Here is a 108,806-nt window from a genome sequence, read left to right as displayed (position 1 = left end):
CTTGCCCATCTTGGCGCCGGACGAAGTGGTGAGCAGCGGCGTCGTCAGCGCATAAAGCTGCGCGCCTTCCATGCGGTGGCCGAGATCGATGCCGTTGACGATGTTGCCCCACTGGTCGGAGCCGCCCATCTGCAGCCGGCAGCCGAGGCGCTTGTAGAGCTCCACGAAGTCGTAGGCCTGCAAGATCATGTAGTTGAATTCGAGGAACGACAGCGACTGCTCGCGGTCCAGCCGGAGCTTGACCGAATCGAAGGCCAGCATGCGGTTGACCGAAAAATGCCTGCCGACATCGCGCAGGAAATTGACGTAGTTGATATCCATCAGCCAGTCGGCATTGTTGATCATGACGGCGTCGTTGGGGCCGCTGCCGAATTTGAGGTAGGGAATGAAGTTGCGGCGGATGCCGGCCAGATTGTTCTCGATGTCCTGCGGCGTCAAAAGCTTGCGCGCCTCGTCCTTGAACGACGGATCGCCGATCATCGAGGTGCCGCCGCCCATCAGCGCGATCGGCCGGTGGCCGGTCTGCTGCAACCAGTAAAGCATCATGATCTGGATCAGCGACCCGGCATGCAGGCTCCTGGCGGTCGCGTCGAAGCCGATATAGGCGCTCACCGTTTCCGTGGCGAAAAGCTGGTCGAGGGCGGCATCGTCCGAGGTCTGGTGGATGAAACCGCGCTCGCTCATCGTGCGCAGGAAATCGGATTTGAAGGCGGACATTTTTCTTTCCTGAAAGGCTTCCGGCCGAACGTGGCTCGGCTATGCATGAAGGCGGGCGTTTAGCACTCAAGCGCGATCAGCAAAAGTGGAATCCGGTTTTAGCGCGCCCTCTTCCCTTCTCCCCTGTGGGAGAAGGTGGACTGGCGCGCAGCGCCAAGACGGTTGAGGGGTGCTGGACAGAGCGCGGTTGGTGCCAAGCTGGAGCACCCCTCATCCGTCGCCTTCGGCGACACCTTCTCCCACAAGGGAGAAGGGAGAGCCGCGCGTCGCGAGACAAGCGGCTCTCCCCGGAACGGGTAACGTGAGAGGCCATCCAAACCTGAAGCGATCATCCTTCACTTCCGGCGCGCCTGCTTGCGTCCTCGTTTCGGCTGGCGTAATGAGGCGCCGCACCAGCGGGCCTCATCCGCTGGACCGCGCGGCATCGATCGAATGCCAAATCCTGTGACAGAGTCGAGATGCCGGAGATATCCATCGTCATTCCTTGCCGGAACGAGGCGGCGAACCTGCCGCTTCTGCTCGACGAGATCGGCGCTGCCATGGCTGGGCGCGACTTCGAGGTCATCGTCGTCGACGATGGCTCGACCGACGACACGCCTTCGGTCCTTGCCGCTCAGGCGGCGCTTCGCGCGTTTCCGCTGCGCCACCTCAGGCATGCGAAATCCGCCGGCCAGTCGCTCTCGGTACGCTCGGGCGCCTGGGCAGCGCGCGGCGATATCATCGCCACCATCGACGGCGACGGCCAGAACGATCCCGGCTATATCCCAGTGTTGATCGACGCGCTCCGGCAGGCTGGTCCCGACGTCGGGGCTGCGCAGGGACAGCGTCTGAAGCGCCGCGACAGCAAGATCAAGCAGCTGGCGTCGCGTTTCGCCAACGGGCTGAGAAAGGCCATCTTGCATGACGAGACGCGGGATACCGGCTGCGGCCTCAAGGCGATCCATACCGATATTTTGAGGAAATTGCCGTTCTTCGACGGCACCCACCGCTTTGTTCCGGCGCTGGTCATCCAGGAGGGCTACCGCGTCGTCCATTGCGACGTCGTCGACCGCTCCCGCCGCCACGGCAAATCGAATTACGGCATCTTCGATCGCGGCCTGCAGGGCGTGCTCGATCTTGCCGGCGTCTGGTGGCTGCGCCGCAGGCGCCGCAGAATGCCCAAAGTAGAGGAAATCAGGCATGGGTAACGTGCTTCAGGAATTGGCGACCTGGCTTCACGATGTTTTCGTCAAGCAATTCGATGCCTGGGTCCTGCTCGGCTTCGTCGCCCAGTTCTTCTTCACCATGCGCTTTCTGGTGCAGTGGGTGGCGTCGGAAAAGGCCAAGCGCAGTGTCGTGCCGATCGCCTTCTGGTTTTTTTCGCTGTTCGGCGGCGGCCTGCTGCTGATCTACGCCATCCAGCGTCAGGATCCGGTGTTCATCGCCGGCCAGGCCATGGGCCTGTTGATCTATATCCGCAATCTCTGGCTGATCGCCAACGAGCGCAAGGCGGCGATGACCAAGGTCGATTGAGCCCGCAACCGGCCTAAGCCGATCGAGATTACTTGCCGTCCAGCCCGCCGTAGGACCTTACCAGTTCGATCATATCGGCCGAGTTGACGGTCTCGCTCTCGAGCCCCTCGGCGACGCCGACGCGGTCGGCGGCCGGCCGGTTCTGGCTGACTTTCCATTTGCCGCTGATTTCGGTGATCGCGATCTCCAGGCCGACAATGCCCTTGATCTGGGACTGGATGAAGGGGGCCGGCGCATCGGTCACCGCCCACGGCGCCGCGCGATTGCCCTCCTGCGACATCGTCAGATCGGAAATCTGCTCGGCCAACCAATCCTGGTCTTCGATCACCTTGACGATGCCGCGCACCTGGACGATGGCGTAGTTCCAGGTCGGTACCACCTTGCCGGTTTCACGCTTGGTCTCATACCAGGACGGCGTCACATAGGCATCGGCGCCCTGGAAGACGACCAGCACCGGCGCCAGGGGATTGTCGGCCAAAAGCCGCCATTGCGGATTGGCCTTGGCCAAATGGGCGCGCAGCCTGCCGTTCGGCGGCACATCGGCGTCTAGAAGAAAGGGAATTGCGTTGGCGACCGGCCCCTCGGTGCCGTTCGACACCAGCAGGCCAAGCGGATGCGCCCGGATCAGCCCGTGCAGGACGTCCGGCCGTGTTTCCTGGAAGTGAGGCGGTTGGTACATCGCCGACTATCTCAGCCGCTTCGGCCGTGGGTCGGACAGCTCCCCGGCCAGCCGGCGATCGAGATAGTCCGCGCATTCCTCGATCAAAAGCTCCGCATGGTTGGCAAAGAAATGGTTGGCGCCGGGCAAGGTCTTCTGGGTGATGGTGATGCCCTTTTGCGTGTGCAGTTTGTCGACCAGGCCCTGCACGTCCTTTGGCGGCGCGACCTTGTCGGCGTCGCCATGGATGATCAGGCCGGACGACGGGCATGGCGCCAGGAACGAGAAATCATAGGTATTGGGCTGCGGCGCGATCGAGATGAAGCCTTCGATCTCGGGCCGGCGCATCAAGAGCTGCATGCCGATCCACGAGCCGAACGAATAGCCGGCGACCCAGCAGCTCTTGGAATCTGGATGCAGCGACTGCACCCAGTCGAGCGCCGCGGCGGCGTCAGACAACTCGCCGGTGCCGTGGTCGAATTCGCCCTGACTGCGGCCGATACCGCGAAAATTGAAGCGCAGCGTGGTGAAATTGCGCTTCTGGAACATGTAGAAGAGGTCGTAGACGATCTTGTTGTTCATCGTGCCGCCGAACTGGGGGTGCGGGTGCAGGACGATGGCAATCGGCGCGCTCTTTTCCTTCGAGGGCTGATAACGACCCTCCAGGCGGCCGGCCGGACCGGTGAAAATGACCTCAGGCATGAAATACTCCACTTGGCATAAATTGCGCGGCGCCCGGAACAACTTTTCCTCTGGCCTTGACGCAGGGCGAGCGTCTTTCTAGAAGCTAGTTTAGAATTGTTCAAAACTGGGCGGCCAAAAACTGTGGCTCGGCCACCCGCGCCGCAAGCCGCGTAAATAGGACGTCTTGCCTTGCAATTTCAAGGAAATAACGCGCTATCTTCGCGAAACGGCTTTTGAAGGGACCAGTTGGACGGAAATGGCCGGAGCACGCGCATATCTCGACTACAACGCCAGCGCGCCGCTGCTTGCCTCGGCGCGCGCGGCCGTGGTCGCTGCGCTCGACGTCGCCGCCAACCCGTCCTCGGTCCATGCCGAGGGCCGCGCTGCACGGCGGCTGATCGAGGATGCCAGGCGCGAGGTGGCGCGACTGGTCAGCGCCAAAGCCGAGCATGTCGTGTTCACCTCTGGCGCTACGGAAGCGGCCTCGACGCTGCTGACGCCGGACTGGCAGATGGGGCGCGGCGCCATCCGCATGAGCCGGCTTTACGTGTCCGAGGCCGATCATCCTTGCCTGCTGAATGGCGGGCGCTTCCCGGCCGCGCAGCTGACGCGGATCGGCGTCGACGCCGATGGCATCGTCAGGTTCGACGCCTTGGCGGCAGCGCTCGGTGCGCATGACAAGGCCGACGGCTTGCCGCTGGTAGCCATCCACGCCGCCAACAGCGAGACCGGCGTGATCCAGCCGGTTGGCCGCATTGCTGAAATCGTCAAGGCGGCGGGTGGCATCCTGGTGGTCGATGCCGTGCAGGCGGCCGGCCGCATTCCGCTCGATATGTCAACGGGTTACGCCGATTATCTGATTCTCTCCTCGCACAAGATCGGCGGCCCCAAGGGCGTCGGCGCCATTGTCGCGGCGTCGGACTTGATGATGCCGAAGCCGCTGGTCAGCGGCGGCGGCCAGGAAAAGGGCCATCGCGGCGGCACCGAAAACCTGGCGGCGATTGCCGGGTTTGGCGCGGCGGCGCGTGAGGCGCTTGCCGGCTTGCAAACGATCGATGCGGTGCGGCAACGTCGCGACGAAATCGAGGCGATCGTGAAAACGCTGGTTCCGGATGCCGAATTCTTCGGGACCGGCGCGCCAAGGCTTGCCAACACCACATTCTTCGCTATTGCCGGCATCAAGGCCGAGACGGCGCAGATCGCCTTCGACCTGGCCGGTGTGGCGCTGTCGGCCGGATCGGCCTGTTCATCGGGCAAGGTCGGGCCTAGTCACGTGCTGAAGGCCATGGGTTATGGCGACAGCCTTGGCGCGTTGCGTGTGTCGATCGGTCACGCGACCGGCGCTGAAGACATCGAGCTGTTCCGTTCGGCGCTGGCGACGATCGTCGCGCGGCGGGCAAACAGGGAAAAGGCCGCCTGAGCGCGGCAACGTGACATTTGGGCCTTACGGCCTGGTAGAGCCGTGCGTTTGCATTTGGCCGGGTGAATTTCCGGCATGAACGCACTATATGAAACTTACGCCGCTTCGGGTGCCCAAAGGGTGCTGGTTGGCGGTGCCATAGTTTGAAAACTGCCGGGCCTTGACCCCGGCGTGGATGGAGAACGCTGATGCCTGCTGTGCAGGAGACGATCGATCGAGTTCGAAAGATCGATGTCGACCAGTATAAATACGGATTCCAGACCGAAATCGCGATGGACAAGGCCCCCAAGGGCCTGAGCGAAGACATTATCCGCTTCATTTCGGCGAAGAAGGACGAGCCGTCCTGGATGCTGGAATGGCGCCTGGAAGCCTATCGCCGCTGGCTGACGCTGGACGAGCCGAAATGGGCGCGCGTCCACTATCCCAAGATCGATTTTCAGGACCTCTACTATTACGCGGCGCCCAAGAGCACGCCCGGACCGACCTCGCTCAGCGACGTCGATCCCGAACTGCTGAAGGTCTACGAGAAGCTCGGCATTCCGCTCAGGGAACAGGAGATCCTCGCCGGCGTGCAGAAGACCGATGCCTCGGAGCTCGAGGAAGCCAGCGACAATGTCTACAAGTCGGGCCGTGTCGCTGTCGACGCGGTGTTCGATTCGGTCTCCGTCGTCACCACCTTCAAGAAGGAGCTGGCGCAGGCCGGCGTCATCTTCTGCTCGATCTCGGAAGCGATCCGCGAGCATCCGGAGCTGGTGAAGAAATATCTCGGCTCGGTCGTGCCGACCTCCGACAATTTCTACGCAACGTTGAATTCGGCGGTGTTCACCGACGGCTCCTTCGTCTTCGTCCCCAAGGGCGTGCGCTGCCCGATGGAATTGTCGACCTATTTCCGCATGAACGAGAAGAACACCGGCCAGTTCGAGCGCACGCTGATCATCGCCGAGGAGGGTGCTTACGTCTCCTATCTCGAAGGCTGCACGGCACCGCAGCGCGACGAGAACCAGCTTCATGCCGCGGTGGTCGAACTGATCGCGCTCGACGATGCCGAGATCAAATATTCGACGGTGCAGAACTGGTATCCTGGCGACGCCGAGGGCAAGGGCGGCATCTATAATTTCGTCACCAAGCGCGGCGACTGCCGCGGCCATCGCTCGAAGATTTCGTGGACGCAAGTCGAGACCGGCTCGGCCATCACCTGGAAATATCCGAGTTGCATCCTGCGCGGCGACGATTCCAGCGGCGAGTTCTATTCGATCGCCGTGTCGAACGGCTACCAGCAGGTCGACAGCGGCACCAAGATGATCCATCTCGGCAAGAACACGTCGAGCCGCATCATCTCCAAGGGCATTGCCGCCGGTTTTTCGCAGAACACCTATCGCGGCCAGGTCTCGGCGCACCGCAAGGCGACCAACGCCCGCAACTTCACCAATTGCGATTCCCTGCTGATCGGCGACCAGTGCGGCGCACACACCGTGCCCTACATGGAAGCCAAGAATTCGACGGCGCAGTTCGAGCACGAGGCCACCACCTCGAAGATTTCCGAGGACCAGAAGTTCTACGTCATGCAGCGCGGCATCCCGGAAGAAGAGGCGATCGCGCTGATCGTTAACGGCTTCGTCAAGGACGTCATCCAGCAACTGCCGATGGAGTTCGCGGTCGAGGCGCAGAAGCTGATCGGCATCAGCCTCGAGGGGAGCGTAGGGTAGCTGCCCAGGCTTCGCTTGGCGTTTCACATATGAAAAAACGATGACCAATAGTCATGGATTGCAAGGTTCGATGAAACTTAGCCGAAAGGTGATGGCCTTTGGACTCATTTGCTGGATGGCTACCGCCATATTGGCCGGGTGGCTTGTCTGGCAAAAGCAAGACACTTTGACTGTCGATGATGTAGGGCCGATTCACCAGTTCACGATCAAAACCAATTGACCAGATTAATGGCCGATGGGCTCGTCCGCCTAGTGGCGTAGTGGAAAGACAAAAATGCTTGAAATCAGAAACCTCCATGCCCGTATTGTTGATGACGGCACCGAGATCATCCGTGGCCTGAATCTTTCGGTGAAGGCCGGCGAGGTTGCCGCCATCATGGGCCCCAACGGCTCGGGAAAGTCGACGCTGTCCTACATCCTCGCCGGCCGCGAGGACTATGAGGTCACCGAAGGCGACATCCTCTACAACGGCCAGTCGATCCTCGAAATGGATCCGGCCGAGCGCGCAACCGCCGGCATCTTCCTCGCCTTCCAGTATCCAATGGAGATACCGGGCGTGGCGACCATGGAATTCCTGAAAGTGGCGATGAACGAGCAGCGCAAGGCGCGCGGCGAGGAACCGCTGAAGATCCCGGAATTCCTCAAGCGCGTGAAGGAAGCGGCGGCCTCGCTCAACATGGATATGGCGATGCTGAAGCGGCCGCTCAATGTCGGTTTTTCCGGCGGCGAGAAGAAGCGCGCCGAGATCCTGCAGATGAAGCTGCTCGAGCCGAAACTGTGCGTCCTCGACGAGACCGATTCCGGCCTCGACATCGATGCGCTGAAGATCGTCGCGGACGGCGTCAACACGCTGCGCTCGCCGGACCGGGCCATCGTTGTCATCACCCACTACCAGCGCCTGCTCCAATACATCGTGCCGGATACGGTGCACGTGCTCTACAGAGGCCAGGTGATCAAGTCGGGCGACAAGTCGCTGGCGCTCGACCTCGAGGCCAATGGCTATGCCGGCGTGATCGGGCAAGCCGCGTGAGATGTCAGCAGGCCCGGAAGGCAAGCCAAACAAGGCGATACTGATGAACATGCACACGACACCCCAGCGAACATTGGCCGAAACGGCGCTGATCGACGCCTTTGGCGAGCGGCTGTCGCTGCTGCCCGGCGACGGCGCGGTGATGCTGAAGCGCGACGACGCCATCGAGGCGATCAAGGGCGGCCTGCCGACGCGGCGCATCGAATCCTGGCATTATACGGACCTGCGCCGGCTGCTGACCTCGGTGCCGGACTTCGATCCGGCAGCGGTCGCGAAAGCCATTGCGCCGATCGTCGAAGACTCCAGCGTTTTGCCGGTGCTGAACGGCGTTTCGAGCGCCAAATGGGCTGCTGTCGAGGGCGTCGCGGTACAGCGCCTGTCGGAGAAGCTGACCGACGGCAGCATCGCGCCGGGGTTGGATTCCTATGGCACCGATGACGCGATCGGCGCGCTGAACACTGCCTTTGTCGCCGACGGCTATTTCGTCGACATCGCCGACGGTGCCGAACTGGAAAAGCCGCTTGAGCTGCAGAATTTGCAGGCCGGTGGACAGACGCATGTACGCCTGGCCGTCCGCGTCGGTGCCGGCGCCAAGGCTGTCATCGTCGAGCGCCAGGCGGGCGAGGGGGCGGCGCTGGTCAGCTCGGTCAGCCAGCTTGTGCTTGGCGAGGGCGCCGAAGTGACATGGCTCATCGTGCAGGAGCAGCCGGATACGGCAACACATCTCGCCCAGTTCAAGGCGCATCTCGGCAAGAATTCGAAACTGACGCTGTTCGTCATGAATGCCGGCGGCAAGCTGGTGCGCCAGGAGGTCGTCGTGAGGACGACCGGCGAGGGCGCCGACTTCACGCTGCGCGGCATCAATCTTTTGGCCGGCGACACCCATACCGACGTCACCATGGTGCTCGACCATGCCGTGCCGCACACCGCCTCGACCGAAGTCATCCGCAACGTGGTGACCGGCAAGGCGCGCGGCGTCTTCCAGGGTCGTATCAACGTCCACCAATATGCGCAGAAGACCAACGCCAAGATGGCCTGCAACACGCTGCTGTTGTCGGACGACGGTGAGTTTTCGACCAAGCCGGAGCTTGAAATCTTCGCCGACGACGTCGTTTGCGGCCATGGCGCGACCGTCACCGAGATCGACCACAGCCATCTGTTCTACCTGATGGCGCGCGGCATCGACGAGAAGACCGCGCGCGGCCTGCTGGTCAAGGCCTTCGTCGCCGAAGTGATCGAGGAACTGGACGACGAGGCCATCGTCGAGGCGCTGGAACGACGGCTCGACGATTGGTTTTTGACGCACGGGTAGAATTGGCCGAGGGGTGCTGGACGGAATGAGGCGATGCCTCGAGAGAGCTTGTGATGGACCAGAAAGTCGAAAACATTCCCTACGACGTCGAGGCGATCCGCCGCGACTTCCCGATCCTGTCGCGGCAAGTCTACGGCAAACCGCTGGTCTATCTCGACAATGGCGCCTCGGCGCAGAAGCCGCAGGCTGTGCTCGACGCCATCCAGCACGCCTATTCCCAGGAATACGCCAACGTCCATCGCGGCCTGCATTTCCTGTCGAACGCCGCGACCGACGCCTATGAGAACGCGCGCAAGATAGTACAGAGATTTCTCAACGCGCCGAGCACCGACAACATCGTCTTCACCTCGAACACCACGGCGGCGATCAACACCGTCGCCTATGGCTTCGGCATGCCCAATATCGGCGAAGGCGACGAGATCGTGCTGTCGATCATGGAGCACCACTCCAACATCGTGCCGTGGCATTTCATCCGCGAGCGGCAGGGCGCAAAACTGGTTTGGGTGCCGGTCGACGATCTCGGCGTCTTCCACATCGAGGAATTCGAAAAACGGCTGACCGACCGCACCAAGCTGGTTGCCATTACCCATATGTCAAATGCGCTGGGCACGGTCACGCCGATCAAGGAGATCGTGCGCATTGCGCACGCCCGCGGCATTCCGGTGCTGGTCGACGGCAGCCAGAGCGCCGTGCATATGCCGATCGACGTGCAGGATCTCGACTGCGATTTCTTCGTCTTCACCGGCCACAAGGTCTATGGCCCGTCGGGCATCGGCGTGCTCTACGGCAAGAAGGATATTCTGGAGCGGATGCGCCCGTTCATGGGCGGCGGCGAAATGATCGAGGAGGTGACGCAAGACATCGTCACCTACAACGACCCGCCGCACCGTTTCGAGGCCGGCACGCCGCCGATCGTCCAGGCGATCGGGCTGGGTGCGGCGCTGGAATACATGGAAAAGATCGGACGCGAGCGCATCGCCGCCCATGAGGCCGATCTGAAGGACTATGCGCATGAAAAACTGCGCGCCATCAACTCGCTGCGCATCTTCGGCGATGCGCCTGGCAAGGGCGCCATCATCTCGTTCGAGCTGCAGGGCATCCACGCGCATGATGTGTCGATGGTCATCGACCGGCAGGGCGTGGCGGTGCGCGCCGGCACGCATTGTGCCCAGCCGCTGTTGAAACGCTTCGGCGTAACATCCACATGCAGGGCGTCGTTCGGCATGTACAATACCAGGGCCGAAGTCGATGCTTTGGCCGATGCGCTGGAAAAGGCGCGAAAGTTCTTCGGGTGACGACCATGGATGATGCCAGCCACACCGCCGAGACCAATTCGGAAACGACGACCAATGCGGCGGTTTCCGGATCGACAATCCCCGCCGACGAATTGGCGCGGCTGACAGACGACATCGTCTCGGCGCTGAAGACGGTCTATGACCCCGAAATCCCGGCCGACATCTACGAGCTCGGCCTCGTCTACAAGATCGACATCGAGGACGACCGCTCGGTCAAGATCGACATGACGCTGACCGCGCCGGGCTGCCCGGTGGCCGGTGAAATGCCGGGCTGGGTCGAAAACGCCGTCGGCGCCGTCGAAGGCGTTTCCGGCGTCGAGGTCAACATGACCTTCGACCCGCCTTGGTCGCCCGACCGCATGTCGGAAGAGGCACAGGTAGCGGTGGGGTGGTACTAGCATCCGACCAGCCAAAGGCTGGCGCACTTGCGCCGGGTACAAAACTTCACCATTTTAGGTGAGGAATCATTCGGCAGACCTTGAACCTGCGCGCAATGGAGAAGGAAAGAATGGGACGCTTTGCCGTCATCACGATGACCGAAAAGGCTGCCGACCGGGTGCGCGAGATCGTCGCGACCCGTGAGAATGCGCATGGCATTCGCCTCGGCATCAAGAAGGGCGGCTGCGCCGGCATGGAATATACGGTCGACCTGGTGACCGAGCCCAACACTAAGGACGATCATATCGAGCGCGACGGCGCCCACGTCTATGTCGCGCCTGAGGCAGCGCTTTTCCTGTTCGGCACCGAGATGGATTTCGAGCAGACGACGCTGCGCACCGGCTTCACCTTCCGCAACCCGAACCAGAGCTCGGCCTGCGGCTGCGGCGAATCGGTCGAATTGAAGCCTGCCGATCTGAAGGCACTGGCCGAGGCGCGCGCTTCGGCCTAAGGCTTTTCCTTCGCCGCCCCCTCATCCGGCCCTTCGGGCCACCTTCTCCCCGATGGGGAGAAGAGGCTGGCGCCAGCGCTGGGCGACTTCCTCTCCCCTCGGGGAGAGGTCGGATTGCCCCGGATTGCCCTTCGCAATTCGGTTGGCAATCCGGGTGAGGGGGCGCTTGCCCATACGCGATAGCGAACGGGGAGAAGAAACGCTAATCCACCCACATCCCGGTTCGTTTGTGCCAGTCGGCGATCGACTCTTCCGGGTAGACATCGAAGACCTTGTCGCCCTTGCCGATATCGGGCTCGACCCAGTTCGCCTTGTATTTCAGCATCAGATGCACCTTCTCCGGCGGCTTCGGCAGGTTTGTGTCGATTGCCGAGGCAAACGGATGCACCAGCTCCGGCCAGGTTGGATCGTAGAGCCAGAGTGCCGTCCCGCATTTCGTGCAGAAGCTCCGTTCGCCCGTCGAGATCTCGCGTTGCGGGTGCTCGTCGTCCTCGATCTCGGCCCGGTAGACGCCGAGATGGCGCTTGCCCTCGATTTTCAGCGTCTCGTAATCGGCGCCGAGATTGATGGCGAAACCGCCGCCGCCCTGCTGCTTGCGGCAGATCGAGCAGTAGCACAGCATGAACGGCACCGGCGTGTGGCTTTCCACCTCGAAACGCACGGCATTGCACCGGCAGGACCCTTTGAGCAGAAGCGGCATGAAAAACTCCGATGAAACTGATTCTGAACTTGTCAGGATGGTGCCGGTAGCGGCGATGACAAGGGGAAATCCCGGTGACATGATCGCGCCATGGACAACGAGCGCATAGAAGAGCTTTTCGAAGTGCTCGGCCCGGTCAGCATCCGCAAGCTGTTCGGCGGCAAGGGCATCTATTTCGATGGCGTCATCGTCGCCATTGTCATCCGTGGCGAATTGATGCTGAAGGCCGACGCCGAAAGCGCCCCGGATTTCGAAGCGGCCGGCTGCCGGCAATGGACCTATACCGGCTCGCGCCACGGAAAGCTGGTGTCGATGCCCTATTGGAGCGTTCCCGACAGCGCTTTCGACGACCCCGACGAGATGGCGATCTGGGCGCGCCGCGCCTACGAGGCAGGACGGCGCGCCGGCAAATAGGCTGCGTCATGCTTCGGCAATTCTGGGCCGCATTTCACGCCAGGTCCCGCGCCTGGGCACGAGCGCCAGCGCCTCGGCAAAGCCGGCGCTGGTGAAGGCGGCGCTCTCGACGGTGAGCATAGCTGCGGCAACGCCTTCGCACAGTGCCGCGCGCAGCGTCAGGCCGCGCAGCAGGGCGGCGATCGTCGCGCCGGCCAATGCGTCGCCGGCGCCGGCAGCATCGGTCCGCTTTTGGAGCGGCGGTGGCAGGATCGAGAACGCGCCCAATTTGTCGAAACCGAGCACCGGTCCGTCGCCAGCGGTGATCACGCCGCTTTTCAGGCCCGCGCGTCTCAGGCCGTCGACGATGCCTTGGTCGTCAGCATCGATGTCGACGCCGGCGAGCACGCCAGCCTCGTGCCGGTTCATGAAGGCGAGTGCCAGAAGATCAAGCACCGGCGTCAGCCGCGCCGCTTTGCTGGGCGAGACGGCAAGCGCAAACACCGGCTTGCCGGCGGCGAGTGCCGCCAGCCGCGCCACTGCGGAAGACGGCAGGTTGGCGTCGCACAGCACCGCGTCGGCCGAACCGATCGCGTCTCGCACCTTGGCGCGGCGGATCTGCTTGGGAAGCGCCAGCTCGTAGAGCACCATGTCGGCAAGGCCGGCGATCAGCCCGCCGTCGCTATCGACCAGCATCGTATGGCTTGGCGTCGCGCGGTCGAGGAACACCGCCGACAAATCGGCAATGCCGGCGTCGGTGACGGCGCGTAAAACCGTGTCGCCCAGGGCATCGCCGCCGCGCACCGAAAGCAGCGAGGCCGAGACGCCGCGCCGCACCGCACAGCGCAAGGCGTTGAAGGCGGCGCCGCCGACATGCTCGCGCATCGTGCCGGGGTTGGAAGCGGCCGGCACGAAGGCGCCGGCAACCCGGCCGCGCCGCTCGATATAGGCGCCACCCACGGCCAGGATCGTCGGGGATTTCATCATGCCGGCAAAATGCCCTTTGCTGTTGCCCGGGAGGAGACTAGGTCGCCGGGCGGAACCCTGCAATCGCGGGTGCGATTCGGATGGTGACGGCAACGGCGCCGCATGCGAGGCGGGATACGTCCGGAAGCAAAATTTCGAAACAAAAATAGAACAAATATGGATATCAGTTATTTTTCAAACCCTTGGGGCTCATTGACAAATGAGAACAAACGAGGTACATTCTTTTAAGGATTGCGGGATTGTCCGGCCTCCATTGACGACCACGGGGTGATGTATCATGGCTCAGAATTCTTTGCGGCTTGTAGAGGACAAAGCGGTGGACAAATCAAAGGCTCTGGATGCGGCGCTGTCGCAAATCGAGCGTGCCTTCGGCAAGGGTTCGATCATGCGGCTCGGCGCGAACGAGCAGGTCGTCGAGATCGAAACGGTGCCGACCGGCTCGCTTGGGTTGGACATCGCGCTTGGCGTCGGCGGCCTGCCGCGCGGCCGCATCGTCGAGATCTACGGACCGGAAAGCTCGGGCAAGACGACGCTGGCGCTGCACACGGTGGCCGAAGCCCAGAAGAAGGGCGGCATCTGCGCCTTTGTCGATGCCGAGCATGCGCTCGATCCGGTCTATGCCCGCAAGCTCGGCGTCGATCTCGAAAACCTGCTGATCTCGCAGCCCGATACCGGCGAACAGGCGCTGGAGATCTGCGACACGCTGGTGCGCTCCGGCGCCATCGACGTGCTGGTGGTCGATTCGGTGGCGGCGCTGACGCCGCGGGCCGAAATCGAAGGCGAGATGGGCGATTCGCTGCCCGGCCTGCAGGCCCGCCTGATGAGCCAGGCACTGCGCAAGCTCACCGCCTCGATCTCGCGCTCCAACACCATGGTCATCTTCATCAACCAGATCCGCATGAAGATCGGCGTCATGTTTGGTTCGCCCGAGACGACGACCGGCGGCAACGCGCTGAAATTCTATGCCTCGGTCCGCCTCGACATCCGCCGCATCGGCTCGGTCAAGGATCGCGACGAGGTCGTCGGCAACCAGACCCGCGTCAAGGTCGTCAAGAACAAGCTGGCGCCGCCCTTCAAGGTGGTCGAGTTCGACATCATGTATGGCGAGGGCGTCTCCAAAACCGGCGAGCTGGTCGATCTCGGCGTCAAGGCTGGCGTGGTCGAAAAGTCGGGCGCCTGGTTCTCCTATAATTCGCAGCGTCTCGGCCAGGGCCGCGAAAACGCAAAACTGTTCCTGCGCGACAATCCCGACACGGCGCGCGAGATCGAATTGGCGCTGAGGCAGAATGCCGGATTGATCGCCGAGAAATTCCTTGAGAACGGCGGCTCCGAAAGCAGCGACGACGGTTTCGAGGACGACGCCGGGGCGATGTAGGAAAAGCGACGCCTCCCGGAGCGTCAGCCAGGTTTGGATTTGATGTTTTGATTTTGAGTTTGCGTAATCGGTACATTTTGAACCGCCGGCCCCGTGCCGGCGGTTGGCGTTTGACGGCGAGTCAGACGCATTTCAAAGCGCCGGTGAAAGCCGGGATTTGAGCCCATTTGGTGTTTCTGGACAGGCTGCGGTGCGACCGCTAAAAGGCCATGTCTATTTTCCGCCGGCAGCCGGCGGTTCTCTCGAAAAGGCAGTATTCATGAGTGGCGTCAACGAGATCCGGTCGGCATTTCTCGACTATTTTCGCAAGGAAGGTCACGAGGTCGTCGCGTCGAGCCCGCTGGTGCCGCGCAACGACCCGACGCTGATGTTCACCAATGCCGGCATGGTGCAGTTCAAGAACGTTTTCACCGGTCTGGAGAAGCGGCCCTATTCGCGTGCGACGACTGCCCAGAAGAGTGTTCGTGCCGGCGGCAAGCACAACGACCTCGACAATGTCGGCTACACCGCGCGACACCTGACTTTCTTCGAGATGCTCGGCAATTTCTCCTTCGGCGATTATTTCAAGGAGCGCGCCATAGAGCTTGCCTGGAACCTGATCACCAGGGAGTTCGGGCTGAAGAAGGACAAGCTGCTGGTCACCGTCTACCACACCGACGACGAGGCCGCCTCCTACTGGAAGAAGATCGCCGGTCTTTCCGACGATCGCATCATCCGCATCGCGACCTCGGACAATTTCTGGGCAATGGGCGACACCGGACCGTGCGGGCCGTGTTCGGAGATATTCATCGACCGTGGCGAGCACATCTGGGGTGGCCCTCCCGGCAGCCCCGAGGAGGATGGCGACCGTTTCCTCGAATTCTGGAACCTGGTGTTCATGCAGTATGAACAGGTGACGAAGGACGAGCGCGTCGACCTGCCGCGTCCGTCGATCGACACGGGCATGGGCCTCGAGCGCATGGCCTCCATCCTGCAAGGAGTTGATAGCGTCTTCGAAACTGACCTGTTCCGCCACCTGATCGACGCTGCGTCGTCGGCGCTTGGCCGCGGTCCGGATGCGGACACCGTCGCATCGTTCCGCGTCATCGCCGACCACTTGCGTTCGTCCTGCTTCCTGGTCGCCGACGGCGTGCTGCCGTCCAACGAAGGGCGGGGCTACGTGCTTCGTCGCATCATGCGCCGCGCTATGCGCCACGCGCAGTTGCTCGGCTCGAATGAGCCGCTGATGTGGAAGCTGGTGCCGGCGCTGGTCCGCGAGATGAGCCAAGCCTACCCGGAACTGGTGCGCGGCGAGCAGATGATCACCGAGACGCTGAAGCTTGAGGAAACTCGTTTCCGCAAGACGCTGGTGCGAGGCTTGGGCTTGCTTTCGGAGGCGACGGAAAAGTTGGTCTCCGGCGACATGCTGGATGGCGAGACAGCGTTCAAGCTCTACGACACCTATGGCTTTCCGCTCGATCTGACGCAGGACGCGCTGCGCCAGCGCAACATCTCGGTCAACCTTGCCGGCTTCACCGAGGCGATGGAGCGGCAGAAGGCGGAGGCGCGCAAAAGCTGGGCTGGTTCCGGTGAGGCCGCAACCGAAACGGTATGGTTCGCGGTGCGTGAGGAGAACGGCGCCACCGAATTCCTGGGCTATGAGACCGAGCAGGCGGAAGGCCTCGTCCAGGCGCTGGTCAGGGACGGCAAGACCGTCGACAGTGCCGGCAAAGGCGACGCCGTTGCCGTGGTTGTCAACCAGACGCCGTTCTATGGCGAGTCCGGTGGCCAGATGGGCGATACCGGCGTCATTTCAGGCGACGGGTTCTCGATCGAGATATCCGATACGCAGAAGAAGGCCGATGGGCTTTTCGTCCATGTCGGCAAGGTGGCCAACGGCACGGTCAAGACGGGCGCGACCGTCGAGCTGAGGGTGGACCACGCGCGCCGCTCCAGGCTGCGCGCGAACCATTCCGCCACGCATCTGATCCATGAGGCGCTGCGCGAGGTGCTGGGTACCCATGTGGCGCAGAAGGGCTCACTGGTCGCGCCCGAGCGTCTGCGCTTCGACATCTCCCACAACAAGCCGATCTGGCCGGACGAGCTCGAAGAGGTCGAGCGCATGGCAAACGAAATCGTCGTTCAGAATAGCCCTGTAACCACGCGCCTGATGTCGGTCGACGACGCCATTGCCGAAGGCGCCATGGCGCTGTTTGGCGAGAAATATGGCGATGAAGTGCGCGTCGTTTCGATGGGCACGGGCCTGCATGGCGCCAAGGCCAACCGGCCCTATTCGGTCGAGCTATGCGGCGGCACCCATGTCAGGGCGACCGGCGATATCGGCCTGGTGCGCATCGTGTCCGACAGCGCGGTCGCTGCCGGCGTGCGCCGCATCGAGGCGTTGACCGGCGAGGCGGCCAGAAAGCATCTCGACGAGCAGGACAAGCGGCTGAAGGCGGCCGCCGCCGCGCTGAAGATTTCGCCGGCCGATGTGCCGGCCCGCGTCGAGGCACTGCTCGACGAGCGCAAGAAGCTCGAAAAGGAGCTGACCGAGGCGCGCAAGAAACTGGCGCTCGGCGATCGCTCGCCAGCCGGTGTGCCTGCGGAAAACGAAACGATTGCCGGTGTCGGTTTTCTCGGCAAGGCGGTATCGGGCGTCTCGCCAAAGGATTTGAAGCCGCTGGCCGATGCCGGCAAGAAGTCGCTCGGCTCCGGCGTCGTCGTCTTTGTCGGCGCCGGCGAGGACAACAAGGCGAGCGTCGTCGTCGCGGTCACCGATGATCTGACCGGCCGCTTCAGCGCAATCGATCTGGTGCGCGTCGCGTCCGCGGCATTGGGCGGGCAGGGCGGCGGCGGTCGACCCGATATGGCCCAGGCCGGCGGCCCGGACGGCTCGAAGGCCGAAGACGCGATCGCTGCGGTGAAAGCGGCTCTCGAGACGGCGTGAACCTGCACCGGGGGCGGGCACGGCCGAAATGGCGCGCCGCCCAGCGGACATCCTTGAGGGCCTGATATGCCGACGCTGACGATGTATCAGGTCGACGCCTTTGCCGAACAGGCCTTCCAGGGCAACCCTGCCGCCGTTCTCCTTTTGGAGGAGTGGCTGCCGGAGCAGGTAATGCAGGCCATCGCCAACGAAAACAATCTTGCCGAAACGGCGTTTGTGCGGGCGAATGGCAAAGGTTGGGATTTGCGCTGGTTCACGCCGGTCCATGAAGTCGACTTCTGCGGCCATGCCACTCTTGCGGCCGCCCATGTGCTGACCACGGAATACAGTGGTCAGGGCGAAATGGCCTTCGCCACCCGGGTGGGCGAGTTGCGGGTTTCCCAGCGGGAAGGGGCCTATCAGCTCGATCTGCCGTGTTTTCCGCCGCAGCCCGTCGAGGAAGAGCTGAAGTCGGCGCTGCAAGCGATATTGTCTCAGCGGACGGTTGCGGGCTTCCGCAATTTCGAGAACCTGTTTGTCGAGCTTGCCGACGAGACAAGCGTGCGATCTTTCGTTCCCGATCTGCTCAGGATCGGACGTTTTCATCCTCTCGGCTTGGTCATTGCCGCGCCTGGGCAGGCCCATGATTTCGTCTCGCGTTATTTCGTGCCCGGAGCAGGCATTCCCGAGGATCCGGTAACCGGCTCCATTCATGCGACGCTGGTGCCTTACTGGGCTGAAAAACTCGGCAAGACGCATCTGTCGGCATTCCAATACTCGCAACGCGGCGGGCACTTGCTATGCGAGCTGGCCGGAGATCGCGTGCTGATCACAGGCCGTGCGAAGACCTTTATGAAGGCGGAGATCTACCTTCCCGATTGAGCGGTATTTCGCAGTGGGTCGCCTTCGGCGAAGCTGCCGATCTCCCCCTTTGCGGGGGAGATGCCCGGCAGGGCAGAGGGGGGTGCTGTCCCTCCGACTGTCAGCCCAATCGGAGCCACGTTCTCAGGCCGTTCCCAATTGGAAAGGATCAGTCGAAGGTTAGCGATCCTTCACACCCCCCTCTGTCCTGCCGGACATCTCCCCCGCAAGGGGGAGATTGGATGTCACTTCGGCTTTCGCTAATCACCAGAAGGCCTATTGCCGAATGCTTGTCTCCTCACTCTGCCTTTTCGGTCTTCGCAAAACCCGCACGCGCCGCGATGCGCACATACCAATCCTGGATATCGGCAAACTCCGCCAGCAGTTTTCGCCCCTCGGCGACCTTGACGAAATAGCCGATGATCGGTGCGGCGTGCAGGTCGGCCAGCGTCAGTTCCGTCCCCAACAGCCAAGGCCCTTCGGCTTTCAGCGAAGACAGCGCCTGCAATGCCGTTCTCGCCTGCCTCAACCCGTTGGCGATCACGGCTTCGTCGGGCGGCGTTTTTTCCAGCCGCTCGACGGCGACATCCCAGACCATGGCCCTGTAGGCGTAGGCGTCGAGCAGGCCGGTGATCTGGTTCATGCGTGATCGAGGCCGGGCTTCGAGCGGTTGCAGCGCCGGGCCGTCAAAGGCTTCGTCGACATAACGGGCAATCGCGCCGGTCTCGTAAAGGCGAAAGCCGTCATGCTCGAAGGCTGGGATGCGGCCGAACGGCTGGTGCTCGAAGTACCAGCCGGGAATGCCGTCCGCCGCAAAGATGTCGACGGGCACCAGCTCGTAGCCGACGCCCTTTTCCTCGAGCACCAGCCGCACGATGCGCACATAGACGCTGTAGTCCGCGCCGTAGACGACGGGCTTGTCCATGTCGGAGGAGCTCAGGCCATCGCCTTCTGCAAATTCTCGTCGATCTTGTCGAGGAAGCCGGTGGTCGAAAGCCATGGCTGGTCGGGACCGATCAGCAGCGACAGGTCCTTGGTCATGAAGCCGGACTCGACCGTCTGGATGCAGACCCGTTCCAGCGTCTCGGCAAAACGCTTCAGTTCGGCATTGTCGTCGAGCTTGGCGCGGTGGGCGAGGCCGCGCGTCCAGGCAAAGATCGAGGCGATCGAATTGGTCGAGGTCTCCTCGCCCTTCTGGTGCTGGCGATAGTGGCGGGTGACGGTGCCGTGTGCGGCCTCCGCCTCGACGGTCTTGCCGTCCGGCGTCATCAGCACCGAGGTCATCAGGCCGAGCGAGCCGAAGCCTTGCGCCACCGTGTCCGACTGCACGTCGCCATCATAATTCTTGCAAGCCCAGACATAGCCGCCCGACCATTTCAGGCTGGAGGCCACCATGTCGTCGATCAGCCGGTGCTCGTACCAGAGTTTCTTGGCCTTGAACTCGGCTTCGAACTCCGCCTCGTAGACCTCCTGGAAGATATCCTTGAAGCGGCCGTCATAGGCCTTGAGGATGGTGTTCTTGGTCGACAGGTAGACGGGGTAATTGCGCAGCAGGCCGTAATTCAGCGAGGCGCGGGCGAATTCGCGGATCGACTCGTCGAGATTGTACATGGCCATGGCGACACCGGCGCCGGGTGCGTCGAAGACGTCGTGCTCGATCACCTGGCCGTCCTCGCCGACGAACTTGATCGTCAGCTTGCCCTTACCGGGAAAGCGGAAGTCGGTGGCGCGGTACTGGTCGCCGAAGGCGTGGCGGCCGACGATGATCGGCTTGGTCCAGCCGGGCACTAGCCGCGGCACGTTCTTCATAATGATCGGCTCGCGAAAGATGGTGCCGCCGAGGATGTTGCGGATGGTGCCGTTCGGCGACTTCCACATCTTCTTCAGCTTGAATTCCTCGACGCGCTGCTCGTCGGGCGTGATCGTCGCGCATTTCACGCCGACGCCGTATTTCTTGATGGCATTGGCCGAATCGATGGTCACCTGGTCGTTGGTGGCGTCGCGGTGCTCGATACCGAGATCGTAATATTCGAGCTTGAGGTCGAGATAAGGGTGGATCAGCTTGTCCTTGATGAACTGCCAGATGATGCGGGTCATCTCGTCGCCGTCGAGTTCGACGACCGGGTTCGCCACCTTGATCTTCGCCATGGAAAGAATGCCTCGCTTTTGGGAACGGAACGGCCTTGCCCGCACGGCTGCCGGCCCTGGGATGCGGCCCGTATATCAAAGGCTTTTTGGCCGCGCAAACGGCGAACCGCGCCGTAGTGCCGGCATTCTTTGCGAAAGCTTCATTTTCGCCGCCAAATGTGGCAGGGGACTGCGAAATGCCGCAAACAGCAGTTCATTGACAACCATGACCGCCACCCAGGATCCCGACAACCCTCTTGCCTCCGGAACGCCTGCGTCCGGACCGGCGATCATCCTGGTCGAGCCACAGCTCGGCGAGAACATCGGCATGGTTGCACGCGCCATGGCCAATTTCGGCCTTGCCGAACTGCGCCTCGTCAATCCGCGTGACGGCTGGCCGAGCGAGAAGGCGCGTGCCGCGGCAAGCCGCGCCGACCATGTCATCGATGCCGTCGAGGTGTTCGACGACCTGGGCTCGGCAGTCGCCGACTTGAACTTCGTCTTCGCCACCACGGCGCGCGCGCGCGACAATTTCAAACCGGTGCGCGGCCCGGTCGAGGCGGGCAGGGCGCTGCGCGCGCGGCAGCGGGCCGGCCAGCGCACCGGCATCCTGTTCGGCCGCGAGCGCTTCGGCCTCTATAATGACGAGGTCGGCCTTGCCGACGAGATCGTCACCTTCCCCGTCGATCCAGCCTTCTCCTCGCTCAACATCGCCCAGGCGGCCCTGCTGATGTCCTATGAATGGATGAAGTCCGGCCTGGAAGACGAGACCAGGACCAACTTCTCCGGTCCCGAAATGCCGCCAGCTGCCAAGGAAGAATTGCACGCCCTGTTTGCGTATCTGGAAGGTGCACTGGAGGCGCGCGGCTATTTCCGCCCGGCACCGAAGAAGCCGAAGATGGTCGACAATTTGCGCGCAGTGCTGACCCGCCCCGGTTTTGCCGAGCCGGAGCTCAAGGTGCTACGCGGTATTATATCATCGCTGGACAGGTTCTCGCCGGCCATGCCGCGCGGCGACGGATCGCCCGGCGACGATCCAAGGCGGCTCCCGGCGGCCGCGGCACGCGCCGGCAAGGCGAAGGACAAAGACTAGCCTTCGAGTTGCCCATATCTCACCAGTAACCGAATGTTATTTGATGTGATCCATTGTCTGGAAAACGATGGATCCTCGGATGTTTAGCTCGGATATCGGTCGTCCTCGCTTTTTCTTCTATTCGGCGGCCTTGCTGGTTGCGGAAATCGTGACCTTTGTGCTGTGCGTCGTGCTGACCATCGGCATCGAGGGTTTGGCCAATTCGAAGCCCGGACCTTCCAGGGAAGGGCTGGCCGCGGCCGTTCTCGTCGCCTCGCTGGTGATTGTTCTGTTCCGCGCGAATTTCGCCTGGCGTCGAAGCCGCGATGCACAAGGGTCCGGTTGGATCCTTTGGTCGTATATCGTGTTCTCGACCCTGTTTGCGATTCTGCAGGCCGGCACTGTTCTTGTCGTAAAGTTCGACGGCGACGAGTCGCATTCCGGCCTTAACCTGCTGGGATTAGCTCTCGTCGGGCTGTGGGCGGTCATCTTGGCGGCCAAGCCGGCGGGCGGTAGCTCTTCGGATATGGCGTCATCCCTGAGTTTCGACGATTTCGACCCGCCCGGGCCGCTGCGCGGCGCCGCGGCGCCCCATTCAGAGTCGGCCGCCGGCGTGGCGGCCCTGGCTCCGGCCTATGCCATGCGGGCCGCACCGGTGCCGTCGAACCACCCTGCATCTCACCCTGCATCTCCGGCGAACGGCCGGCCGCGGGCCGGCGGCTTCGGCAAGCGGGGCCTTGTGTGACCGTCTCGCCGCATCAAGGCCATGATGGTTCCAGATAGAAGCGGCCGGGATAAAGCATCATTGGCCAAAGCAAAAAGCATGGGCCGAGCCTTCTCTCGTGATCTCGTTTGTGATTCCCAGCCCTTAGTGACTCAATGATAATGACCAGTCCATCGAGCGCCCGTCCGATCCTGATGTTCGATTCCGGCATTGGCGGCCTCACCGTGCTGCGTGAGGCGCGCGTCCTGATGCCTGACCGCCGCTTCATCTATGTCGCCGACGACGCGGCGTTCCCCTTCGGCGCCTGGGAGGAGCCGGCGCTGAGAACACACATCCTAGAGTTGTTCGCCAGGCTGCTCGAACGGTTTTCGCCGGCCATTTCGGTCATCGCCTGCAACACCGCCTCGACGCTGGTCATCGAAGCGTTGCGCGAGAGGTTTCCCGGCCACCCTTTCGTCGGCACCGTGCCGGCCGTCAAGCCGGCGGCGGAACGCACGCGCTCAGGCCTGGTTTCGGTGCTGGCGACGCCCGGCACCGTCAAGCGCCAGTACACGCGTGACCTGATCAGCAAATGGGCGCAGAAATGCCATGTCCGCCTGGTCGGCAGCGACAGGCTGGCTGGATTGGCCGAAGCCTATATGCGCGACGGTTTTGTCGACGAGGACGCCGTGCGCGCCGAGATCGCGCCGTGCTTCGTCGAGCATGACGGGCTGTGCACCGACATCGTCGTGCTTGCCTGCACCCATTATCCCTTTTTGGCCAACCGCATGCGCAAGACAGCACCTTGGCCGGTCGACTGGCTCGACCCGGCCGAGGCGATCGCACGCCGCGCGCTGTCGCTGCTCGCCGATACCGAGGCCCGTTATCGCAGAGAGGTACTGCCGGAAGGCGCCGATTTTGCCGTCTTCACCTCGAACGAGGCCGATTTTCCGACGCGCCGGCTGATGCAGGGATTTGGCCTGGCGGTATCCTGACCCCAGGCACTTTGGTGCTCCGGGAACATCAGCCCAGGGCGATGCGTTCTTTTCTCATTGAGGAACAGGAGAAACGATCATGCCAGCCACCTCGAAAGCCCAGCAGAAAGCCGCCGGTGCTGCACTGTCCGCCAAGCGTGGCGAGACCAAGAAGAGCGAGCTCAAAGGCGCGTCGAAGGGAATGTATAAATCCATGAGCGAAAAACAGCTCGAGGAATTCGCCGAGACCAAGCGCAAGGGCCTGCCGGAAAAGAAATCGAAACACTGATCGACTGACCATTCTGGCGGCGGATGCCGGTCGATAAAAAGCCCGCGGCTGAGCCGCGGGCCCTGAAGTCTCAACGGGCGAGGGCGAAAATTACCAGTTCCATCCCCAACCGCAGCGCCGCACTTTGTAGCGGATGACCTTGCGATGACCGTGCCGCCACACCACCTTCTTCTTGACCACGATGCGGCAGACCTGGTGATGCCTGTGGCCGTGCCAATGCCGGGCCTGCGCCGGCTCGGGCGCGACCGCCATCGTGCCGGCCATCACCGCGGCTCCTACCAACGTAAGGAAGAACTTCTTCATGCGAATTCCAGCTCCTCTGACTTCAGTCCCTTCCTGATGCCGCTGGCGCAACCTCCCGCCACATCCGGCACGTTCTACAACCGCAACACTATCCGGTTCGGCGATTCGCGCCAGCCGGAAGCTTGACAGCGGTTAAATCTCCGTTTAACCAGCCCACCAACACCGGGCCGCAATGCCCGGTGGTTTTCTTTATGTGTGCAAGACGTTTGGAAGCCGGTTTTAATTTCCTGATGTCCTGTTTGAAATGACGTGTCCCGTGGGTTTTCCGTCGCGTTGCGTGGAAAACCCTGTCAGGTCTCGAAAACGGGGGCCAGAGGAGGGCGCGTTTCCTTCACCCGGACCATGAGGTTCCGGGTGTGTTGTTTTGAAAGGGAATGCGATGAGCAAGCGCGAATCCGCGAAGTACAAGATCGACCGCCGTCTTGGCGAAAACATCTGGGGCCGCCCGAAGTCCCCGGTCAACAAGCGTGAATACGGCCCCGGCCAGCATGGCCAGCGCCGCAAGGGCAAGCTTTCCGATTTCGGCCTGCAGCTGCGCGCCAAGCAGAAGCTGAAGGGCCACTATGGCGACGTTTCGGAAAAGCAGTTCCGCAAGGTCTATGAAGAGGCGGACCGCCGCAAGGGCGACACCTCGGAGAACCTGATCGGCCTGCTCGAATCGCGCCTCGACGCAGTCGTCTACCGCGCCAAGTTCGTACCGACCATCTTTGCGGCGCGCCAGTTCGTCAATCACGGCCACGTCAACGTCAACGGCAAGCGCGTCAACATCGGCTCGTACCGCTGCAAGCCGGGCGACGTCATCGAAGTGCGCGAGAAGTCGAAGCAGTTGGTCATCGTGCTGGAATCGGTGGGCCTGGCCGAGCGCGACGTGCCCGATTACATCGAGGCCGACCACAACAAGATGACCGCGGCCTTCACGCGCATCCCCGGCCTGGCCGACGTTCCGTTTGCCGTGCAGATGGAACCGAATCTGGTCGTCGAATTCTATTCGCGCTGATCGGCGCGTTCGTACGCGATACAAGCGAAGGCCGCCCGTCGGGGCGGCCTTACTTTTTCGTTCCTTTTTCGCGGCGTGATTCCGAAATCGATTTCGATTTTCGATCCGATGCGCTACTGCGGGCGGCAACAGGACTTTAGGGCCGCCGCGCCGTGAACATGCAGCCAGACGCCGAAACGCTCGAACCGGTCGCCGACGCCGAAGGCGGCTTTCATCCGCTGTTTGCCGATGTGCCGTCCTCCGTCGAGTTCAACAAGCTGCGCAAGCGGCTGCTGCGGCTTGCCCGCCAGGCGATCGACGATTTCTCAATGGTGAGGCCCGGCGACCGCTGGCTGGTCGCTCTGTCGGGCGGCAAGGATTCCTACGGCCTGCTTGCCGTGCTGCTCGATCTCAAATGGCGCGGGCTGCTGCCGATCGAGCTGTTGGCCTGCAATCTCGACCAGGGCCAGCCGAACTTTCCCAAGCACATATTGCCCGACTATCTCGACAGCCATGCCATTCCGCATCGCATCGAATATCAGGACACCTATTCTGTGGTCATCGACAAGCTGGCCGAGGGCAGCACCTATTGCTCGCTGTGTTCGCGGCTGCGGCGCGGCCATCTCTATCGCATTGCCCGCGAGGAGGGCTGCTCGGCGCTGGTGCTCGGCCATCACCGCGAAGACATTCTGGAAACCTTCTTCATGAACCTGTTCCATGGCGGACGCCTCGCCGCCATGCCGCCGAAGCTGCTCAACGACGAAGGCGACGTCATGGTGCTGCGGCCGCTCGCCTATTGTGCGGAAGCCGATCTCGAGAAATTCGCCGGCGCCATGAAATTCCCGATAATTCCGTGCGATCTGTGCGGTAGCCAGGAAGGCCTGCAGCGCAACGCCATGAAAGCGATGCTCGACGACATCGAGAAGCGCATGCCCGGCCGCAAGGACACCATGATCCGTGCCATGGCCAATGTGCGGCGCTCGCATCTGCTCGACAGGACGCTGTTCGATTTCGCCGCCCTCAACGATGCTCTTAACGCAAAGCAAGACGGTCCCCATGACATTTGACGACAGCGCGATCGACTGGCTTGCCGACCTTCTGTCGGACGCTGCCGTCGCCGAGATCATGCCGCGCTTTCGCCGGTTGAGTGAGGGCGACGTGCGTCGCAAGACCTCGGCCGCCGATCTTGTGACCGAGGCCGACGTGAATGCCGAGCGGCTCATCGCCGCCAGGCTGCTTCAGCGGTATCCCAAGGCGATGATCGTCGGCGAGGAGGCCTGCTCCGACGACCCGACGCTGCTCGACGGTCTCGGCGATGCCGAACTCGCCTTCGTCGTAGACCCGGTCGACGGCACCTTCAACTTCGCCTCCGGCGTGCCGCTGTTCGGCGTCATGCTTGGCGTCGTGGTCAAGGGCGAGACGGTCGCCGGCATCATCCACGATCCCGTCGGCAAGGACTGGCTGGTCGGCGTCAGTGGCGCCGGCAGTCATATTCGGCACGCGCATGGCAATTTCGAAAAAGTCCATGTCGCCAAACCGGCGCCGATATCGGAAATGACTGGAGCGGTCTCGTGGCACTATCTACCCGAGCCGGACCGCTCACGCCTGGCGCGCAATCAGACCAAGTCGCTGTCGCAGTTCAACTATCGCTGCGCAGCCCACGAATACCGCCTGCTGGCCAGCGGCCACGGCCATTTCGTCGTCTATAACAAGCTGATGCCGTGGGACCATCTGGCCGGCGTACTGATCCATGCCGAGGCCGGCGGTTATGCCGCGCGCTTCGACGGCAGCGCCTATCTGCCGTCACATGTCGGAGGTGGCCTGCTGGTCGCGCCGGACAGGGAAAGCTGGCGGGAGCTGCGCCGCGAGCTTTGGGCGGAATAGTTTTATCCGCCAGCGCGTAAAACTAGACCGGCGGGTTTTGCGGCTGGAACAGCCTGCCGCGCTCGGCGATGAGAATCATCAGCAGCGCCGCCACCGACACGCTGCAGAACCCGGCGGCCAGCGGCGTTACCGTACCGTTGAAGGCCTGGCCGATCAGCGTGCCGAGGATGCCGCCAAGAAATGTCTGCATGAACCCGAGAATCGACGAGGCGGTGCCGGCCAGGTGACCGAGCGGCTCCATGGCGAGCGCGTTGAAGTTGGCGCCGAGCGCGCCGAACGGTACCATGGCGCAGGCAAAGAAAGTAATGAAGAGCCAGAGCGGCATCTTCATTTCGATGGAAACGACCAGCCAGGCAAGGCTGATGGCCAGAAACAGCAGCAGCGCGCTTTGCGACAGACGGCGCATGCCGATGCGGCCGACGAGGCGCGAGTTGAGGTAGTTGGAAAAAGCAAGCACGCCGGCAACCCCCGCGAAGATGACCGGGAACATCTCGCCGACATCGAACACGCTGACATAGATCTGCTGGGCCGAGGCGATGAAGCCGAACATGGCGCCGAAGATGAAGGTGCTGGCGAAGGCGTAGCAGAGCGCGATGCGGTTGGTGAGAACGATGCGGAAGCCGCCGATGATGGAGGACAGCGTCAGCGGCCGGCGATATTCTGGATGTAGTGTCTCGGGCAGGCGCAACAGCGACCAGGCGGACACGATCAGCGCGCCGGCCGCCATGGTGACGAAGATCACGTGCCAGGTCGCAAACAGCATGATGAATTGGCCGATACCGGGTGCCACCACCGGAATTGCCATGAACACCATGAAGATCAAGGACATGACTTCGGCCATGCGCCTTCCGTCGAACGTATCGCGCACGATCGAGACGGCAATGACGCGCGTCGCCGCCGCGCCGATGCCTTGCACGGCCCGGCATAGCAGAAGCGTGGCGAATGACGGGGCGACTGCAGCAGCGCCCGCCGCCGCAACATAGATCACCAGCCCGGCAACCAGCGGAGCGCGGCGCCCGAAGCGGTCCGAGACGGGCCCGAAGAACAGTTGCCCACCGCCGAAGCCCAGTATGTAGGCGGTGATCACATATTGCCGGTGGTTTTCATTTTCGACGCCGAGCGAGGCGCCGATCTGCTGCAGCGCCGGCAACATGATGTCGATGGCCAGCGAATTGAGCGCCATCAGCGCCGCGCATAGCGCGATGAATTCCCAGCGCGGAATAGGCAAGGTGCTTGCCTTTTGCTGCGCTTGTGCTTGCTGATCCACGGCCAGTCCGATCTTCAAACGAAAATGCGCCGGCGTGCCGACGCATCCATTCGTTCATTGCCCCGATAGCGGGCACAACTTTTTGCCAAGGTGCCCCGGCGCTAAGCGCATGACCCCGACAATCGCAGTCGATCTTCGGAAAGCCATACGCAAAACAGAAGTCAGGCGGCGCCTTTGACGCTGACGCCCTTTTCGACGAGGAAGGTCTGCAATTCGCCCGCCTGGAACATCTCGCGGATGATGTCGCAGCCGCCGACGAATTCGCCCTTGACGTAGAGCTGCGGGATGGTCGGCCAGTTGGAATAGTCCTTGATGCCTTGCCGTAGCTCGGCCGACGTCAGCACGTCGACACCCTTATAGTCGGCGCCGATATAGTCGAGGATCTGCACGACCTGACCGGAAAATCCGCATTGCGGGAAGCCGGGCGTGCCTTTCATGAAGAGAACAACGTCGTTGCCCTTCACTTCATTGTCGATGTAGTCGTTGATGCCGCTCATGGAATACCCTTTCATGCCTGTGGGAGTCAGGCTCGAACATTACCCTTCAAATAAACCCATGGGTTGCGCGAAACAAGATGTTTGCCGCCTTGCCATGCAAATGGCGCAAAGGAACGTCTGATCTTGTGCCAAGCCGTTGGCCACCATCTTTCCCGAGGCGCGATGAAAAGACGATATCTCGCCGGGTTCCTCCTCGCCGTTCTGCTCGCCGCACTGGCCTTGATTTGGTGGGCCAGGTCGCCGAGACAGCCACCCCTCGTCGTCGGCGGTGAATTGCCGGCGCCGTGCCGCGACGCGAGCTTCGAGGCGGCCGCCTACGTCGTCTGCGAAATCGATCTGCGCCGCTATGACATCGGTGTGTTCCACGTAGGCCTCGACGGCAAGGCCTTCGGTTCCCTGGACAAATTCGACAAGGCGATGGCGGATCAGGGCCGGCCGGTGCTGCTCGCCATGAACGCCGGCATGTATCACCAAGATCTGACCCCAGTCGGCCTTCTCGTCGAAGACGGCCGGGAGAAGGCGCCGCTCAACGTCGCCGACAGCGAAGGCAATTTCTTCCTGAAACCGAATGGCGTGTTCGTGGTCCGCAAGGACGGCAAGGCGGCGGTCATGGAGACAAGTGCCTATGCCGCGGCCAGGCCGGACGTGATGGTCGCAACGCAATCCGGCCCGATGCTGGTGATCGACGGACGGCTTCATCCTCGATTCGAGCAGAACGGCACATCGCGCTATATCCGCAATGGCGTCGGCGTGCGTGACGAAAACACCGTCGTGCTGGCGATCTCGCGCTCTCAAGTCAGCCTCGGCAGCTTCGCACGGCTGTTTCGAGATGCGCTCACTTGCCCCAATGCGCTTTTCTTCGACGGGGTCGTTTCGGCGCTGTCGAATGGCGAGCGGATGATTGTTGGTGGAAACTATCCGGCCGGGCCGATCATTGCCGTGACCGGCAAGGCGCTTGCGAGCCGGTAACTGGACGGGAGTTTAGTCCGGCACGCTGGTCTGCAGGGCAAGCGCGTGCAGCACGCCGCCCATGTTGCCCTTCAGCGCGTCATAGACCATCTGGTGCTGCTGGACGCGGCTTTTGCCGCGAAAGCTTTCGGCCACCACCTCCGCCGCATAATGGTCGCCATCGCCGGCCAGGTCGCGAATCGTCACCTTGGCGTCCGGAATGCCTTCCTTGATCAGCCGTTCGATGTCGTGGGCGTCCATTGCCATGCGAGGATTCCTTGTTCAGGTCGTGAACTCATAGATATGGTCGAAACGGCGGATGAACCACAGTGAAACGGCTCCACTCGATCACATCACGGGTCCACGACCTCATTTGCCATGAAGCGAGGGAACCAGGATTCGTGGGCAGCGGTCAATTCACTGACCGGTATCGCACGTGCCTCGCCCAGCTTCAGTTCGCTGCCGCCGGTCGAGCCGATCCACGGTGCAAAAATGCCGAGCTTGCTTTGCTGTTCGCGAATGGCATCCCACGCCTCGCTCTGCGGGTCGATCGACAGCGTCAGCAGATAGCGGCCCTGATCCTCGCCGAACCAGACCGGGATCGGATCGGTGCCGATCAGGCCGGGGATGGTCGCGCCGATGCCGGAGGCCATCGCCATCTCGGCCAACGCCACCGCGATGCCGCCATCGGAAACGTCATGCGCCGCGGTAACGACGCCCGACGCAATCAGCGCCCGCACATGGTCACCGACGCGCTTTTCGTGATCGAGATCGACGGGCGGCGGCGGGCCGTCGGCACGGCCATGGATGTCGCGCATATAGACCGATTGGCCAAGATGCGTGCCCCACATGGTCGGTGCGCCGACCAGCACGATCATCTGGCCTTCGGCGGCAAAGCCGATCCGCACCATTTTCGACCAATCGGCAATCAGCCCGACGCCGCCGATGGTTGGTGTCGGCAGTATGCCTTGGCCGTTGGTCTCATTGTAGAGCGAGACGTTGCCGGAGACGATCGGGAAGCCCAGCGCCCTGCAGGCATCGCCAATACCTTTCACCGCGCCGACCAACTGACCCATGATCTCCGGCCGTTCCGGATTGCCGAAATTAAGGTTGTCGGTGGCCGCGAGCGGCAAGGCACCGGTGGCGGTAAGATTGCGCCAGCATTCGGCCACCGCCTGCTTGCCTCCCTCGTAGGGGTCGGCCTCGCAATAGCGCGGCGTCACGTCGGAGGAGAAGGCGAGCGCCTTGGTCGGATGACCGTCGATCCGCACGACGCCGGCATCGCCGCCGGGAAGCTGCAACGAATTGCCTTGGATCAGCGTGTCGTACTGCTCCCACACCCAGCGGCGCGAGGACAGGTCCGGCCCGCCAAGCAGCTTCAGCAAAGCCTCGGCCACATCGGTTTGCGGTGCATCGCCGGCGCCCAATGGCGCCGGCTTCTTCGGCTCGACCCAGGGACGGTCATATTCCGGCGCCTGGTCGCCGAGATCCTTGATCGGCAGGTTGGCGACCTCGTCGCCCTGGTGCAGCACGCGGAAGCGCAGATCGTCGGTGGTCTTGCCGACGATGGCAAAGTCGAGGCCCCATTTGTGGAAGATCGCCTCGGCCTGTTTTTCCTTTTCGGGGCGCAGCACCATCAGCATGCGCTCCTGGCTCTCCGAAAGCATCATCTCATAAGCGCTCATGCGCTCTTCACGCACCGGCACCTTGTCGAGATCGAGCTCAATGCCGAGGTCGCCCTTGGCGCCCATTTCGACCGCCGAGCAGGTGAGACCAGCGGCACCCATGTCCTGGATGGCAATAACGGCGCCGGACGCCATCAGTTCGAGGCAGGCTTCGAGCAGGCATTTTTCGGTGAAGGGATCGCCAACCTGGACCGTGGGCCGCTTCTCGTCGATCTTGTCGTCGAATTCGGCCGAGGCCATGGTGGCGCCGCCGACGCCGTCGCGACCGGTCTTGGCGCCGAGATAGACGACCGGCAGGCCGACGCCCTTGGCCTCGGACAAAAAGATTGCGTCCGTCTTCGCGAGGCCCGCGGCAAACGCATTGACCAGGATATTGCCATTGTAGCGGGCGTCGAAATTGACCTCGCCGCCGACCGTCGGCACGCCGAAGGAATTGCCATAGCCACCGACGCCGGAAACGACGCCGGCAACGAGGTGCCTGGTTTTGGGATGATCCGGCGCACCGAAGCGCAGCGCGTTCATCGCCGCGATCGGCCGCGCGCCCATGGTGAAGACATCGCGCAGGATGCCGCCGACGCCGGTCGCCGCTCCCTGATAAGGCTCGATATATGAGGGATGGTTATGGCTCTCCATCTTGAAGACGACGCAGTCGCCGTCGCCGATGTCGACCACGCCGGCATTCTCGCCCGGGCCCTGGATGACTTGCGGCCCGGTGGTCGGCAGCGTACGCAGCCATTTTTTCGAGGATTTGTAGGAACAATGCTCGTTCCACATCGCGGAAAAAATACCGAGTTCGGTAAAGCTCGGCTCGCGCCCGACCAGGTCGAGGATGCGTTGGTACTCGTCGGGCTTCAGCCCGTGCGCGGCAATGAGTTCCGGAGTGATCGGCACGGAATTGGAAATGGTCATGATCGGCAATTTGTGTCCTTGGGATCGAGTCCCGTCTTATCGCAAGCTTTGCAGCCGATACACCCCGTCGGATGACTAAAACGACGGAAAGCAACAGCTTGCCGCAAGTAGCGGAAGATCGCCACTCGACCCGCCGGTTTCAAGCCGGTTCAGGAAAAGCTGTCGTAGCCGGCGCGGCCTTCGTCCAGAAGCCGCCGGATCACAGCGACGCCGTGCGCAATATCGTCCCGCTGTCGCGGCTGCGAGATGCCAAACCGCACGCCGTGAAAGGCCTGTTCGGAACGCCCCGCCTTGAACTCGTCCTCGTCGTCGATGAGCACGCCATGTTCGAGGCAAGCCTGTTTGAAAGTGCCGGAAAGCCATGGGTCCGGCAAAGTGAGCCAGACGAACGGCACATTATCCAGCGCCTTGAAGTCGAAGCCGTCGAGTGTCTCGCGCACGATCGCGATGCGCGCACCGATCTCGGCAATGCTGCGCTTGCGCATCTCGGCGGCCTGACCGGACAACACCAGCCGGCTGCCCACCTCCGCCAGCAGAAAGGGCAGGCCGCCCGTCATCATCTTATGGGCAACCCGGATGCGGTGACGATAGGCCGGCGGGCAAGCGAGCCAACCGCCGCGAACACCCGCCGCGACCGATTTCGACAGGCCGCCGGCAACGATGGTCCGTTCGGGAGCATATTCGGCCAGTAAAGGCGTCGGGTCGTCGGTCAGTCCGCCATAGAGATCGTCCTCGATCAAGACGACGTTATATTGACGGGCGACATGCGCGATTGCCTCGCGGCGCGATGCCGACAGCGTTGTCAGCGTCGGGTTCTTGGCCGTCGGCATCAAAAACATCATCTTCGGGTGCTTTTGTGCGCAGACGCGCTCGAAATCCTGGGGATCGATGCCCTCGTCGTCAGCCGCCACCAGTGCGGTCCGGCGACCGATCAGGCCGGCGCTGCGGGAGATCTGCGAATAGGTGAGGTGCTCGAAGACGACATAGTCGCCGGGGGCGGTGAGCCCCGCAATTGTTGCCATCACCGCGGCGTGGGTGCCGAGCGTGGGGACAATGGCATCCGCCGCCGGGCGATAGGAATTGCGCGACAGCCAGCGCCTGCCGGCCTCGAACCAGCGGTCCGGGAAATCACGCGTGTAGCTTGAAATCTCATGCGGATGGTCTTGCGCCGTGCGTGTCAACACATCGGCGACGATGGCACCCTGGCCGACATCCGGTGCGGCGGTGCTATCGAAGCGCATCTTGTCGCCGGGCGCATCCATATAGCGCGTGCCTTGTTCGACCGGCTCCAGGAAATCCGGCTTTGCGCTTTCCGACTGCTGAGCGAGAACATAGGTTCCGCGGCCCACCTCGCCGCTGACCAATCCCCGCTCGCGCAGCAATTGATAGGCCCTGCCGACGGTGCCGACGGTCGTGCCGATGTCGTATGCCAGATCGCGCTGCGGCGGCAGCTTTGCCCCTGCACCGATCAGGCCGCGGTCGATGTCCGTCTCGATGGAATCGGCAAGCCGCTGATAGAGCGGGCCGGTACCCGCGGTAAGATCTGGAAGCCAAGTTGTCATGGTGACAATTTTTTACATTGCACCAGGATGTGAGTCAATACATATCAGATCGGCGGCGAGAAGGGTACAATCCGAAGTTTTGGCAGAAAGAAAATGGCTACAATAGAGACAATCCGCCCCGTTAGGGCTGAATTGCAGATGCAGGTGGCGCCTCCGTTAGGCCGGCCAACCTATGTTAGTCGGCTGGTGCGTACGCTCGGATCCTTCGCGAGATGGATTGGCAGGCTAATGGATCGTCGGCGCAGCCGGCTGGTCCTGCTCGAGATGACCGACGACCAGCTCAAGGACATAGGCATTACGCGTTGTGATGCCCATCGTGAGGGCCTCAGGCCGTTCTGGGACTGAGGGTTGAGGCACCGCACTTTAGCGGACGCCCGCCGCCCTGAGCCTCGATACGCCGTGGTCCACAAGCACGGCCACGATACACAGAACCAGAAAAAGCCCGGTGATGGCCAGAGCCGAGACGGCGACGCTGGCCGCCCCGTGTTTGGAGACGTCGAGGAATGGATAGGGTACTTCGCCGACGATCGGCGCCCGCAGCAGCGCGTAGGCCAGATAGGCGATCGGATAGATCATCCACCACGAGATGTCACGCCATCGCGTCGAGCCGTCGGCGCCCGCCACAAGCCACCACAGCACGAACACCACCGGCGTCACATAGTGCAGGAGCACGTCGCAGAGCAGGAACAGCCCTTGCGGCTGCCAAAGCTGCGCCAGGACCGTGGCGTAGATAATGAGGACCAGGCTTATGGCGACGGCTACGCCCGCCCCTATCCGTGGCCCGGCAAAGGCCGGAAACCAGGCATAACCCGTCGACGACAGCAACGAGGCATGGACGAGCACCGCGCCGATGTTGGTCAGGATGGTGAAGAAGCTGAAATAGAAGACCAGCGAGCCGACAAAGCCGCGGCCGGCTTCCATTGATGCCGGGACGGTGATGCAGAGCTGCAGGACGAGCCCGGCCAGGCCGACGACCAGACCGGTGATCTGCAGCAAGCGACCCATTGGGCTAGGCAGCAGCGCCACAGGCCGGATTGCCGGCCTGCCAGCGGGCAATGTCCGAGCCGATGCGGCCGCCGAGCGGTTCCGCCATCAATGGGCCGAACACGTCGACGCGGCTCGAATTGCCTTGCGCCTGCACGACCAGCAACGGCTTTCCGCCATAATGTTTGGCCGGCACCAGCAGGAAGCGCGGCGTGCCGCTGAACGAATTCAGCTCGTTGGCCATCTGATAGGATTTGAAGGCAGGGTCCTTGCTGGCGATCCAGCATTTGTGGGCAGCTATTGCCACCTGCTCCATGGCAAGCAGTGACGCGCTCTTGCCCGCCGGCGCCGGCGTGCTCTTCGGGCTTGACTGGCATGAGGCGAGTACAAGCCCGGCGGCAGTAGCGACGGCGAGGCGGGCGAGTGTCAATCGCATGGTCAAGCGGCGCCCATCTCGAGTTCGGACAGAAAGATCTTCAGACCGTCTGTCATCTCACCCCAGACGCGCGACAGCGCCGGATGCTGCAAGGCGATTTGCTCATAGGCATCGAATTTCGGATAGGCGTCAAGCAGGTCGGGGCGGCCGATCGTCGCCCTGAAATTGTTGAAGACGAAGCGGGTCGGCGTCAGCCACGCATCGGCGAAGGAGATGTCGTCGCCGAGCGCGAACGGGCCATGCGCCATGCGGGCCTCGATTGCCGCAAGCCCGTGATGCAATCGGGCGAACTGTGCCTTGATGTCCGCCTCGTTGCGCTGCGGCACGAAATAGAGCTCGAACAGCTTCATCGTTGGGGCGAGCACGTCAAGGTCGGTGATGCGGGCGAACATGCGCACCAACGCCCGGTCTTTCGAATCCTTGGGCAGCAGCGCTGGCTCGGGAAAGCGCTCCTCCAGATATTCGGCAATGACCACGGATTCGACGATCGTTTCGCCCGAGCCGGTGATCAGCACTGGAATCCGGTTGAGCGGGGAGATGGCACGGAATGCCTCGGGAATGGGAAACCCAGGCGGCGGTGCAATGACCTTGAGCGGCACGTTCTTGATGTAGGCCAGCGCCCGCACGATCGACGAATAGGGCGACAGCGGTCGCGAATAGAGTTTCATGACCGTCGCTCCAGGAGGAAGATTGAATGCATCAAGCGGCGATGCCCAGCGCGCTTTCGAACAGCGCCCGGCCGTCGCTGCCGCCATGCGCCGCTTCAATCAGGTTCTCGGGATGCGGCATCAGGCCGAGCACATTGCCACGGCCGTTGACAATGCCGGCAATGTCGTTGATCGAGCCGTTGGGATTGGTGCCTTCGGCATATCGGAACACCACCTGGCCTTCGCCTTCGAGGCGGGCCAGCGTTTCGGCATCAGCAAAATAATTGCCGTCATGATGCGCCACCGGCGCGCGGATGACCTGGCCCGGCTGATAGCGGCGGGTGAACATCGTGTTGGCATTGGCGATCTGCAGCTTGACTTGCCGGCAGACGAATTTCAGCGAGGTGTTGCGCATCAATGCACCCGGCAACAGGCCGGCCTCGACCAGGATCTGGAAGCCGTTGCAGACGCCGATGACCGTGACGCCCTTGGCCGCCTTTTCGGCCACAGCCCGCATCACCGGCATGCGCGCGGCAATAGCGCCGCAGCGCAGATAATCGCCAAAGGAAAAGCCGCCGGGAATGGCGATCAGGTCGACATCGGGAATTTCAGTGTCGGTCTGCCAGACGGTGACCGGCGGCGTGCCGGAAATCTTGGTCAGCGCCGCGATCATGTCACGGTCGCGATTAAGGCCGGGGAGCAGGACGACGGCTGATTTCATGAGAATTCATGCTCGTTGAGTTGGAACAGATATCGCGGCAAAACATGGCTGGTCAGCCAGACGCCATTTTCGGAAAGAAAAAATAAGGCGCCGTTTTTGGCCATGTTTTCCGAGTCGATCCGCAGGATAACACTTCTCCCCTTGCGGCGCTGTGCGACGATCACAGCTGTTTCAATGTCTTTTGACAAATGAACGTGCTGCCGAGACTGGCTGATCAAGCCTTCTCGTAAGATGCTGGGGAGAAACTCTTCCTTGGTGCCGTGATATAAGACTGTTGGAGGAATTGATGGCGACAGGCCGAGATCAATCTCGACACTGTGGCCTTGAACCGCACGGACACGATCACCGTCGATTGCAAAGCGCTTTTTCGGGTTCTCGTCGATGATCCGAACAACCTCGGCGGCGGATGTGCCGAACTTCGCCTGAATCGCCGCGCAAAGTTTGTTGAAATCAGTCCAACCGTTCTCATCCAAAGTCAGCCCCGCTTCATGGGGAGCATGGCGTAAAACAAGACTCATGAACTTCGATATCTGGATGTCTTTCGACAAGCTCAGCCGATCTCCACCGCGTAATTCTCAATCACCGTATTCGCCAGAAGCTTGTCGCACATAGCTTTCAGATCGGCCTCGGCCTTGGCCTTGTCGCCCTCGGCAAGCTCGATATCGAAAACCTTGCCTTGCCGCACCTGGCCGACGCCGCCGAAACCCATTCCGGAAAGCGCATGCTCGATTGCCTTGCCTTGTGGGTCGAGCACGCCGTTCTTGAGGGTTACGGTAATGCGGGCCTTGATCACGCTGGACATGCTCCTGTTCACCTGTTGAGCGGGCAAGCCGTCAGTGCGGCTTGCCTTTGACACCGTCGGTCGATGCGACGAGCACCGGTCCGGCAGGGCGCGGCGGTTCGTTCTCGTTCATGATGCCGAGGCGGCGGGCAACTTCCTGATAGGCTTCGACGAGCCCGCCCATGTCGCGGCGGAAGCGGTCCTTGTCGAGCTTGTCCTGGGTCGCCACGTCCCACAGCCGGCAGGAATCCGGCGAGATCTCGTCGGCGACGACGATGCGCATCATATCGCCTTCGAACAGGCGGCCGCATTCGATTTTGAAATCGACGAGCTGGATCCCGACGCCCATGAACAGGCCGGAAAGGAAGTCGTTGACGCGAATGGCCAGCGCCATGACGTCGTCGATCTCCTGCGGGCTCGCCCAGCCGAAGGCGGTGATGTGCTCTTCCGATACCATCGGATCGTCGAGCGCATCGGCCTTGTAATAGAATTCGATGATCGAGCGCGGCAGCACGGTGCCTTCCTCGATGCCCAAGCGCTTGGCCAGCGAGCCGGCGGCGACGTTGCGCACCACCACTTCGAGCGGGATGATCTCGACTTCCTTGATCAGCTGCTCGCGCATGTTGAGCCGGCGGATGAAGTGGGTCGGAATGCCCATCCGGTTGAGATGATTGAAGATGTGCTCGGAAATGCGGTTGTTGAGCACGCCTTTGCCATCGACGATTTCATGCTTCTTCTTGTTGAAAGCGGTGGCGTCGTCCTTGAAGAACTGGATCAGCGTGCCAGGCTCCGGTCCCTCATAAAGGATCTTGGCCTTGCCTTCATAAATGCGGCGGCGATTTTTCATCTGATTTTTCTCTGGATTTGCGGGCAGGCGGCAAGCGACCAGTTCCTGTCCGTCTGCCTAAAATAAGATGGCGACGGTGGGGTTCAATGCCGGTGTCTATCCCAATCGCACTGTTTGCTCAATCGGCAAATCCTTTCAATCAACCGCTTTCGGGGACCGAAATGCCGCAGCGCAGCAGGCAATGTAGCATATTGACCGGCCGGCGCCCTTTTGGTTTGTGCTCCGGCAACACATATTGGCACAACGAATCGGATTTCACGGAGGGATGCCATGAGCAGCATGAAAGACCGCGAAGAGGGCTTTGAGCGCAAATTCGCATTCGACGAGGAACTTCGATTCAAGGCTGCGGCACGCCGCAACAGAGCGCTCGGCCTGTGGGCTGCCGAAAAGCTCGGCAAGTCAGGCGCCGAGGCCGACGCCTATGCCAGGGAAGTGGTCGTCAGCGACATCGAGGAAGCCGGCGATCACGACGTTTTCCGCAAGATACGCAAGGATTTCGATGCAGCCGGCATCGACCAGTCGGACCATCAGATCCGCCGCACCATGGATGAATTGATGGCGCAGGCGATTGAGCAGATCAAGAACACCTGATCCTTCCACCGACATCGATCGAATGCTGGACCAATCGACCGCCCGGCCTAACCGGGCGGTTTTTCTTTGCCTTTGCGGTCATTTCCGGCTGAATTGCTGCAAGCAAAGAGGAAATCACCAATGTCCCTGAAGTCACGCCTGGCGGCCGACGAGACGCTGTTCACCGCATGGTCCGGCGTGCCGGATGCCCTGACTGTCGAGATATTGGCCAGACAAGGGTTCGACGCGGTTACGCTCGACATGCAGCATGGTGGCCATCACGAGGACAGCGTGCTGCGCGGGCTTGTGCCGGTGCTGGCGGCCAACAAGCCGGCGCTGGTGCGCATCCCGGTCGGCCGCTTCGACATGGCCAGCCGCGCGCTCGACTTCGGCGCCGAGGCTGTGATCGCCCCGATGGTGAATTCGGTGGCGGACGCAAAGCTGTTTGCCGCCGCCATGAAATACCCGCCACTCGGCGAGCGCTCCTGGGGGCCGACCTATGCCTTTCCGCGCCATGGCAAGGGCGATTATGCCGACTGGCTGCGCGACAGTAACCAGCGCACCATGGCGTTCGCCATGGTCGAAACGCGCGCCGCGCTTGATGCACTCGACGGCATTCTCGACACGCCGGGTATCGACGGGATCTTCCTCGGCCCGTCGGATTTCTCGATCGCCTGGTCGAAGGGAACCACCGTCAGTTCGACGCTGGAGAGCATGATGGAGACCGTCGCCTCGATCGCCGAGCGCACCCGCAAAGCCGGCAAGCATGCGGCGATCTATGTGATGGAACCGGCCATCGCCGGTCGCGTGGTGTCGATGGGTTACCGGCTGCTGGCGATGGGTTCCGAGCATTCGCTGATTTCGCTTGGGGCAAAGACCCTGCTGAGCAGCGTCAGGGGTTCAATCGCTTCCTAGAGATCCGTCAGGAATTTCGCGAACGTCATCGACCCTTCGGGCCAGGGGCCAAAGCCGGAATCCGCGTTGAGATGGCCGGCATCGCCGGCGTCGATGAACAGCGAGCCCCAAGCCGCGGCAATGTCCTCGGCGACGCCGAAGGCGCAGAACGGGTCGTTGCGGCTGGCGATCACCACCGACGGAAACGGCAGCGGGTCACGCGGATAGGGACCGAAGGTCATCAGGTGCCTCGGCTTTATCTTTGGATTGGCGACATCGGGCGGCGCCACGAAAAAAGCGCCGGCGACCGGCCGCTCGAACCGAGACAAGGCCTGGATGACCGCGGCGACGCCAAGCGAATGGGCGACGATGACGACCGGCCGCTCGGCCTCGTTAACCGCCTTGGCGACACCGGCCGTCCAATCCTCGCGCACCGGCTTCGACCATTCCGCCTGTTCGACGCGGCGCGCTGTCGATAGTTTCGACTGCCAGCGGCTCTGCCAATGATCGGGGCCGGAATTGGTGTAGCCCGGCACGATGAGAATATCTGCTTCCCTGACTTTCATGGCGCGCATGTAGCGAGAGGCGCTGTCGGGTGCAACCGGGTATAAACTCAACAGCGACACGCAAACGGCCTCTCACGAGCCCGGTTCTGCTCGCTATTGTGAACACCATGTTCGCTTCTTGCGCTCTTGTGTGAACGATCGCGATCGACGATCTGTCGCCAGGAAAGAATGGCTGTTCCGAGATTTTGGCACGGACACGGCGTAGAATGATTGATGGCGCCGGGTTCCTCTGTTGGAAGCTTGTCGAGCGCCGCCTGAACGGAGCACTTTGATGAGCGAACTGCCTTTTGCCGCGACGACCCCGGTCAGCGTTGCCCGCGTCGGCTTGCGGGCGCGCCATGCAGAAAATCTCGCTGCCTACTATCGCAAAGTCGTCGGTTTGCAGGAACTGAGCCGCTCCGGCGGCACGATCACGCTCGGCGCAGTCAATCGTCCTTTGCTCGACATCGAAGCGGATCCGGCTGCGAAACCGGATGACCCGCGCAGCGCCGGTCTTTTCCACACCGCCTTCCTACTACCCAGTCGGGCCGATCTCGGCCGCTGGATCAATCACGCCATCGCCGGCAAGATTGGCATCGAGGGCGCGTCCGATCATCTGGTCAGCGAGGCGCTTTATCTGACCGACCCGGAAGGCAACGGCATCGAGATCTATGCCGACCGCCGTCCGCAGGACTGGAAATGGAACGGCGACAAGATCGCGATGGCGACGGAGCGGCTGAACATCCCTTCGGTGGTTGCCGAAGTGCCGGCCGGCGACACCGGCTGGCAGGGCGCGCCGGAAAACAGCATTATCGGCCACGTCCATTTGCGGGTCGGCAGGCCGGAAGAAGCCGAAGCATGGTGGCACCAGGAGTTCGGTTTCGACACGGTGGCAAAATATGGTGGCGCGGCGGTGTTCCTGTCGTCCGGCGGCTATCATCACCACATTGGCGCAAATGCGTGGCAGAGCCCGGGTGCCGGTCGCCGAGATCCCTCCCGCTCCGGCCTGGCCTGGGTCGAGATGCGTTCGGACAATGCCGCGAGCGACACTACCCGCGAGGATCCGTGGGGCACAGTGATAAGGACGGTTCCCGGTAAGGCGTAGGCTAGAGGTTAGCCTTCTCGAGTAAGCGTCCTAGCATCAGCAGGCCCGCTGGCCATACGCCCAGGCGGGCCTCGTTTCCCATATGGCCGAGATCGCCGGCATCGGCGATATCCGCGCCCCAGGCTGCGGCAAAAGCGGTCGCCTTGTCGAAGGTGACGCGCGGGTCGCTGCGGCTCGCCACCACCAATGCCGGGAAGGGCAGGCGCTTCAGCGGCATCGGCGCGAACGGGCGCACCGCGTCGAATGAGGGATCGGTATCCTCGACATTGGTCGCGGCGACCAGGAACGCCGCCGCGACCTTGTCGAGCTGGCTTTGACTGGCCCCGGAAGCCCACTTCACCGCCGTCGCCACTGCCAGCGAATGTGCAAGCAGCACGATGCGGCGCGGTGCGGCGGCCACCGCAGCATCCACCTGGCCGATCCAGTCTTCAGGCTTCGGCCGGTCCCACTCTGCCTGCAGCACGCGGCTCGAATTGGGGAGCACCCTGCACCAATGCGACATCCAATGATCCGGTCCGGAATTGCCGCGGCCGGGCAGGGCAAGAAAATCGAAATCTCCGGCCGCCGAAATCATCAGGCTTCTCCGAACACTCGGCTGAAGATCGTGTCGACATGCTTGGTATGATAGCCCAAGTCGAATTTCTCGCGGATCTCGGCCTCAGGCAGGGCTGCAACAACGTCCTTGTCGGCCAAAAGTTCCTCAAGGAAATCAGCGCCTTGCTCCCACACCTTCATGGCATTGCGCTGCACCAGCCGGTAGGCTTCCTCACGCGAAATGCCGGCTTGCGTCAGCGCCAGCAGCACGCGCTGCGAATGCACGAGGCCGCGGAACTTGTTCATGTTCTTCAGCATGTTGTCGGGGTAGACCAGCAGTTTGTCGATGACGCTGGTCAGCCGTGACAGCGCGAAATCGAGCGTCACCGTCGCGTCGGGCCCGATCATGCGCTCGACCGACGAGTGCGAGATGTCGCGCTCGTGCCACAGCGCCACATTCTCCATTGCCGGCAGCGCGAAGGAGCGCACCATGCGAGCAAGGCCGGTGAGGTTCTCGGTCAGCACCGGGTTGCGCTTGTGCGGCATCGCCGACGAGCCCTTTTGTCCGGGCGAAAAATACTCCTCCGCCTCCAGTACCTCGGTGCGCTGCAGATGGCGCATCTCGATCGCCAGCCGCTCGATCGACGAGGCGATGACGCCGAGCGTGGCGAAGAACATCGCATGGCGGTCGCGCGGGATCACCTGCGTCGACACCGGCTCGGGCTTCAGCCCAAGTTTCTTGGCCACGTACTCTTCGACATAGGGGTCGATATTGGCGAAGGTGCCGACCGCACCCGAGATGGCGCAGGTGGCGATGTCCTCGCGTGCGTGCACCAGCCTCTCGCGGCAGCGCGAGAATTCGGCATAGGCCTGCGCCAGCTTGACGCCGAAAGTGGTCGGCTCGGCATGGATGCCGTGGCTGCGGCCGATGGTAATCGTATCCTTGTGCTCGAAGGCGCGGCGCTTGAGCGCCGCAAGCAGCCCGTCAATGTCGGCCAGGAGGATGTCGCTGGCCCGGGTGAGCTGCACGGCAAAACAGGTGTCGAGAACGTCGGAGGATGTCATGCCCTGATGGATGAAGCGGGCATCCGGCCCGACGAATTCGGCAAGATGGGTGAGAAAGGCGATGACGTCGTGCTTGGTGACGCGTTCGATCTCGTCGATGGCTTCGACATCGAATTTCGCCGCCCCGCCTTTCTCCCAAATGGTCTTGGCGGCCTCCTTCGGGATGACGCCGAGCTCGGCCAATGCGTCGCAGGCGTAGGCCTCGATCTCGAACCAGATGCGGAACCGGGTTTCGGGCGACCAGATGGCCACCATTTCCGGCCGGGAGTAGCGAGGGATCATCAGTCGGTCCTGACTTGCAAGAGCATTTGCCCGCGTCCTAACAGAGGCAAGCAAAATGCTCAACGTTGCTGGCGCGCAAACCAGACACTGGCGACAGCCAGCGCAATGAAACCGAGCGGAAAATACAGCCGGATGCCGAGGACGACGAACTGGTAGAGCGCCGTCAACATCGTGAACACGAACTGGAAAACCCAGGTGATGGTGAGCGCGGGCGCATGCCATTGGACATAGTAGGAGCGGTATTGCAGCCCAAAGAGGCCGCCGGTGAAGGCGATAGTCACGGTGAGAAGGCAGACGAAGGCGGCAGCGAGGGCGATCTCCCAGTTGCGTCCGAGGGAGACGAGTCGCGCCAGAAACAGCCCAACCGGGAAGGCCAGCGCGCCGCCGGCAGCATAAAGCAGCGAGACGAAGCGGACCTTCGCCGGGGTCTCCCAATCGTACAGCTGCAGATTGAGCAGCGCGCTGGCGCCCATCGCCATGGCCCACAACAAGGCACCGACAAAAGCGGTGCGCAGCGGCGGCAAGGAGCGGCGGAGACGGCGCAGAGCGCGATAGCGCATGGCGGGGAACGTCACAGGCGACCGGTTACCGCGATCCAGCGATAGTCCGGCCCTTCGAAGCCGTATTGGCGCACCGCGATCAGCACGGCATAGGCGCTGAGGCTATCCAGTGAAAATGTCTGGACCGCGCCGATCTGGTGCCCATTCGGACAGCCGCGGCTTTGCGGGATTGATTTGTCCTCGTGAATAATCCTCGTCTGGCCGCCGTCCTTCGCCTCGATGCGCAGCAGGCGAAAGCCGTTGATCTCGCCCTGGCTCTGGCAGCGTTCGGTGTCATTCATGCCGATCTGGTCGAGCCGGAACTCGAGCGGATCGTCGACCGGCGAAAAGATCGGGCGCGGATTGACCACCATGCGGAAGGGATCGGCAGAAAGCTCGGTCACCGGGTTGAAGCCGGCGGTGATGCCGCGATTTGCCGTGAGTTCCGCCTGACTGACGATCGCTTCGCCCTTTTGCCGAGCCTGCAGCCGCGCTGCGTCCACCATGGCATTCTCGTCTTCGAGCCGGACTCGGATCGGCGATCCCTTGAGAAAACTGTCGTCGGCCGTGTCGATGTAATAGCGGTTGGCATACGGGAATCCCGATCCGTCCTGGACGCCATATTCTTCGAAGGCGAAGATGCCGCGGTCACGGCTGAAGCCGAGGATCTCAAGCTCGGCGACATCGCCTGCGTAGGCGGCGACCAAAGTTGCAAGCTGGGCGAACAGGCAGACGGCAAACAGGGCAAGATTTCGCATGGGGCTTTCCGTTCAGGCAGTCGACGTCGTTAAATTCCCTATCACGATGCTGTCAAAAGATCGTGCTAACTGAAACACGAAGTCGATGCATCCAATCCGGCTGTCGTTTGTTATTGTCGGCAGCTTCACCGCATCGTGCCTTCCGAAAATCAGAATCGATTTTCGGAAGGGCACGATGCATTGATTCAAAATGTTTAGAGCATCCTTTGCGCGTCCAAAGGACGCGCGGCGCCCTAAGGGAGACCCCCATGACCGATGCAGCCAAGATCCGCGAACGTATGGAAGTGATCGGCGCCGACGGCGTCCATGTCGGCACCGTCGACAAGATCGACGGGGATCGCATCAAGCTGACCAAGCGCGACAGCGACGAGGGCGCTCACAGGGGCCATCACCACTTCATTCCTCTCAGCCTCGTCGCCGAGGTCGAGGGCCAGAAGGTGCGCCTGTCGGCAAACTCGGATGTTGCGGTCACGTTCGAGGAAGAAAAATCCGACCCCACCTGATCATAGTCCAGTCTGACTACTGCTCACCGAATGAGCGTCGGCGCGTTCAGCGCGACGACCAGACCGGGAAGAGATCGCCCTCGGCCGGCGCCGCGGCAAAGACGCCGCGGCTGATGGCGCGCGCCATCGTCGCGCCGGCAGCTGCGTAGAGATCGATTGCATCGTTGGGCCCGAGCTCGATGCCGCTCTTGCCCGTTGCCAGCGCGAAGACCAGATCGCCGTCGGCGGGCGTGTGCGTCGGCCAAATGGCACGGACAAAGCCGTCATGCGCTGATATCGCCAGGCGTTTGGCGGCGGCCTTGGTGAGGACCGCATCAGTGGCGATCACGGCGATGGTCGTGTTGGCGCCGGTTTCCGCCTGCTCTGCGGCATGCTTGTCACGGAACTTCAGCAGGATCTTTCTGGCACCGTCAGGCATCGGGTGGGGATAGCCTAAGCCGCCGAACTCGTCGCCGATCTCGAACGGTGCCGCCCAGAAATGGCGGGTCCCGGCGACCGTCACCGAGCCGGTCGGGTTGACGGCGGCGAGCGCGCCGATGGTGACGCCGCTGTCCAGCATTGTCGAGGCCGAGCCGAGCCCGCCCTTCAGACCGGAGCTCAGCGCGCCGGCACCCGCGCCGGCGGTGCCGAGCGCAAAGTCTATCGCGGCGGCTTGCGCGGCTTCGTAGCCGAGGTCGCGGTAAGGCGGATACCGGCCCCAATCCTTGTCGCCGCCATTGCGCAGGTCGAACAGGATCGCCGCCGGCACGATCGGCACGCGAAAGCCGCCGACCTCGACGCCCATGCCTCTTTCGCGCAATGCCGCCTGTACCCCCGACGCGGCGTCGAGGCCAAAGGCCGAACCGCCCGAAAGCACCACGGCGTGGATGGCATGGATTGAATTGTGCGGCTCGAGCAGGTCGGTTTCGCGGGTGCCCGGCGCACCGCCCAGGATTTGCACGCCGGCCACGGCCGGTTCGTCGCAGATGACGGTGGTCACACCGGATTTCAGCTTGGCATTCGCCGCATTGCCAACCCGCAAGCCGGCAACGTCGGTGATGAGATTGCGCGGACCGGTATGGAACATTATTGGCTCTCCGCCCGCACGAAACGGCCGCCGTCGAAACGGTAGGCGCGATAAGGATTTTGCGTCAGGTCGCCTTTCTCGTCAAAGCGGATCGGCCCGATCGCCGTAGTGAAGTCATGTCCAGTAAGCAGGTCAGCCAGGCTTTTGCCGGAGGTTTCGGAAGCCGCAAAGGCCTCGCGGGCGATCTCGACCGCGGCATAGGCGGGAAGCGTATAACCATCCGGCACGATGTTTTGTGCGACAAAGCTTTGCAGCACCTTGGGGTCGGCGACGTCAACCCATTCGGGCGGCGCGATCATTAGCGTGCCGACGGCGTAAGGCACGTCGCCGAGCGGCGCGCGCAGCGCTTCACCGCCGGCAAACACCATGCCGGTATCGAGCTGGCCGGCGTCGCGGCCCATAATGGCGACATCATCGCCGTCACCACCGGCAAAGACATGCGTTGCGCCGGCTTTCTTCAGTCGGCCGATCAGGCCGATCTGGTTGTCGAGCTGCGGCCGGAACGTGTCGACGAACACTGGCTTCAATGCCGCCTGCTCGGCGGCAGACCGAAACGTCTCGGCCATTTCGCGGCCATAGATCGTGCCATCGTCGACGATAGCGAACAGCTCGTTCTGCCATAGGCGGGTGAGGGTGGCGGCGACGGCATTGCGCTCGTCGTCGCCGCGCGGCCCGAGACGATAGATCGGCCATCCCGTCTTGGCGCGCCGGTCGGTCAGGCTTTCCGTGCGCACGCCGACGGTGATCACCGGGATGTCGGCATCCTTGAGGATCGGCAGAGCCGCCTCGATTGCGTCGGTGCACAGAAAACCGATGACGACCTTGACCTTGGCCGCGGCGAATTCCCGCGCGGCGGCAACGCCGCCAGCGGCCGTGCAGGCGTCATCGATCGTCCTGATCTCGGTATCACTCGCTTCAGCCGCCATTGTCGCGCCTGCCTCGATCTGCTTGCCGAGGATCGCCGACGGCCCCGACAAAGGCGCCGCGACACCGATCAGCAGCGTCTCGGCACTCGCACTACCGGCGAGCGAGAACCAGGCCAGCACCGCTATCGTGGTTGTCCAAGGTCGCATGCGAGCGAAGAATTCCTCCGCGCCGGTCGCGCGTTTTGCCGGCGCCAATGCCGTCAAGACCTAAAGGCTGGCCAGCTTTGGCGCAACACGCGAATTCGGGATATAGCTCAAGCACTTCGCTTGTGGCATGCAATATGCGGTCATATATAACGGCTGGTTCTGACTAACGGAAAATCATCGGTGCTGAAGAAGAATGAAATCGGGCCGCAGGCCTACCGCGACGCTATGGCCCATTTTGCCGGCCATGTGCATGTGGTCACCACTGATGGCCCGGCGGGCAAGCGTGGCGCGACGGTGATCGCGGCCTGCTCGGTGTCGGACACGCCGCCGACCATCCTGGTCTGCCTCAATCGTGAAAATCCCAAGAACGAGCCGTTTGTGAAAAACGGCAAATTTGCCCTGAACACGCTGGCTTCGGATCAGGAGCCGCTGTCGATCGGCTTTTCCGGCATCACCGGCCTGCCGGTCGAGGAGCGTTTCGCATTGGCCGAATGGGACGTCATCTCGACCGGTGCGCCGACGTTGAAGGGCGCGCTTGCCGTCTTCGACTGCGAGCTGATCGACACCAAGGATTTGGCCACTCATCGTGTGCTTTTTGGCAAGGTGACAGGCCTGCGCACCGGCGATAATTTGCGGCCGCTGATCTATCACGACCGCAGCTACCACGCTCTGTAGAGGCTTTGATGGCCGCGTCCATGGAGATCAAATGACCGAGCTGAAATCGCGCCCCGTGCCGCGGACCATCGACGAGACGCTCGATCTGTTGACCGGTGCGGATTATGTGGCGGACCGGTCGCTGGCGACTGTGCTGTTTTTGTCGCTGCGCATGAAGCGTCCGCTGTTCCTTGAGGGTGAGGCGGGCGTCGGCAAGACCGAGATCGCCAAGGTGCTGGCCGAGGCCCTTGGCCGTAGGCTGATCCGCCTGCAATGCTATGAAGGGCTCGATGTCTCGTCTGCCGTCTACGAGTGGAACTACGCCGCGCAGATGATCGAAATCCGCATGGAGGAGGCGGCCGGCAAGGTCGACCGCTCCGACATGGAACGCAACGTCTTTTCCGAAAAGTATCTGATCCGCCGCCCGGTGCTCGATGCGCTGACTGGCAAGGCGGGCGCCGCACCGGTGTTCCTGATCGACGAACTCGACCGCACCGACGAGGCCTTCGAGGCATTCCTGCTCGAAATCCTTTCCGATTTCCAGGTGACGGTGCCCGAACTCGGCACCATCAAGGCGGAGGAGCCGCCGATCGTCATCATCACCACCAACCGCACGCGCGAAATCCACGACGCGCTGAAGCGGCGCTGCCTTTATCACTGGGTCGATTATCCCAATGCCGAGCGCGAGCTTGAGATCGTCCGCCGAAAGGTGCCGCAGGCCAACAGCCGGCTTTCGGCCGAGGTCGTTTCATTCATCCAGAAGCTGCGTCAGATCGAGCTGTTCAAGGTGCCCGGCGTCGCCGAGACCATTGACTGGGCCGGCGCGCTGACCGAACTCGACAAGGTGGCGTTGGACCCTGAGACGGTTTCCGACACGATTGGCGTGCTGCTGAAATACCAGGACGATATTGCCCGCATCGGTGAGGGCGAAGGCCGGCGCATCCTCAACGAGGTCAAGGCCGAGCTGTCGGCGGCGGAGTAGGGCGATGCCGCGTGCGGAACCCAAAGAGGCAACGGCGGACGGGCGGATCGCCGACAACGTCGTCTATTTCTCCCGCACCTTGCGCAAGGCCGGTATGCGTGTCGGACCGGCCTCGGTCAAAGACGCCATCGAGGCAGTGCTCGCTGCCGGCATCGGCTCGCGTGACGATTTCTACTGGACGCTGCACGCCGTGCTGGTCTCGAGGCACGAAGATCACGCCACCTTCGACGAGACCTTCCGGCTGTTCTGGAAGTCGCACGAGCTGATCGAAAAGATGCTGGCGATCTTTTCGCCGATCGCTCCCGACAACAAAGGGAAGCAAAAACCCCGCGCGGCCGAGAACCGCGTCAGCCAGGCGATGTTCGAGGGTCACCAGAAGAACCAGCCGGCGCAGGAAGTTCCCGAGATCGAGGTCGACGCGCGCTTCACCTTCTCCGGCAACGAGGTGCTGAGAGGCAAGGATTTTGCCCAGATGAACGCCGCCGAGATGGCCGACGCCAAGATAGCGATCGCCCAGTTGCGGCTGCCCTTCGACATGGTTCGGACGCGGCGTTTCAAAGCCGATGCGCATGGCCGCCGTATTGATCCGCGCGCCATGATGCGCTCGGCTGCGCGCACCGGCGGCGAGTTGATCCTGCCTAAATTCCGCTCGCCCCGCGAAGTCCATCCGCCGCTGGTGGTGCTTGCCGACATTTCCGGTTCTATGAGCCAGTACACGCGGATCTTCCTGCATTTCCTGCATGCGCTGACGGAAAAGCGCCGGCGCGTGCACGCCTTCGTCTTCGGCACCAGGCTTACCAATCTGACCCGTCAGATGCGGCATCGCGATCCCGATGCCGCACTCGCCGACTGTTCTGCCGCGGTAAAGGACTGGTCGGGCGGCACGCGCATCGGCGATACGCTGGCAGAATTCAACCGTTTTTGGTCGCGCCGCGTGCTGGGGCAAGGCGCGGTGGTACTGCTGATCACCGATGGGCTGGAGCGCGACGAGGTCGCCGGCCTGTCGGAGGAAATGGAACGGCTGCATAAATCCTGCCGGCGGCTGATCTGGCTGAACCCGCTGCTGCGCTTCGACGGCTTCGAGGCGCGCGCCCGCGGCGTCAGGGCGATGCTGCCGCATGTCGACGAATTCCGTTCGGTGCACAATCTCGACGCGCTCGCCGATCTCTGTGCGTCGCTGGACAAGAATTCGGTGCGTTCGGTCGACCCGCGCCGGTGGATCCAGGCTGGCGCGAAGCGCGTCGCATAACCACATGTCTCCCAGGGAGAAAATCATGGAACACAGTGTCTATCTCGATGAAGCCCGCGACCCGCTGATCATCGCGGAGGGCTGGATAAAGGACGGCAAGGACGTCGCCATTGCCACCGTGGTCGAAACCTGGGGTTCGGCACCGCGGCCGGTCGGTAGCCATCTGGTCATCGACACCGAAGGCAATTTCCATGGCTCCGTTTCGGGCGGCTGCGTCGAAGGCGCAGTGGTGACCGAAGCAATCGACGTCATCGATAGCGGCAAGGCGAAGATGCTGGAGTTCGGGGTCGCCGATGAGACTGCGTGGCAGGTCGGCCTGTCCTGTGGCGGCCGCATCAAGGTCTATGTCGAAAGATTGGGCTGATTGTCGATGGATCCTTACGCGCTGAAGACACTCAACGCCGAACGTCGTGCCCGCCGCGCGGCGATTTTGGTAACCGATCTTGGTGACGGCCGGGACCGTATCGTGCGCGAGGGCGACCAGGTTGCCGGCGAACTCGGGGCAGCCATCGCCAAGGCATTCCGCACCGGCAATTCCGGGTCGGTCGAAGCTGAGGGACGGGCCTTCTTCCTCAACGCACATCTGCCGCAGCCACGCCTGGTGGTGATCGGCGCCGTCCACATCAGCCAGGCGCTTGCACCGATGGCCAGGATCGCCGGCTATCCCGTCGAGATCATCGATCCGCGCACGGCGTTTGCGACGTCCGACCGCTTTCCCGACATCGCGCTGCATGCCGAATGGCCGGAGGATGTCCTGAAGCGTCAGCCGCTCGACGGCTATACCGCGCTGGCTGCCCTCACTCATGATCCGAAGATCGACGATTTCGCGCTGAAGGCGGCGCTCGACGCCAACTGCTTCTATGTCGGGGCGCTTGGCAGTCGCAAGACCCATGCGAAACGCGTCGAACGCTTGCTGGCCTTGGGCGCGACCGCCGACCAGATCGCCCGCATTCATGCACCGATCGGCCTCGACATTGGGGCTGCCAGCCCGGCCGAGATCGCCGTCGCGGTGTTGGCGCAAGCGATCCACGCCTTTCGCTCTCGCGGCCTCGAATCCAAAGGCGCGGTCGCGTGAAATTTGGTCCCGTTCCGATCGATGCGGCCGAAGGGGCAGTGCTGGCGCACGCCACCACAGCCGGAGAGCGCCGCTTCCGCAAGGCGCACAGGCTAAGCGCCGAGGATGTGTCCCTGTTGAAGGCCTCCGGGATTTCCGAGGTCGTCGCGGCGGTGTTGGCGCCCGATGATCTCAGCGAGGATGCCGCGGCCGAAAAGCTCGCCGCATATATGATCCATCGCAACATCGAGGCGAAGCGCGCTGCGACCGGCAGGGTCAACCTCCACGCGCAGGCTGCCGGCATATTCACCGTCGACGCGGCGATGATCGACGCCATCAATGCCGTCGATCCGACGATTACCATCGCCACGCTGGCGCAGCATGCGCCGGTCGAAAAAGGTCAGATGGTTGCGACGGTGAAAATCATTCCGTTTGCGGTCGCCTTCGCTTTGGTCGATGCGGTGGCAAGGATCTGCGCCGAGGGCGAGATTTTTGCGGTCAACGCCTATCAGCCGGTGCGCGTCGGCGTCATCCAGACGGTGCTGCCCGGCATCAAGCCGAGCGTGCTCGACAAGACGCTGCGCGTCACCGAAGCGCGCCTGGCGCGTTCGGGCAGCCGGCTGACGACGGAGCGTCGAACCCCGCATGAGGTCAGCCCCGTCGCCGAGGCTGCCGCCTCGCTGATCCGCGACAACGATATGGTGGTGATCTTCGGCGCCTCGGCGATGGCCGATTTCGGCGACGTCGTGCCCGCCGCCATCGAAAGGGCAAGCGGCACCGTCATTCGCGCCGGCATGCCGGTCGATCCTGGCAATCTGCTGGTGCTCGGCAATCTAGGCGGCAAGCGCATCATCGGTGCGCCCGGTTGCGCCCGTAGCCCCAAGGAGAACGGCTTCGACTGGGTGCTCGACCGGCTGATTGCTGGTCTCGACGTGACCGCCAGGGATATTGCCGGCATGGGCGTTGGCGGGCTGCTGATGGAAATTCCGACGCGGCCGCAGCCGCGCGAGCCGCTGCCGGCCAAAGCAGAACCAAGGGTCGAGACGGTGCTTCTGGCGGCCGGCCGCTCCAGCCGCATGAGCGGGCCGAACAAGCTTTTGGCGCTGTTCGACGGCAAGCCCCTGGTCCGCCGCACCGCCGAACGCGCGGTCGGTTCGAAAGCCGCGGCCACCATCGTCGTCACCGGCCACGAGCGCGAGCGCGTGTGCAGCGCACTGTCGGGCATGGATGTGACCTTCGCCGACAATCCGGATTTCGCCGAGGGTCTGTCTTCGTCGCTGAAGGCAGGCATCGCCAAGGTTTCTGGCGACGCCGCCGGCGCCCTGATCGTCCTCGGCGATATGCCGGGCGTCGCCTCGGCCGACCTCGACAGGCTGATCGAGGCGTTCCGCAAGTCCGAAGGGCGATCGGTGGTGCGCGCCTCTCATAATGGCCGGCGCGGCAACCCGGTGCTGCTGCCGCGCTCGCTGTTCGCCGCCATCGCTCACCTCGAAGGCGATACCGGTGCCCGTCATCTGGTCGAGGCCGAAGGGCTCGACGTCATCGATGTCGAGATCGGCGAAGGGGCGGCCGTCGATGTCGACACGCGCGAGGCGCTGGAAAGCGCCGGCGGCGTGCTGCAGGATTGACAAACCGAAGCCGAAAAACGCATGGCTGCGGGATGGCCTTTCGTTCTTGCTTCCGGTTCCGCTTGCCCCCCTCTGGCCTCCCGGCCCTGCTGATCGCGATTCTTTTGTCGCTCTCTTGTGCCGCCTACGCCAACGCTCTCGAACTCAAACCCTTCAAGGATGATCTGTTCGCCTATCCGGCGACGCTCTCATCCGAAAACAACGGCGCCTATACGGTCATCGACTATCGTGAGTTGCGCGACATCAACGCCCGTGACGAAGTGCCTGAGCGTCGTGTGCACGCGCAATACACCGATACCGGCGTGCGCAAGGTGCAGCAGGATCTGTTGCTGAAGACCGACGCTGGAGATGTCCGCCACATTGCCGTCGGCAAAGTCGGGGGCGCCAGCATCATCGTGCTTTACCTGCACGGGCAGGGCGGCAGCCGTAAGCAGGGCACCGACGACATCACCTTTGGCGGCAATTTCAACCGCATCAAGAACCTGATGGCCGGCAATGGCGGCCTCTATCTGTCGCCGGATTTTTCCGACTTCGGCGACACCGGTGCCGCCCAGATCGCTGCGTTGATCGGCCACTATGCCGAGCAGTCGCCGGGCGCAAAAATCTTCGTCGCCTGTGGCTCGATGGGCGGTTCGTTATGCTGGAAGCTGGCCGATCGCAAGGACACCGGCGGGCGCATCGACGGGCTGCTGCTGCTCGGCTCGCTGTGGGATGAGAGTTTCTTCTCAAGCCCCGCATTCAAGCGTCGTGTGCCGGTCTTCTTCGGCCAGGGTAGCAAAGACCCGGTGTTTCCAATCGAGAAACAGGAAGGCTTCTTCCGATCGATCCTAGCCAAATCGAGAACCTATCCGACCCGCTTCGTCCGTTTTGAAACTGGCACGCATGGCACGCCAATCCGCATGACCGACTGGCGGGGTACACTCAACTGGATGTTATCGAAGGCCCCCTAGGGCGCGGTGTTGTAGTCGACGACCGTCTGCGGATTTTCCTCGCCGTCGTAAGACGCGTCGACGTCGTACTGGACCAGGGAAAAATCGCCGTTGCGAAACAGATATGTCCCCGATGAAGAGGCATCGCCGATGCCACGCCATTTGTTGAACGTAGCGATCGTCTTGGTCTCTTCGTCGTAATCGGAATTGGTTGCCCAGCCGGAGGTCTGGAAGCCAACTATGGTCATGCCCAGCAGTTTGCCTTCGCTGTCGTTGTTTTCGTAGCGAATGTCCATTTCGGGTTCGGCGAACTGCAATTGCCTGACGCCGAGCACGTCGTCGCTCATGTAATAAATAGAGCTTTCGTTATAGGCCGCGGCCGAGCAGGAGAAGTGGAAAAGCCGCGTTTCCCTTTCGGGATCACTGGCAGCCGCATCCTTGTCTTTATACTGGATCGAGAAAATGTCCGGCTCGGTGCTTAGAAACTCCTTGTCACATTGGTCGCCATAGGTGGCGCCAAACGCCTTTTTGGCCTGCTCAAGCGCCGCGTCCTTCTTCGGCGGCGGCGGTCCTTCGCCGCAGCTTGCCGGCACGGCATCTTCGAAATCGGCCCTTGACGGTTTCAGCGCACCCTTGTCGATGAAGATCGGGCGAAATGGCGGTTCCTGGATCGAGGCGTTGATCTGGCGCAGCGTATAGCAGCCGGCAAAGACATTTTGGCTGCCGTCCTTGGCCGTCGCCCGAATGGCGACCGGAACGCTGTAATAAATACTGCCGGCAGCACCGTCTTCGGACACACCACCGGTTTTTACGTCGACCGTGTCGGTGCCGTCATAGCCTTTGACGAAGGAGTTGAAATCCTTGGCCGGCTTGGTGTCGCCGAAATAGTCCCAGGCGCGCGCGAGTTCGTGCCGGCTGATGGCACTATAAAGCGACCGGATGACCGCTTCGGCATTCGACCTGTCGTCGATATAAGGCGCGTCTGCGGCGAGCGCCGATTGGCCGGCAAGAGAGATAAAAGCGGCCGTTGCGAAAAGGGCGCGTCTCATCGGGAACCTCCACTCGATGAAAAATCCTATCATATCGATTGCGGCGACGTGGTGACGCTTAACAATCGCGTGCGAAAGCGCTACCTCTCGCCGTCGGCAGTCGGGCCGCGTGGAGATTTCTTGTGACCATATCAATGTATGAAGCATCCGTGCCGGTATTTTCGGCGAGGCTGAAGGCACTGGCCAACGTCCTGAGCATTGCCGAGCAAAATGCGGCTGACCGGAAGATCGATCCGCAGGTGTATCTCACGGCGAGGCTGGCGCCGGACATGTTCGCCCTGACCAGGCAGGTACAGATTGCCACCGATCACGCCAAGGGCGCGCCGTCGCGGCTGGCCGGGCGTGAGGTGCCAAAATACGAGGACAATGAGGCGAGCTTCGCCGATCTGCAGGCCCGCCTTAGCAAGACATTGGCTCATCTCGCGACATTTTCGGCGGCCGAATTCGATGGTTCAGATGACAGGATGGTCGAACTGAGGCTTGCGGGACGCGAGGTTTCGATGCCAGGAATGCAGTATCTGTTGCATGCCGCCATGCCCAATTTCTATTTCCACCTGACCACTGCCTATGACATCCTGCGCCACAACGGCGTGCCATTGGGCAAGTCGATCTTCCTCGGATTGCGTTGAGATTCGCTCAGGAGATATCCCGGCCGCGCCGGGATATCTCGCGGTGCACTGTTTAGCGCAAGGACATTTCCCGGGCGATGCGTGGGAAATCGGCCGGCTTGACGCCGATATCGGCGCGATCGGCATTGCTCATCGAATGGAGTAGCGCCAGTGCCGCGCGATAGCGCAGCTGTTCCCGCGGACGCGGACGGGCGAACATTTCAGTGAAGAATCCCATGATTCAAGCCCCTCTATTGAAACCTCCACGGCCTTCAATATAGGCGGATCATGACGATTGTGCAGTGCAGCATTCGCATGGCAGCCATGCTGCCCCGATCTTTTTTGACATAATTCGGCTGGTCCGGCGAAACTTCTGCGGCACTTCGACCGTATGCGTCAGTGCCGGCATTTGGCCGGTTTTTCCTCGCCATTCCTGGCGAACTTCCGGACTGCATGCACATGCAGTCCGGCTTTTTATTGGCCGTGGGGATAAACCCCGTTCGCCGGCATCCTGGGAAAGTCGCCTGGCCTGCCGGCGGCGGGCTTGGAAGCGGCCGGCGCTTTCCTGTATGCTATGCTTCCTCCTCGCGCAGCCGCGCAAAATTCCCGCCGGAGAACCTCCATGCACAAACGCCGCCTCGGCCAGACCGATCTTTTCGTGTCGCAGATCTGCCTCGGCTCGATGACCTGGGGCCAGCAGAACACCGAGGCGGACGGTCACGCTCAGATGGATTTGGCGTTTGCGCGCGGCGTCAATTTCATCGACACCGCCGAACTCTATCCGATCCCGCCCAAGGCCGAGACGCAGGGCCGCACCGAGACAATCATCGGCAACTGGATGAAGGAGAAGCGCAATCGCGGCCAGGTGATCATCGCCTCGAAAGTGGTTGGCCGCACCGCCAACACCTGGTTTCGCGGCGACCGCCCGTCGAAGCTGGTGCGCGCCGACATCTTCGACGCTATTGATAAGTCACTCGCCAGGCTCAACACCGATTACATCGATCTCTACCAGATCCATTGGCCGGAACGCGACGTACCGTGGGGCGCCAATCCGAACCGCATCGGCGCCGTGCCGCGACGCTCCGATGCCGCCGGCGTGCCGGAGGGCGAGACGCCGATCGCCGAGACGCTTGGTGTGTTCGACGAGCTGGTGAAGGCCGGCAAGATCCGCCACTTCGGCCTGTCGAACGAGAATTCCTGGGACGTCATGCGTTTCATTGCCGAAGCCGACAAGGGCCTCGGCCCGCGCGTCGTCTCGTTGCAGAACGCCTATAATTTCGTCAACCGCACCTTCGAGGTGAACCTTGCCGAAGTCTGCGAGCGCGAGCAGGTGTCGCTGCTTGCCTATTCGCCGCTGGCGCAAGGCTATTTGACCGGCAAATACGATCATGGCGCGCGGCCGCAGGGTTCGCGCTCGCAATTGTTCAACCGCGGCCAGCGCTACGAGACGCCGAATGCCGCCGAAGTGCAGCTCGAATACAACCGGTTGGCGCGCACCTTCGGCATGGAGCCGGCGTTGTTTGCCAATGCCTATGTCTCGAACCGGCCCTTGGTCACTTCGAACATCATAGGCGCCACTACCATTTCGCAACTTGAAATGGCGTTGTCTTCCGCCAACGTGGTCTGGACCGAGGACATGCAGAAAGCCGTCGACGCGATCCACCAGCGCGTCGGCAATCCGTGCCCTTGATGCGTCGAGCCGTGATCGTCCGATAGTCATAAGGGGAGGGGAACAGCCATGGACTTTCGGATCGACGCGGTGCGCGCAAAATTTCCGGCTTTGTCGCTGAGCGACAATGGCCGCAGGCGCATCTATCTCGACAATCCTGCCGGCACGCAGGTGCCGCAGGCGGTGGCGGACGCGGTGTCACGCTGCCTGCTGACCACCAATGCCAATCTCGGCGGCTTCTTCGAGACCACCATCGCGGCACAAGACATCGTCGACGAGGCCCATCTGGCGATGGCGGATTTCCTTGGCGCGGCAAGTCCGCGGGAAATCATCATCGGCGCCAACATGACGACGTTGACCTACCACATGTCGCGAACGCTTGGCCGTACGATGAAACCCGGCGACGAGATCATCCTCACCCGCATGGACCATGAGGGCAACATCTCACCCTGGCTGCAACTGGCTGAAGACCTTGGCCTTGTCGTGCGCTGGCTGCCTTTCGACCAGCAGAGCTGGCAGATCGAGGAGGCGGCGCTCGCCGCGCTGCTTTCCGAGAGGACGCGGCTCGTCGCGCTCAACTACGCCAGCAATCTCACCGGGTCGATCAACCGGGTGAAGGCGTTGACCCGCACTGCCAGGCAGGCCGGTGCGTTGGTCTACGTCGATGCCGTGCAGTTCGCCCCGCATGGCCTGATCGACGTCCAAAATCTCGGCTGTGATTTCCTGATCTGCTCGGCCTACAAGTTCTTCGGCCCACATATGGGAATTTTGTGGGGCAGGCTGGACGTCGTCGATGCGCTGAAGCCGTACAAATGCCGTTGCTCGTCCAATGCCTTGCCGGAGCGCTTCGAGCTCGGCACGCCGCAAATTGAATTGATGGCCGGCCTGTCGGCGGCGGTCGATTATCTTGCCGAGCTGGGCGCGGCGGCCGGCGATCAAGCATCGCGCCGCCAGAAAATAACCAAGGCCTTCGAATTGTCGATCGCTTACGAGAACCCGCTGGCGCAACGGCTGATCGACGGTCTGTCGGATATTGCCGGCCTGACCATCCACGGCATCACCGATCCGAAGCGGATCAATGAGCGCGTGCCGACGGTGTCCTTCACCGTCCAAGGCATCGTGCCGGAGGCGATCGTGCGGCAGATGAATGCGGAAAACATCTTCCTATGGTCCGGCCACAACTACGCCTGGGAGATTGTGCACCAGCTCGGCATTCCGGCCGACCAGGGCGTCGTGCGCATAGGCATCGCTCATTACAACACTTCAGCCGAGATCGACGAGACGCTGGAGAGTGTGCACCGCGTTGTCGCCATGCTGAGGCAGGAACGATCCTGAGCGCGCCTCGCGGGCCGATCATCGCTTGTGGGCGCCGCCAAAACCGGTGAGGAAGGCGGTGAGATTGTCGCCGAGCTCGTCGCAGAGATAGCCGCCTTCCTGGACGATGACTGTCGATAGGCCGAGACCGGCGATGGCCTCGCCAATGCGCGAGAAACCGGGCGTGCTCACCGACAGCCCACCGAACGGATCGCCCTCGAAGGCGTCGAGGCCGAGCGCCACCACCAGCGCTTCTGGCGCAAAGGCGCGGATACGCTGGAAAGCCACGTCCAGTGCTTCGAGGAATGCGGCGTCGCCGGATTTGCGCGGCAGCGGCAGGTTGAGATTGTAGCCGAGGCCGGCGCCTTCGCCGCGCTCGTCGGCATGGCCCCAGAAAAACGGATAGAAGCGCACCGGGTCGGCATGCAGCGACACGGTGAGCACGTCCGGCCGGGCATAGAAGATGCCCTGCGTGCCATTGCCGTGATGCAGGTCGACGTCGAGGATCGCCACCCGCGCCGCTTGCTTGCGCAGAACCCGTGCGGCGACCGCCGAATTGTTGATGAAGCAGAAGCCGCCGGCGACCTCGGCAAAGGCGTGATGGCCGGGCGGACGGCAGAGCGCATAGGCTGAAGGCACGCCCGACATCACCGCCTCGGCTGCTTCAACCGCGCTCCAGGCGCTCCACAGTGCGCTCTGCCACGTCTCGCCGGAGATCGGGCAGGCGGTGTCGGCCATGTGGTAGCCGGCCTGGCCGACTGCCGAGGCAGGATAGGAGCCGTGCCGCGCGATCGGATGGATGTTGGGAATGACCTCGGCAGAGGCACCCTCGATGCGCTGCCAGCGCGCGAAGATATGCTGGAGGAAATCGAGATATTCGGGCGTATGCACCGCCGCAATCGGGCCGAGCCCGTGATCCCGCGGCCGTTCGATCGTGCAGCCGGCAGCCTTTGCGCCGGCTAGCAATCGCTCGACCCGTTCCGGCTTTTCCGGATTGGGCTGCGGCGCGCCGCTTGAGAGGAACGCCTTCGGGTCGTGGCGCTTCTGTTCTTCGGCATAGAAGGCTTTCATGTTGGCTCCTCCGGTGCATCGGCGAAGGCGAAAAAGGCGTCGCCGACGATCTTCTGCACCTGCTCGTAGCTCGACCAGGCAATGCCCAACCGTTCGTAAAAAGCCTTGGCGGTCTCGTTGTCGGTATCGACGGACAGCCTGAGATAGACGCCGCCTGCCTTCCGGCACTGCGCCGCCACCCGGCGCAGCAGGCGCTCGCCGATCCTGCGGCCGCGAAACCGGTCCTCGACGTAGAGGTCCTGCACATAGACGCCGGGTCGTCCCATCCATGTCGAGAAGATCGGAAAATACAGGCAAAGCCCGGCAAATTCGCCGCCGACTTCGGCGATCAAGGTCGAGAAGGCAGGCTTTTCGCCAAAGCCATAGGTGCGGAGATCCGCAGCTGTCGAGGTGATCTCCTGATGTGCGCCGACATGCGCGCCGAGCCGTAGGAGTGCGGCGTGGATGGTTTCGACGTCCTCCACCCGGCCGGGGCGGATAAGCACGTTTGTGGATGGCGTACTCACGGCAGGCAGGGCGCCCAGGCACCCCCCTCTGTCCTGCCGGACATCTCCCCCTCAAGGGGGGAGATTGGATGTCGCGCCGGGTTTCGCGATTCACCAACGTTGCAGGATGGGCAGCGAGATCGAAGCTGCCGATCTCTCCCCTTGAGGGGGAGATGGCCGGCAGGCCAGAGGGGGGTGTGCCGGAGCGCAACCATCAGAACGCCACACGGTCGCCGCCCTTGAGCGCCAGCATCTGCCGCGCCTCGGCCGGCGTCGCGACGTCCAGCGACAGCCCGTCGAGCACGCTGCGGATACGGCGGACCTGGTCGGCATTGGACTTGGCCAGTTGGCGCCCGTCGTAGAGGCTGTCCTCCAGCCCGACGCGGACATTGCCGCCCATCGCCGCCGCAATCGAGATCATCGGCATCTGATGGCGTCCGGCGGCCAGCACCGAAAACTGGTAGCTGTCGCCGAACAGTTTGTCGGCGATGCGCTTCATGTGGATCAGGTTTTCGGGATCGGCGCCGATGCCACCGAGGATGCCGAACACGAACTGGATGAACAGCGGTCCCGACACCAGCCCGCGGTCGCGGAAATGCGCCAGCGAGTAGAGGTGGCCGACATCGTAGCACTCGAATTCAAAGCGCGTGCCGCAACCACGCCCAAGCTTCTCAAGCACCGTCTCCATGTCGGCAAAGGTGTTCTTGAAGATCGTGTCGCGGGTCGCCTCGAGCAGCTTCGGCTCCCATTCGTGCTGCCACTCCCGCGGCCGCTCGAGCATGGGGAACAGCGCGAAATTCATCGAGCCCATGTTGAGCGAGCACATTTCCGGCTCCGCCCTGAGCGGGGCGGCCAACCGCTGGTCGAGCGTCATCAGCGAGGAGCCACCGGTGGTGATGTTGATCACTGCGTCGGTCGCCTGCTTGATGCGCGGCAGGAACTGCATGAACACCTCGGGGTCGGCGGTCGGCCTTCCATCCTTGGGGTCGCGGGCGTGAAGATGCAGGATCGAGGCACCGGCTTCGGCGGCGGCGATCGCGTCGGCGGCGATCTGGTCCGGCGTCACCGGCAGATGCGGCGACATCGATGGTGTGTGCACCGACCCGGTGACGGCGCAGGTGATAATGATTTTTCGCGGCGCCATGGTTCGCCCCTCAGCCTTCGACCGGCAGGTCGAGTTCACCGGCCAGCACTTCGAGCGAGTCGCCGATGATGGCTACGATCTCGCCGATCTGCGCGGCGGTGACGATCATCGGCGGCGCGACCATGAAATTGTCGCCGTCGACGCCGCCCTTGACCTTGCGTCCGTAGATGATCAGTCCGCGCTCATAGGCGAGGTCGAGCAGCCGCTGGGTGGCCTTCTTTGCCGGCTCGATCGGCCTCAGCGTATCTGGGTCGGCGACCATTTCGGCACCTGTGAGCAGGCCCTTGCCGCGGACGTCGGCGATGAACGGAAACCGCTTCGCCAATCCCTTCAGCTCGTCCATCAAAAGCTTGCCCATATCGGCCGCATTGGCGATCAGGCCGAGACGGTCCATCTCGCCGAGCACGGCGAGCCCGGCGGCGCAGGCGAGCGGGTTGCCGGCATAGGTATGGCCATGCTGAAAGCCGCCCGATGCGAGCAATGGCTGCACCAGCCGCATCGGTGCCGCCAGCGCGCCGAGCGGCGCGTAGCCCGAGCCCAGCCCCTTCGACAGCGCAACGATGTCGGGCTTGCAGTTCCAGTGGTCGCCGCCGAGGAATTTTCCGGTGCGACCGGCGCCGCTCATCACCTCGTCATGGATGAGCAGGATGCCGTAGCGATCGCAGATCTCGCGGATGCGCGGATAGTAGCTGTCCGGCGCCACCAGTGCTGCCGTGGCAGCGCCGCCGACCGGCTCCATGATGAAGGCGAGCACGCTGTCCGGCCCCTCGGCGAGAATCTTCTCCTCCAGCATGTCGGCATAGCGGATGCCGCGCTGTTCCATCGAAAGATTGTCGCGGTCGCGCCAGGCGATGGGCGCCGGCACGGTCGGCATCACTTGCATCATCGGCGCAAATGTTTCGGCCAGCGTATCGTCGCCGGTGACGGCGAGCGCACCCAGCGTGCCGCCATGATAGGACGGAAAACGCGTGATCACCTTCCAGCGGCTGGGCTGGCCGGTGGCGACCGCCCATTGCCGCGCCAGCTTGACGCAGGATTCCGTTGCCTCCGAGCCGCCGGAGACGAAAAAGATGCGGTCCAGGCCCTCGGGGAGTTTGGCCGCCAGTTGCCGCGCGAGCTCCTCGGCCGGTTCGTTCTCGAAATGCAGGCGGTAGGCGAAGGTGGCGCGGTCCATCTGCCGTTTCATCGCGTCGAGCACGTTGCGGTTGGAGTGGCCGATATTGGCGACCATCGGCCCGCTCGATCCGTCGATGAAGCGGCGGCCATCCTGCGTCCACATGTAGATGCCTTCGGCGCGGTCGATCAGCGGCCGACGCAGGCTGGACAGATAAAACAGATGCGAGGCTTCGCGGGCTTCCGGGACAGGGGGCTTCAGCATGTCATGGCTTTCCAAGATAGCGGTCGAGGACATTTCTGGTGACGCGCTCGACCATCGCGTCCTGCCTTAGCAGGCCGGCGACCCATTCGCAGCTTCCTGCGTGAAACACCTCGCCCTTGCCGCGCGGGAAATTGACGATCATGCCGTTGCCGCGTTTGACCTTGTCGAGATTGGCGTCGCTTGCCTCGCCGAACAGCGTTTCGGCGGTGAAGCGACCGTCCTCGTCGCCGAGGAACTGGTCCTCGAACGGAATGTCGGCGCTTTCCTCGACCTGGGCAGCCATGCCGACCGCGAGCACCTGCAGGCCGTCCGGTGCGCCGCTGTCGGGCGTGGGGTAGGGCAGGCCGCCGCGGATCTCGAAATCGAGCCCGTCGACCTCGTAGCCATAGACATGGCTGTCGGCGCCGAGCAGGTCGCCATAGTAGATGCCGGTGCCGGCAAACGCCCAATGCTCAGGCCGGTAGACCGGAAAGCCGCGTACGCCGCGCGGCGCGCAGCCGCCCCAGCCCGCATAGACGCCTCTTGTCGCGTTGAGGCCGAAGGTCGCCGCACCCGGCCGGCCGATTTCCGGCGCTTCCCAGGAATTGGTGGCGCGCCTTATATCGCCGCCGCGATAGGCCGGGTCCTCTGCGCGAGCGCGGTATTTGTAGCAGACCTGCCGGCGGCCTTCGTCCTCCAGCCTGGTCTGCCACATGAAATTGCCGGCGAAGCGCGCCGCTTGGCCGCCGCGCTCGACATAGGTGTCGACCGCATCGCGCATCTCCCAGGTCCAGTATTCGTCGTGGCCGACGAAGACGACGCAGTCGTAGCCGTCGAGAATGTCGGGCGAAAAATGCAGATCGTGCTGGCTGGCAAGATCGACGGCGTAGCCGGCACGCTCGGCGAAGCGGAAGAAATGGCTGTCATAGCTTGCCCAGCCGGACGAGGCGTATTTCTTCGAATGGCCGGTGGCAAACGCCCATTCCATATGCGGATAGCGCGGCACGGTTTTCGGCGGCACGGCGACTTCGAGCGGCACGCGCGGCGCGTCCCTGGGCAGCACGACGAAGCCGCGGCACCAAGGCCGCTGCGTCGACACTATTCGTGCATACTGGTCGCGGCCTGGCCCGGTGATGCCTTCGTAATGGTTGGAACCGCCCCATGTGTTGTAGGCGAGCCAGGTGCCGGTGGCCGCGACCTGCAGCACGCGACCAAGCTTCTTGCCGGGCTGCGGCGCGACGATGAAAAGATGGTGGTAGCGGATCGGCTTGCCGTCGCGAGCGTCGGCTTCAAGCGTGACGCGATAGGCGCCGGACGGCCAGTCGTCGCCGATGCAAAATTCGAACGATGCTTCCCAGCCGCAGCCCTCGACCGAACACTGATCAGGCGTATCCTGCCAGCGCGCCGCGATCCCGGTCCTTTCGAATATCGTCGTTTCCGTACCGCCGTCGCGGACGATCGCGATGCCGAAACTGGCGGCCGTCGAGCTGACATGCAGCGCCACCATCTCGCCGGGGTGGTAGGAAAAACGGTCGCTGTAGCACCAGATTTCGCCGCGCCCGCCATCCATACCCGGCCATTCCCAGTAATGGCTGCGCACCGCCTGGCGTCGCTGCTCCGGCGTCAGTCCGAAATCGGGAAACTCGGTCGGCAGATGGTTCATGGACACCGCTAAGGTCGAAGGCCGCCATTTCGGCCATCCGCCGGCCAAGCGTCAATTGGAAACGATCGGGCCAGTCATCGCCGGGCTGCTCCCTTGGCCTTGCCGGACAAACAGACTATCTCACAAAACGCGGCCTTGTCCGCCACGGGAGCCGATATGCTGAGAGTGCAAAAGGTTAGGGTCAACGACATTTACGTGCCGACCGCGCGCAAGAAGACGCTGCATCCCGAGACCGTCCGCCATCTTGCCGAGGACATTCTGGAAAACGGCATGAATACGCCGATCCAGGTGCGCCATGACGGCAAGCGCCATATCCTGGTCGAAGGCCTGCATCGGCTCGAAGCGGCCAAGTGGCTCGGCGAGACTGAGATCGACGCCTATCTGGTGCAAGCCAAGCGCCACTGAAGCCACTCGGTTCCGTCGTTCGAATCTCCGGTTCCGCGGATTTTTTCTCGTGGACCGTGTCGGCTTGCGTCTTGTCGGTTCGTCCTAGACACGAAAGCCAAACCCGACATGTGAGGAAACACCATGACCACCAAGCTCGACATCGCCCCCAACTCCGACCGCGAGCTGGTTCTCGCCCGCATCATCGATGCACCGCGCGAGAACGTCTATCGCTGCTGGACCGAGCCGAAGCTGTTGACGCAATGGTTTGCGCCGAAGCCGTGGACGACGCCGCGCGCTGAGATGGACGTTCGCGCCGGCGGCACCAGCCTGGTCGTCATGGCCGGTCCCGACGGCAACGAGTTTGCGAACCCCGGCGTCTTCCTCGAAGTCGTGCCGGGCAGGAAGCTCGTCTTCACCGATGCCTATACCAAGGCGTGGGAGCCTTCCGCCAAACCGTTCATGACCGGCATTGTGACACTCGAGGACGAGGGCACGGGCAAGACCCGCTACGTCGCCCGGGTTGCGCATTGGTCGGTCGCCGACCGCGAACAGCACGAGAAAATGGGTTTTCACGAGGGCTGGGGCCAGTGCGCCGAACAGCTCGAGGAAGTCGCAAGGCGACTTTGATGCAAACGGGAGAGGGAGACTGACATGTCCAGATCGATATTTTTCGCCATTTTCGCTTCGGCCGCCGCGCTGTTTGCCGCGCCGGGCACCATCAACGCTGAGGAGGCCAAGCCCGCCATGACGACCGCAACCGCAACATTGCCGAAGCCGGAAAAATCCGGCCTGCTGCCGATCAACGGTTTGAACTATTATTACGCCGTCTATGGTAAGGGCGAGCCGCTGCTTCTGCTGCATGGCGGGCTCGGCACGACGGATATGTTCGCGCCGATCCTGCCGAAGCTTACCGAAAACCGCACCGTCATCGGCGTCGACCTGCAGGGCCATGGCCGCACCGCACTCGGCGACCGGCCGCTCAGCCTGGAGGCGATGGGCGACGACATGGCGGCGATCGTCAAGGCGCTCGGCTACGACAAGGTCGACGTCATGGGTTATTCGCTGGGTGGCGGCGTCGCCTTCCGCATGGCCGTGCAGCATCCCGAGGCGGTGCGCCGGCTGGTGCTGGTCTCGACCCCCTACGCCGCGGACGGCTTCTATGCCGAGATGCGTGGCCAGCAGGCACAGGTCGGCGCGGCGATGGCTGACATGATGAAGGACACGCCGATGTACAAATCCTACGTCGCCGTTGCGCCGCATCCGGAGGATTTTCCGAAACTCCTCGATCAACTTGGCGCCTATATGCGCAAGGACTACGATTATTCCGCCGACGTGCCGAAGCTGAAAATGCCGGTGATGCTGGTGTTCGGCGACAGCGACATGTACCGGCCCGAGCACGAGATCAAATTCTACCAGATGCTCGGCGGCGGATTGAAGGACGCCGGCTGGATGCGCGAGAACCTGTCGCAGAACCGCCTGGCGATCGTGCCGAACCGCACCCACTACGATGTGTTCTTCGCGCCGGAACTGACACCTGCCGCGCTGCCGTTCCTCAATGGCGAGACCAAGGTCAAGACCTGGGACGAAGTCGTCAACGAAACGAACTGACACGCAGTCAATTGTCTGCCGGCCGTCTCCCGCGAGACGGCCGGCATTTCGTCGATGAGGCCTTGGCGCGGCGCATCGAGCCAATCGTGTATCGGCCGCATCACAGCTATAGATGGCGCCATCAAAGCTTTTCAATTGACGCTGCCACGCCTATCGATAGGTATCGCCTATCCTTACAGGGAAGGGACGCGGGCGATGGCTGGATATCAGGGTGGATGTTTGTGCGGCGCGGTGCGCTACCGCGCCGAGGCGGCACCGATCAATGAGCGGATCTGCCATTGCCGGTTGTGCCAGAAGGCGCTGGGTGCCGCCTTCAACGCGCGCATGCTGTTCCGTATCGACGATGTGACGGTCGACGGTCCGCTGGCGATGGTGAATTCCTCGCCCGATCTCAAGCGCGGCTTTTGCCCGCGCTGCGGCACGACGATGTTTTCCCGGCGCGATTCCGCCGGCATCATCGGCGTCACCACCGGCTCGCTCGATGACCCCTCAGTGTTCAGGCCCGAGATGCATATCTGGACCGCCTCGAAGCAGCCCTGGGTGCAGATCGACGACGGCCTGCCGCAATATGAAGGCGCGCCACCTCCGGTTTGAGGTGAAATCTGGACAAAATTTAATCCAAAGCGACACGAGATAGCCGGCAAAGCGTCATTGGCGGGCCATCATTGCTGCCTATCTATTGCGTGCGGGCGGCAGTCGAGGAGGCGACGGAATGAACGACAGCATCAACACCCTGGACGAACTCTTGAGCGATCCGATGATCAAGCTGGTGATGGAGCGCGACCGCGTGCAACCGGCGCAACTTCGCACGCTGCTCGAAGAAAAGGTCCGGCGGGCGGACGATGATGTGGCGGTCAACGATCGTTTTGTACCGCCGGCCCACCTGATGGCCACGACCTGCCACAAGCTGTGGCTGTGCGGCTAGGGTCTTGAAGCGGTTAGCCGGAATTTGCCGGCAAATAGCTGTAATGGCTGCGGAAATAAGCGAGTTTGAAGCCGAGACGTGCATAGTTGCGATAGGCCGGCCCGTCGCGTTCGGCTTGCGGCGCCTCGATATCGGCCACGAACAGTTTTGCACCGGCCGCAAGTCCGTCGCGCACCATCGCTTCGCCGAGCATTGCATCGAGATCGAAGCTCGGCGCCATGATGCCGGGCACCGGCGCGTCGATGCCGCTCCAGGCCATGCCGTCGGTGCCGATGAACATCGAGCGCACCGCCGCCACCGCGCCGTCCCGCCGCAGCATGTAATGGCGCCAGCCGCGCCGGCCGGCCAGCGCCAGTAACCACGGTGAGGTCGGCAACCGGTATTGGCTGTCGATGAACCCAGCCCATTCCCTTGCCGTTGCCGGCGTCACCCGCTCGACCGAGACATCCTCCGTCGGGAAAAGCGGCTCCGCTGGCAACGGCGTGGCGTCGCGAAAGATGCGTTCCCAGCCTCCCTGACGCTGCAGGCCGCGCGCCTCGAGCCAGCAGCTGAGCGTCGCGGGCTCGGTGTGTGGGTTGGTGTAGAACCAGGGCCGCAGAATGCCGGCGTCGCGATAATGCCTCAGAAGCGTATCGAGCCGGCTCTCGGTGGCCGCGCTATCGACACCAAGGTTCTTGACGCAGTTGAAATGGATGAACGGGATCGTCGTGCAGGTGGTCCAGACGAGATCGCCATCTTCGGCGATGGCTAGGCCTTGCCTTGCGGCAAAGTCTGCCGGGGCGGCGCGATAGAGATCGAGCCAGGCATCGACCTCAGCGCGTTCGATGACGCGGCTGAGATCGCCGGATATCTCGTCGATCCCGATGGCGGGCGAGCGTGGCTCCGGCGTGACCACCGGCTGCAATTCTGACAGGGCGGCGGGCTGCATAACTTCCTCCCAAGTAGTGCCTTACACCGTAAGATTAGTAGAGACTAATCTCATGCCATGAGTTGTCAAGCGGAGGCAGCGACATGGCCAAACGTTGGAGGGATAGCGCGCCTCCGTCCCGCCGACGTCTCGACGAGAGCCCTAACAATTCGATTCAAACTTTGTTGGTAGTTTCTTGTTAGGAATCCAGCTTGGTTTGTCCGGCGGCGTTGTCCTGCCTTCGGTCTGTTGTGTTTTGCGTACAGGTCCAGATGCGGTTATCAGGCGTCGTCATCTTCTCGATCGCAGCGCTGTGCCTTGCCGGCTGCACGTCGACCTCCAGCGTCGATGCGCTGCAAGTGCCGTCCAGCGAGACCACCAGCTCGGTTGTGCGGCCACCCGCGCCGGTGGCATCCGTGGCGACAACTGATGCTGCGCCCGCCTTTGCCGAACAGGAGCAGGACGAGCAGCCGGTCGCGATGGACGTACCCGATCAGGACGTCGAACCGCCGGCCGAGGTGATCGCGCTGATGTCGCCGCCGAAACGGCTGACACGCGCGGCACCGGCGATGCTTGCCGAGCCGGTCACGCGCTATGGTTTTCGCGACGCCAAGCCGATCAATTTCGGCAAGTCCTCCTCGCCAAGGCGCCTCGCCGTCCATGGCGTCGACGTTTCGCGCTGGCAGGGCAATGTGAACTGGGAAAAGCTGCGCGCCCAGGGCGCCAACTTCGCCTACATCAAGGCGACCGACGGTGGCGATCATATCGACCCGATGTTTACCAGGAACTGGCGCAATGCCGACGCCGCCGGTCTGAAGCGCGGCGCCTATCACTTCTTCTACTGGTGCCGCACCGCCGGCGAGCAGGCCGACTGGTTCATCCGCAACGTGCCGAGGGCCGAGGGCGCGCTGCCGCCGGTGATCGATGTCGAGTGGAACGGCGAATCCAGCTGCAAGCGCCGCCCGTCGCGGCAAAAGGTTCTGGAGAAGATGCAGGTCTTCATGGACAAGCTCGAGCGCCACTACGGCCAGCGGCCGATCATCTACACCGCCCCCGACTTCTACCGCGACAACCTGCGCGGCGCCTTCCCCGATTATCCATTCTGGCTGCGCGCCGTGGCGGCGCACCCGTCAAAAGTCTATCCCGGCCGCAAATGGCTGTTCTGGCAGTATTCCGGCTCCGGCCTGTCGCACGGCGTGAGAGGCCGCATCGACCTCAACGTCTTCCACGGCGACGAGAGGGCGTGGCGCGACTGGACTAGCGGACGGCAGATGGTGGCGGAGGCGGAGTAAGGGCGGTCGGCTCCAAGCTGATCAGACTACCTGGGCAACCAATGCACCAAGCGGCGCATTGGGCGTCGACGGTATGCGCCGAAACAGGCCTTCCTTCGCTTGCAGCGGTTCATAAAGCCCATTGGCGGTAGGCCGGAGTTCTATGATGCGGTCTGCAAGCTCAAGCCTTGCAACATTATCGGCCCATTGCCAATCGAGCGTGTCGGCTCGTACGCGAGTGAGGACCGCCGCGACATCAGCGGCATTCTTGAGCCGCTGGCTGACGTTGGGATGAGTCATCGAACGAAGGGCATTTTTTGCGATACCCCGTACCCACGGTGGGAGGGTTCTCAAGTCCATGAGTTCCCTTGATGCCGCTCGGCGATGGATCACGCCGTCCTGGCACTGCGACTTCTGAAAATCGTCCGAGAGCTCAACGTATTCCTTAAAATCTTTCTTGTTGAAGTATGCCATTGGATCGTACGGAAGGTTGCCGCCGAGAAGCTGGTAAGTCACCAACCCAATCTGATAAATGTCGCCCAGCAAGCTGTATCTTCCAGTTTCGAAAGATTCGGGCGGACGATAGAGGGCGCTGTGTCCGGACGCCGGCAGGTCTGCTTCTCCCTCGGCCAGCCGCCTGACGCTTCCGAAGTCGGCTATTAGCGGAATACCGCCGTCCGACACGATGTTGGCGGGTTTTAGATCTCGGTGGATCAAGCCGTTGGCGTGAATAGCACTCGCGCCGTTGCAGATGCCGGAAGCAATATCAATTGCACGATGCGCGGATGGACGAGATTGGATCACTGCGTCGAGCGTACCGCCCACATGGCGTGGTGTTACAAAGAAAGCCCACTCGTCGGATATATTTTGGGCGTTATGTATCGGAATGACATTTGGAGATTGTATCTGAGCCAAGAGGTTTGGTTCGTCGTGTCTTCGTTCTCCTGGTGCACCGAAATAGAATTTTATAGCTACCGGTACTGCAGTCACTCGATTGACGGCAAAGAATACGTAGCCGTTGGATCCTTCCGGATGCGCTTCAATGTCTCGGTAGTGAGCCTGAAGTTGCTCAAGTGCCGCTGCAACCTCTTCGGGATACATCAAATTTCTATTTCTGTTTATGTGAGGCAGCTGCCTTGTAGGCAGGCTCTAAGTATTTCTTGACGAGGCGGGGAGAGATTTCGAGCTTTGCAATTTTTTGAGCAGAAACGAACTCTACTTCGCAGGGAGCGTTCGCCAACGCAATTCCTTCCATTTTGAGAGAAGCAGCTCCGGCGCTCATGGCACCCCTCTCCGGTTTCGTTTTAATAGCCACTCGGTCTGGTTTGGTAACGTTATACATCGACTGTACTGCTGCCTGGAAAGCCTTCAGGGCGTCTTTTGATCGAGTAGCAGCAAGGGTCAGTCTGTTAACGGTTAGGATTTCTGTATTTTCTTCGCCGACGTCCAAAAGGACGTAATTCAAGAAACTGGCATTAAACTCAATTCCTAGTACACGCATATTTCCCCCCAATCTTCCAACATTTCAATCTATTCCGAATTGCTGAAATAGAAAAGCCGGGCATGTTTATGCCCGGCTTGTAAGTCCAACGAGTTAGAATTTCGAGGTCAACTACACCCGCTCGTCGCCCCACAAGTATCGCACTTCTCGCACGTCCCGTTCCGCACCATCGTGAAATTATGGCACTCCGAGCATTCGTTGCCGGTGTAGCCCTGCATCAGCGATTGCTGGCGCCGGTTGGCGGCGAGCGCTTTGGCTTCGGCTGCTTCTTTCGCGGCCTCGTCGGTGAACAGCTCCGTCGGGTCGGAGGCTTCCGCGTAGACGATGTCCTCGACCAGTTCCCTGGCGCGCTCCTCGTAGTCGCGCTTGTAGGCGATGGCTTCGTCGCTGGCCGGCTTCAACGTCAGCACGTTGGAGCCGGAGAAGGCGGTTGGGGCGGTACGGGACGGAGTTCCGGAGCCCAAACCGGCAAAACCCTTGGGCTCGGCGCCCATGCCCGACACCAGCTTGACCGGCGAGGCACCGCGGGTGAGACCCTTGGAGAAGGGCGTCGCCTTGCCTTCGTTGATGCCACGCCCGAGTGCGGTCTTGTCGAAATCCGACTGGTCGACATGGGCGAGGTCGTGGCGGCCGAGATAGGAGACGGCAAGTTCGCGGAACACGTAGTCGAGGATCGACGTGGCGTTCTTGATGGCGTCGTTGCCCTGCACCATGCCGGCCGGCTCGAACTTGGTGAAGGTGAAGGCCTCGACATATTCGTCGAGCGGCACGCCATATTGCAGGCCGAGCGAGATGGCGATGGCGAAGTTGTTCATCATCGCCCGGAAGGCCGCACCTTCCTTGTGCATGTCGATGAAGATCTCGCCGATACGGCCGTCGTCGAATTCGCCGGTCCTGAGATAGACCTTATGGCCGCCGACGACCGCCTTCTGGGTATAACCCTTGCGGCGGTTCGGCAGTTTCTCGCGGTCGCGGTAGAGACGCTCGACGACGCGCTCGACGATCTTCTCGGTCACCTGAACGGCGCGCTGTGCGGCCGGTGCCGCGATCAGCTGCTCGACGGCTTCGTCCTCATCCTCCTCGCCATCGGCGAGCAGCGAGGCATTGAGCGGCTGCGAGAGCTTCGAGCCGTCGCGATAGAGCGCGTTGGCCTTCAGCGCCAGCTTCCACGACAGCATGTAGGCGCCTTTGGCGTCTTCCACCGTCGCGTCGTTCGGCATGTTGATGGTCTTGGAAATGGCGCCGGAGATGAAGGGCTGCGCCGCCGCCATCATCATGATGTGGCTGTTGATCGACAGCGAACGCTTGCCGATCTTGCCGCACGGGCTGGCGCAGTCGAACACCGGCAGGTGTTCGGCCTTCAGGAACGGCGCGCCTTCCAGCGTCATCGCCCCGCAGACATGGATGTTGGCGGCCTCGATGTCCTTCTTTGAAAAGCCAAGCGCCGGCAGCATCTCGAACGAGAAATCGTTGAGCTGCTCGTCGGTGAAGCCAAAATTCTCCTTCACCCAGTCGGCGCCCAGCGTCCACTGGTTGAAGACGAACTTGATGTCGAAGGCCGACTTCAGCGCCGCATTGAGTGCGGCGATCTTTTCGTCGGTGAAACCCTTTGCCTTGAGCGAGCCGGGGTTAACGGCAGGCGCCTGGTTGAGATTGCCGTGGCCAACGGCATAGGCCTCGATCTCGGCGATCTGGCTCTCGGAATAGCCAAGCGTGCGCAACGCTTCCGGAACCGCACGGTTGATGATCTTGAAATAGCCGCCGCCGGCGAGCTTCTTGAATTTTACCAGCGCGAAATCGGGCTCAATGCCGGTGGTGTCGCAATCCATCACCAGGCCGATCGTGCCGGTCGGCGCGATCACCGTTGCCTGCGCGTTGCGGTAGCCATGCTCCTCGCCAAGCTCGATGGCGCGGTCCCAGGCGGCCTTGGCATGGTTGGCAAGCTCCTGCTGCTTGAGATCCGAGGCGACCAGCGGCACCGGGTTGACGGCAAGCTTCTCGTAGCCGTCCCTTTCGCCATAGGCAGCACGGCGGTGATTGCGCATGACGCGCAGCATGTTCTGCGCATTGCGGTCGTAGTCGGGGAAGGCGCCGAGCTCGGCGGCCATTTCAGCCGAAGTGGCATAGGCCGTGCCGGTCATGATCGCGGTGAGGGCGGCGCAGATGGCGCGGCCCTCGTCGGAATCATAGGGAATGCCCGAGGTCATCAGCAGGCCGCCAATATTGGCATAGCCAAGGCCGAGCGTGCGGTACTCGTAGGAAAGCTTGGCGATCTCCTTCGACGGGAACTGCGCCATCATGACGGAGATTTCCAGCACCATGGTCCACAGCCGCACCGTGTGCTCGTAGGCGGCGATGTCGATGGTGCCGTCGGCGTTGCGGTAGGGCAGAAGGTTGATCGAGGCCAGATTGCAGGCGGTGTCGTCGAGGAACATATATTCCGAGCACGGATTTGACGCCCGGATCGCACCGGCCGAGGCGCAGGTGTGCCAGTCGTTCATCGTCGTGTTGAAATGCAGGCCGGGATCGGCCGACGCCCAGGCGGCATAGCCGATCTTTTCCCAGAGATCGCGCGCCTTCAGCGTCTTCAGCACCTTGCCGTCCTTGCGGGCGGTGAGATGCCAGTCTCCATCCTGCTCGACGGCGCGCAGGAAATCGTCCTTCAGCGACACCGAATTGTTGGAGTTCTGGCCGGAAACGGTGAGATAGGCATCCGAATCCCAGTCGGTGTCGTAGGTCTTGAACGACATCGAGGTATAGCCCTGCTTGGCGAACTGGATGACGCGGTAGATGTAGTTCTCCGGCACCGCGTCCTTCTTGGCCGCCTTGATCTCGCGCTTCAGCGCGGTGTTGACCGCCGGATCGAAGCAATCGTCGCCATTGCCTTCGCAGTTGATGCAGGCCTTCATGATCGCTTCGAGGTGCTTCTTGACGATCTTCGAGCCGGTGACCAGCGAGGCTACCTTCTGCTCCTCATTGACCTTCCAGTCGATGAATTCCTCGATATCGGGATGATCGGCGTCGACGATGACCATTTTCGCGGCGCGACGCGTCGTGCCGCCCGACTTGATGGCGCCGGCGGCGCGGTCGCCGATCTTGAGGAAGCTCATCAGGCCCGACGAGCGGCCGCCGCCCGACAGCTTTTCGCCTTCGCCGCGCAGGAACGAGAAGTTGGAGCCGGTGCCGGAGCCGTATTTGAACAGGCGCGCCTCACGCACCCACAAATCCATGATGCCGCCCTCGTTGACGAGGTCGTCCTGCACGCCCTGGATGAAGCAGGCATGCGGCTGCGGATGCTCGTAGGAAGACTTCGACTTGGTCAGCTTGCCGGTGAACGGGTCGACATAGAAATGGCCCTGGCTCGGGCCGTCGATGCCATAGGCCCAGTGCAGGCCGGTGTTGAACCATTGCGGCGAATTCGGTGCGACGCGCTGGGTGGCCAGCATATAGGCGAGCTCGTCGCGGAAGGCGCGCGCGTCTTCCTCCGACTTGAAGTAGCCGCCTTTCCAGCCCCAATAGGTCCAGGTGCCGGCAAGCCGGTCGAAGACCTGGCGGGCGTCGGTCTCGGAACCGTAGCGCTCGGCTTCCGGCAGCTTGGCCAGTTCAGCCTCGTCGGCGACCGAGCGCCACAGGAAGGAGGGGACTTGCGTCTCCTCGACTTTCTTCAGCCGTGCGGGGACGCCCGCCTTGCGGAAATATTTCTGCGCCAGGATATCGGCGGCAACCTGGGAGAACTGCGCCGGCACGTCGATGTTGTCCAAGCGGAACACCACCGAGCCATCCGGATTCTTGATCTCCGAAAGCGCCTTGCGGAATTCAATCTCCGCGTAAGCTGATTGCCCTGGCTTGGTGAAACGACGCTCGATGCGCATTGGTCCGGTCCCTTTTGTCTACATATAGCGCTTTTCCCAGAGGATTTCTGCCCTCGTGACGAAACGCGCATGGCCGCCGTCTGCCGGCGTTCGAAACCGCCGGCTCTCATAGTCACAGTCTCCGCGGCCCTGCCGGTCGAGCCTCTTGCGAGGCCGCTGTCCAACGCGCTCACGGACCCTGTGGGTCCCTCAAAACTGAAAACTTTTTGTAACGCCCTCGGTCGAGGGAAATTCACATTATCTAGCGTCGAACCTACCTGCAAACACTAAATATAGTGTTAACAGACAATTTATTCAAGTCCGACAATCCTCCCCTTTCGCCCCCCAAGGCTTCAAAATCCCACGCCTTCGCCGGCCTCGTAAACAGGCGGGAATGCGGATCAAAACGCACATATTCCGGGAAAAAGACCGGCCTCGAAACTTTTCCGGTCGCACTCTCAACAGGAGCGCATGGCCTATAAAAGGCGACTCGTTTTGCGCCGTCAAGGATTCGTTTGCGTAGCTTTTATGACCCCAACATCTTGTGTGTCACATATGTGGATAACGGGGACAGAAGCGCGCTGATTTCCGTTTTTGTAGCCACAAGCCTGGTGCCGACGCTCGAAGGCCTTCGCCGCAGCGAAGACCATGCCGACTCGGAAGCCATGTGCCGACTCAGTTGAAGCGATGCGGGTCAGCACCGAAATGGGCGATGATCTGACAAAGGTCGGGCTCGTTGACCATGCGTACCGCCTCGGCGGCGCTGACCCATTTGCGGATGCGCGCCCGCTTTTCCTTCCACCGGTCGGCGACCTTGTCGACGTGCAGCGGAAACACCAGCACCTCGCAGGGCACTTCCTCGCCGGACGCCAGCACCTTGGCATAGAAATAGCGGCCGGCCTCATGATGCGAGATCGTGCCGCGCAGCCCGGCCTCTTCGCCGGCCTCGCGCGCCGCTGCTTCGCAAAGCGGCTCCTTTGCTTCCGGCCAGCCCTTGGGAAGCACCCAGCGGCCGGTATCGCGGCTGGTGATCAACATGACCTCCACGCCGTCCTCGCTATCGCGCCAAGGCAGCGCTGCAACCTGCAGGCGGGACGGCACCGTGCCGAAGAGTCGCCGGACTCTTTCGGCCAGATGGTTGTGCGTCGTTGGCCTTGTCAACATCGGAGAAGCTTGCCCCAGCTTCCAGAATCGTTTGCCGTCTCGTAAATCTTACGGCTAATCATAAGCAATAAAAGTAAAAAACTTCATGTGGACTGGTTAACCACTCCAATGGGCGTCGATTAAGGAAATATCGTGTGCCGGGGCCACTCCTTCAAGGAGTGCTCGACGCTGTCTTCCGACGGAAGCGGCGTTACCGCGAATCAGCCGGCGTGGTCGTCGGCGATCGGCTTTTGGTAGGTGAAGCCCATGTCCCAGGGAAAATAGATCCAGGTGTCCTGGCTGACCTCGGTAACGAAAGTGTCGACCATCGGCCTGCCTTTCGGCTTGGCATAGACGGTGGCGAAATGAGCCTTGGGCATCATCGCGCGCACGATTCCTGCCGTCTTGCCGGTGTCGGTGAGGTCGTCGATGATCAGCACGCCGGCGCCGTCATCGGCGAGCAGCGCTGGGGTGACCTCCTTCAGCACCTGCAGCTGCCCCTGGCTGGTATAATCGTGATAGGAGGCAACGCAGACCGTCTCGATGATGCGGATGCCGAGCTCGCGCGAAATGATGGCGGCCGGAACCAAGCCGCCGCGCGTGATGCAGACGATTGCCTTCCATTGCCCCTTGTTGGCGCCGGCAAGCCGCCAGGCGAGCGCGCGTGCATCGCGGTGGAACTGGTCCCAGGAGACCGGGAAGGCTTTTTCGGGCAGGGACATCTTTCGCGCACTCCGCAAAGCGCGCATCGCGCGCAGACACTATGGAATGCGGGCGGAATTAACTGGAAAGGCTTGGCCTTGGCAAGGGCGCGGCAAAGCGATTGTCCAACCCGTGATCTCTATGAACTTACCGCGACAGGAAAGCCGCCACCGGCGCGGTGCGCAGCACCGTTCGCGTCACCCCGCCGAACAGCAGCTGGCGCAGCCAGGAATGGCTGTAGGCGCCGAGCACGAGCAGGTCCGCGCCCGATTCGGCGACCCTGGTCTGGATGATGTCGTCGACCGAGGCGCCGCCGGACCTCAGCACCGAGACGCTGACGGTCGCGCCGTGCCTGGACAGCGAGGCGGCGATCTCGGCGCCGGCCGTTTCCGGCGCCTCTTCGAGCGTATCCGGCGGGTCGATGACGACGATGTCCGTCTTCTCGGCCTCGATGATGAAGGGCAGGGCATCGAAGGCCGCGCGTGCGGCCTCCTTGCTGCCGTTCCAGGCGAGCAGCACGTGCTTGAAGCTGGTGACCAGCGGACCCGAATGCGGCACCACCAGCACCGGCCGGCCGGCATCGTAGACCAGCGTGTCGACGTCGGCGCTCGGATCGCCGCTCGATTCGCGCTGCGCGGCGATGATCAGATCCGCGGTGCGAACGGTCGAGATACCGGTCAGCGCACTGTCGCCGGAAAAACTCTCGAGGCTGCGCCACTCGAACGACAGGCCGGAATTCTCGACGCGTTTGTGAAAGGCGGCCTGCAACTTCTCGGCGCGCTCCCGGTTCATGTCGGCCGAAACCTGCAGGAACTCGGTGTCCGGAAAGCCGGTGGCCGAGGTGTAGGGCACGGGCAGCGCCTCGGCATGAATGCCGATCAGATGGCTCTGGAACCGGCTGGCCAGCGGGATCGCGCAGTCGAGAACGCGCTCGGCGTCCTGTTCATTCTGCAATATGGCGACAATGGTCTTGAAGCGCATGGGCAATCCCTCAGTTTTTCGGCGATCCCACTCGTGACAAACGTCACGGCGCGATGCTTGGTTCCGTCACGCCTGCCGATCAGCCCACCTTGCTTGCCTTGGTCAGGCCCGCCACCATAACCTCTACGTCGGCGCGCGCGGAGTCCAGCGCCTGCTGGCTGCGGGCGCGCACCACCAGTTCCGTCCAGAATTTGCCGTCGCCATATTTCGGGTAGGAGCCGATGATCGTATCCGGATGCGCCTTCTGGATGTCGCCCAGCGGGCCGCCGATCAGGCCTTCACCGAACGGACATTCCACGGTTGCCGACAGCATTTTGGTGCCGGCCCGTAATGTCGGCACGACATTGTCGAGCATCGCCTGGAAAATCGCCGGCACGCCGGCCATGACATGGACGTTGCCGATGCGAAAGCCCGGCGCAACCGACACCGGGTTGTCGATGTGGTCTGCCCCGCGCGGCATCCGCGCCATGCGCTTGCGCGCTTCGGTGTATTCGATGCCGCGGGCAGCATAGCTTGCCTCCAGCAGGGCGTAGGCCCTGGCGTCGTATTCGCACGGCACGCCGAAGGCCTTGGCGATGGAATCGGCGGTGATGTCGTCATGCGTCGGGCCGATGCCGCCGGTGGTGAAGACATACCTGTAGCGGGTGCGCAGCGCATTCACCGCAGCGACGATCTCGTCTTCCTCGTCCGCAACAATGCGCACTTCCTTCAGGTCGATGCCGATCGCCGTCATGATGTCGGCGAGGTGGCCGATGTTCTTGTCCTTGGTGCGGCCGGACAGAATCTCGTCGCCGATGACGAGCATGGCGGCGGTGACGATTTCGGTCATGGCAGGCTCCGGCAACGGGTCGCCTGAGATAGCGCGGCGAACGGCCGGCGGCAATGCCGCCAAACGACGGATCCACCTGTGCCACCTCTCTTGCAGTGGAACCTTCGGCGGGTGATGCTGCGCCGGTTTGGGCCATGAGCAAGAACATGCCGGTATCGATTCTTCTATGGCTGCCCGGCGCGCTGTTTCTGCTGGCGCTCGTCGTGGCAGCTTATCCTGTGCTGGCGACGCTGCGGATTGCGGCGAAAGCCGAAAGGCTGGTGCCGGCCAGCGGTAAATTCATCGAGATCGACGGCAATCGCATCCATTATTTCGAGATGGGCGAGGGGCGGCCGATCGTCTTCCTGCACGGCCTTGGCGCGCAGCTTCATCAATTCCGCCACACGCTGTTCGGACGGTTCGGCCCGAACTATCGGCTGATCGCGCTCGACCGTCCGGGTTCCGGCTATTCGGTGCGGGCCAGGGGCGCCAGCGGGCGGCTACCCGAGCAGGCCGAGATCGTGCGGCATTTTATCGAGGCGCTTGGACTGCAAAAGCCGCTGATCGTCGGCCATTCGCTGGGTGGCGCCATCGCGCTGACGCTGGCTGTCGAGCATCCCGAGGCGGTTTCCGGTATCGCCTTGCTGGCGCCGCTGACCCATCTGGAGCCGGACGCGCGCGAGAAGTTCGGCCCGCTATACATTCAGTCGCCGCTGCGGCGCCGGATCATGGCTCACACGGTGGCGATCCCGGCGGCTCTCAGATACGCAGAACGCACGCTGGCCTTCATTTTCGCGCCGCAGGCGACGCCGGCCGACTATATGGTCGAGGGCGGCGGCTGGTGCGGGCTCAGGCCAAGCCATTTCTATGCAACGTCGACCGATGTCGTGGCCATCGAGCACGACCTTGGCCGCATCGAGCAACGCTATCGCGAGATCACCATGCCGGCCGGCATTCTGTTCGGTGCTTGCGACTTCGTGCTGGGCATCGATATCCATGGCTGGCCGGTGATGGAAAAGATCAGCGGGCTCGATTTCGAGCCGGTCGAGGGGCTTGGCCATATGCCACAATTCGTCGGGCCGGAACGGGTCGTCGCTTTCATCGAACGCATTGCCGACCGCGCATTTGCGCCGAAGTCCGACACCAGCAGCTGACACCCTCCCGGAACCTCACGCAAAGGTGTGCAACCCGCCGCAGCCTCGGCCGGCAGGGTGCCTCAGGGACATCCCGGCCGCCGGGAATACCTCCGAACTTATTCCTTCACGGCTCCGGTCATCGAGGAAACATAGTGCTCGACAAAGAACGAATAGAGCACCACCACCGGCAGCGAGCCGATCAGCGCTCCGGCCATCAGCGCGCCCCATTCATAGACGTCCGAGCGCACCAGTTCGGTGAGCACGCCGACCGGCACAGTCTTGTTTTCGGACGACTGGATGAAGGTCAAGGCGTAGATGAACTCGTTCCATGACAGCGTGAATGCGAAGATGCCCGCGGAAATCAGGCCCGGCACCGACAGCGGCAGCACGATCTTGGTGAGGATCTGCCAGCGGCTCGCCCCGTCGATCAGCGCGCATTCCTCCAGCTCGAACGGGATCGAGCGGAAGTAACCCATCAGCAGCCATGTGCAGAACGGGATCAGGAAGGTCGGATAGGTGAGGATGAGCGCGAAGGGCGTGTCGTAAAGCCCAAGGTTGAACACCATCACCGACAGCGGAATGAACAGGATCGACGGCGGCACGAGATAGGCCAGGAACACCGCGAGGCCGACCTGCCGCGCCCCGGAGAACCGCAAGCGTTCGATCGCATAGGCAGCGAACACTGCTGCCAGCAGCGACAGGAAAGTGGCGGCGGTCGAGATGATGATCGTGTTGAGCAGCCAGCCCGGATAGGACGTCTCGAAGAGAAGATAGCGGATATGCTCGAGCGTCGGATGCACCACCCAGAATGGATTGAAATTGGCGTAGTCGGTCATCTCGAGGTTGGGCTTAACCGCCGTGATCGTCATCCAGTAGAACGGAAACAACAGCACGATGACGAATATCAGCAACGGCAGGTAAACCGTCACCACGCGGCGCGGCACACTCTGCAGGTAGCCCATGCCGCCTTCGTCGAGTTCGGGGCGTTTGCTCGTTTCGATCGCGGTCATGTCAATCTCCGCCGCCCTGCTGCCATTTGCGGCGTTGCAGGCCAAAGTAGCTGAACAGGATCGCCGCCAGCAGGAACGGGATCATGGCGACTGCGATCGCGGCGCCTTCGCCAAGCTGGCCTCCGGAAATGCCGCGCTGGAACGACAGCGTCGCCATCAGATGGGTGGCGTTCACCGGCCCGCCGCGCGTCAGCACATAGATCAGCTGGAAATCGGTGAAGGTGAACAGCACCGAAAACGTCATGGTTATGGCGATGATCGGCGTCAGCAGCGGCAGCGTCACATAGCGGAACAATTGCCAGCGGCTGGCGCCGTCGAGCGTGGCGGCCTCGTAGAGCGACTGCGGAATCGTCTGCAGGCCGGCAAGCAGCGTGATCGCCACGAAAGGAATGCCGCGCCAGACATTGGCGGCGATGACCGAAGCGCGCGCATTCTCCGGATCGCCGAGGAAGTTGATGCGATGGTCGATCAGGCCCATTTCCATAAGCGCCCAGGACAGGATCGAGAACTGCGAATCGTAGATCCACCAGAAGGCGATGGCCGACAGCACCGTCGGCACCACCCAGGGCAGCAGGACGATCGCGCGGAAGAACGACTTGAGCGGCAGGTTCTGGTTGAGGATAAGCGCCAGCCAGAGGCCTAGCGCAAACTTCAGGATCGAGGCGCTGATCGTGTAGAGCAAGGTGTTGAAGACGGAGAGCCAGAAGACGGCGTCATCCCACAGATATTCGTAGTTCTCGATGCCGATGAAGATGCCGGGGCGGCCGATGCGGGCATCGGTGAAGCCGAGCCAGACGCCGAGCCCGAGCGGATAGGTTAGGAAGACCAGCAGCAGCGCCGCCGCCGGCAGCATGAAGCCGAAGCCAAGCGCGTTATGACTTTCAGACACGAACGTCAAAATGCGCGACAGCGTCGACCGGGGTGGCTGAGCGGCAGCGGAGGTCACGGCCATGGGTCGGCTCCTCTAAGTCTCATTGATCGGCCAGGCGGCCATGCGCGATTCGAAGCCGGGCAGCATGGCTGCCCGGCTGAATCCGCTCAAACGCGATAGTAGCGGTTTGCGCGCTTCTCGGCTTCTGCCATCGCTTCTTGCGGCGTCGCCTGGCCTGTCACCGCCTTGGCGAACATGTCGACCAGCACATAGTCGGCCATGGTCGCCGCCGAAGCATAGCCGAGCGGGCCGGCATAGCCGTTGGGCCGCAGCGTCGCCGAGGCCTTGGCGTAGGCGGCATTGTTCGGATCGGCCGTCCACACCGGGTTGTCGCCGAAGGCTTTGAGCGTCTGGCAGCAATAGCCCGCCGAGGACGTGATCCACTGCGACATTTGCTGTTCCTCGAACATGAACTGCAGATAGGCTTTGGCCGCATTGGGGTAGGGCGTGTAGTCGAAGATCACGGCCGTGGTCACCTGGAACAGCTCGACGGATTTCCCGACAGGACCGATCGGCAGGTTGGTCGTGCGCGTGTCCTTGGCGATTTCGGTCAGTTTCGGATCCTTGTCCTTGTTGATCTTGGCGGTGTTGTAGGCGGAAATGCCATTGGCGATCACGCTCAATTCGCCGGCCAGGTAGGCGCGGTTGTTGTTGACGTCGAGCCAGCTTTCGGTACCGGGAATGAAGGTCTTGTAGAGCTGTTGCGCGTATTCGATCGCCTTCAGCGTCTCGGGGCTGTTGATCGTCACCTTGCCGCTCTCGTCGACCATCTGGCCGCCATGGCTCCATAGCAGCCAGTGGGCGTAGTTGTTGCCGTCGCCGACGCCGTGGCCATGCGTGAAGCCGGCCGGGTGTCCCTTCGCCTGCAATGCCTTGCAAAGCTCGAGCAAGCCTGCCGTGTCCTTCGGAAATTCGGAGAAGCCGGCCTCCTTCACCCAGCTTTCACGATAGACGATGGCATTGCCGATGGTGGCCAGCGGCAGGCCGAGGAATTTGCCTTGCCGTGTCGCATATTGCTTCGGTCCATCGTGCCAGCCGCCATATTTCGAGCCGAGATATTCGCCCAGTTCCGTCACGTCATGCAGCTTGTCGGGATATTGATGCGGGTCGTCGAACCAGACCAACATCAAGTCCGGGCCGGAGCCGACATTGGCGGCGACCGCTGCCTTGGGACGGATGTCCTCCCAGCTTTCCTTGTCGACGCGGACCTCGACACCGGTCGCTTCGGTGAAGCGCTTGGTGTTGGCCAGCCATTGATCCTCGTCGCCCTGCACGAAGGGCGACCAGCGCAGCAGCCTGAGCTTGGCGCCGTCCTCGGGCTTGTACTTCAATCCCTCCTGGGCAAAGGCGGGAGAGCCGATGAGCCGGCTTCCCAAGGCTCCCGCCGCAGCGCCGGCGGTGGTGCGGATCACGTCGCGTCTGGTGAATTTCATGCTCGCTTCCTCCTGCTTATTGTCCGTGCCGTCCTACTGCTTGATGGGTGTTTCGAACCGCTGTCCGGTTTTGCCGTGAAAGAGATGGATGAGGCCAGGCTCGGCCGTAAGCCAGATGGTTTCGCCCGGCGTGAAGGAATGCCGTTCCCGGAAATTGGCGACGATCTCCTCGCCGCCGGCGGTTCGGCCGATGAGCTGCACTTCGGACCCTGTCGGCTCGACCACCACGACAGTGACCGGAATGCCCTGATTGTCGGATAGCCGCAAATGCTCGGGCCGTATCCCCAGCACGACCGGCTCACCATTGCCGATGGAAAGTGCCGAGGCCAACGGGACCGAAATCCCTCCGGCGCCGCGAAACGACGGCGAGCCGTCGCTTACGATCTCGCCCCTGAGCATGTTCATGGCGGGCGAGCCGATGAAGCTGGCGACAAAAAGATTGTTCGGCCGGTCGTAGAGTTCGAGCGGCGGCCCGATCTGCTCGACGATGCCGTCGTGCATGACGACGATCTTGTCGGCCATGGTCATCGCCTCGATCTGGTCGTGGGTGACGTAAACCGTCGTCGTCTTCAGGCGCTGGTGCAGTTCCTTGATCTCGGCGCGCATCTGCACCCGGAGCTTGGCATCGAGATTGGAGAGCGGCTCGTCGAACAGGAAGACCTGCGGATCGCGCACGATCGCGCGGCCCATGGCGACGCGCTGGCGCTGGCCGCCGGAAAGCTGGCGCGGATAGCGGTCGAGCAGCGGCAGCAGTCCCAGGATTTCGGCCGCGCGCCGCACGCCGGCATCGCTCTCCGTCTTGGGAACGCCCTTGAGCATCAGCGAGAACGCCATGTTCTCGGCGACCGTCATATGCGGGTAGAGCGCATAGTTCTGGAAAACCATGGCGACGTCGCGCTCTTTTGGCGCAACGTTGTTGACGATACGTTTGCCGATCGCGATCTGGCCGCGCGAGATCTTTTCCAGGCCGGCGATCATCCTGAGCAGGGTCGACTTTCCGCAACCCGAAGGCCCGACCAACGTGACGAACTCGCCGTCGTCTATATCGACGCTGACCCCGTGCAGGACCTCGACGGTCCCAAATGACTTGTAGACATCGCCGATTGCGACAGACGCCATCGATCTCCTCCCGACTGATTCCTGCAACGACTTCGAAGGAAACCGCTTTCTTGCCTGGGCCGCGACAGCGCCCAGGCTCCTCCCCGGTCACGCGCGATGTGAGACGGTAGCGCTACCAAACCGACCTGTAAAGCACGCCGGCATCACCTGGATATCGACACACCCTAATCCGAAACCTCGGTCTGCGGCCCGTCGCGGCCGTCGGCGAGCTCGTCGTGCCATTTGCCGTCGGCGTCCTCGTACTGGATGCCGTCGGTGTTGCCGGCGACCTGCTGTTCGGCGGAAGCGATCTCGGCGGCGCGCAACGCGTCCTGATGGGTGGGGAACGTTTCGGAGAATGTCGAGCCGACCTTGTAGGCCCAGCCTCCATCATGCTCGACGATCTTATAGGTCAGTTTCGCCATGAAACCCTCCGGTTGAAAGCCCGTTGCCTCAATGCAGCCTGTCATCGGCCAGTCTGTCGTCTGGCGGCTTGTCGTCCGTAACCAGCACCTCCGATTCCCTGGCGGCTTCGATCAGTGCCCGGCGTGCATCGGCCGTCGAACGATAACCTTCCAGCACTTTTAGGCAAGTGTCGAGGGCATCACGATGACGCGGCCCGCGATTGAGTGGCCAGACCGTCATCAGGCACTCCGCCGCCTCCTGGGCGCTGCGGATATGCCGATATTTGCCGACATGGCCGAGTTCGACCACGACCGGCTTTTCAAATGGCTTGCTGTCCATCATCGCCGCCAACGCGGAGCGGCCGATTTGGTTGCAACAGCTATTTTAGCTCAGGCGAAAATACCTCAATAGCCGCAGTCGTTGCGCAGCCAGCGCGCATTCGCCCAGCCGGCGCGGCCGCCGAAATCGACCTGGTACCAGTTTCCGCGACGGTCAAAGATCTCGGTTTGGTCGCCGTTGAACAATTGCCCGATCATGCGCGACGACGAGTTCGGCCGGGCCCGAACGGCGAGAAAGCCGCTTCCCGTTGCCAGATTGTAGTGCCTGGAAAGACCGTGCACCGTGCCTTCGCAATATTGCGCCCCGGCCGGCGTCGATGTGGCAAACGACAGCCCGGCCAAAACCGCTGCAGCAGCCGCAATGGAAATCCCCCTGAACGACATGTCTCTGCTCCCCCAACCTGCCGCGCCCAGCCGCGGCCCTCGCCACTCTACACCGGCAGAGGATCAAAGCGAAGCTATGGTTCCCTGTCCAGCGAGGTGAGAACCCGCCCCGTCAGTTCGCCGCCTTCATCCAATGCTGCATCGTCGTCACCGAGCGGGCAAGCTGCGGCGCCGGGTGGATTTTTTCGCCGAAGGTGGCCGCGGCGCGCCAGCCCCAGCGCGGATCGGCAAGGAAGGCGCGCGCCAGCGCCACCATGTCGGCGCGCCCATCGGCGACGATCGCCTCGGCCTGTTTCGGATCGTCGATCAGGCCCACGGCCCGCGTCGCGATGCCGGCGCCCTTGCGCACCGCTTCCGCCAGATGCACCTGGTAGCCGGGTCCGGACGGCAGCTTCTGCAACGGCGAATTGCCGCCGCTCGAGCAGCAGAGATAGGCGACGCCGACTTCCTTCAGCGCTTTTGCCGCTTCGATCGCATCCTCGACGTCGAAGCCGCCATCGACCCATTCCTTGATCGACAGCCGCGCGCCCAGCATCAGCCTGGGCACCGCCTTCTTCACCGCCTTGGCGATCTCGACGGCGAAACGCATGCGGTTTTCCAGCGAGCCGCCCCAGCGGTCGGTGCGCCGGTTGGAAAGCGGCGACAGGAACTGGAAGATCAGATAGCCATGCGCGGCATGCAGCTCGATGAAGTCGAAGCCGGCCCGCTCGGCCCGCCGTGCCGCTTCGGCGAAGCGTTCGATGATTTGCAGGATCTCGTCATCCTCCAGCGCCCGCGGCACCTGCCAGCCGGTGTCGTAGGCGATTGCCGAGGCCGACACGATCGGCCACGGATCCTGATCGGCATTCAGCGGTCCGCCGCCCTCCCAGGGTTTCCGGTTGGAGGCCTTGCGGCCGGCATGGGCAAGCTGAGTGCCGAATTTCGTGCCCGGCGCGGCGACGCGCTTGGCTGCATTCAGCGTGCGCCGCGCCGCCGCCTCATTGTCCTCGGAGTAAAGGCCGAGGCAGCCATGCGAGATGCGGCCGCGCCGTTCGACCTCGGTCATCTCGACGGTGACCATGCCGGCACCCGACATCGCCAGGTTCATCCAGTGATAGAGGTGCCAATCGCTGGCCGAGCCGTCCTCGGCCGAATACTGGCACATCGGCGCGACCGCGATGCGGTTGGGGAAGGTGAGGCCGTCGAGGGTGATCGGCTGGAAAAGAGATGAGGTCATAAAAAACTCCGGAAAGGGTTGCCGCTATTTAGGCAGGCACTTGCAGATGCGCCAGACACGAGAGGGTGAACCGGCGCACTGGACCAATTGGTAGCCGGATTGCAAGAACCGCCGTTCGCGGCTACGCCTTGCCGCGGCAGCAGGGAGTCCACCATGGAAGATCGCATTCGCATCCGCTCGGAGGAAGTCCTGTCCGACGAATGGGCGGTTTTGAAAAAGACCGTCTTCGACTACCGCCGGCGCGACGGCAAATGGGAAACGCATACCCGCCAGACCTACGATCGCGGCGACGGCGCGGTGATCCTGCCTTTCGATCCCGAGCGCTCGACTGTGCTTCTGGTGCGGCAGTTCCGCTACCCCGCCTACGTCACCGGCCACAAGGAGCCGCTGATCGAGGCCTGCGCCGGCCTGCTCGACGAAGACGATCCCGAAACCTGTATCCGCAAGGAGGCCGAGGAGGAACTCGGCTATCGGCTGAAGGACGTGCAGCGGCTGTTTTCGCCCTATATGAGCCCCGGCAGCGTCACCGAGCGGCTCTGGTTCTTCGTCGCTCGCTACTCGCCCGCCGACCGCATTTCCGACGGCGGTGGCGCCCATGACGAAGGCGAGGACATCGAGGTTCTCGAAATGCCGCTCGACGAGGCGCTGGCCGGCATCCACGACGGTCGGATCATCGACGCCAAGACCATTATGCTGATCCAGCATTTGAAGCTGAACCCGATTGGGGTGTGAGGGGCCCAGAACTGGGTCGAGCGCCCGGTCTCCAGTTACGGAGACTATCAAACGAGACCAAATCTGGTGCGGACGACGGGAATCGAACCCGTACGATCAGAGATCGAGGGATTTTAAGTCCCTTGCGTCTACCAATTCCGCCACGTCCGCAGGCCAGCCCTTTTCAGCCGCCAGCCAAAGGCCGTCAAGCCGTCTTCTGTCGTCGACAAATCCGGCACTGGAGGCTGGCGAGGGCCAATCACCTACACAGATACAAACAAAATCGTTTCGCCTGGAAATGTTTTTAAGCGGCAGCTTCCGAGGCTACCGCAAATGCGCGTCCCCCGTTCGCAGGATGCGTTCGGGCGCTCTGCCCTGGTAGGCTCGAAGTGGCAAGTGGATCGGCGCGCCGATACTTGACGCCGTCCTCTACAAACACTGGGAGATTGTCATGCTCAAGCTTGCCTCTGCCCTGGCACTGCTGCTTGTTGGGACGGCGCCTCTGTTTGCCGATGAGATGCCGATGAACACCAAAGACATCAAATGGGGTCCTGCTCCTGCTGCCATTCCCGCTGGCGCGGAAATGGCTGTTGTCGCTGGAGATCCCTCAAAGGACGGCGCCTTTGTGCTGCGGTTGAAGACACCCGCCGGCTACAAAATTGCCGCACATAATCATCCCACCACGGAATACGTAACGGTGCTTTCCGGCAACTTCCATGTTGGAATGGGCGATAAGTTCGACGAGGCGAAAGGCGTCGAACTGACTGCTGGCGGCTTCGGCGTCGCGCCGGCCGGAATGAATCACTTCGCCTGGACGACAAGCGAAACGATCATCCAGGTTCATGGCGAGGGACCATTCAAGATCACCTACGTCAACCCGGCAGACGATCCGAGCAAGAAGTGACAGTTCGCGATCGAATTGATTGAACCGGCCGAAGGCTCGAACGATGGAGTGCGTCAAACTCCGCGAGCGTCGATTCAGAAGGATCCTCTAACGAGACGAAGGCTGATTGGCCGCAACGGAATCGTATTCCGCCTGGGCCATTTGCCATGAATGGCGCAATAACAAAAAAAACCCGCCTCGGGAGGACGGGTCGTTGGAGCCAATTGGCACCATACCCAAATTAGTAGCATAGCTGCCGGCACAAAGCAAGAACAAAGTTGCTGCGGCCGGCACAAAATGCCCTTGGCGATTGGCGAAAGCCATGGCGCATCGATCTCCCTCCTTGAGGGGGAGATGGCAAGTTGTGGCAAGAGGGCAGGCCAGGGGGGTCGTCGCGCGTCGAGCGCCAGCCTGTTTTGTTCGCGGTAAAGGTTCGCGTCAGGATGTCCCGACCCCCTCTGTCGCCTTCGGCGACATCTCCCCCTCAAGGGGGGAGATCTGCAACTTCGCCGTCGGCGCTTACTTCCTCGCTGGTCAAAATCCTCGCGGCTTGGCACAGTCGGGCAAAGAGGAGCCTGTTGATGCCGAAGACCGCCAGTGCGACGAAACCAAAACCCTGGGCCGAGATGGCGACGCATCTGGTCGATGTCGCCATGGGCCGCAAACCCGCCGATCTCGTCATCCGCAACGGGCGCTGGGTCAACGTCCATTCGGGCGAGATCATCGCCGGCACCGACATCGCCATTGCCGGCGGCCGCTTCGCCTATTGCGGGCCGAATGCCGGCCATGCCATCGGCCAGGGCACCAAGGTGGTCGATGCCGGCGGCCGCTATCTGGTGCCGGGGCTTTGCGACGCGCATATGCATGTCGAGAGCGGCATGGTGACGGTGACGGAATTCTGCCGCGCGGTGATCCCGCATGGCACCACCTCGATGTTCATCGATCCGCACGAGATCGCCAATGTGCTCGGCCTGCCGGGCGTGCGGCTGATGCATGACGAGGCGGTCGCCATGCCGGTCAACGTGCATGTGCAGATGCCGTCCTGCGTGCCGTCGGCGCCGGGGCTGGAGCATGCCGGCGCCGAGCTGACCGTCGCCGACGTTGCCGAGGCGATGACCTGGGAAAACATTATCGGGCTCGGCGAGGTGATGAATTTCCCCGGCGTCGCCGCCAATGATCCGGTGATGTCGGGCGAGATCGCCGCGACGGTGAGGGCCGGCAAGACCGTCGGCGGGCACTATGCCTCGCGCGATCTCGGCCTGCCGTTCCACGGCTATGTCGCCGGCGGCCCCGAGGACGATCACGAAGGCACGCGCGCCGAGGATGCCATCGCCCGCGTCCGCCAGGGCATGAAGGCAATGCTGCGGCTGGGCTCGGCCTGGTATGACGTCGCCTCGCAGATCAAGGCGGTGACGGAGAGCGGGCTCGACCCGCGCAACTTCATCCTGTGCACCGACGACAGCCATTCCGGTACCCTCGTGCATGAAGGCCATATGGACCGGGTCGTGCGCCACGCCATCAGCCAAGGGCTGAAGCCGGTGACGGCGATCCAGATGGCGACGCTCAACACCGCCCAGCATTTCCGGCTGGAACGCGAGATCGGCTCGATCGCACCTGGACGGCTCGCCGATCTGCTGATCGTCTCCGACCTGGCCGAAATGACCATCGACGAAGTCTATGGCCGCGGCGTCAGGCTGGCCAAGGGCGGCAAGCTCGAAGTCGACATTCCGGCCTATAATTATCCGCGGACGGCGAAGAACACCGTCAAGCTCGGCAAGAAGCTCAAAGCCGGCGATTTCGACATCGCGGCACCCAAGGGCGCCAACGAGGTGCGGGTGCGCGTCATCGGCGTCATCGAGAACCAGGCGCCGACGCGGGCGCTGGAGGCCGATCTTGCGGTGGAGGACGGGCTGGTCGCCATGGACCGCCGCAACGATGTCTGCCAGATCGCGCTGGTCGAGCGCCACAAGGGCACGGGCGGCGTCACCAACGCCTTCGTCTCCGGCTTCGGCTATATCGGCGACTGCGCCATGGCCTCCAGCGTGGCGCACGATGCCCACCACATCATCGTCGTCGGCACCAACAAGCAGGACATGGCTCTGGCCGTGAACCGGCTGGGCGAGGTCGGCGGCGGCGTCGTGCTGTTTTCCAACGGCAAGGAGCTGGCGCTGGTCGAAATGCCGATCGCCGGGCTGATGTCGAACGAGCGGGCGGAAATCGTCGCCGCCAAGGCGGACAAACTCAGCGACGCCATGCGCCAGATGGGCTGCTCACTCAACAACGCCTACATGCAGCACTCGCTGCTGGCGCTGGTCGTCATCCCCGAGCTCAGGATTTCCGACGTCGGCCTGATCGACGTGACGACGTTCCAGAAGGTTGATCTATTCGTCTGAATGCCGCCCGCGCGCCGCTTCACCCGCCGGTGGCGATGTTCAGCACCTTGAACGGCGTGGTGATGACGATCTCGGCGACCGATCCGACGGCCTTGCCGAGGCCCTGTCCGAGATTGTCGAGCTGGGCCGGCGCGGTCTCTTCGGAGGCGAGGCCGGCCGGGGCGCGCAGGCGGTCGCCGAGCAACTGCACCAGGAACGGGTTGTCGGCGAATTTGGCGTGGTTCAGCCGGTCGCCGCCCTTAGTCTTGGTCAGGTCGACCACCGAGACGCCATAGCTGGCGAGGTCGGCTGCATCGCCATAGTCGCCGACGCGCGGCTTGTCGCCGGAGATCAGGGTCGACAGCCTGAGCGCCCGGTCGTCGCCCGAAAGCAGCACGGCGAACGGCTTGTCTGGCTTGCCGTAGCGGATCATCTGCTTCTTGAACACGTCGACGTCGATGTCGGGTGAAGCCAGGATGACGTAGCCGAGCTTGCCGCCGAGGTCGCGGTCGCCGGTGATGGCAAGCTGGCGCAACGCTTCCATGGTCACCCAGGTTCCCATCGAATGGGCAATGATGTCGATGCTCTTGGCGCGGCTCTTGGCAAGCATGCGCAGCGTCGCTTCGAGATCGTCGCGCGCCGCATTGGCGCTTTCCTTGTCGTAGATGTAGCCGGTCGTCTTGCCGCTCGACGCCCACGAAAACAGCACCGGGGTGCCCGGGTATTTGGTGTCGTGCGCGATCTGCGTCAGCCGGTAGATGCCGTCGTCGAAGCCGTTGTTGAAGCCGTGCACGAAAACCAGCGCGCGGTCGCCGCGCATGGCGATGTCGGCGCCGACCGCCTTGGCGAATTGCGGCGCGCCTTCGTAGAAGGTGACGCCGGTCGCCGTGAAATCCTTCGCCGGATTGCTGTTGGCCGAGCCCTTGACCCGTTCGATGGCGCCGACCTGGTGGACCTTGGGAACGGTCACCTCGACGCTGGCAAAGCTGGTGGTCGGCGAGCGGTCTCCGTCGAACACCTGCCGGGGCTCTTTCGTCGCCTTTTGCCGGGTTGTGGCGACGAAGATCTTATGCGTCGCCGCGATATCGGCAGCAGGCACCGTGATCGTCGTCTTGTTGAGCAGATCGTGCGTGTTCTGGCCGGCGCAGCCTGCCAGCGCGAGCGCGAACGCAACGACGAGAAAGATCTTCGAAGGCACGGTCACGCGGGCTCCCGCAAAGGCGACGTCGAGCCGGAGACGTCTTGGCCTATTCGATAGAGGCAGAGGCCGGCACGGTCCAGTTCAAACTGTTCCGATGGTGCGGCATGGTCAACAATCACTGCCGCGCAATGCAGCTATTGTCCGACCGAGGCGATGCGGTCGGTCACCTCGCGGTCGCTGGCAAACCCGTCATCCTCGCGCAGCTTCTGGCCGATCAACTGCACCAATTCCGGGTTGTCGGCGAATTTGGTGTGATTGAAGCGGTCGACGCCCTTGACGCTGGAGAGATCGACGACCGACACGCCATAGCTGGCGAGGTCGGCGGCGTCCTTGTAGTCGCCGACCCGGGGCCGTGCGCCGGCGATCAGGCCGGACAGCCTGAGCGCCCGGTCATCGTCGGAGAGCAGCAGGATGAACGGCTTGTCCGGCTTGCCGTAGCGGCGCATTTGGCTCTTGAACACGTCGACGTCGATGTCGGGCGAGGCCAGCACGACGTCGCCGAGCTTGCCGCCGAGATCGCGGTCGCCGGTGATGGCGAGCTGGCGCAGCGCCTCCATGGTGACCCAGGTCCCCAGCGAATGGGCGACGATGTCGATGCGCCGCGCGCCGGTCTGCGCCAGCATTCTCAGCGTCACTTCCAGCTGGTCGCGGGCAACGCTGGCGCTTTCCTTGTCGTAGACATAGTCGGTGGTCTTGGCGCCCGACGCCCAGGAAAACAGCACCGGCGTGCCGGGATAGCCGGAATCATGGGTGATCTGGGTGACGCGATAGACCGCGGCGTCGAAGCCGGTGTTGTAGCCGTGGACGAAGACCATGACGCGGCCGCCGCGCGCCGCGATGTCGGCGCTGAGCGCACTGGAGAATTTCGGCTGGGTGTCGTAGCCGACGACCTCGGAAGCCATGAAGTATTTGGCCGGATCGTCCGACTTGCCGCGCGAGCGCCGCTCGATCTGGCCTGTCTTGTGGATGCCGGGGACGGTGACGTTGACGCGGGCATAGTTCAGCGTCGCCGAGCGCTCGCCGTCGAAGACCTTGTTGGGATCGTCGGAGCGCTTGCGCGTGGTGGCGATGAAGATCGAGTGGTTGCCGGCGATTTCCGTCACCGGCACCGCCATCATGGCGCTGCCGAGCAGTTCCTCGGTTTGGCGGCCGCCGCAGCCGGCGAGCAGCGCGGCAAGGACAATGATGCAAATCGTCTTCAAGGGCACTTAAGCAATTCCACTCCGGCCTAACCAAAGGCCCATCCACCTCCGCCGCATCTCCCGGACAGCCGAAGTGCGGCGGAAGTAAGTCGCAGGCGCCGAAATGCGCTCAGCGCCGCTCGACTGCCATCGCACTGTTGCGCGAAAGCCAGAACGGCGGCAGGAAGGCCGGAATGTTGGAAAAGGGCAGCACTTCCGGCTTCAGCCTTATGCCGAGCACGTCGGTCATGAAGGCGCGGCGCGCCTCGATGCGGTGCCAGGCTTCGGGATAGCGCGCGGCGATCTCTTCGCGCAGCGCCTCGTCAGCCAGCGCGATGCCGTCCTCGATGTTGGTGGTGAAATAATCGGTGCCGGTCGCCGGGATGATGTCGACCTGCAAGGCCATGCCCGACTTCAATCTGATGTCGGAGCCGGAAAATACCGGCGAATGCATCCATTCGTCGATATGGATGAGATGGCCGGGATTGAGGGACACGCCAAAGAACGGAGCGCCGATGCGGTCGTGCACCGCTTGCCACAACGCGCCGCCGGGAACGCCGATGCCGACCGTCTCGTACCAGTCGACGACGGCACAGAAATAGGGCGCGACCAGCTTCTCGACATAGTCCTGGATGCCCCTTGGAAGCTCGGCCGCGTCCTCGACCAGAAAACCGGCGCGGGCGTTGAGCGAGCCCTGGATGCCGTAGGCCATGGTGATGGGGTCGCCGCGCTCGATGACGTCAAGACGCGGGCTCGGCAGGCCATAGGCCGCACGCCTGCCGGCCGACAGCATCGGATGACAGCATTGCGGCAGGCCGTTGATGCCCATCAGCCGCGCCGCCTGCAATTCGGTCATGCCGGGTTCGATGCCTTGCAGGACATTGCGCAGGCCTTGCGAGGAATAGGTCGCGGCGAATTCGAATGCGGCCAGCTGGTCGGCCTCGTTGATGGCGCGCAGGCCGTCGGCAGGGTTCATCAAAAGGTTCGCCGCGTTGACGATCACGCCCCCCGTTACGGCATTCTTGTCGCCGGCAAGGCTGCGCAAGGTGTCGGCGATGAAGGACGGCAGGTCGAGCGTCGTTTCGCCAAAACCGGCATCGCCGGGGCCGAACGGCTTCCAGCCGATGGCGCCGATGCGCTGGCCGGCCTTCAGGCCGCAATCGACGAGGATGTCGGCCAGCGCTTGCGAGCGGTCGCGCGGCTGCGCCGGCAGCGAAAACGTCTGGTAGAGCACGCGCTCGTACGGCCCGTCGCAGATTTCGGCATAGCCCCAGCCCTCATTGCCGACCAGCAGTTTCGGCGACTTGCCGGGAACGATGACCAGCAGCGTCTCCTCGAAGCGCGGATCGTAGCCGCAGAGATAGGCGACATTGGCCGCATGTTCGCGGTCGCCATAGACGACCAATGCATCGAACCCGCCGCGCGCGACCAGTGCCGCGATGCGGGCCTCATAGGTGGCGCGCGTAACCAGCGGCATCACCGTCGGCTCGCCGAACTCCGGCAGCGACACGGTTTTCCGGGCCACCGATGCGACAGGCATGAACAGACGCTCCTAACGGCCAACGAGGTTTTGGGAACACCCTTTCGGGTGGCCGGACAATGGCTTCGCGAGGCCGGATATGCAATAGCGGGACCGAATTCGGCTAGCCTGTGGGGTGCTCTTGCCATGACCAGTTTCTCCTCTCGCGTCGCTGCCGCCGCTGCCGCGATCCGCGAGATCTTTCCGGAAACGCCGCTGCAGGAAAACGACTACCTGTCGAAGAAGACCGGCGCGCGGGTGCTGCTGAAGCGCGAGGACCTGACGCCGGTGCGCTCCTACAAGATCCGCGGCGCCTTCAACTTCTTCCGCAAGTCGCTCGCCGCCGGCAACAATGCCGAGCTGTTTGTCTGCGCTTCGGCCGGCAATCATGCGCAGGGCTTTGCCTTCGTCTGCCGTCATTTCGGCAAAAAGGGCGTCGTCTTCATGCCGGTGACGACGCCGCAGCAGAAGATCGACAAGACGCGGCTGTTCGGCGGCGAATTCGTCGAGATCAGGCTGGTCGGCGATTTCTTCGACGACTGCTATCGCGCCGCACTCGAATTCACCGAAACTGCCAGCGCCCACATGGTGCCGCCTTTCGACCACAAGGACATCATCGAAGGGCAAGCGACCGTCGCCTATGAGATATCAGGCCAGATGCCCGGCGCACGCATGGCTGATATCGTCATGCTGCCCGTCGGCGGCGGTGGCCTGGCCGCCGGCGTCACCCATTATTTCGCCGACCAGCAGCGTGAAACACGCTTCGTCTTTTGCGAGCCGGCTGGCGCCCCGAGCCTGAGCGAGAGCCTCGCCGCCGGAAAGCGGGTCAAGCTCGCCAAGGTCGACAATTTCGTCGACGGCGCGGCGGTGGCCGAGATCGGCCGCGAGCCGCTGCGCCACCTCAGGGAGTTTGCCGCCGACGCAGTGCGGCTGATTCCGGAAAATCGGCTCTGCGCGACCATGATCGAAATGCTCAATGTCGAAGGCGTCGTGCTGGAGCCGGCCGGCGCGCTGGCGATCGACGCGCTGAAAGATTTTCCCAAAAAGGAAATCAGGGGCAAGACCATCGTTGCCGTCGTGTCCGGCGGCAATTTCGATTTCGAGCGGCTGCCGGATGTGAAGGAACGGGCGCTGCGCTTCGAGGGCTTGAAGAAATACTTCATCATCCGTTTTCCGCAGCGGCCCGGCGCGTTGCGCGATTTCCTCGAATTGCTTGGCCCCGACGACGACATCGCCCGCTTCGAATATCTGAAGAAATCGGCGCGCAATTTCGGTTCGGTGCTGATCGGCATCGAAACCAAGGACCGCCGCAATTTCGACCTGCTCAAGGCGAATTTCGACGCCGAGAGCGTCCACTATCAGGACATTACCGACAACGAGACGCTCGCCGGGTTCATCATATGAGCGGCAACGATCTTCCGAGCACTCAGGGAAAGGTTTTTGTCGCGCTGTTTTCCGGCATCAACGTCGGCGGCAATCGCATCGTCAAAATGGCAGAACTCAGGTCATTCTTCGAGGAGCTCGGTTTCTCAGATATCGCCACCTATGTGCAGAGCGGCAACGCCGTCTTCCGGTCGCCAGATGGCGATGCGGCGATGCTGACCAGGCGGTTGGAAGCGGAATTCGAAAAGAAATGGAGATTCCACTCGCGCATCATGGTGCGCGATCTCGGCTGGCTCGAGCGGCTGGCGGCGGAAAATCCCTATCCGGAAGTCGCGGGCGAGCCGACCAAGCTGCACGCCTATGCGCTGGAGCGCCAGCCGACCGCCGACGAGTTCGCCCGGCTGGCGGAAAAATGCACTGGGCCCGAACGCTTCGAGATCAAGGGCGACGTGCTTTACCTGCATGCGCCCGACGGGCTCGGCAAATCGGTCTTTGCCAATCTCATCCCGCGCGTTCTGAAGGTGCCCGGCACGGCGCGCAATTGGCGCACCGTGCTGATGCTGCTGGAGATGGCCAAGGCCGGCGGTTGATAGGTCGTCTACGCGGCCGGAGCGCGTTTCCAGTCGAATGCCAGCTCTTCGCGGAAGGCGAAGCGCTTGATGTGGTCGGCGACGACCGTTTCCAGGCGCTCGAGCGAGGCGGCCTCGTCGGTCGTCACCGCAATATGCAGCGCCGTCGGGTCGGCATCGAGAATAGTGCGGCCGAGCGTCAGATCGATGCTGCCGTGGTTCGGGTCGAATTCGACCGGGAATTTGTGCGCCCAATGTTTGCACAGCTGCTGCAGATAGCGGCTGGCATGTTCGGTGGCGACGTCGACATGGCTGGTCGGCATGAATGAATTCTCCTTGGGAATGCGGACGCGAAACCGAACCAGGGCCAGGCGACGTCCGCTCAAGATGGCGTGATCGGTTACCAGCTTCCGGTGTTCGGCATCGACGCCCAGGGCTCGGCCTTCGGCTTTGCCGGGCCTTTCTGCAACAGCTCGATCGAGATGCCGTCCGGCGATTTGACGAACGCCATGTTGCCGTCGCGCGGCGGCCGGTTGATGGTGACGCCATTGTCCATCAGCCGCTGGCAGGTGGCGTAGATGTCGTCGACCTCATAGGCGAGATGGCCGAAATTGCGGCCGCCCTTGTAGTCTTCCGGATCCCAATTGTAGGTCAGCTCGACCAGCGGCGCTTTCTCGCTGATGCCGCTTTGCTCGTCTTGGGGCGCGGCGAGGAAGATCAGCGTGTAGCGGCCCTGCTCGCTTTCGTGGCGGCGCACTTCCTTCAGGCCAAGCTTGTTGCAGTAGAAATCGAGCGAAGCATCGATGTCGGCGACGCGGACCATGGTATGCAGATAGCGCATGGATTTCCTCCGTATGTTGCGTTGCGGCGCAACATACGGGCGGCCCGGCCAAAGGGCAATTGGCCACGCTTGCCGGCGCCGGCAAACGACAAATCCGCTATTCCTGTACGGAACCGTGAAAAAAGGCACGTCAGGTCTTGCACACACCGGAAGCCGCGGTGTTAATCTGGTGTCAAGAATCAGTTGCGGTGTTTCTTGAAAAAAGGGGGCGTTCTTATGGGGGAAAAGGCCTCTTTCATGGGGCGGGACGGGGCCGGTAACGATGCGTTGAAGCGGGATGAGAGCGCCGATACGGCCGATCTCGTCGAAATCGCCGGCGCCATCAAATGGTTCGACGTGGCCAAGGGCTACGGTTTCATCCTTCCCGATGATGGTTCTTCGGGCGACATCCTCCTCCATGTGACGTGCCTTCGAAAGGACGGTTTTCAGACCGCCCTGGAAGGCGCCCGTGTCGTCTGCCTGGTCAAGCAGGGCGAGCGCGGGCTGCAGGCTTTCCGCGTGCTCTCGATGGATGTCACCACAGCGGTGCATCCGGCAGAGCTGCAGGAGCAGCGCACCCATGTCGCAGTGACGCCGGAAAGCGGCCTCGAACGGGCGCTGGTGAAATGGTTCAACCGCACCAAGGGGTTCGGCTTTCTGACCCGGGGCGAGGGCACCGAGGACATTTTCGTCCACATGGAGACGCTGCGCCGCTACGGCATCACCGAACTCCGTCCGGGCCAGGTGGTGCTGGTCCGCTTCGGACGCGGCGACAAAGGCCTTATGGCTGCCGAAATTCACCCCGATATGGGTACCTTGCCGGTCTCGCATTAGTTCCGGCCGAGGATTTCATATGGCTCACAGGAACCGGCTGACGGCGGGCGCGCTCTACGCCGGGATTTTCCTCATCGTCGCCACAAGCGCCTTCTTCTATTTTCAGCAATCGAGTTTGGCCGACGGCAAGGCGATGATCCTTCCCGTCGACCCGGCGCCGCTAGTCGCGGTGACGAAGGCGGGCGAGCGTTCTTTCTCCGTCGAAATCGCTGACACGCCCGCCGAGCGCGAGGCCGGCCTGATGTTCCGCCGCCACATGGCCGACAATCACGGCATGCTGTTCGTCTTCGGTGCGCCGCAGGATGTGAGTTTCTGGATGAAGAACACGCCGCTGCGGCTCGACCTGATCTTCGTCGGCCAGGACGGCCGGATCCGGGCGATCAAGCAAGGCGAGCCGCAGTCGGAGGCGATCATTTCGCCGGACGAACCGGTGCGCTTCGTGCTCGAGCTCAAGGCAGGAACCGCCGCCAAAAAGGGCATCAAGGACGGCGACCTGCTGCGCCATCCGGCCATCGGCGCGGCGCCGGGGCCGGCCATGCCGCCGCCCGACAAGGGCGATGCGCCGAATGTCGATTCCGACTGAACGGGCAGGATCTTCGGCCGATGCAGTTCTTCTCCCATGACGGTTTCGAGCTTGCTTTCCTTGACCGCCAGCCGGCATCGGGGCAGGGCGATCCGGTGCTGATGATCCACGGCTTTGCCTCGAGCCATTACGTCAACTGGATGTCGCCCGGCTGGTTCAAGACGCTGAACGACGCCGGCTACCGTGCCATCGCCTTCGACAATCGCGGCCATGGCTCGTCGTCAAAAAGCTATGACGAAGCGGACTATACGCCGGCAAAAATGGCGTCCGACGCGGCAGCGCTTTTGAACCATCTCGGCATCGAACGCGCCCATGTCATGGGTTATTCGATGGGCGCGCGCATATCGGCCTTCCTGGCGCTCTCCGAGCCGGACAAGGTGGCGACGCTGGTCTTCGGCGGTCTCGGCATCGGCATGGTCGACGGCGTTGGCGACTGGGATCCGATAGCCGCCGCGCTGCTGGCCGAAGATCCGGCAGGCGCCAGCGATCCGCGCGGCCGCTCGTTCCGCGCCTTCGCCGACCAGACCCGCAGCGATCGCCGGGCGCTCGCCGCCTGCATCGCCACCTCGCGCGAATTGCTGAGCGAGGCCGACATTGCCCGCATTGCCCAGCCGACCTTGATCGCGGTGGGAACCAAGGACGACATCGGCGGCTCGCCGGATGAACTCGCTGCCTTGATGCCGAACGCCAGGGCATTTCATATCGAAGGCCGCGATCACATGCTGGCGGTCGGAGACAAGACCTTCAAGCAGCGTGTGCTGGAGTTTTATGCAGAGCATCCGCTTTGATGGATGGCTCCCAAAAGCGGCCATCGGGCCTGAAGCTGGGTTCTTAGCGGTTTTGCAACGATACAGCAGTAAATAAGCGCGACGTGTGGATCGGTTCAAACCCGCCACGCGCTGAACGAGGGCAGGGGGGTACGATGGCACAATGGGGAAGAAGCGACGCCGCTTTGCCGGGCGTCGTTGCGAAAAGCAGGTTCGGCGAATGGTCCGTTGTTCTAGCGCTGGCCGCATTGGCGACAGGGGCGATTGCGATCACCGCGTTGATAGCAATGCCGAGCGACGCCTCCCCACTGCTCCAGAACAGTGCGACGGGCTTCTTCGCTGCGGTATTTTTTCTGGCCGGCCCTTTGGCACATCTTATCGGCGTGGTCTTCGGCTTGATGGCCGTGGGTCGCCCAGACGACAATCGTGTGCTCGGCCTGGCCGGCATCGTCGTCAATGGCGCGTCGCTTGCGGCCGGGGTGTTCATGCTGTGGGCAATGGCATCGACTTTTGGCGCATTCACCTGATCTCGGCAAACCTCCGGCAGGCAAGCGACCGACGCGACCCCTCAGCTTCAAATCTGCGCGAGTTGCCATGGTCGATCTTCTCGTCACCTATCTGGAGATGACCGGGCCGCCGTTCGGCGGCGGCTTTGCCGCTCCCGAACCGGGCGCGGCGGTGGTGCGCGAAACGCTTGGCGTCGCTGATTACATCAGCCTGTACCGCGCTGTTGGCGAGCCTGTACAATGGGATCAGCGGCTGCGCATGCCCTTGGGCGACCTCGAGCGCCTTCTCGCCAGTCCATCGACGCATATCTATGTCGATGGCGAAGCCGCCGGCCTGTGCGAATTCACGGGCGTCGGCCAGCCGGTTGTCGAATTGGCCCATTTCGGGGTCGTTCCGGCTCTTCAGGGCCGCAAGCTTGGGCCGTACCTGCTCGACCGGGCGCTGCGCGCCGTCTGGTCGCATGAACCCGAAAGGGTTTGGCTGCACACCGATACCCACGATCATCCGGGCGCGCGATCTGTCTACGGGCGAGCCGGTTTCAAGGCCTATGCGCAGCGCATGGAGACGTTTCCGGATTAGGATTTGTCTGGGCTGAGGTTATCGCCAAGCGCCCTGACCGAGCGCGCCATGTTTTGCCGGGCCTGGGTTTCGAAGCGCCGGCGGAATTCCTCGCTATGGAAGATATGCGGACGCGCGAGGAAGCCCTTTAGGACAGCGGCACGGCCGGCCCGCCACATCGGCTCATCGACCCACTGATATTCGCGGCGAACCGCCTGTTCGTAAGCGTCGAACACGTCAGGCGCGGCACCCAGGATCGCCAGGTCCATGTCGAGGAACAGCGCCGCGTCACGAACGGAATGCTGGTCGCCAAGGGGCGGCAATTCGTGGCTGGCGGTGGCAGTGATCATCGCTGCGATGCGACTGATGCGTTGTGCATCGGCGCGGCCGGCGAGCTTTGTCTCGGCAAGTGCCGCACTCCTCGGCTCATTGTCCTTGGCGCGGCTGTCGTAGATCGCGTCGTGGAACCAGATCGCCGCTTCGACTGCTTCAGGATCATGCAGCAATGCCTTGTAATCGTTGGCTAGCGCCAGCATCGCCTCGATGTGGCCAAGGTCGTGGTAGTGGCGATCCGCGGCGTCATACAGCGCGGAAAGCTCGCGCTTCAGCGTCTCGTCCATCAAGGTTGCGTTTTCCATGGCTGCTTGAAATTCCGCCAACCAAATCCATTTGACGAAGCACTAAGGAAAATTGAGTTCACCCGTGCTATGATCTGGCTTATAGGTGCGGCCGGAGAATAGGCAAGCCGCCAAGCCGAGACATTGGATGGCCTGAGACATTGGATGGCCGGAGACATCAGATGAACAGCGTTACGATTTCCCGTCCCACCAGGGTGCAGCCGGTAGATCCGATCTGGCGTTCGATCCGCGATGAAGCAATGGAAGCGGTCAACCGCGATCCGCTGCTGGCGGCGTTCCTCTATTCGACCATCCTCAATCAGGAAAACCTGGAAGAAGCGGTTATCCACCGGCTGGCCGAGCGCCTCGCCCACCAGGACATCGGCTCCGACCTCATCCGCCAGACATTCAAGGCGATGGCGGCCGACGACAAGGACTGGTCGACGACGGTGCGCGTCGACATCCAGGCCTATTACGACCGCGATCCGGCCTGCGACCGCTTCATCATGCCGGTGCTCTACTTCAAGGGTTTTCATGCCATCCAGACGCACCGGCTGGCGCATTGGCTGTGGAACCAGGGCCGCCAGGATTTCGCGCTGTATTTGCAGAGCCGATCGTCCTCGGTGTTCCAGACCGACATCAATCCGGCCGCCCGCATCGGCAAGGGCATCTTCCTCGACCACGCCACCGGCCTCGTCGTCGGCCAGACAGCGGTGATCGAGGACGACGTGTCGATCCTGCACGGCGTCACGCTGGGCGGCACCGGCAAGGCCGGTGGCGACCGCCATCCCAAGATCCGCTACGGCGTGCTGATCGGCGCCGGCGCCAAGATCCTCGGCAACATCGAGATCGGCCATTGCTCGAAGATCGCGGCCGGCTCGGTGGTGCTGTCGCCGGTGCCGCACAACAAGACGGTTGCCGGCGTGCCGGCCCGCGTCGTCGGCGAGACCGGCTGTGACCAGCCTTCGCGGCAGATGGACCAGCTGTTGCCGTCGCAGACGATGGACCACGTCGTCAGCTTCGACATCTGAGTGCTCGGGCAGGGGCTGAATTCCTGCCCCCTATGCCGGCTTGCCTTTACATGGCCATTGTCGACGTGCCAGAAGCGCGCTCACCAATGCATGTCGCCCAAAAGTGCCCAGCGGTTTTGGGATAGCGACATGCATGAAGCAAGATTTAAAGCGCGTCGCATCGATCTCTTCAGACGCGACGCACTTGAGCAAGCGACGATCGGAGAAGACTGTTGAAGCCGGACGAAATCAGAAAGCTGGACGCCTATTTCAAGCGCACCTTCCAGAACCCCAAACTCGAAGTGAAGGCGCGGCCGCGCAAGGAAGATTCGGCCGAGGTCTATGTCGGCGACGAGTTCCTCGGCATCGTCTTCAAGGACGAGGACGACGGCGACTATAATTTCTCGATGGCGATCCTCGACATCGATCTGGCCTGAGCCGCGAGTTTGGTGCTGGCCGGACCTGCTTGTTGCAGGCGGGACCGCCTGATGGCGGAGCGCAGACGTCGGAGACTGGCTGGAGCATCCCTCCCTTCGTCATCCCAGGGCGGAGCAAGGAGCGAAGCGACGCGGCGCAGACCCTGGGATCCATGCCGTTACCTCGCGGCAGTGCTCCACTCTGACCAGAATCGAATGCTTCTTGGCACCGGCTGGGCGTCCTCTACCAACCAGTCCCGCGAAACAGTTCGAACCACTCTGGATTGGTCTTCTCGATCAGCTCGATCTTCCACCGGCGTGGCCAGCGCTTCAGCGACTTCTCGCGCTGGATGGCGTCGCGAATGTCGAAATGTTCCTCGTACCAGACCAGACGCTGTACGCCGTAGCGGCTGGTGAAGCGCGAGCCTTCGCCAGATTTGTGCTCCGGCATGCGGCGGCCGAGGTCGTTGGTGACACCGATGTAGATCGTGCCGCGCTTCTGGCTTGCAGTCATGTAGGCATAGCCCGTCATGGCTGAAGGGTAGTAGGCATTGTTGCGGATGCAAGCACCGTTCTGAGCCGCTGCATTCTTCGACTGGCGTAACGGCATGGATCCTAGGGTCTCCGCGACGTCGCTTCGCTCCTGCTCCGCCCTAGGATGACGAAGGCGTGGTGGGCCCACAGCCAATCGCAAACCCTGGAGATTGGTAGCCCGATTGGCCGGGGCTCCAGCCCTCAGCCCTTCAGGGTCGGTCAAAGGATCAAGCCCTATCGCCCTGCCTTCAGCACACGCGTTGCCTCGCCAGAAATCGCTGCGTCGAGCGCCTGCCAGTCGCCCAGGAATTCCCGGGGGAAGCGGTAGGTAAGGCTGAGATTGTCGCCGACCAGGATGTCGCGTTCGCAGGGCGCCAGCGATTCGTCGGCGCTCGGCCCGCTCAGGCAGCGGGCAACGAACGGATCCTTGCCGGGGCGGTTGGCGACCGCCACCACTTCGTTGAGATAGCCTGATTTTTCACTGAAGGCGTAAAGCAGCGTCCCGCCAGGGCCGGGCGTGCCGGGCTGGGCGATCAGCGCGCTGTAGATCGGCGCGAAGCGGCCGCTCATGTCGCGCGACATCATCTGCGGCTCGAACGACAGGAAAACGATGTCCTTGCTGGCTCCGGTGTGGTTGAAGTCGTTGCGGGCAACCTCGCTGTAGCCGTCCATCTCGGGATAGCGCAGATAGAGGTCGAGCCGCGAGGCGATACCGTCGCGCCGGGCCTGGGCAAAGCGGATGACATTGGCCGGCACGGCGATGATGTTGTTGCCGATGACGACCTTGTGGACCGTGGTGTCGTCGGTGTACCCGGCCATGGCGATCGAGCGGCCGAACCATTCGCCGCCAAGGCTGATCGCCACCGAAAGCAGCGCCAGCGTCGCGAACGCATAAAACACCCGCTTCATCAGCGTCGAATCGACGACGCTGAGTTGCGGGCCCTCTGTGGCGGCTGCCTGCTTCATCGCGATCCTCGTTGCCGTCCCATCGGTGTGCCTGAACGGCACATCTCGGCGCGGCACGGCTCTTGCTACGCAGCTTTGCAGGCGACTGTGCGATTTCATGGTAAACGGAGGGTAAAGATGAGCCCGGTCGAACAAATCATATTCAGTTTTATGGCTGGGCTGACGGCTTGCGGCCTGGCCGGATCGGCGATGGAACTGGTCGCCGGCCGCAAGCTTGCCTTCGTCCAGCCCTATGTATCGTCGAAGCACATGCTGCGCTCGCTCGCCGCGACGGCTTGCGCCGGGCCGCTGATGTTCGTCAACGAGGCGCTGGACGCCTGGCGCGAGCGTCGCATCTCGGTGCTGGGGCTGATCTCCTGCGGCTGTACGGCGACCGTCTGGGCGCTGGCGCTGGGCATGGTGGTGATCGCCATTGCGTCGTGGGCGGCTTCGCTTCTAGGGTCTGGCACCTTGTCGGTGTGAGACAATCAGGAGAGAGCGATGCCGATCTACGCGATTGACGGAAAAGCGCCCACCTTCGAGGACGCCGACAGCAACTGGATCGCGCCCGACGCCACGCTGATCGGCAATATCAGGATCGGCCGCAACGCCGGCTTCTGGTTCGGCGTCGGCGCCCGGGGGGATGACGAGCCGATCGTCATCGGCGCCGACACCAACGTGCAGGAGCATACCATCATGCACACCGACGCCGGCTTTCCGCTAACCGTCGGCCAAGGCTGCACGATCGGCCACCGTGCCTTGCTGCATGGCTGCACGATGGGCGACAACAGCCTGATCGGCATGGGCGCCATCGTGCTGAACGGCGCGAAGATCGGTAACAACTCGCTGGTCGGGGCTGGTGCACTGGTCACCGAAGGCAAGCAATTCCCCGACAATTCGCTGATCGTCGGCTCGCCCGCGCGCGTCGTCAGGACGCTCGACGAGACAGCAATCGCGAGGCTACGCGCCTCGGCCGCGCATTATGTCGCCAATGGGAGGCGGTTCAGGGCGGGGCTGAAGAAGGTCTAGCGCCAGGCAGTGAAGGCCGCCTATCGCAAGCCCAGAAATGGTGGAGCCGGCCCGGGGACGGGGCCGGCTCCTAAACCCGGTCGTTGGGGACGGGGAGGGTGGGGACTCGACCGGGTTTTCCGTCGCGTCCTCAGCGGACGCTGGCGACCGCGTCGGAGCGGCCGTCGTTGATCGTTACCCAGGCGCCGGAATTGCGGTCGGACTGGCGCTTCAGGTAGGTGTAACTGGTCTTGGTCCAGGACAGCACCTTGGGCTGGAGATTGTCGAGGATGAACTCTCCAAGGCTGGTGCGCACGGTCAGCACCGCATGGCCGTCGCCGTTGCGCTGGCGCACCACCGTCATCAGCAGATCGCCGGCCGGCACGCCCATGCTCATCAGTTCGCGGCGCTTTTCCAGCGCATAGTCCTCGCAGTCGCCGAAGCCTTTGGGAAACGACCAGACTTCTTCCTTGCCCCACATTTCCATGTCGGTGCGCGGCGCCACTTTGCTGTTGACCGAATTGTTGATCTTGACGATCGTTGCCCACAGCTTGCGGGTGAGCTCGACCGGTGCCCGGTTCGGCGTCCTCTGATTGCATTCCTGCGGAAGCTGCTGGCACAATTCGTAGTGACCGACCGGCTGCGTGGTGCGACCGCCGGTGTGCATGAAGGCCGGCTCCGCCGCGTTTGCAGTCCCCCAGCCGAAAAGCTGCATCGCTATTGCCGCCAGCAACAGCTTGCCCCTCGTCTTTTTCATTATTCAGTCTCCCCGTTTGAGGAGACAATGACACGGCTGGATTTATTTGACGCAAAAGCGCGAAGTAGACATTAAGTAAAACGCCAGTAGAATAAACATAAAATTGGATGCAATTGAGTATAGAATTATTTAAGGATTCTAGCCGGGTGCATTCCCATGCTTCGTCGCACCGTTCGAACAGCTAGGATGGCGATCCTTCGCGATGGTGCTAAAACTTTCGCGTCAGCCGCGCGGCGAGCTGAATTCGGTGTCGAGCGTTTCCGGCCGCTGGATGACGGCGAACTCGATGGCGACGCCATCTTCGAAATGGCGCACCACCTGGCCGCGCATGGTGCCCAGCGTTACCTGGACGCCGATGGCCGGCTTGACGTCGATCTCGATCGCGGCGCCCGACAGCGACAGATCGATGATGCGGCACTGGTACTGCCGTCCGTCAGCAAGTTGCAGCACGCTCGTCGGGTTGCGCGGTGCCACGCGTTCATGGCGGCGGTCTTCCGGCAGGTCGAGCTCGTGCTTGTTGGCAAGCCAGGTCAGTTGCGCGGCGAGCTTGTCCCTCTTGCGGTCCGACGCGATGACGGTCATCGCAAAGCCATCCTGCAAAGTGCGGGTGATGACGCCCTCGATTCGGCCGATGTGATCGATATAGGCAATGACCTTTTCACCCGGCAGGCCGGCACGCTCGGTGCGCAGTGAAACGTTGCCGGGCGACATGTCGACCACCTGGCAGGGATGTTCGGTGCGGTCTTCCAGCATGAAGCGTCCGTAAATCTTCACGCGGACGCGCTGAAAGTTACGCCTTTCAGCTTGGGACGGCGCATGGTCGACCGCCGCTGACCTCATGACTGCCATACCCCTTCGGCATTCCGCGCATGGATGCGGGGAATTTCAGCGGAAAACTACAACAAAGCAGGTTAACAAAGGGGAAAGCCCGGCGCTGTTGCTTTAAGCTTTGGGCATCATTCCTCGCGTCCGCCGTCGAAGACGACCAGGTGACGGATGCGGCGGGCCTGGCCGAGCGCCGAAATCGTCTCGGGCGGGTCGAATTCCGATGGGGCGAGCGAGGGAACCTCTATCGCCGGCCGGTTCTTCAGGAACATCGGCTCCTTGTCGGGATCGACGACACGGATCGAATCGATCAACGCGTCGAGAACCGGGTCGGCACCCAGCCAGAAGGGCTTTTCAACGGCGCTTATCACACCGAGGCAACGCGGACTCTCGACACCGCCGTCGAGCGGCAGTGCGAGCAGCTCGAACCTGTTGGAACGGCCGTTGCGGCTGAAACCCTCATAGGTGATGAGCACCACCGATTTCAGGTCGAAGACGCCATCGGTCAGCTTCGAAATCAGCCGCTGGTCCTTCTCGCGCCACAGCGAAGGGAATGAAAACCCCTTGAGTTCGCGGCCATAGGCCGCGCAGAGCCTGGTGCCGGCGAGCCGGAACACTGCTTCGCCGCGCGTGTCCTTTTCCAGGATGAACGTGTCGGCCAGCAGCGACTTGATGTCGGCCGGTTCGACTTCCGAGCGTTTCGGGGCAGGGCGTCCGTCACGCAATCGGTTCCAATAATGGAACAGCGTGATCGATCCGGTCTGGTTCATGCTAATGCTGCTCCGCGCATTCTGTCTTCTGATGTCCCATCGGTGAACAGAAGGGCGCCCTCCGAAGACCTACATGCGTTGCGGAGCAGGATGCGTGCCAGCATCGTTAATACTTGTTCACGGGTCGGGGCGGTTAAGGTTAACAACTGGTTTACGTTGCGCGCTGGCCAGGCCTGTGGCACACCAAAACCACTCCAGAAGCGGTCGTTTTGCGACGATCGGCAGCACTTCAGTCAAGAGTTCAGGGGGAGCAAGGGGGCTCGACCAGCCGTTCAAGGGAAACCTTGGACGGCTTCCTTTTTTGATTCGGAGCTGCTGATTCGCCGTTTGTGATTCGGTTGGCCGTGATCTACATGCTCGCGAAGTCCAATCCAGCGACTGAGTGCAAGCCATATGAGCGACCCAGAAAGCCCACCGGAGATCGAGCAGGGCGAGAGTGGGCCTGCCGCCCGCGAACCGGAGCAACGCCGTGAACCGGTGTTCAACCTGCCGCCCGTGGTGCTGGCGGTGATCGGCATCTGCGTCGCCGTCCATCTGATCCGGGTCTATTGGCTGACCGACGACCAGGACTTCGAACTGCTTGTCCGGGCAGCCTTTGTGCCGATCCGCTATTCCGGCCGCTTCGACCTGGATTTCTTCGCGTTTTCAAGCCCTTTTACCTATGCCTTTCTGCATGGCGGTTTTGCCCATCTTGCCATCAACATGGTGTGGCTCGCGGCCTTCGGCTCACCGCTGGCCAACCGCTTCGGCGCGTTGCGCTTCAGCCTGTTCTTCGCCGCGACCGGACTGGCGGCGGTGGCGCTGTTCTGGGCCATGCATCCGCTTGGCGAAGCGCCGCTGGTCGGCGCCTCCGGCGCGATTTCCGGCATGATGGGTGCGGCGGCGCGCTATGGCTTCCGCATCGACCGCTCGTCGGGCAAGGCCGCCTTCGCCGGCCAGCCTTTGCCGATGGCGGCGGTGCTGCGCTCGCGCGGCGTCGTCACCTTTCTCGCCATGTGGATGGTGATCAACCTGGCGACCGGCCTCTTCGGCCTGGCGCCCGGCATTGACGGCCAGATCGCCTGGGAAGCCCATATTGGCGGCTTTCTTGCCGGCTTCTTCGGCCTGCGGTTCTTTGATCGGCGAGAGCAGGCGCTGCAACAGGCGGACGAGCCGGACACCTGAGACCTCCGCACTTGAAATGAAACCGATCGCGGCGCACCATGTTCATACTAGGGAAAGCCGGCCAAGGCAGGAGCCGGCAGGAAATGCAGAGGAGGACGCCATGACTGTTAAGGCAATTCTCGAGGCAAAAGGCCACGACGTGGTGACGCTCGGGCCGAACGAAAAGCTCAGCGAAGCCATCCGCATGCTTTCCGAACACAGGATCGGCGCGCTGGTCATCACCAACGGCGATCACAAGATCGTCGGCATTCTTTCCGAGCGCGATGTGGTGCGGGTTCTCGCCAAGGAGGGGGCGGCGGCGCTCGACCTTGCCATCCGCTCGGCGATGACGCCCAAGGTGAAGATCTGCAATGAGAACCACACCGTCAACGAGGTCATGGAGATCATGACCAAGGGCCGCTTCCGCCATCTGCCGGTGGAAAAGAACGGGCTGCTCGACGGCATCGTGTCGATCGGCGACGTGGTCAAGCGGCGCATCGAGGATGTCGAGCGCGAGGCCGAGGAAATCAGGGCCTATATCGCCACGGCATAGGTGAGGGCGGCCGGGTTGCCGGCCATTGAATTTTTTCAAGCTGCTATAGCAGTCCATCGCGGCAGGTGCGGGCCTGTGCCGCGTCGGCGCCCGCGGCTTTGCGCTTGTCTCTCTTGGCGGTTTGCACTAGCGAAGTTGCACATCAAAATATGCGTTCTCGCATATCCGCAATTCCACTATGCAGGCCACTATGACCCTCATCGATACCCGCACGCCCGACGCCAAGCGCCTGGTTCCCGGCGCCACCGGCGACTGGGAGATCATCATCGGCCTCGAGGTCCATGCGCAGGTGACCTCGCAGGCAAAGCTGTTTTCCGGCGCGTCGACCATTTTCGGCGCCGCGCCCAATGCCAATGTCAGCCTGGTCGACGCGGCGATGCCCGGCATGCTGCCGGTCATCAACGAGGAATGCGTCAAGCAGGCGATCCGTACCGGGTTGGGCCTGAAGGCTGAGATCAA

At 62.6% G+C, this 108,806-nt stretch carries 123 protein-coding genes and 1 tRNA gene (2 of these 124 running past the window's edge); 61 read left to right on the top strand and 63 right to left on the bottom strand.

What is annotated here, in order from left to right; genetic code table 11:
* Positions 1-717, bottom strand: the 5' portion of a protein-coding gene (tyrS, locus tag NKH05_RS22170) for a tyrosine--tRNA ligase (RefSeq protein ID WP_352495789.1). The gene continues 537 nt to the left of window position 1, outside the view; 717 of the gene's 1,254 nt are visible here — the first part of the coding sequence; its start codon is at positions 715-717; the stop codon falls past the left edge of the window.
* Between the two features lie 458 nt (positions 718-1,175).
* On the opposite strand from tyrS, the gene NKH05_RS22165 reads away from it, so the two are divergent.
* Positions 1,176-1,904 carry a glycosyltransferase family 2 protein gene (locus NKH05_RS22165; RefSeq protein ID WP_352495790.1) on the top strand — a complete coding sequence of 243 codons (729 nt, stop codon included), beginning with the start codon at positions 1,176-1,178 and terminating at the stop codon, positions 1,902-1,904.
* The gene (locus NKH05_RS22160) at positions 1,897-2,229 is read left to right on the top strand and encodes a lipid-A-disaccharide synthase N-terminal domain-containing protein (protein ID WP_023674681.1); all 333 of its coding nucleotides are present in this window, start codon (positions 1,897-1,899) and stop codon (positions 2,227-2,229) included. The genes NKH05_RS22165 and NKH05_RS22160 overlap by 8 nt, the downstream gene beginning before the upstream one ends.
* A 28-nt stretch (positions 2,230-2,257) precedes the next feature.
* On the opposite strand, the gene NKH05_RS22155 is transcribed toward NKH05_RS22160, so the two are convergent.
* A complete protein-coding gene (locus tag NKH05_RS22155; RefSeq protein ID WP_352495791.1) occupies positions 2,258-2,908 on the bottom strand; it encodes an FMN-binding negative transcriptional regulator in 651 nt (216 codons plus the stop codon).
* A gap of 6 nt (positions 2,909-2,914) precedes the next feature.
* The gene (locus NKH05_RS22150; protein WP_023717356.1) at positions 2,915-3,589 is read right to left on the bottom strand and encodes an alpha/beta hydrolase; all 675 of its coding nucleotides are present in this window, start codon (positions 3,587-3,589) and stop codon (positions 2,915-2,917) included.
* Between the two features lie 238 nt (positions 3,590-3,827).
* On the opposite strand from NKH05_RS22150, the gene NKH05_RS22145 reads away from it, so the two are divergent.
* From NKH05_RS22145 to sufA, 8 genes are all read left to right on the top strand, one after another.
* Positions 3,828-4,991 (top strand): cysteine desulfurase family protein, encoded by a 1,164-nt coding sequence (locus NKH05_RS22145; protein WP_353026066.1) that lies wholly within the window; start codon positions 3,828-3,830, stop codon positions 4,989-4,991.
* A 188-nt stretch (positions 4,992-5,179) separates the two neighbouring features.
* On the top strand, positions 5,180-6,697 hold the full coding sequence (sufB, locus tag NKH05_RS22140; RefSeq protein WP_352857116.1) for a Fe-S cluster assembly protein SufB: 1,518 nt from the start codon (positions 5,180-5,182) through the stop codon (positions 6,695-6,697).
* A gap of 40 nt (positions 6,698-6,737) precedes the next feature.
* Entirely contained in the window at positions 6,738-6,917 is a 180-nt protein-coding gene (locus NKH05_RS22135) for a hypothetical protein (RefSeq protein ID WP_352857723.1), read from the top strand.
* Positions 6,918-6,971: 54 nt separating this feature from the next.
* A complete protein-coding gene (gene sufC / locus NKH05_RS22130) occupies positions 6,972-7,727 on the top strand; it encodes a Fe-S cluster assembly ATPase SufC (RefSeq protein WP_352702514.1) in 756 nt (251 codons plus the stop codon).
* 43 nt (positions 7,728-7,770) lie between these two features.
* On the top strand, positions 7,771-9,039 hold the full coding sequence (gene sufD / locus NKH05_RS22125; RefSeq protein WP_352857726.1) for a Fe-S cluster assembly protein SufD: 1,269 nt from the start codon (positions 7,771-7,773) through the stop codon (positions 9,037-9,039).
* A gap of 53 nt (positions 9,040-9,092) precedes the next feature.
* On the top strand, positions 9,093-10,334 hold the full coding sequence (locus tag NKH05_RS22120) for a cysteine desulfurase (protein WP_352495793.1): 1,242 nt from the start codon (positions 9,093-9,095) through the stop codon (positions 10,332-10,334).
* A gap of 5 nt (positions 10,335-10,339) precedes the next feature.
* The gene (locus tag NKH05_RS22115; RefSeq protein ID WP_023717362.1) at positions 10,340-10,732 is read left to right on the top strand and encodes an SUF system Fe-S cluster assembly protein; all 393 of its coding nucleotides are present in this window, start codon (positions 10,340-10,342) and stop codon (positions 10,730-10,732) included.
* Between the two features lie 110 nt (positions 10,733-10,842).
* The gene (gene sufA, locus NKH05_RS22110; protein WP_006206001.1) at positions 10,843-11,223 is read left to right on the top strand and encodes a Fe-S cluster assembly scaffold SufA; all 381 of its coding nucleotides are present in this window, start codon (positions 10,843-10,845) and stop codon (positions 11,221-11,223) included.
* Between the two features lie 202 nt (positions 11,224-11,425).
* Here sufA and NKH05_RS22105 read toward each other — a convergent pair whose 3' ends face one another.
* The gene (locus NKH05_RS22105) at positions 11,426-11,923 is read right to left on the bottom strand and encodes a GFA family protein (RefSeq protein ID WP_352495794.1); all 498 of its coding nucleotides are present in this window, start codon (positions 11,921-11,923) and stop codon (positions 11,426-11,428) included.
* A 90-nt stretch (positions 11,924-12,013) separates the two neighbouring features.
* Here NKH05_RS22105 and NKH05_RS22100 point away from each other — a divergent pair, with 90 nt between their 5' ends.
* Complete coding sequence (locus tag NKH05_RS22100; RefSeq protein WP_352481176.1) at positions 12,014-12,337, top strand: TfoX/Sxy family protein; 324 nt, start codon at positions 12,014-12,016, stop codon at positions 12,335-12,337.
* A gap of 6 nt (positions 12,338-12,343) precedes the next feature.
* On the opposite strand, the gene NKH05_RS22095 is transcribed toward NKH05_RS22100, so the two are convergent.
* The gene (locus NKH05_RS22095; protein ID WP_352495795.1) at positions 12,344-13,303 is read right to left on the bottom strand and encodes a PfkB family carbohydrate kinase; all 960 of its coding nucleotides are present in this window, start codon (positions 13,301-13,303) and stop codon (positions 12,344-12,346) included.
* A 277-nt stretch (positions 13,304-13,580) separates the two neighbouring features.
* Here NKH05_RS22095 and recA point away from each other — a divergent pair, with 277 nt between their 5' ends.
* The 3 genes from recA (at position 13,581) to NKH05_RS22080 (ending at position 18,465) form a co-directional block, all read left to right on the top strand.
* On the top strand, positions 13,581-14,678 hold the full coding sequence (recA, locus tag NKH05_RS22090) for a recombinase RecA (RefSeq protein WP_023717366.1): 1,098 nt from the start codon (positions 13,581-13,583) through the stop codon (positions 14,676-14,678).
* Between the two features lie 259 nt (positions 14,679-14,937).
* Positions 14,938-17,604 carry an alanine--tRNA ligase gene (gene alaS, locus NKH05_RS22085; RefSeq protein WP_353026062.1) on the top strand — a complete coding sequence of 889 codons (2,667 nt, stop codon included), beginning with the start codon at positions 14,938-14,940 and terminating at the stop codon, positions 17,602-17,604.
* Between the two features lie 66 nt (positions 17,605-17,670).
* Positions 17,671-18,465: a PhzF family phenazine biosynthesis protein gene (locus NKH05_RS22080; RefSeq protein WP_353026060.1), complete on the top strand. Its 795-nt coding sequence runs from the start codon at positions 17,671-17,673 to the stop codon at positions 18,463-18,465.
* A gap of 277 nt (positions 18,466-18,742) precedes the next feature.
* Here NKH05_RS22080 and NKH05_RS22075 read toward each other — a convergent pair whose 3' ends face one another.
* Complete coding sequence (locus NKH05_RS22075; protein ID WP_352917824.1) at positions 18,743-19,369, bottom strand: glutathione S-transferase family protein; 627 nt, start codon at positions 19,367-19,369, stop codon at positions 18,743-18,745.
* 11 nt (positions 19,370-19,380) lie between these two features.
* Positions 19,381-20,592 (bottom strand): NADP-dependent isocitrate dehydrogenase, encoded by a 1,212-nt coding sequence (locus NKH05_RS22070; protein ID WP_023717370.1) that lies wholly within the window; start codon positions 20,590-20,592, stop codon positions 19,381-19,383.
* Between the two features lie 205 nt (positions 20,593-20,797).
* Here NKH05_RS22070 and NKH05_RS22065 point away from each other — a divergent pair, with 205 nt between their 5' ends.
* The 4 genes from NKH05_RS22065 to NKH05_RS22050 all read left to right on the top strand — a co-directional run bounded on the left by NKH05_RS22065 (position 20,798) and on the right by NKH05_RS22050 (position 23,609).
* Entirely contained in the window at positions 20,798-21,664 is an 867-nt protein-coding gene (locus NKH05_RS22065) for an RNA methyltransferase (RefSeq protein ID WP_352855832.1), read from the top strand.
* A 79-nt stretch (positions 21,665-21,743) separates the two neighbouring features.
* Positions 21,744-22,388: a DUF805 domain-containing protein gene (locus NKH05_RS22060; RefSeq protein ID WP_023717372.1), complete on the top strand. Its 645-nt coding sequence runs from the start codon at positions 21,744-21,746 to the stop codon at positions 22,386-22,388.
* Between the two features lie 140 nt (positions 22,389-22,528).
* Entirely contained in the window at positions 22,529-23,341 is an 813-nt protein-coding gene (gene murI / locus NKH05_RS22055) for a glutamate racemase (protein WP_353026057.1), read from the top strand.
* A 79-nt stretch (positions 23,342-23,420) separates the two neighbouring features.
* Positions 23,421-23,609: a DUF3008 family protein gene (locus NKH05_RS22050; protein WP_023717374.1), complete on the top strand. Its 189-nt coding sequence runs from the start codon at positions 23,421-23,423 to the stop codon at positions 23,607-23,609.
* Between the two features lie 90 nt (positions 23,610-23,699).
* Here NKH05_RS22050 and NKH05_RS22045 read toward each other — a convergent pair whose 3' ends face one another.
* Positions 23,700-23,912, bottom strand: a complete 213-nt coding sequence (locus NKH05_RS22045) for a hypothetical protein (protein WP_023674706.1) — start codon at positions 23,910-23,912, stop codon at positions 23,700-23,702.
* Positions 23,913-24,291: 379 nt separating this feature from the next.
* Between NKH05_RS22045 and rpsD the strand changes: the two genes are divergently transcribed.
* The 3 genes from rpsD (at position 24,292) to NKH05_RS22030 (ending at position 26,772) form a co-directional block, all read left to right on the top strand.
* Complete coding sequence (rpsD, locus tag NKH05_RS22040; RefSeq protein WP_023717376.1) at positions 24,292-24,909, top strand: 30S ribosomal protein S4; 618 nt, start codon at positions 24,292-24,294, stop codon at positions 24,907-24,909.
* Between the two features lie 152 nt (positions 24,910-25,061).
* Positions 25,062-25,955 (top strand): tRNA 2-thiocytidine(32) synthetase TtcA, encoded by an 894-nt coding sequence (gene ttcA, locus NKH05_RS22035; RefSeq protein ID WP_352641108.1) that lies wholly within the window; start codon positions 25,062-25,064, stop codon positions 25,953-25,955.
* The gene (locus tag NKH05_RS22030; RefSeq protein WP_352481171.1) at positions 25,945-26,772 is read left to right on the top strand and encodes an inositol monophosphatase family protein; all 828 of its coding nucleotides are present in this window, start codon (positions 25,945-25,947) and stop codon (positions 26,770-26,772) included. Before ttcA ends, NKH05_RS22030 begins: the two co-directional genes overlap by 11 nt.
* Before the next feature lie 22 nt (positions 26,773-26,794).
* On the opposite strand, the gene NKH05_RS22025 is transcribed toward NKH05_RS22030, so the two are convergent.
* Together NKH05_RS22025 and grxD are read right to left on the bottom strand one after the other, a co-directional pair.
* On the bottom strand, positions 26,795-27,994 hold the full coding sequence (locus NKH05_RS22025) for a multidrug effflux MFS transporter (protein ID WP_031193515.1): 1,200 nt from the start codon (positions 27,992-27,994) through the stop codon (positions 26,795-26,797).
* Between the two features lie 206 nt (positions 27,995-28,200).
* On the bottom strand, positions 28,201-28,536 hold the full coding sequence (gene grxD, locus NKH05_RS22020; RefSeq protein ID WP_023674712.1) for a Grx4 family monothiol glutaredoxin: 336 nt from the start codon (positions 28,534-28,536) through the stop codon (positions 28,201-28,203).
* Between the two features lie 162 nt (positions 28,537-28,698).
* Here grxD and NKH05_RS22015 point away from each other — a divergent pair, with 162 nt between their 5' ends.
* Complete coding sequence (locus NKH05_RS22015) at positions 28,699-29,505, top strand: phosphodiester glycosidase family protein (RefSeq protein ID WP_352845035.1); 807 nt, start codon at positions 28,699-28,701, stop codon at positions 29,503-29,505.
* 12 nt (positions 29,506-29,517) lie between these two features.
* Here the strand turns inward: NKH05_RS22015 and NKH05_RS22010 are convergent, their stop codons facing one another.
* From NKH05_RS22010 to NKH05_RS22000, 3 genes are all read right to left on the bottom strand, one after another.
* The gene (locus NKH05_RS22010) at positions 29,518-29,751 is read right to left on the bottom strand and encodes a BolA/IbaG family iron-sulfur metabolism protein (RefSeq protein ID WP_023674714.1); all 234 of its coding nucleotides are present in this window, start codon (positions 29,749-29,751) and stop codon (positions 29,518-29,520) included.
* A gap of 86 nt (positions 29,752-29,837) precedes the next feature.
* Entirely contained in the window at positions 29,838-32,078 is a 2,241-nt protein-coding gene (purL, locus tag NKH05_RS22005; protein ID WP_023717381.1) for a phosphoribosylformylglycinamidine synthase subunit PurL, read from the bottom strand.
* A 149-nt stretch (positions 32,079-32,227) separates the two neighbouring features.
* Positions 32,228-33,640, bottom strand: coding sequence for an aminotransferase-like domain-containing protein (locus NKH05_RS22000; protein WP_023717382.1), 1,413 nt, complete (start codon positions 33,638-33,640; stop codon positions 32,228-32,230).
* A 93-nt stretch (positions 33,641-33,733) separates the two neighbouring features.
* Between NKH05_RS22000 and NKH05_RS21995 the strand changes: the two genes are divergently transcribed.
* The gene (locus NKH05_RS21995; protein WP_023717383.1) at positions 33,734-33,985 is read left to right on the top strand and encodes a DUF1127 domain-containing protein; all 252 of its coding nucleotides are present in this window, start codon (positions 33,734-33,736) and stop codon (positions 33,983-33,985) included.
* A gap of 18 nt (positions 33,986-34,003) precedes the next feature.
* Here NKH05_RS21995 and NKH05_RS21990 read toward each other — a convergent pair whose 3' ends face one another.
* Genes NKH05_RS21990 through purC form a run of 7 tightly spaced genes read right to left on the bottom strand, consistent with a single transcriptional unit; the run spans position 34,004 to position 38,056 of the window.
* Positions 34,004-34,645 carry a Pr6Pr family membrane protein gene (locus tag NKH05_RS21990; RefSeq protein WP_023717384.1) on the bottom strand — a complete coding sequence of 214 codons (642 nt, stop codon included), beginning with the start codon at positions 34,643-34,645 and terminating at the stop codon, positions 34,004-34,006.
* 4 nt (positions 34,646-34,649) lie between these two features.
* Positions 34,650-35,060: a hypothetical protein gene (locus tag NKH05_RS21985; protein ID WP_023717385.1), complete on the bottom strand. Its 411-nt coding sequence runs from the start codon at positions 35,058-35,060 to the stop codon at positions 34,650-34,652.
* 2 nt (positions 35,061-35,062) lie between these two features.
* Positions 35,063-35,728 carry a glutathione S-transferase family protein gene (locus NKH05_RS21980; protein WP_023717386.1) on the bottom strand — a complete coding sequence of 222 codons (666 nt, stop codon included), beginning with the start codon at positions 35,726-35,728 and terminating at the stop codon, positions 35,063-35,065.
* A gap of 31 nt (positions 35,729-35,759) precedes the next feature.
* A complete protein-coding gene (gene purQ / locus NKH05_RS21975) occupies positions 35,760-36,428 on the bottom strand; it encodes a phosphoribosylformylglycinamidine synthase subunit PurQ (RefSeq protein WP_352481169.1) in 669 nt (222 codons plus the stop codon).
* Complete coding sequence (locus NKH05_RS21970) at positions 36,425-36,982, bottom strand: RNA 2'-phosphotransferase (protein ID WP_352481308.1); 558 nt, start codon at positions 36,980-36,982, stop codon at positions 36,425-36,427. Before NKH05_RS21970 ends, purQ begins: the two co-directional genes overlap by 4 nt.
* A complete protein-coding gene (gene purS / locus NKH05_RS21965) occupies positions 36,979-37,221 on the bottom strand; it encodes a phosphoribosylformylglycinamidine synthase subunit PurS (RefSeq protein ID WP_023717389.1) in 243 nt (80 codons plus the stop codon). The genes NKH05_RS21970 and purS overlap by 4 nt, the downstream gene beginning before the upstream one ends.
* A gap of 40 nt (positions 37,222-37,261) precedes the next feature.
* On the bottom strand, positions 37,262-38,056 hold the full coding sequence (gene purC / locus NKH05_RS21960; RefSeq protein WP_023674725.1) for a phosphoribosylaminoimidazolesuccinocarboxamide synthase: 795 nt from the start codon (positions 38,054-38,056) through the stop codon (positions 37,262-37,264).
* Positions 38,057-38,326: 270 nt separating this feature from the next.
* Between purC and NKH05_RS21955 the strand changes: the two genes are divergently transcribed.
* Together NKH05_RS21955 and NKH05_RS21950 are read left to right on the top strand one after the other, a co-directional pair.
* Positions 38,327-38,647 carry a DUF1476 domain-containing protein gene (locus NKH05_RS21955; RefSeq protein ID WP_023717390.1) on the top strand — a complete coding sequence of 107 codons (321 nt, stop codon included), beginning with the start codon at positions 38,327-38,329 and terminating at the stop codon, positions 38,645-38,647.
* Between the two features lie 120 nt (positions 38,648-38,767).
* Positions 38,768-39,541 (top strand): HpcH/HpaI aldolase family protein, encoded by a 774-nt coding sequence (locus tag NKH05_RS21950; RefSeq protein ID WP_023717391.1) that lies wholly within the window; start codon positions 38,768-38,770, stop codon positions 39,539-39,541.
* Here NKH05_RS21950 and NKH05_RS21945 read toward each other — a convergent pair.
* Positions 39,538-40,086 carry an RBBP9/YdeN family alpha/beta hydrolase gene (locus tag NKH05_RS21945; protein ID WP_023717392.1) on the bottom strand — a complete coding sequence of 183 codons (549 nt, stop codon included), beginning with the start codon at positions 40,084-40,086 and terminating at the stop codon, positions 39,538-39,540. The genes NKH05_RS21950 and NKH05_RS21945 overlap by 4 nt on opposite strands.
* Positions 40,087-40,357: 271 nt before the next feature.
* Between NKH05_RS21945 and NKH05_RS21940 the strand changes: the two genes are divergently transcribed.
* A complete protein-coding gene (locus tag NKH05_RS21940) occupies positions 40,358-41,170 on the top strand; it encodes a VOC family protein (protein WP_023717393.1) in 813 nt (270 codons plus the stop codon).
* 1 nt (position 41,171) lies between these two features.
* On the opposite strand, the gene NKH05_RS21935 is transcribed toward NKH05_RS21940, so the two are convergent.
* Genes NKH05_RS21935 through NKH05_RS21920 form a run of 4 tightly spaced genes read right to left on the bottom strand, consistent with a single transcriptional unit; the run spans position 41,172 to position 44,348 of the window.
* Complete coding sequence (locus tag NKH05_RS21935; RefSeq protein WP_023717394.1) at positions 41,172-41,744, bottom strand: RBBP9/YdeN family alpha/beta hydrolase; 573 nt, start codon at positions 41,742-41,744, stop codon at positions 41,172-41,174.
* Positions 41,744-43,051 carry an adenylosuccinate lyase gene (gene purB, locus NKH05_RS21930; RefSeq protein WP_023717395.1) on the bottom strand — a complete coding sequence of 436 codons (1,308 nt, stop codon included), beginning with the start codon at positions 43,049-43,051 and terminating at the stop codon, positions 41,744-41,746. Before purB ends, NKH05_RS21935 begins: the two co-directional genes overlap by 1 nt.
* Positions 43,052-43,110: 59 nt before the next feature.
* Positions 43,111-43,611, bottom strand: coding sequence for a hypothetical protein (locus NKH05_RS21925; RefSeq protein WP_031193518.1), 501 nt, complete (start codon positions 43,609-43,611; stop codon positions 43,111-43,113).
* A gap of 11 nt (positions 43,612-43,622) precedes the next feature.
* On the bottom strand, positions 43,623-44,348 hold the full coding sequence (locus NKH05_RS21920; protein WP_353026052.1) for a DUF2259 domain-containing protein: 726 nt from the start codon (positions 44,346-44,348) through the stop codon (positions 43,623-43,625).
* Positions 44,349-44,596: 248 nt separating this feature from the next.
* On the opposite strand from NKH05_RS21920, the gene NKH05_RS21915 reads away from it, so the two are divergent.
* Positions 44,597-44,851, top strand: a complete 255-nt coding sequence (locus NKH05_RS21915) for a DUF2171 domain-containing protein (protein WP_353026050.1) — start codon at positions 44,597-44,599, stop codon at positions 44,849-44,851.
* Between the two features lie 46 nt (positions 44,852-44,897).
* Here the strand turns inward: NKH05_RS21915 and NKH05_RS21910 are convergent, their stop codons facing one another.
* The gene (locus NKH05_RS21910) at positions 44,898-45,917 is read right to left on the bottom strand and encodes a P1 family peptidase (RefSeq protein ID WP_353026048.1); all 1,020 of its coding nucleotides are present in this window, start codon (positions 45,915-45,917) and stop codon (positions 44,898-44,900) included.
* The gene (locus NKH05_RS21905) at positions 45,917-46,990 is read right to left on the bottom strand and encodes a branched-chain amino acid ABC transporter substrate-binding protein (RefSeq protein WP_353026046.1); all 1,074 of its coding nucleotides are present in this window, start codon (positions 46,988-46,990) and stop codon (positions 45,917-45,919) included. Before NKH05_RS21905 ends, NKH05_RS21910 begins: the two co-directional genes overlap by 1 nt.
* A gap of 180 nt (positions 46,991-47,170) precedes the next feature.
* Between NKH05_RS21905 and NKH05_RS21900 the strand changes: the two genes are divergently transcribed.
* The 7 genes from NKH05_RS21900 to NKH05_RS21870 are packed head-to-tail and all read left to right on the top strand — an operon-like array spanning position 47,171 to position 53,507.
* Positions 47,171-47,665: a flavin reductase gene (locus tag NKH05_RS21900; RefSeq protein WP_023717402.1), complete on the top strand. Its 495-nt coding sequence runs from the start codon at positions 47,171-47,173 to the stop codon at positions 47,663-47,665.
* A gap of 31 nt (positions 47,666-47,696) precedes the next feature.
* A complete protein-coding gene (locus NKH05_RS21895) occupies positions 47,697-48,626 on the top strand; it encodes an AAA family ATPase (RefSeq protein ID WP_352495809.1) in 930 nt (309 codons plus the stop codon).
* Positions 48,627-48,630: 4 nt separating this feature from the next.
* The gene (locus NKH05_RS21890; protein ID WP_352481164.1) at positions 48,631-49,875 is read left to right on the top strand and encodes a vWA domain-containing protein; all 1,245 of its coding nucleotides are present in this window, start codon (positions 48,631-48,633) and stop codon (positions 49,873-49,875) included.
* A 25-nt stretch (positions 49,876-49,900) separates the two neighbouring features.
* Positions 49,901-50,239 carry an XdhC family protein gene (locus tag NKH05_RS21885; protein ID WP_352481163.1) on the top strand — a complete coding sequence of 113 codons (339 nt, stop codon included), beginning with the start codon at positions 49,901-49,903 and terminating at the stop codon, positions 50,237-50,239.
* Between the two features lie 6 nt (positions 50,240-50,245).
* Entirely contained in the window at positions 50,246-50,950 is a 705-nt protein-coding gene (locus NKH05_RS21880; protein WP_352481162.1) for an XdhC family protein, read from the top strand.
* Positions 50,947-52,557 carry an NTP transferase domain-containing protein gene (locus NKH05_RS21875; protein WP_352481161.1) on the top strand — a complete coding sequence of 537 codons (1,611 nt, stop codon included), beginning with the start codon at positions 50,947-50,949 and terminating at the stop codon, positions 52,555-52,557. Before NKH05_RS21880 ends, NKH05_RS21875 begins: the two co-directional genes overlap by 4 nt.
* A gap of 32 nt (positions 52,558-52,589) precedes the next feature.
* Positions 52,590-53,507, top strand: a complete 918-nt coding sequence (locus tag NKH05_RS21870; RefSeq protein WP_352855843.1) for an alpha/beta hydrolase — start codon at positions 52,590-52,592, stop codon at positions 53,505-53,507.
* Here the strand turns inward: NKH05_RS21870 and NKH05_RS21865 are convergent.
* The gene (locus tag NKH05_RS21865; protein WP_352481160.1) at positions 53,504-54,535 is read right to left on the bottom strand and encodes a DUF1176 domain-containing protein; all 1,032 of its coding nucleotides are present in this window, start codon (positions 54,533-54,535) and stop codon (positions 53,504-53,506) included. The two genes, NKH05_RS21870 and NKH05_RS21865, sit on opposite strands and share 4 nt — an antisense overlap.
* A gap of 122 nt (positions 54,536-54,657) precedes the next feature.
* Here NKH05_RS21865 and NKH05_RS21860 point away from each other — a divergent pair, with 122 nt between their 5' ends.
* Positions 54,658-55,164 (top strand): DUF1993 domain-containing protein, encoded by a 507-nt coding sequence (locus tag NKH05_RS21860; protein ID WP_023717410.1) that lies wholly within the window; start codon positions 54,658-54,660, stop codon positions 55,162-55,164.
* Between the two features lie 52 nt (positions 55,165-55,216).
* Here NKH05_RS21860 and NKH05_RS21855 read toward each other — a convergent pair whose 3' ends face one another.
* On the bottom strand, positions 55,217-55,381 hold the full coding sequence (locus NKH05_RS21855) for a hypothetical protein (protein ID WP_023674744.1): 165 nt from the start codon (positions 55,379-55,381) through the stop codon (positions 55,217-55,219).
* A gap of 384 nt (positions 55,382-55,765) precedes the next feature.
* On the opposite strand from NKH05_RS21855, the gene NKH05_RS21850 reads away from it, so the two are divergent.
* Both NKH05_RS21850 and NKH05_RS21845 read left to right on the top strand, forming a co-directional pair.
* Positions 55,766-56,833, top strand: coding sequence for an aldo/keto reductase (locus NKH05_RS21850; RefSeq protein WP_353026043.1), 1,068 nt, complete (start codon positions 55,766-55,768; stop codon positions 56,831-56,833).
* Positions 56,834-56,881: 48 nt separating this feature from the next.
* Positions 56,882-58,147, top strand: coding sequence for a cysteine desulfurase-like protein (locus NKH05_RS21845; protein ID WP_352481159.1), 1,266 nt, complete (start codon positions 56,882-56,884; stop codon positions 58,145-58,147).
* 18 nt (positions 58,148-58,165) lie between these two features.
* On the opposite strand, the gene NKH05_RS21840 is transcribed toward NKH05_RS21845, so the two are convergent.
* The 5 genes from NKH05_RS21840 to NKH05_RS21820 form a co-directional block, all read right to left on the bottom strand.
* A complete protein-coding gene (locus tag NKH05_RS21840) occupies positions 58,166-59,197 on the bottom strand; it encodes a histone deacetylase family protein (protein WP_023717413.1) in 1,032 nt (343 codons plus the stop codon).
* Positions 59,194-59,703 (bottom strand): GNAT family N-acetyltransferase, encoded by a 510-nt coding sequence (locus tag NKH05_RS21835; protein WP_352481158.1) that lies wholly within the window; start codon positions 59,701-59,703, stop codon positions 59,194-59,196. The genes NKH05_RS21840 and NKH05_RS21835 overlap by 4 nt, the downstream gene beginning before the upstream one ends.
* A gap of 193 nt (positions 59,704-59,896) precedes the next feature.
* The gene (kce, locus tag NKH05_RS21830) at positions 59,897-60,826 is read right to left on the bottom strand and encodes a 3,5-dioxohexanoate:acetyl-CoA acetone transferase (RefSeq protein WP_023717415.1); all 930 of its coding nucleotides are present in this window, start codon (positions 60,824-60,826) and stop codon (positions 59,897-59,899) included.
* Positions 60,827-60,836: 10 nt separating this feature from the next.
* A complete protein-coding gene (locus NKH05_RS21825) occupies positions 60,837-62,204 on the bottom strand; it encodes an aminotransferase family protein (protein ID WP_352641135.1) in 1,368 nt (455 codons plus the stop codon).
* Position 62,205: 1 nt separating this feature from the next.
* Positions 62,206-63,846: a N,N-dimethylformamidase beta subunit family domain-containing protein gene (locus tag NKH05_RS21820; RefSeq protein WP_023717417.1), complete on the bottom strand. Its 1,641-nt coding sequence runs from the start codon at positions 63,844-63,846 to the stop codon at positions 62,206-62,208.
* Positions 63,847-64,002: 156 nt separating this feature from the next.
* Between NKH05_RS21820 and NKH05_RS21815 the strand changes: the two genes are divergently transcribed.
* From NKH05_RS21815 to NKH05_RS21795, 5 genes are all read left to right on the top strand, one after another.
* Positions 64,003-64,251 carry a ParB N-terminal domain-containing protein gene (locus tag NKH05_RS21815; protein ID WP_023717418.1) on the top strand — a complete coding sequence of 83 codons (249 nt, stop codon included), beginning with the start codon at positions 64,003-64,005 and terminating at the stop codon, positions 64,249-64,251.
* 123 nt (positions 64,252-64,374) lie between these two features.
* On the top strand, positions 64,375-64,860 hold the full coding sequence (locus tag NKH05_RS21810; protein WP_352587676.1) for an SRPBCC family protein: 486 nt from the start codon (positions 64,375-64,377) through the stop codon (positions 64,858-64,860).
* A gap of 24 nt (positions 64,861-64,884) precedes the next feature.
* Entirely contained in the window at positions 64,885-65,841 is a 957-nt protein-coding gene (locus NKH05_RS21805) for an alpha/beta fold hydrolase (protein WP_352481153.1), read from the top strand.
* A 195-nt stretch (positions 65,842-66,036) separates the two neighbouring features.
* Entirely contained in the window at positions 66,037-66,435 is a 399-nt protein-coding gene (locus NKH05_RS21800) for a GFA family protein (protein WP_352481152.1), read from the top strand.
* A gap of 118 nt (positions 66,436-66,553) precedes the next feature.
* Positions 66,554-66,766 carry a hypothetical protein gene (locus NKH05_RS21795; protein ID WP_352495816.1) on the top strand — a complete coding sequence of 71 codons (213 nt, stop codon included), beginning with the start codon at positions 66,554-66,556 and terminating at the stop codon, positions 66,764-66,766.
* Positions 66,767-66,779: 13 nt separating this feature from the next.
* On the opposite strand, the gene NKH05_RS21790 is transcribed toward NKH05_RS21795, so the two are convergent.
* On the bottom strand, positions 66,780-67,694 hold the full coding sequence (locus tag NKH05_RS21790) for a hypothetical protein (protein ID WP_353026038.1): 915 nt from the start codon (positions 67,692-67,694) through the stop codon (positions 66,780-66,782).
* Between the two features lie 251 nt (positions 67,695-67,945).
* On the opposite strand from NKH05_RS21790, the gene NKH05_RS21785 reads away from it, so the two are divergent.
* Entirely contained in the window at positions 67,946-68,965 is a 1,020-nt protein-coding gene (locus NKH05_RS21785) for a glycoside hydrolase family 25 protein (protein WP_353026036.1), read from the top strand.
* Between the two features lie 21 nt (positions 68,966-68,986).
* On the opposite strand, the gene NKH05_RS21780 is transcribed toward NKH05_RS21785, so the two are convergent.
* From NKH05_RS21780 to NKH05_RS21750, 7 genes are all read right to left on the bottom strand, one after another.
* Complete coding sequence (locus NKH05_RS21780; RefSeq protein ID WP_353026034.1) at positions 68,987-70,045, bottom strand: protein kinase domain-containing protein; 1,059 nt, start codon at positions 70,043-70,045, stop codon at positions 68,987-68,989.
* Between the two features lie 7 nt (positions 70,046-70,052).
* Positions 70,053-70,445 (bottom strand): DUF3010 family protein, encoded by a 393-nt coding sequence (locus NKH05_RS21775; RefSeq protein ID WP_352641145.1) that lies wholly within the window; start codon positions 70,443-70,445, stop codon positions 70,053-70,055.
* Between the two features lie 107 nt (positions 70,446-70,552).
* Positions 70,553-74,317, bottom strand: coding sequence for a vitamin B12-dependent ribonucleotide reductase (locus tag NKH05_RS21770; RefSeq protein ID WP_352909283.1), 3,765 nt, complete (start codon positions 74,315-74,317; stop codon positions 70,553-70,555).
* A 654-nt stretch (positions 74,318-74,971) separates the two neighbouring features.
* The gene (locus NKH05_RS21765) at positions 74,972-75,460 is read right to left on the bottom strand and encodes an NUDIX hydrolase (RefSeq protein ID WP_352790689.1); all 489 of its coding nucleotides are present in this window, start codon (positions 75,458-75,460) and stop codon (positions 74,972-74,974) included.
* A gap of 200 nt (positions 75,461-75,660) precedes the next feature.
* Complete coding sequence (gene gpt, locus NKH05_RS21760; protein WP_023674762.1) at positions 75,661-76,161, bottom strand: xanthine phosphoribosyltransferase; 501 nt, start codon at positions 76,159-76,161, stop codon at positions 75,661-75,663.
* A gap of 127 nt (positions 76,162-76,288) precedes the next feature.
* On the bottom strand, positions 76,289-77,122 hold the full coding sequence (locus NKH05_RS21755; RefSeq protein ID WP_023717430.1) for a universal stress protein: 834 nt from the start codon (positions 77,120-77,122) through the stop codon (positions 76,289-76,291).
* A 79-nt stretch (positions 77,123-77,201) separates the two neighbouring features.
* On the bottom strand, positions 77,202-77,951 hold the full coding sequence (locus tag NKH05_RS21750) for a competence/damage-inducible protein A (protein WP_353026033.1): 750 nt from the start codon (positions 77,949-77,951) through the stop codon (positions 77,202-77,204).
* A gap of 146 nt (positions 77,952-78,097) precedes the next feature.
* On the opposite strand from NKH05_RS21750, the gene NKH05_RS21745 reads away from it, so the two are divergent.
* A complete protein-coding gene (locus NKH05_RS21745) occupies positions 78,098-79,084 on the top strand; it encodes an alpha/beta fold hydrolase (RefSeq protein ID WP_353026032.1) in 987 nt (328 codons plus the stop codon).
* A 98-nt stretch (positions 79,085-79,182) separates the two neighbouring features.
* Here NKH05_RS21745 and NKH05_RS21740 read toward each other — a convergent pair whose 3' ends face one another.
* The 8 genes from NKH05_RS21740 to NKH05_RS21705 form a co-directional block, all read right to left on the bottom strand.
* The gene (locus tag NKH05_RS21740) at positions 79,183-80,076 is read right to left on the bottom strand and encodes a carbohydrate ABC transporter permease (RefSeq protein WP_023717433.1); all 894 of its coding nucleotides are present in this window, start codon (positions 80,074-80,076) and stop codon (positions 79,183-79,185) included.
* 1 nt (position 80,077) lies between these two features.
* Complete coding sequence (locus tag NKH05_RS21735) at positions 80,078-80,929, bottom strand: carbohydrate ABC transporter permease (RefSeq protein ID WP_502899482.1); 852 nt, start codon at positions 80,927-80,929, stop codon at positions 80,078-80,080.
* A 185-nt stretch (positions 80,930-81,114) separates the two neighbouring features.
* Positions 81,115-82,440 (bottom strand): ABC transporter substrate-binding protein, encoded by a 1,326-nt coding sequence (locus tag NKH05_RS21730; RefSeq protein WP_352855864.1) that lies wholly within the window; start codon positions 82,438-82,440, stop codon positions 81,115-81,117.
* A 33-nt stretch (positions 82,441-82,473) separates the two neighbouring features.
* Entirely contained in the window at positions 82,474-83,559 is a 1,086-nt protein-coding gene (locus NKH05_RS21725; protein WP_352481140.1) for an ABC transporter ATP-binding protein, read from the bottom strand.
* Between the two features lie 164 nt (positions 83,560-83,723).
* Positions 83,724-83,963, bottom strand: a complete 240-nt coding sequence (locus NKH05_RS21720) for a DUF2188 domain-containing protein (RefSeq protein ID WP_353026030.1) — start codon at positions 83,961-83,963, stop codon at positions 83,724-83,726.
* 28 nt (positions 83,964-83,991) lie between these two features.
* Positions 83,992-84,285: a DUF982 domain-containing protein gene (locus tag NKH05_RS21715; RefSeq protein ID WP_352481139.1), complete on the bottom strand. Its 294-nt coding sequence runs from the start codon at positions 84,283-84,285 to the stop codon at positions 83,992-83,994.
* Positions 84,286-84,347: 62 nt separating this feature from the next.
* Entirely contained in the window at positions 84,348-84,665 is a 318-nt protein-coding gene (locus tag NKH05_RS21710) for an SH3 domain-containing protein (RefSeq protein WP_023717438.1), read from the bottom strand.
* A gap of 112 nt (positions 84,666-84,777) precedes the next feature.
* The gene (locus NKH05_RS21705; protein WP_352481138.1) at positions 84,778-85,881 is read right to left on the bottom strand and encodes an NADH:flavin oxidoreductase/NADH oxidase; all 1,104 of its coding nucleotides are present in this window, start codon (positions 85,879-85,881) and stop codon (positions 84,778-84,780) included.
* Between the two features lie 153 nt (positions 85,882-86,034).
* Here NKH05_RS21705 and NKH05_RS21700 point away from each other — a divergent pair, with 153 nt between their 5' ends.
* A complete protein-coding gene (locus tag NKH05_RS21700; RefSeq protein WP_023717440.1) occupies positions 86,035-86,613 on the top strand; it encodes an NUDIX domain-containing protein in 579 nt (192 codons plus the stop codon).
* 64 nt (positions 86,614-86,677) lie between these two features.
* On the opposite strand, the gene NKH05_RS21695 is transcribed toward NKH05_RS21700, so the two are convergent.
* Positions 86,678-86,763 (bottom strand) — tRNA-Leu (locus tag NKH05_RS21695).
* Between the two features lie 280 nt (positions 86,764-87,043).
* On the opposite strand from NKH05_RS21695, the gene NKH05_RS21690 reads away from it, so the two are divergent.
* Positions 87,044-87,496, top strand: coding sequence for a cupin domain-containing protein (locus NKH05_RS21690; protein ID WP_352855868.1), 453 nt, complete (start codon positions 87,044-87,046; stop codon positions 87,494-87,496).
* A gap of 87 nt (positions 87,497-87,583) precedes the next feature.
* On the opposite strand, the gene NKH05_RS21685 is transcribed toward NKH05_RS21690, so the two are convergent.
* Positions 87,584-87,799 (bottom strand): hypothetical protein, encoded by a 216-nt coding sequence (locus NKH05_RS21685; protein ID WP_156948018.1) that lies wholly within the window; start codon positions 87,797-87,799, stop codon positions 87,584-87,586.
* Positions 87,800-88,056: 257 nt separating this feature from the next.
* On the opposite strand from NKH05_RS21685, the gene ade reads away from it, so the two are divergent.
* Positions 88,057-89,868 (top strand): adenine deaminase, encoded by a 1,812-nt coding sequence (gene ade / locus NKH05_RS21680; RefSeq protein WP_031193529.1) that lies wholly within the window; start codon positions 88,057-88,059, stop codon positions 89,866-89,868.
* Positions 89,869-89,887: 19 nt separating this feature from the next.
* On the opposite strand, the gene NKH05_RS21675 is transcribed toward ade, so the two are convergent.
* The 3 genes from NKH05_RS21675 to NKH05_RS21665 all read right to left on the bottom strand — a co-directional run bounded on the left by NKH05_RS21675 (position 89,888) and on the right by NKH05_RS21665 (position 93,769).
* On the bottom strand, positions 89,888-91,051 hold the full coding sequence (locus NKH05_RS21675; protein ID WP_352481137.1) for an alpha/beta hydrolase: 1,164 nt from the start codon (positions 91,049-91,051) through the stop codon (positions 89,888-89,890).
* 131 nt (positions 91,052-91,182) lie between these two features.
* The gene (locus NKH05_RS21670) at positions 91,183-92,256 is read right to left on the bottom strand and encodes an alpha/beta hydrolase (RefSeq protein WP_352481136.1); all 1,074 of its coding nucleotides are present in this window, start codon (positions 92,254-92,256) and stop codon (positions 91,183-91,185) included.
* 103 nt (positions 92,257-92,359) lie between these two features.
* Positions 92,360-93,769 carry a hypothetical protein gene (locus NKH05_RS21665; RefSeq protein WP_352481134.1) on the bottom strand — a complete coding sequence of 470 codons (1,410 nt, stop codon included), beginning with the start codon at positions 93,767-93,769 and terminating at the stop codon, positions 92,360-92,362.
* 126 nt (positions 93,770-93,895) lie between these two features.
* On the opposite strand from NKH05_RS21665, the gene ilvA reads away from it, so the two are divergent.
* Positions 93,896-95,152, top strand: a complete 1,257-nt coding sequence (gene ilvA, locus NKH05_RS21660) for a threonine ammonia-lyase IlvA (RefSeq protein WP_352999725.1) — start codon at positions 93,896-93,898, stop codon at positions 95,150-95,152.
* A complete protein-coding gene (locus tag NKH05_RS21655; RefSeq protein WP_352641165.1) occupies positions 95,149-95,721 on the top strand; it encodes a DUF1697 domain-containing protein in 573 nt (190 codons plus the stop codon). Before ilvA ends, NKH05_RS21655 begins: the two co-directional genes overlap by 4 nt.
* An 8-nt stretch (positions 95,722-95,729) precedes the next feature.
* Here the strand turns inward: NKH05_RS21655 and NKH05_RS21650 are convergent, their stop codons facing one another.
* Both NKH05_RS21650 and gloA read right to left on the bottom strand, forming a co-directional pair.
* Positions 95,730-96,023, bottom strand: coding sequence for a DUF2218 domain-containing protein (locus NKH05_RS21650; protein ID WP_352481132.1), 294 nt, complete (start codon positions 96,021-96,023; stop codon positions 95,730-95,732).
* Positions 96,024-96,100: 77 nt separating this feature from the next.
* The gene (gene gloA / locus NKH05_RS21645; RefSeq protein WP_352481131.1) at positions 96,101-96,541 is read right to left on the bottom strand and encodes a lactoylglutathione lyase; all 441 of its coding nucleotides are present in this window, start codon (positions 96,539-96,541) and stop codon (positions 96,101-96,103) included.
* A gap of 216 nt (positions 96,542-96,757) precedes the next feature.
* Between gloA and NKH05_RS21640 the strand changes: the two genes are divergently transcribed.
* The 5 genes from NKH05_RS21640 to NKH05_RS21620 all read left to right on the top strand — a co-directional run bounded on the left by NKH05_RS21640 (position 96,758) and on the right by NKH05_RS21620 (position 99,790).
* On the top strand, positions 96,758-97,354 hold the full coding sequence (locus tag NKH05_RS21640; protein ID WP_036244259.1) for a cold-shock protein: 597 nt from the start codon (positions 96,758-96,760) through the stop codon (positions 97,352-97,354).
* Positions 97,355-97,373: 19 nt separating this feature from the next.
* Positions 97,374-97,937 (top strand): DUF192 domain-containing protein, encoded by a 564-nt coding sequence (locus NKH05_RS21635; RefSeq protein WP_353026028.1) that lies wholly within the window; start codon positions 97,374-97,376, stop codon positions 97,935-97,937.
* A 20-nt stretch (positions 97,938-97,957) separates the two neighbouring features.
* A complete protein-coding gene (locus NKH05_RS21630; RefSeq protein WP_353026026.1) occupies positions 97,958-98,725 on the top strand; it encodes an alpha/beta fold hydrolase in 768 nt (255 codons plus the stop codon).
* Between the two features lie 164 nt (positions 98,726-98,889).
* The gene (locus NKH05_RS21625; RefSeq protein WP_353026025.1) at positions 98,890-99,231 is read left to right on the top strand and encodes a hypothetical protein; all 342 of its coding nucleotides are present in this window, start codon (positions 98,890-98,892) and stop codon (positions 99,229-99,231) included.
* A 67-nt stretch (positions 99,232-99,298) separates the two neighbouring features.
* Positions 99,299-99,790 carry a GNAT family N-acetyltransferase gene (locus NKH05_RS21620; protein ID WP_352817535.1) on the top strand — a complete coding sequence of 164 codons (492 nt, stop codon included), beginning with the start codon at positions 99,299-99,301 and terminating at the stop codon, positions 99,788-99,790.
* On the opposite strand, the gene NKH05_RS21615 is transcribed toward NKH05_RS21620, so the two are convergent.
* Positions 99,787-100,407 carry an HD domain-containing protein gene (locus NKH05_RS21615; RefSeq protein WP_353026023.1) on the bottom strand — a complete coding sequence of 207 codons (621 nt, stop codon included), beginning with the start codon at positions 100,405-100,407 and terminating at the stop codon, positions 99,787-99,789. The two genes, NKH05_RS21620 and NKH05_RS21615, sit on opposite strands and share 4 nt — an antisense overlap.
* 161 nt (positions 100,408-100,568) lie before the next feature.
* Here NKH05_RS21615 and cysE point away from each other — a divergent pair, with 161 nt between their 5' ends.
* Both cysE and NKH05_RS21605 read left to right on the top strand, forming a co-directional pair.
* A complete protein-coding gene (cysE, locus tag NKH05_RS21610) occupies positions 100,569-101,417 on the top strand; it encodes a serine O-acetyltransferase (protein ID WP_023717455.1) in 849 nt (282 codons plus the stop codon).
* A 212-nt stretch (positions 101,418-101,629) separates the two neighbouring features.
* Positions 101,630-101,833 carry a DUF3126 family protein gene (locus NKH05_RS21605; RefSeq protein ID WP_023674799.1) on the top strand — a complete coding sequence of 68 codons (204 nt, stop codon included), beginning with the start codon at positions 101,630-101,632 and terminating at the stop codon, positions 101,831-101,833.
* 223 nt (positions 101,834-102,056) lie between these two features.
* Here the strand turns inward: NKH05_RS21605 and NKH05_RS21600 are convergent, their stop codons facing one another.
* Complete coding sequence (locus NKH05_RS21600; protein WP_352481307.1) at positions 102,057-102,344, bottom strand: GIY-YIG nuclease family protein; 288 nt, start codon at positions 102,342-102,344, stop codon at positions 102,057-102,059.
* Between the two features lie 236 nt (positions 102,345-102,580).
* Positions 102,581-103,312, bottom strand: a complete 732-nt coding sequence (locus NKH05_RS21595; RefSeq protein WP_353026022.1) for a hypothetical protein — start codon at positions 103,310-103,312, stop codon at positions 102,581-102,583.
* Positions 103,313-103,429: 117 nt separating this feature from the next.
* Here NKH05_RS21595 and NKH05_RS21590 point away from each other — a divergent pair, with 117 nt between their 5' ends.
* Together NKH05_RS21590 and NKH05_RS21585 are read left to right on the top strand one after the other, a co-directional pair.
* Positions 103,430-103,774, top strand: a complete 345-nt coding sequence (locus NKH05_RS21590) for a DUF6949 family protein (RefSeq protein WP_352481124.1) — start codon at positions 103,430-103,432, stop codon at positions 103,772-103,774.
* 18 nt (positions 103,775-103,792) lie between these two features.
* Positions 103,793-104,320: a gamma carbonic anhydrase family protein gene (locus NKH05_RS21585; RefSeq protein ID WP_353026021.1), complete on the top strand. Its 528-nt coding sequence runs from the start codon at positions 103,793-103,795 to the stop codon at positions 104,318-104,320.
* A 130-nt stretch (positions 104,321-104,450) separates the two neighbouring features.
* Here the strand turns inward: NKH05_RS21585 and NKH05_RS21580 are convergent, their stop codons facing one another.
* From NKH05_RS21580 to NKH05_RS21570, 3 genes are all read right to left on the bottom strand, one after another.
* Positions 104,451-105,056, bottom strand: coding sequence for a transglutaminase-like cysteine peptidase (locus NKH05_RS21580; RefSeq protein ID WP_352484541.1), 606 nt, complete (start codon positions 105,054-105,056; stop codon positions 104,451-104,453).
* Between the two features lie 222 nt (positions 105,057-105,278).
* Positions 105,279-105,896, bottom strand: a complete 618-nt coding sequence (locus NKH05_RS21575; protein ID WP_352484542.1) for a PilZ domain-containing protein — start codon at positions 105,894-105,896, stop codon at positions 105,279-105,281.
* Positions 105,897-106,012: 116 nt separating this feature from the next.
* Positions 106,013-106,651, bottom strand: coding sequence for a PAS domain-containing protein (locus NKH05_RS21570; protein ID WP_352496722.1), 639 nt, complete (start codon positions 106,649-106,651; stop codon positions 106,013-106,015).
* Between the two features lie 393 nt (positions 106,652-107,044).
* On the opposite strand from NKH05_RS21570, the gene NKH05_RS21565 reads away from it, so the two are divergent.
* The 3 genes from NKH05_RS21565 to gatB all read left to right on the top strand — a co-directional run.
* On the top strand, positions 107,045-107,815 hold the full coding sequence (locus tag NKH05_RS21565; RefSeq protein WP_023717463.1) for a rhomboid family intramembrane serine protease: 771 nt from the start codon (positions 107,045-107,047) through the stop codon (positions 107,813-107,815).
* 100 nt (positions 107,816-107,915) lie between these two features.
* Entirely contained in the window at positions 107,916-108,347 is a 432-nt protein-coding gene (locus NKH05_RS21560) for a CBS domain-containing protein (protein WP_023717464.1), read from the top strand.
* Positions 108,348-108,537: 190 nt separating this feature from the next.
* Positions 108,538-108,806: the 5' end (the start) of an Asp-tRNA(Asn)/Glu-tRNA(Gln) amidotransferase subunit GatB gene (gene gatB, locus NKH05_RS21555; protein WP_352496721.1), read on the top strand. It continues 1,231 nt past the right edge of the window; 269 of the gene's 1,500 nt are visible here — the first part of the coding sequence; the start codon lies at positions 108,538-108,540; its stop codon lies beyond the right edge, outside the window.

The organism is Mesorhizobium sp. M1399 (assembly GCF_040317735.1).
Taxonomy (GTDB): Bacteria; Pseudomonadota; Alphaproteobacteria; order Rhizobiales; family Rhizobiaceae; genus Mesorhizobium.
This window is presented reverse-complemented; position numbering and strand designations above follow the sequence as displayed.

Coding starts and splice junctions, on each gene's coding strand:
- NKH05_RS22165 (WP_352495790.1), top strand. CDS start 1,176: ATGCCGGAGATATCCATCGTCATTCCTTGCCGGAACGAGGCGGCGAAC.
- NKH05_RS22160 (WP_023674681.1), top strand. CDS start 1,897: ATGGGTAACGTGCTTCAGGAATTGGCGACCTGGCTTCACGATGTTTTC.
- NKH05_RS22155 (WP_352495791.1), bottom strand. CDS start 2,908: ATGTACCAACCGCCTCACTTCCAGGAAACACGGCCGGACGTCCTGCAC.
- NKH05_RS22150 (WP_023717356.1), bottom strand. CDS start 3,589: ATGCCTGAGGTCATTTTCACCGGTCCGGCCGGCCGCCTGGAGGGTCGT.
- NKH05_RS22145 (WP_353026066.1), top strand. CDS start 3,828: ATGGCCGGAGCACGCGCATATCTCGACTACAACGCCAGCGCGCCGCTG.
- sufB (WP_352857116.1), top strand. CDS start 5,180: ATGCCTGCTGTGCAGGAGACGATCGATCGAGTTCGAAAGATCGATGTC.
- NKH05_RS22135 (WP_352857723.1), top strand. CDS start 6,738: ATGACCAATAGTCATGGATTGCAAGGTTCGATGAAACTTAGCCGAAAG.
- sufC (WP_352702514.1), top strand. CDS start 6,972: ATGCTTGAAATCAGAAACCTCCATGCCCGTATTGTTGATGACGGCACC.
- sufD (WP_352857726.1), top strand. CDS start 7,771: ATGAACATGCACACGACACCCCAGCGAACATTGGCCGAAACGGCGCTG.
- NKH05_RS22120 (WP_352495793.1), top strand. CDS start 9,093: ATGGACCAGAAAGTCGAAAACATTCCCTACGACGTCGAGGCGATCCGC.
- NKH05_RS22115 (WP_023717362.1), top strand. CDS start 10,340: ATGGATGATGCCAGCCACACCGCCGAGACCAATTCGGAAACGACGACC.
- sufA (WP_006206001.1), top strand. CDS start 10,843: ATGGGACGCTTTGCCGTCATCACGATGACCGAAAAGGCTGCCGACCGG.
- NKH05_RS22105 (WP_352495794.1), bottom strand. CDS start 11,923: ATGCCGCTTCTGCTCAAAGGGTCCTGCCGGTGCAATGCCGTGCGTTTC.
- NKH05_RS22100 (WP_352481176.1), top strand. CDS start 12,014: ATGGACAACGAGCGCATAGAAGAGCTTTTCGAAGTGCTCGGCCCGGTC.
- NKH05_RS22095 (WP_352495795.1), bottom strand. CDS start 13,303: ATGATGAAATCCCCGACGATCCTGGCCGTGGGTGGCGCCTATATCGAG.
- recA (WP_023717366.1), top strand. CDS start 13,581: ATGGCTCAGAATTCTTTGCGGCTTGTAGAGGACAAAGCGGTGGACAAA.
- alaS (WP_353026062.1), top strand. CDS start 14,938: ATGAGTGGCGTCAACGAGATCCGGTCGGCATTTCTCGACTATTTTCGC.
- NKH05_RS22080 (WP_353026060.1), top strand. CDS start 17,671: ATGCCGACGCTGACGATGTATCAGGTCGACGCCTTTGCCGAACAGGCC.
- NKH05_RS22075 (WP_352917824.1), bottom strand. CDS start 19,369: ATGGACAAGCCCGTCGTCTACGGCGCGGACTACAGCGTCTATGTGCGC.
- NKH05_RS22070 (WP_023717370.1), bottom strand. CDS start 20,592: ATGGCGAAGATCAAGGTGGCGAACCCGGTCGTCGAACTCGACGGCGAC.
- NKH05_RS22065 (WP_352855832.1), top strand. CDS start 20,798: ATGACCGCCACCCAGGATCCCGACAACCCTCTTGCCTCCGGAACGCCT.
- NKH05_RS22060 (WP_023717372.1), top strand. CDS start 21,744: ATGTTTAGCTCGGATATCGGTCGTCCTCGCTTTTTCTTCTATTCGGCG.
- murI (WP_353026057.1), top strand. CDS start 22,529: ATGACCAGTCCATCGAGCGCCCGTCCGATCCTGATGTTCGATTCCGGC.
- NKH05_RS22050 (WP_023717374.1), top strand. CDS start 23,421: ATGCCAGCCACCTCGAAAGCCCAGCAGAAAGCCGCCGGTGCTGCACTG.
- NKH05_RS22045 (WP_023674706.1), bottom strand. CDS start 23,912: ATGAAGAAGTTCTTCCTTACGTTGGTAGGAGCCGCGGTGATGGCCGGC.
- rpsD (WP_023717376.1), top strand. CDS start 24,292: ATGAGCAAGCGCGAATCCGCGAAGTACAAGATCGACCGCCGTCTTGGC.
- NKH05_RS22030 (WP_352481171.1), top strand. CDS start 25,945: ATGACATTTGACGACAGCGCGATCGACTGGCTTGCCGACCTTCTGTCG.
- grxD (WP_023674712.1), bottom strand. CDS start 28,536: ATGAGCGGCATCAACGACTACATCGACAATGAAGTGAAGGGCAACGAC.
- NKH05_RS22015 (WP_352845035.1), top strand. CDS start 28,699: ATGAAAAGACGATATCTCGCCGGGTTCCTCCTCGCCGTTCTGCTCGCC.
- NKH05_RS22010 (WP_023674714.1), bottom strand. CDS start 29,751: ATGGCAATGGACGCCCACGACATCGAACGGCTGATCAAGGAAGGCATT.
- purL (WP_023717381.1), bottom strand. CDS start 32,078: ATGACCATTTCCAATTCCGTGCCGATCACTCCGGAACTCATTGCCGCG.
- NKH05_RS22000 (WP_023717382.1), bottom strand. CDS start 33,640: ATGACAACTTGGCTTCCAGATCTTACCGCGGGTACCGGCCCGCTCTAT.
- NKH05_RS21995 (WP_023717383.1), top strand. CDS start 33,734: ATGGCTACAATAGAGACAATCCGCCCCGTTAGGGCTGAATTGCAGATG.
- NKH05_RS21990 (WP_023717384.1), bottom strand. CDS start 34,645: ATGGGTCGCTTGCTGCAGATCACCGGTCTGGTCGTCGGCCTGGCCGGG.
- NKH05_RS21985 (WP_023717385.1), bottom strand. CDS start 35,060: ATGCGATTGACACTCGCCCGCCTCGCCGTCGCTACTGCCGCCGGGCTT.
- NKH05_RS21980 (WP_023717386.1), bottom strand. CDS start 35,728: ATGAAACTCTATTCGCGACCGCTGTCGCCCTATTCGTCGATCGTGCGG.
- purQ (WP_352481169.1), bottom strand. CDS start 36,428: ATGAAATCAGCCGTCGTCCTGCTCCCCGGCCTTAATCGCGACCGTGAC.
- purC (WP_023674725.1), bottom strand. CDS start 38,056: ATGAAAAATCGCCGCCGCATTTATGAAGGCAAGGCCAAGATCCTTTAT.
- NKH05_RS21955 (WP_023717390.1), top strand. CDS start 38,327: ATGAGCAGCATGAAAGACCGCGAAGAGGGCTTTGAGCGCAAATTCGCA.
- NKH05_RS21950 (WP_023717391.1), top strand. CDS start 38,768: ATGTCCCTGAAGTCACGCCTGGCGGCCGACGAGACGCTGTTCACCGCA.
- NKH05_RS21945 (WP_023717392.1), bottom strand. CDS start 40,086: ATGAAAGTCAGGGAAGCAGATATTCTCATCGTGCCGGGCTACACCAAT.
- NKH05_RS21940 (WP_023717393.1), top strand. CDS start 40,358: ATGAGCGAACTGCCTTTTGCCGCGACGACCCCGGTCAGCGTTGCCCGC.
- NKH05_RS21935 (WP_023717394.1), bottom strand. CDS start 41,744: ATGATTTCGGCGGCCGGAGATTTCGATTTTCTTGCCCTGCCCGGCCGC.
- purB (WP_023717395.1), bottom strand. CDS start 43,051: ATGATCCCTCGCTACTCCCGGCCGGAAATGGTGGCCATCTGGTCGCCC.
- NKH05_RS21925 (WP_031193518.1), bottom strand. CDS start 43,611: ATGCGCTATCGCGCTCTGCGCCGTCTCCGCCGCTCCTTGCCGCCGCTG.
- NKH05_RS21920 (WP_353026052.1), bottom strand. CDS start 44,348: ATGCGAAATCTTGCCCTGTTTGCCGTCTGCCTGTTCGCCCAGCTTGCA.
- NKH05_RS21915 (WP_353026050.1), top strand. CDS start 44,597: ATGACCGATGCAGCCAAGATCCGCGAACGTATGGAAGTGATCGGCGCC.
- NKH05_RS21910 (WP_353026048.1), bottom strand. CDS start 45,917: ATGTTCCATACCGGTCCGCGCAATCTCATCACCGACGTTGCCGGCTTG.
- NKH05_RS21905 (WP_353026046.1), bottom strand. CDS start 46,990: ATGCGACCTTGGACAACCACGATAGCGGTGCTGGCCTGGTTCTCGCTC.
- NKH05_RS21895 (WP_352495809.1), top strand. CDS start 47,697: ATGACCGAGCTGAAATCGCGCCCCGTGCCGCGGACCATCGACGAGACG.
- NKH05_RS21890 (WP_352481164.1), top strand. CDS start 48,631: ATGCCGCGTGCGGAACCCAAAGAGGCAACGGCGGACGGGCGGATCGCC.
- NKH05_RS21885 (WP_352481163.1), top strand. CDS start 49,901: ATGGAACACAGTGTCTATCTCGATGAAGCCCGCGACCCGCTGATCATC.
- NKH05_RS21880 (WP_352481162.1), top strand. CDS start 50,246: ATGGATCCTTACGCGCTGAAGACACTCAACGCCGAACGTCGTGCCCGC.
- NKH05_RS21870 (WP_352855843.1), top strand. CDS start 52,590: ATGGCCTTTCGTTCTTGCTTCCGGTTCCGCTTGCCCCCCTCTGGCCTC.
- NKH05_RS21865 (WP_352481160.1), bottom strand. CDS start 54,535: ATGAGACGCGCCCTTTTCGCAACGGCCGCTTTTATCTCTCTTGCCGGC.
- NKH05_RS21855 (WP_023674744.1), bottom strand. CDS start 55,381: ATGGGATTCTTCACTGAAATGTTCGCCCGTCCGCGTCCGCGGGAACAG.
- NKH05_RS21850 (WP_353026043.1), top strand. CDS start 55,766: ATGCACAAACGCCGCCTCGGCCAGACCGATCTTTTCGTGTCGCAGATC.
- NKH05_RS21845 (WP_352481159.1), top strand. CDS start 56,882: ATGGACTTTCGGATCGACGCGGTGCGCGCAAAATTTCCGGCTTTGTCG.
- NKH05_RS21840 (WP_023717413.1), bottom strand. CDS start 59,197: ATGAAAGCCTTCTATGCCGAAGAACAGAAGCGCCACGACCCGAAGGCG.
- kce (WP_023717415.1), bottom strand. CDS start 60,826: ATGGCGCCGCGAAAAATCATTATCACCTGCGCCGTCACCGGGTCGGTG.
- NKH05_RS21825 (WP_352641135.1), bottom strand. CDS start 62,204: ATGCTGAAGCCCCCTGTCCCGGAAGCCCGCGAAGCCTCGCATCTGTTT.
- NKH05_RS21820 (WP_023717417.1), bottom strand. CDS start 63,846: ATGAACCATCTGCCGACCGAGTTTCCCGATTTCGGACTGACGCCGGAG.
- NKH05_RS21815 (WP_023717418.1), top strand. CDS start 64,003: ATGCTGAGAGTGCAAAAGGTTAGGGTCAACGACATTTACGTGCCGACC.
- NKH05_RS21810 (WP_352587676.1), top strand. CDS start 64,375: ATGACCACCAAGCTCGACATCGCCCCCAACTCCGACCGCGAGCTGGTT.
- NKH05_RS21805 (WP_352481153.1), top strand. CDS start 64,885: ATGTCCAGATCGATATTTTTCGCCATTTTCGCTTCGGCCGCCGCGCTG.
- NKH05_RS21800 (WP_352481152.1), top strand. CDS start 66,037: ATGGCTGGATATCAGGGTGGATGTTTGTGCGGCGCGGTGCGCTACCGC.
- NKH05_RS21795 (WP_352495816.1), top strand. CDS start 66,554: ATGAACGACAGCATCAACACCCTGGACGAACTCTTGAGCGATCCGATG.
- NKH05_RS21790 (WP_353026038.1), bottom strand. CDS start 67,694: ATGCAGCCCGCCGCCCTGTCAGAATTGCAGCCGGTGGTCACGCCGGAG.
- NKH05_RS21785 (WP_353026036.1), top strand. CDS start 67,946: ATGCGGTTATCAGGCGTCGTCATCTTCTCGATCGCAGCGCTGTGCCTT.
- NKH05_RS21780 (WP_353026034.1), bottom strand. CDS start 70,045: ATGTATCCCGAAGAGGTTGCAGCGGCACTTGAGCAACTTCAGGCTCAC.
- NKH05_RS21775 (WP_352641145.1), bottom strand. CDS start 70,445: ATGCGTGTACTAGGAATTGAGTTTAATGCCAGTTTCTTGAATTACGTC.
- NKH05_RS21770 (WP_352909283.1), bottom strand. CDS start 74,317: ATGCGCATCGAGCGTCGTTTCACCAAGCCAGGGCAATCAGCTTACGCG.
- NKH05_RS21765 (WP_352790689.1), bottom strand. CDS start 75,460: ATGTTGACAAGGCCAACGACGCACAACCATCTGGCCGAAAGAGTCCGG.
- gpt (WP_023674762.1), bottom strand. CDS start 76,161: ATGTCCCTGCCCGAAAAAGCCTTCCCGGTCTCCTGGGACCAGTTCCAC.
- NKH05_RS21755 (WP_023717430.1), bottom strand. CDS start 77,122: ATGCGCTTCAAGACCATTGTCGCCATATTGCAGAATGAACAGGACGCC.
- NKH05_RS21750 (WP_353026033.1), bottom strand. CDS start 77,951: ATGACCGAAATCGTCACCGCCGCCATGCTCGTCATCGGCGACGAGATT.
- NKH05_RS21745 (WP_353026032.1), top strand. CDS start 78,098: ATGCCGGTATCGATTCTTCTATGGCTGCCCGGCGCGCTGTTTCTGCTG.
- NKH05_RS21740 (WP_023717433.1), bottom strand. CDS start 80,076: ATGACCGCGATCGAAACGAGCAAACGCCCCGAACTCGACGAAGGCGGC.
- NKH05_RS21735 (WP_502899482.1), bottom strand. CDS start 80,929: ATGCTGCCGGCGGCGGCGCTGCTGCTGGTCTTCCTAACCTATCCGCTC.
- NKH05_RS21730 (WP_352855864.1), bottom strand. CDS start 82,440: ATGAAATTCACCAGACGCGACGTGATCCGCACCACCGCCGGCGCTGCG.
- NKH05_RS21725 (WP_352481140.1), bottom strand. CDS start 83,559: ATGGCGTCTGTCGCAATCGGCGATGTCTACAAGTCATTTGGGACCGTC.
- NKH05_RS21720 (WP_353026030.1), bottom strand. CDS start 83,963: ATGGCGAAACTGACCTATAAGATCGTCGAGCATGATGGAGGCTGGGCC.
- NKH05_RS21715 (WP_352481139.1), bottom strand. CDS start 84,285: ATGATGGACAGCAAGCCATTTGAAAAGCCGGTCGTGGTCGAACTCGGC.
- NKH05_RS21710 (WP_023717438.1), bottom strand. CDS start 84,665: ATGTCGTTCAGGGGGATTTCCATTGCGGCTGCTGCAGCGGTTTTGGCC.
- NKH05_RS21705 (WP_352481138.1), bottom strand. CDS start 85,881: ATGACCTCATCTCTTTTCCAGCCGATCACCCTCGACGGCCTCACCTTC.
- NKH05_RS21700 (WP_023717440.1), top strand. CDS start 86,035: ATGGAAGATCGCATTCGCATCCGCTCGGAGGAAGTCCTGTCCGACGAA.
- NKH05_RS21690 (WP_352855868.1), top strand. CDS start 87,044: ATGCTCAAGCTTGCCTCTGCCCTGGCACTGCTGCTTGTTGGGACGGCG.
- NKH05_RS21685 (WP_156948018.1), bottom strand. CDS start 87,799: ATGGCTTTCGCCAATCGCCAAGGGCATTTTGTGCCGGCCGCAGCAACT.
- ade (WP_031193529.1), top strand. CDS start 88,057: ATGCCGAAGACCGCCAGTGCGACGAAACCAAAACCCTGGGCCGAGATG.
- NKH05_RS21665 (WP_352481134.1), bottom strand. CDS start 93,769: ATGCCTGTCGCATCGGTGGCCCGGAAAACCGTGTCGCTGCCGGAGTTC.
- ilvA (WP_352999725.1), top strand. CDS start 93,896: ATGACCAGTTTCTCCTCTCGCGTCGCTGCCGCCGCTGCCGCGATCCGC.
- NKH05_RS21655 (WP_352641165.1), top strand. CDS start 95,149: ATGAGCGGCAACGATCTTCCGAGCACTCAGGGAAAGGTTTTTGTCGCG.
- NKH05_RS21650 (WP_352481132.1), bottom strand. CDS start 96,023: ATGCCGACCAGCCATGTCGACGTCGCCACCGAACATGCCAGCCGCTAT.
- gloA (WP_352481131.1), bottom strand. CDS start 96,541: ATGCGCTATCTGCATACCATGGTCCGCGTCGCCGACATCGATGCTTCG.
- NKH05_RS21640 (WP_036244259.1), top strand. CDS start 96,758: ATGGGGGAAAAGGCCTCTTTCATGGGGCGGGACGGGGCCGGTAACGAT.
- NKH05_RS21635 (WP_353026028.1), top strand. CDS start 97,374: ATGGCTCACAGGAACCGGCTGACGGCGGGCGCGCTCTACGCCGGGATT.
- NKH05_RS21630 (WP_353026026.1), top strand. CDS start 97,958: ATGCAGTTCTTCTCCCATGACGGTTTCGAGCTTGCTTTCCTTGACCGC.
- NKH05_RS21620 (WP_352817535.1), top strand. CDS start 99,299: ATGGTCGATCTTCTCGTCACCTATCTGGAGATGACCGGGCCGCCGTTC.
- NKH05_RS21615 (WP_353026023.1), bottom strand. CDS start 100,407: ATGGAAAACGCAACCTTGATGGACGAGACGCTGAAGCGCGAGCTTTCC.
- cysE (WP_023717455.1), top strand. CDS start 100,569: ATGAACAGCGTTACGATTTCCCGTCCCACCAGGGTGCAGCCGGTAGAT.
- NKH05_RS21600 (WP_352481307.1), bottom strand. CDS start 102,344: ATGACGGGCTATGCCTACATGACTGCAAGCCAGAAGCGCGGCACGATC.
- NKH05_RS21595 (WP_353026022.1), bottom strand. CDS start 103,312: ATGAAGCAGGCAGCCGCCACAGAGGGCCCGCAACTCAGCGTCGTCGAT.
- NKH05_RS21590 (WP_352481124.1), top strand. CDS start 103,430: ATGAGCCCGGTCGAACAAATCATATTCAGTTTTATGGCTGGGCTGACG.
- NKH05_RS21585 (WP_353026021.1), top strand. CDS start 103,793: ATGCCGATCTACGCGATTGACGGAAAAGCGCCCACCTTCGAGGACGCC.
- NKH05_RS21580 (WP_352484541.1), bottom strand. CDS start 105,056: ATGAAAAAGACGAGGGGCAAGCTGTTGCTGGCGGCAATAGCGATGCAG.
- NKH05_RS21575 (WP_352484542.1), bottom strand. CDS start 105,896: ATGAGGTCAGCGGCGGTCGACCATGCGCCGTCCCAAGCTGAAAGGCGT.
- NKH05_RS21570 (WP_352496722.1), bottom strand. CDS start 106,651: ATGAACCAGACCGGATCGATCACGCTGTTCCATTATTGGAACCGATTG.
- NKH05_RS21565 (WP_023717463.1), top strand. CDS start 107,045: ATGAGCGACCCAGAAAGCCCACCGGAGATCGAGCAGGGCGAGAGTGGG.
- NKH05_RS21560 (WP_023717464.1), top strand. CDS start 107,916: ATGACTGTTAAGGCAATTCTCGAGGCAAAAGGCCACGACGTGGTGACG.